112 protein-coding genes and 7 tRNA genes (2 of these 119 cut by a window edge) are annotated in these 115343 nt (G+C 30.0%); 57 read left to right on the top strand and 62 right to left on the bottom strand.

Features of this window, described 5'->3' with window-relative positions; genetic code table 11:
- On the bottom strand, window positions 1–531 hold the 5' end (the start) of the coding sequence (locus CRV03_RS08350; RefSeq protein WP_129084681.1) for a menaquinone biosynthesis decarboxylase. 1284 nt of this gene lie to the left of the window's left edge; the window shows 531 of its 1815 coding nt (coding positions 1–531); its start codon is at window positions 529–531; its stop codon lies off the left edge, out of view.
- Window positions 532–615: 84 nt separating this feature from the next.
- Between CRV03_RS08350 and CRV03_RS08345 the strand changes: the two genes are divergently transcribed.
- The 22 genes from CRV03_RS08345 (at window position 616) to CRV03_RS08240 (ending at window position 27845) form a co-directional block, all read left to right on the top strand.
- The gene (locus CRV03_RS08345; RefSeq protein WP_129084680.1) at window positions 616–1764 is read left to right on the top strand and encodes a MalY/PatB family protein; all 1149 of its coding nucleotides are present in this window, start codon (window positions 616–618) and stop codon (window positions 1762–1764) included.
- Window positions 1765–1894: 130 nt separating this feature from the next.
- Entirely contained in the window at window positions 1895–2257 is a 363-nt protein-coding gene (locus CRV03_RS08340) for an NADH-quinone oxidoreductase subunit A (protein ID WP_129084679.1), read from the top strand.
- Window positions 2248–2763 carry an NADH-quinone oxidoreductase subunit B gene (locus CRV03_RS08335; protein ID WP_129084678.1) on the top strand — a complete coding sequence of 172 codons (516 nt, stop codon included), beginning with the start codon at window positions 2248–2250 and terminating at the stop codon, window positions 2761–2763. Before CRV03_RS08340 ends, CRV03_RS08335 begins: the two co-directional genes overlap by 10 nt.
- On the top strand, window positions 2756–4390 hold the full coding sequence (locus tag CRV03_RS08330; RefSeq protein WP_129084677.1) for an NADH-quinone oxidoreductase subunit D: 1635 nt from the start codon (window positions 2756–2758) through the stop codon (window positions 4388–4390). The genes CRV03_RS08335 and CRV03_RS08330 overlap by 8 nt, the downstream gene beginning before the upstream one ends.
- A complete protein-coding gene (nuoE, locus tag CRV03_RS08325; RefSeq protein WP_129084676.1) occupies window positions 4390–4866 on the top strand; it encodes an NAD(P)H-dependent oxidoreductase subunit E in 477 nt (158 codons plus the stop codon). Before CRV03_RS08330 ends, nuoE begins: the two co-directional genes overlap by 1 nt.
- Window positions 4866–6125, top strand: a complete 1260-nt coding sequence (gene nuoF, locus CRV03_RS08320) for an NADH-quinone oxidoreductase subunit NuoF (RefSeq protein WP_129084675.1) — start codon at window positions 4866–4868, stop codon at window positions 6123–6125. Before nuoE ends, nuoF begins: the two co-directional genes overlap by 1 nt.
- Before the next feature lie 20 nt (window positions 6126–6145).
- Entirely contained in the window at window positions 6146–7432 is a 1287-nt protein-coding gene (locus CRV03_RS08315; RefSeq protein WP_129084674.1) for a citrate synthase, read from the top strand.
- Window positions 7433–7461: 29 nt separating this feature from the next.
- Window positions 7462–8898 (top strand): 2Fe-2S iron-sulfur cluster-binding protein, encoded by a 1437-nt coding sequence (locus tag CRV03_RS08310; protein ID WP_129084673.1) that lies wholly within the window; start codon window positions 7462–7464, stop codon window positions 8896–8898.
- A complete protein-coding gene (locus CRV03_RS08305) occupies window positions 8895–10178 on the top strand; it encodes a complex I subunit 1 family protein (RefSeq protein ID WP_129084672.1) in 1284 nt (427 codons plus the stop codon). The genes CRV03_RS08310 and CRV03_RS08305 overlap by 4 nt, the downstream gene beginning before the upstream one ends.
- 1 nt (window position 10179) lies before the next feature.
- On the top strand, window positions 10180–10686 hold the full coding sequence (locus CRV03_RS08300) for an NADH-quinone oxidoreductase subunit I (protein ID WP_129084671.1): 507 nt from the start codon (window positions 10180–10182) through the stop codon (window positions 10684–10686).
- Window positions 10679–11197, top strand: coding sequence for an NADH-quinone oxidoreductase subunit J (locus tag CRV03_RS08295; RefSeq protein WP_129084670.1), 519 nt, complete (start codon window positions 10679–10681; stop codon window positions 11195–11197). Before CRV03_RS08300 ends, CRV03_RS08295 begins: the two co-directional genes overlap by 8 nt.
- A complete protein-coding gene (gene nuoK, locus CRV03_RS08290) occupies window positions 11194–11508 on the top strand; it encodes an NADH-quinone oxidoreductase subunit NuoK (RefSeq protein WP_129008480.1) in 315 nt (104 codons plus the stop codon). The genes CRV03_RS08295 and nuoK overlap by 4 nt, the downstream gene beginning before the upstream one ends.
- Window positions 11508–13394, top strand: a complete 1887-nt coding sequence (gene nuoL / locus CRV03_RS08285; protein WP_129084669.1) for an NADH-quinone oxidoreductase subunit L — start codon at window positions 11508–11510, stop codon at window positions 13392–13394. The genes nuoK and nuoL overlap by 1 nt, the downstream gene beginning before the upstream one ends.
- A gap of 1 nt (window position 13395) precedes the next feature.
- Window positions 13396–14877 carry a NuoM family protein gene (locus tag CRV03_RS08280; RefSeq protein ID WP_129084668.1) on the top strand — a complete coding sequence of 494 codons (1482 nt, stop codon included), beginning with the start codon at window positions 13396–13398 and terminating at the stop codon, window positions 14875–14877.
- Window positions 14874–16382, top strand: a complete 1509-nt coding sequence (locus tag CRV03_RS08275) for an NADH-quinone oxidoreductase subunit N (protein WP_129084667.1) — start codon at window positions 14874–14876, stop codon at window positions 16380–16382. The genes CRV03_RS08280 and CRV03_RS08275 overlap by 4 nt, the downstream gene beginning before the upstream one ends.
- A 217-nt stretch (window positions 16383–16599) precedes the next feature.
- Window positions 16600–17388 carry a fumarate reductase cytochrome b subunit gene (locus CRV03_RS08270; RefSeq protein WP_129084666.1) on the top strand — a complete coding sequence of 263 codons (789 nt, stop codon included), beginning with the start codon at window positions 16600–16602 and terminating at the stop codon, window positions 17386–17388.
- Window position 17389: 1 nt separating this feature from the next.
- Window positions 17390–19375, top strand: coding sequence for a fumarate reductase flavoprotein subunit (locus CRV03_RS08265; protein WP_129084665.1), 1986 nt, complete (start codon window positions 17390–17392; stop codon window positions 19373–19375).
- The gene (locus CRV03_RS08260; RefSeq protein WP_129084664.1) at window positions 19375–20109 is read left to right on the top strand and encodes a fumarate reductase iron-sulfur subunit; all 735 of its coding nucleotides are present in this window, start codon (window positions 19375–19377) and stop codon (window positions 20107–20109) included. The genes CRV03_RS08265 and CRV03_RS08260 overlap by 1 nt, the downstream gene beginning before the upstream one ends.
- 90 nt (window positions 20110–20199) lie before the next feature.
- Window positions 20200–22533, top strand: a complete 2334-nt coding sequence (locus CRV03_RS08255) for a dynamin family protein (protein ID WP_129084663.1) — start codon at window positions 20200–20202, stop codon at window positions 22531–22533.
- Window positions 22533–24551, top strand: coding sequence for a dynamin family protein (locus CRV03_RS08250; protein WP_129084662.1), 2019 nt, complete (start codon window positions 22533–22535; stop codon window positions 24549–24551). The genes CRV03_RS08255 and CRV03_RS08250 overlap by 1 nt, the downstream gene beginning before the upstream one ends.
- Window positions 24552–24768: 217 nt before the next feature.
- Window positions 24769–26424 carry an acetolactate synthase large subunit gene (locus tag CRV03_RS08245; RefSeq protein ID WP_129084661.1) on the top strand — a complete coding sequence of 552 codons (1656 nt, stop codon included), beginning with the start codon at window positions 24769–24771 and terminating at the stop codon, window positions 26422–26424.
- Between the two features lie 29 nt (window positions 26425–26453).
- A complete protein-coding gene (locus tag CRV03_RS08240; protein WP_129084660.1) occupies window positions 26454–27845 on the top strand; it encodes an aldehyde dehydrogenase family protein in 1392 nt (463 codons plus the stop codon).
- 30 nt (window positions 27846–27875) lie between these two features.
- Here CRV03_RS08240 and CRV03_RS08235 read toward each other — a convergent pair whose 3' ends face one another.
- The gene (locus CRV03_RS08235; protein WP_129084659.1) at window positions 27876–29222 is read right to left on the bottom strand and encodes an MBL fold metallo-hydrolase RNA specificity domain-containing protein; all 1347 of its coding nucleotides are present in this window, start codon (window positions 29220–29222) and stop codon (window positions 27876–27878) included.
- A gap of 176 nt (window positions 29223–29398) precedes the next feature.
- Between CRV03_RS08235 and sucC the strand changes: the two genes are divergently transcribed.
- Window positions 29399–30568 (top strand): ADP-forming succinate--CoA ligase subunit beta, encoded by a 1170-nt coding sequence (sucC, locus tag CRV03_RS08230; protein ID WP_129084658.1) that lies wholly within the window; start codon window positions 29399–29401, stop codon window positions 30566–30568.
- The gene (gene sucD, locus CRV03_RS08225) at window positions 30568–31437 is read left to right on the top strand and encodes a succinate--CoA ligase subunit alpha (RefSeq protein ID WP_129084657.1); all 870 of its coding nucleotides are present in this window, start codon (window positions 30568–30570) and stop codon (window positions 31435–31437) included. The genes sucC and sucD overlap by 1 nt, the downstream gene beginning before the upstream one ends.
- A gap of 12 nt (window positions 31438–31449) precedes the next feature.
- Here the strand turns inward: sucD and CRV03_RS08220 are convergent, their stop codons facing one another.
- Complete coding sequence (locus tag CRV03_RS08220; protein ID WP_129084656.1) at window positions 31450–31875, bottom strand: hypothetical protein; 426 nt, start codon at window positions 31873–31875, stop codon at window positions 31450–31452.
- Between the two features lie 177 nt (window positions 31876–32052).
- Between CRV03_RS08220 and CRV03_RS08215 the strand changes: the two genes are divergently transcribed.
- From CRV03_RS08215 to CRV03_RS08205, 3 genes are read left to right on the top strand one after another with little or no spacing between them, the layout of a single operon-like run.
- Complete coding sequence (locus CRV03_RS08215) at window positions 32053–32787, top strand: phytanoyl-CoA dioxygenase family protein (RefSeq protein WP_129084655.1); 735 nt, start codon at window positions 32053–32055, stop codon at window positions 32785–32787.
- On the top strand, window positions 32780–34891 hold the full coding sequence (locus tag CRV03_RS08210) for a helix-hairpin-helix domain-containing protein (RefSeq protein ID WP_129084654.1): 2112 nt from the start codon (window positions 32780–32782) through the stop codon (window positions 34889–34891). The genes CRV03_RS08215 and CRV03_RS08210 overlap by 8 nt, the downstream gene beginning before the upstream one ends.
- The gene (locus CRV03_RS08205; protein WP_129084653.1) at window positions 34888–35295 is read left to right on the top strand and encodes a hypothetical protein; all 408 of its coding nucleotides are present in this window, start codon (window positions 34888–34890) and stop codon (window positions 35293–35295) included. Before CRV03_RS08210 ends, CRV03_RS08205 begins: the two co-directional genes overlap by 4 nt.
- Before the next feature lie 148 nt (window positions 35296–35443).
- Here CRV03_RS08205 and CRV03_RS08200 read toward each other — a convergent pair whose 3' ends face one another.
- From CRV03_RS08200 to CRV03_RS08160, 9 genes are all read right to left on the bottom strand, one after another.
- Complete coding sequence (locus CRV03_RS08200; RefSeq protein ID WP_129084652.1) at window positions 35444–35830, bottom strand: RidA family protein; 387 nt, start codon at window positions 35828–35830, stop codon at window positions 35444–35446.
- A gap of 22 nt (window positions 35831–35852) precedes the next feature.
- The gene (locus CRV03_RS08195; protein WP_258239047.1) at window positions 35853–36602 is read right to left on the bottom strand and encodes an NUDIX domain-containing protein; all 750 of its coding nucleotides are present in this window, start codon (window positions 36600–36602) and stop codon (window positions 35853–35855) included.
- 52 nt (window positions 36603–36654) lie between these two features.
- Complete coding sequence (locus tag CRV03_RS08190; protein ID WP_129084650.1) at window positions 36655–37833, bottom strand: sensor histidine kinase; 1179 nt, start codon at window positions 37831–37833, stop codon at window positions 36655–36657.
- Window positions 37824–38882, bottom strand: coding sequence for an FIST N-terminal domain-containing protein (locus CRV03_RS08185; RefSeq protein WP_129084649.1), 1059 nt, complete (start codon window positions 38880–38882; stop codon window positions 37824–37826). The genes CRV03_RS08190 and CRV03_RS08185 overlap by 10 nt, the downstream gene beginning before the upstream one ends.
- A 159-nt stretch (window positions 38883–39041) precedes the next feature.
- Window positions 39042–39656, bottom strand: a complete 615-nt coding sequence (locus tag CRV03_RS08180) for a LysE/ArgO family amino acid transporter (protein ID WP_129084648.1) — start codon at window positions 39654–39656, stop codon at window positions 39042–39044.
- A complete protein-coding gene (locus tag CRV03_RS08175) occupies window positions 39656–40276 on the bottom strand; it encodes a MarC family protein (protein WP_129084647.1) in 621 nt (206 codons plus the stop codon). Before CRV03_RS08175 ends, CRV03_RS08180 begins: the two co-directional genes overlap by 1 nt.
- Window position 40277: 1 nt before the next feature.
- A complete protein-coding gene (locus tag CRV03_RS08170) occupies window positions 40278–41246 on the bottom strand; it encodes an amino acid ABC transporter permease (RefSeq protein WP_129084646.1) in 969 nt (322 codons plus the stop codon).
- Between the two features lie 3 nt (window positions 41247–41249).
- Window positions 41250–42065: a transporter substrate-binding domain-containing protein gene (locus CRV03_RS08165; protein ID WP_129084645.1), complete on the bottom strand. Its 816-nt coding sequence runs from the start codon at window positions 42063–42065 to the stop codon at window positions 41250–41252.
- A 12-nt stretch (window positions 42066–42077) separates the two neighbouring features.
- A complete protein-coding gene (locus CRV03_RS08160; protein ID WP_129084694.1) occupies window positions 42078–42806 on the bottom strand; it encodes an amino acid ABC transporter ATP-binding protein in 729 nt (242 codons plus the stop codon).
- Between the two features lie 242 nt (window positions 42807–43048).
- On the opposite strand from CRV03_RS08160, the gene CRV03_RS08155 reads away from it, so the two are divergent.
- On the top strand, window positions 43049–44161 hold the full coding sequence (locus CRV03_RS08155) for a glycosyltransferase (RefSeq protein ID WP_129084644.1): 1113 nt from the start codon (window positions 43049–43051) through the stop codon (window positions 44159–44161).
- A gap of 3 nt (window positions 44162–44164) precedes the next feature.
- On the opposite strand, the gene CRV03_RS08150 is transcribed toward CRV03_RS08155, so the two are convergent.
- The 5 genes from CRV03_RS08150 to CRV03_RS08130 form a co-directional block, all read right to left on the bottom strand.
- Window positions 44165–45076 (bottom strand): bile acid:sodium symporter family protein, encoded by a 912-nt coding sequence (locus CRV03_RS08150; RefSeq protein WP_129084643.1) that lies wholly within the window; start codon window positions 45074–45076, stop codon window positions 44165–44167.
- Window positions 45077–45080: 4 nt separating this feature from the next.
- Window positions 45081–45584, bottom strand: a complete 504-nt coding sequence (locus CRV03_RS08145) for a dihydrofolate reductase (protein ID WP_129084642.1) — start codon at window positions 45582–45584, stop codon at window positions 45081–45083.
- 124 nt (window positions 45585–45708) lie between these two features.
- A complete protein-coding gene (locus tag CRV03_RS08140; RefSeq protein WP_129084641.1) occupies window positions 45709–46572 on the bottom strand; it encodes a thymidylate synthase in 864 nt (287 codons plus the stop codon).
- A gap of 60 nt (window positions 46573–46632) precedes the next feature.
- Window positions 46633–47286 carry a response regulator gene (locus tag CRV03_RS08135; RefSeq protein ID WP_129084640.1) on the bottom strand — a complete coding sequence of 218 codons (654 nt, stop codon included), beginning with the start codon at window positions 47284–47286 and terminating at the stop codon, window positions 46633–46635.
- Complete coding sequence (locus CRV03_RS08130) at window positions 47261–49108, bottom strand: 7TM diverse intracellular signaling domain-containing protein (protein ID WP_258239046.1); 1848 nt, start codon at window positions 49106–49108, stop codon at window positions 47261–47263. The genes CRV03_RS08135 and CRV03_RS08130 overlap by 26 nt, the downstream gene beginning before the upstream one ends.
- Window positions 49109–49259: 151 nt before the next feature.
- On the opposite strand from CRV03_RS08130, the gene CRV03_RS08125 reads away from it, so the two are divergent.
- Complete coding sequence (locus CRV03_RS08125; RefSeq protein WP_164968640.1) at window positions 49260–51386, top strand: autotransporter outer membrane beta-barrel domain-containing protein; 2127 nt, start codon at window positions 49260–49262, stop codon at window positions 51384–51386.
- 254 nt (window positions 51387–51640) lie between these two features.
- Here CRV03_RS08125 and CRV03_RS08120 read toward each other — a convergent pair whose 3' ends face one another.
- From CRV03_RS08120 to CRV03_RS08110, 3 genes are read right to left on the bottom strand one after another with little or no spacing between them, the layout of a single operon-like run.
- On the bottom strand, window positions 51641–52210 hold the full coding sequence (locus CRV03_RS08120) for a TetR/AcrR family transcriptional regulator (protein WP_129084637.1): 570 nt from the start codon (window positions 52208–52210) through the stop codon (window positions 51641–51643).
- 8 nt (window positions 52211–52218) lie between these two features.
- Window positions 52219–52851 (bottom strand): LysE family translocator, encoded by a 633-nt coding sequence (locus CRV03_RS08115; protein WP_258239045.1) that lies wholly within the window; start codon window positions 52849–52851, stop codon window positions 52219–52221.
- A 9-nt stretch (window positions 52852–52860) separates the two neighbouring features.
- Window positions 52861–53838 (bottom strand): hypothetical protein, encoded by a 978-nt coding sequence (locus CRV03_RS08110; RefSeq protein WP_129084636.1) that lies wholly within the window; start codon window positions 53836–53838, stop codon window positions 52861–52863.
- A 177-nt stretch (window positions 53839–54015) separates the two neighbouring features.
- Between CRV03_RS08110 and prpB the strand changes: the two genes are divergently transcribed.
- From prpB to CRV03_RS08085, 5 genes are all read left to right on the top strand, one after another.
- On the top strand, window positions 54016–54900 hold the full coding sequence (gene prpB, locus CRV03_RS08105) for a methylisocitrate lyase (protein ID WP_129084635.1): 885 nt from the start codon (window positions 54016–54018) through the stop codon (window positions 54898–54900).
- A gap of 65 nt (window positions 54901–54965) precedes the next feature.
- Entirely contained in the window at window positions 54966–56075 is a 1110-nt protein-coding gene (locus tag CRV03_RS08100) for a citrate/2-methylcitrate synthase (protein ID WP_129084634.1), read from the top strand.
- A gap of 169 nt (window positions 56076–56244) precedes the next feature.
- Window positions 56245–58842, top strand: a complete 2598-nt coding sequence (gene acnD, locus CRV03_RS08095; protein WP_129084633.1) for a Fe/S-dependent 2-methylisocitrate dehydratase AcnD — start codon at window positions 56245–56247, stop codon at window positions 58840–58842.
- Between the two features lie 108 nt (window positions 58843–58950).
- A complete protein-coding gene (gene prpF, locus CRV03_RS08090) occupies window positions 58951–60129 on the top strand; it encodes a 2-methylaconitate cis-trans isomerase PrpF (protein WP_129084632.1) in 1179 nt (392 codons plus the stop codon).
- Between the two features lie 122 nt (window positions 60130–60251).
- The gene (locus CRV03_RS08085) at window positions 60252–61412 is read left to right on the top strand and encodes an NnrS family protein (RefSeq protein WP_129084631.1); all 1161 of its coding nucleotides are present in this window, start codon (window positions 60252–60254) and stop codon (window positions 61410–61412) included.
- A gap of 3 nt (window positions 61413–61415) precedes the next feature.
- Here CRV03_RS08085 and CRV03_RS08080 read toward each other — a convergent pair whose 3' ends face one another.
- The 8 genes from CRV03_RS08080 to murI all read right to left on the bottom strand — a co-directional run bounded on the left by CRV03_RS08080 (window position 61416) and on the right by murI (window position 70265).
- On the bottom strand, window positions 61416–63548 hold the full coding sequence (locus tag CRV03_RS08080) for a PAS domain-containing protein (protein WP_129084630.1): 2133 nt from the start codon (window positions 63546–63548) through the stop codon (window positions 61416–61418).
- Window positions 63541–64632 carry a substrate-binding domain-containing protein gene (locus tag CRV03_RS08075; protein WP_129084629.1) on the bottom strand — a complete coding sequence of 364 codons (1092 nt, stop codon included), beginning with the start codon at window positions 64630–64632 and terminating at the stop codon, window positions 63541–63543. Before CRV03_RS08075 ends, CRV03_RS08080 begins: the two co-directional genes overlap by 8 nt.
- An 87-nt stretch (window positions 64633–64719) precedes the next feature.
- Window positions 64720–65262: a hydrolase gene (locus tag CRV03_RS08070; RefSeq protein WP_129084628.1), complete on the bottom strand. Its 543-nt coding sequence runs from the start codon at window positions 65260–65262 to the stop codon at window positions 64720–64722.
- 131 nt (window positions 65263–65393) lie between these two features.
- Window positions 65394–66332: a hydroxymethylbilane synthase gene (gene hemC, locus CRV03_RS08065; RefSeq protein ID WP_129084627.1), complete on the bottom strand. Its 939-nt coding sequence runs from the start codon at window positions 66330–66332 to the stop codon at window positions 65394–65396.
- The gene (locus CRV03_RS08060; protein WP_129084626.1) at window positions 66333–67163 is read right to left on the bottom strand and encodes a thioredoxin domain-containing protein; all 831 of its coding nucleotides are present in this window, start codon (window positions 67161–67163) and stop codon (window positions 66333–66335) included.
- Window positions 67164–67176: 13 nt separating this feature from the next.
- Entirely contained in the window at window positions 67177–67434 is a 258-nt protein-coding gene (locus tag CRV03_RS08055) for a hypothetical protein (RefSeq protein WP_129084625.1), read from the bottom strand.
- Window positions 67435–67486: 52 nt separating this feature from the next.
- Window positions 67487–69481, bottom strand: a complete 1995-nt coding sequence (locus CRV03_RS08050) for a DNA polymerase III subunit gamma/tau (protein WP_258239044.1) — start codon at window positions 69479–69481, stop codon at window positions 67487–67489.
- Window positions 69474–70265, bottom strand: a complete 792-nt coding sequence (gene murI / locus CRV03_RS08045; RefSeq protein ID WP_129084624.1) for a glutamate racemase — start codon at window positions 70263–70265, stop codon at window positions 69474–69476. Before murI ends, CRV03_RS08050 begins: the two co-directional genes overlap by 8 nt.
- Before the next feature lie 128 nt (window positions 70266–70393).
- On the opposite strand from murI, the gene CRV03_RS08040 reads away from it, so the two are divergent.
- Window positions 70394–71056, top strand: coding sequence for a uracil-DNA glycosylase family protein (locus CRV03_RS08040; RefSeq protein WP_129084623.1), 663 nt, complete (start codon window positions 70394–70396; stop codon window positions 71054–71056).
- A gap of 206 nt (window positions 71057–71262) precedes the next feature.
- Here the strand turns inward: CRV03_RS08040 and CRV03_RS08035 are convergent, their stop codons facing one another.
- The 5 genes from CRV03_RS08035 to CRV03_RS08015 all read right to left on the bottom strand — a co-directional run bounded on the left by CRV03_RS08035 (window position 71263) and on the right by CRV03_RS08015 (window position 75937).
- Entirely contained in the window at window positions 71263–72069 is an 807-nt protein-coding gene (locus CRV03_RS08035) for a MetQ/NlpA family ABC transporter substrate-binding protein (protein ID WP_129084622.1), read from the bottom strand.
- Between the two features lie 12 nt (window positions 72070–72081).
- The gene (locus tag CRV03_RS08030; protein WP_129084621.1) at window positions 72082–72720 is read right to left on the bottom strand and encodes a methionine ABC transporter permease; all 639 of its coding nucleotides are present in this window, start codon (window positions 72718–72720) and stop codon (window positions 72082–72084) included.
- Window positions 72720–73676, bottom strand: coding sequence for a methionine ABC transporter ATP-binding protein (locus CRV03_RS08025; protein WP_129084620.1), 957 nt, complete (start codon window positions 73674–73676; stop codon window positions 72720–72722). The genes CRV03_RS08030 and CRV03_RS08025 overlap by 1 nt, the downstream gene beginning before the upstream one ends.
- A 172-nt stretch (window positions 73677–73848) precedes the next feature.
- Entirely contained in the window at window positions 73849–75180 is a 1332-nt protein-coding gene (gene rho / locus CRV03_RS08020; protein ID WP_129084619.1) for a transcription termination factor Rho, read from the bottom strand.
- Between the two features lie 160 nt (window positions 75181–75340).
- Window positions 75341–75937 (bottom strand): peroxiredoxin, encoded by a 597-nt coding sequence (locus CRV03_RS08015; protein ID WP_129084618.1) that lies wholly within the window; start codon window positions 75935–75937, stop codon window positions 75341–75343.
- Window positions 75938–76220: 283 nt separating this feature from the next.
- Here CRV03_RS08015 and CRV03_RS08010 point away from each other — a divergent pair, with 283 nt between their 5' ends.
- The 7 genes from CRV03_RS08010 to CRV03_RS07980 all read left to right on the top strand — a co-directional run bounded on the left by CRV03_RS08010 (window position 76221) and on the right by CRV03_RS07980 (window position 80885).
- On the top strand, window positions 76221–76496 hold the full coding sequence (locus CRV03_RS08010) for a 4Fe-4S dicluster domain-containing protein (protein WP_129084617.1): 276 nt from the start codon (window positions 76221–76223) through the stop codon (window positions 76494–76496).
- A gap of 129 nt (window positions 76497–76625) precedes the next feature.
- A complete protein-coding gene (gene ndk / locus CRV03_RS08005; protein ID WP_129084616.1) occupies window positions 76626–77039 on the top strand; it encodes a nucleoside-diphosphate kinase in 414 nt (137 codons plus the stop codon).
- 18 nt (window positions 77040–77057) lie between these two features.
- The gene (locus tag CRV03_RS08000; RefSeq protein ID WP_129084615.1) at window positions 77058–77438 is read left to right on the top strand and encodes a YceD family protein; all 381 of its coding nucleotides are present in this window, start codon (window positions 77058–77060) and stop codon (window positions 77436–77438) included.
- 14 nt (window positions 77439–77452) lie between these two features.
- On the top strand, window positions 77453–77605 hold the full coding sequence (gene rpmF / locus CRV03_RS07995; protein WP_129006532.1) for a 50S ribosomal protein L32: 153 nt from the start codon (window positions 77453–77455) through the stop codon (window positions 77603–77605).
- Window positions 77605–78597 carry a phosphate acyltransferase PlsX gene (plsX, locus tag CRV03_RS07990; RefSeq protein WP_129084614.1) on the top strand — a complete coding sequence of 331 codons (993 nt, stop codon included), beginning with the start codon at window positions 77605–77607 and terminating at the stop codon, window positions 78595–78597. The genes rpmF and plsX overlap by 1 nt, the downstream gene beginning before the upstream one ends.
- Window positions 78598–78627: 30 nt before the next feature.
- Window positions 78628–79626, top strand: coding sequence for a beta-ketoacyl-ACP synthase III (locus CRV03_RS07985; RefSeq protein ID WP_129084613.1), 999 nt, complete (start codon window positions 78628–78630; stop codon window positions 79624–79626).
- A gap of 134 nt (window positions 79627–79760) precedes the next feature.
- On the top strand, window positions 79761–80885 hold the full coding sequence (locus CRV03_RS07980; protein ID WP_129084612.1) for a GGDEF domain-containing protein: 1125 nt from the start codon (window positions 79761–79763) through the stop codon (window positions 80883–80885).
- Between the two features lie 9 nt (window positions 80886–80894).
- Here CRV03_RS07980 and CRV03_RS07975 read toward each other — a convergent pair whose 3' ends face one another.
- Genes CRV03_RS07975 through CRV03_RS07965 form a run of 3 tightly spaced genes read right to left on the bottom strand, consistent with a single transcriptional unit; the run spans window position 80895 to window position 82334 of the window.
- Window positions 80895–81215, bottom strand: coding sequence for a branched-chain amino acid transporter permease (locus tag CRV03_RS07975; protein WP_129084611.1), 321 nt, complete (start codon window positions 81213–81215; stop codon window positions 80895–80897).
- Window positions 81208–81894 carry an AzlC family ABC transporter permease gene (locus tag CRV03_RS07970; protein WP_129084610.1) on the bottom strand — a complete coding sequence of 229 codons (687 nt, stop codon included), beginning with the start codon at window positions 81892–81894 and terminating at the stop codon, window positions 81208–81210. The genes CRV03_RS07975 and CRV03_RS07970 overlap by 8 nt, the downstream gene beginning before the upstream one ends.
- Window positions 81895–81896: 2 nt before the next feature.
- Window positions 81897–82334: a hypothetical protein gene (locus CRV03_RS07965; RefSeq protein ID WP_129084609.1), complete on the bottom strand. Its 438-nt coding sequence runs from the start codon at window positions 82332–82334 to the stop codon at window positions 81897–81899.
- Window positions 82335–82374: 40 nt separating this feature from the next.
- On the opposite strand from CRV03_RS07965, the gene CRV03_RS07960 reads away from it, so the two are divergent.
- Window positions 82375–83016 (top strand): transglutaminase-like cysteine peptidase, encoded by a 642-nt coding sequence (locus CRV03_RS07960; protein ID WP_129084608.1) that lies wholly within the window; start codon window positions 82375–82377, stop codon window positions 83014–83016.
- Here the strand turns inward: CRV03_RS07960 and CRV03_RS07955 are convergent.
- Window positions 82998–83561, bottom strand: coding sequence for an aminotransferase class IV family protein (locus CRV03_RS07955; protein WP_129084607.1), 564 nt, complete (start codon window positions 83559–83561; stop codon window positions 82998–83000). The two genes, CRV03_RS07960 and CRV03_RS07955, sit on opposite strands and share 19 nt — an antisense overlap.
- 67 nt (window positions 83562–83628) lie before the next feature.
- Between CRV03_RS07955 and CRV03_RS07950 the strand changes: the two genes are divergently transcribed.
- On the top strand, window positions 83629–84399 hold the full coding sequence (locus CRV03_RS07950; RefSeq protein WP_129084606.1) for a dienelactone hydrolase family protein: 771 nt from the start codon (window positions 83629–83631) through the stop codon (window positions 84397–84399).
- Here CRV03_RS07950 and CRV03_RS07945 read toward each other — a convergent pair.
- From CRV03_RS07945 to CRV03_RS07925, 5 genes are all read right to left on the bottom strand, one after another.
- On the bottom strand, window positions 84396–85073 hold the full coding sequence (locus tag CRV03_RS07945) for a response regulator transcription factor (RefSeq protein ID WP_129084605.1): 678 nt from the start codon (window positions 85071–85073) through the stop codon (window positions 84396–84398). The two genes, CRV03_RS07950 and CRV03_RS07945, sit on opposite strands and share 4 nt — an antisense overlap.
- Window positions 85067–85633, bottom strand: a complete 567-nt coding sequence (locus CRV03_RS07940; protein WP_129084604.1) for a cysteine hydrolase family protein — start codon at window positions 85631–85633, stop codon at window positions 85067–85069. Before CRV03_RS07940 ends, CRV03_RS07945 begins: the two co-directional genes overlap by 7 nt.
- A 66-nt stretch (window positions 85634–85699) precedes the next feature.
- A complete protein-coding gene (locus CRV03_RS07935; RefSeq protein WP_129084603.1) occupies window positions 85700–86740 on the bottom strand; it encodes a Cj0069 family protein in 1041 nt (346 codons plus the stop codon).
- 96 nt (window positions 86741–86836) lie between these two features.
- Entirely contained in the window at window positions 86837–87802 is a 966-nt protein-coding gene (locus CRV03_RS07930; RefSeq protein WP_129084602.1) for an aminodeoxychorismate synthase component I, read from the bottom strand.
- Between the two features lie 14 nt (window positions 87803–87816).
- Complete coding sequence (locus CRV03_RS07925; RefSeq protein ID WP_129084601.1) at window positions 87817–88692, bottom strand: aspartate carbamoyltransferase catalytic subunit; 876 nt, start codon at window positions 88690–88692, stop codon at window positions 87817–87819.
- Between the two features lie 96 nt (window positions 88693–88788).
- Here CRV03_RS07925 and CRV03_RS07920 point away from each other — a divergent pair, with 96 nt between their 5' ends.
- The 4 genes from CRV03_RS07920 to CRV03_RS07905 are packed head-to-tail and all read left to right on the top strand — an operon-like array spanning window position 88789 to window position 95521.
- Window positions 88789–91107: a fatty acid cis/trans isomerase gene (locus CRV03_RS07920; protein ID WP_129084600.1), complete on the top strand. Its 2319-nt coding sequence runs from the start codon at window positions 88789–88791 to the stop codon at window positions 91105–91107.
- Window positions 91108–91157: 50 nt separating this feature from the next.
- Window positions 91158–92342, top strand: coding sequence for an aspartate aminotransferase family protein (locus tag CRV03_RS07915; protein ID WP_129084599.1), 1185 nt, complete (start codon window positions 91158–91160; stop codon window positions 92340–92342).
- A complete protein-coding gene (locus CRV03_RS07910; RefSeq protein ID WP_258239043.1) occupies window positions 92320–93504 on the top strand; it encodes a TolC family protein in 1185 nt (394 codons plus the stop codon). The genes CRV03_RS07915 and CRV03_RS07910 overlap by 23 nt, the downstream gene beginning before the upstream one ends.
- 43 nt (window positions 93505–93547) lie before the next feature.
- Window positions 93548–95521 carry a cache domain-containing protein gene (locus CRV03_RS07905; RefSeq protein WP_129084597.1) on the top strand — a complete coding sequence of 658 codons (1974 nt, stop codon included), beginning with the start codon at window positions 93548–93550 and terminating at the stop codon, window positions 95519–95521.
- On the opposite strand, the gene pyk is transcribed toward CRV03_RS07905, so the two are convergent.
- Window positions 95522–96973 carry a pyruvate kinase gene (gene pyk / locus CRV03_RS07900; protein ID WP_129084596.1) on the bottom strand — a complete coding sequence of 484 codons (1452 nt, stop codon included), beginning with the start codon at window positions 96971–96973 and terminating at the stop codon, window positions 95522–95524.
- A 113-nt stretch (window positions 96974–97086) separates the two neighbouring features.
- Here pyk and CRV03_RS07895 point away from each other — a divergent pair, with 113 nt between their 5' ends.
- The 5 genes from CRV03_RS07895 to CRV03_RS07875 all read left to right on the top strand — a co-directional run bounded on the left by CRV03_RS07895 (window position 97087) and on the right by CRV03_RS07875 (window position 102244).
- Window positions 97087–98103 carry an SAM-dependent methyltransferase gene (locus CRV03_RS07895; protein WP_258239042.1) on the top strand — a complete coding sequence of 339 codons (1017 nt, stop codon included), beginning with the start codon at window positions 97087–97089 and terminating at the stop codon, window positions 98101–98103.
- Window positions 98104–98203: 100 nt separating this feature from the next.
- A complete protein-coding gene (locus tag CRV03_RS07890; RefSeq protein ID WP_129084595.1) occupies window positions 98204–100282 on the top strand; it encodes a methyl-accepting chemotaxis protein in 2079 nt (692 codons plus the stop codon).
- A 94-nt stretch (window positions 100283–100376) separates the two neighbouring features.
- Window positions 100377–100577, top strand: coding sequence for a sulfur carrier protein ThiS (gene thiS, locus CRV03_RS07885; protein ID WP_129006494.1), 201 nt, complete (start codon window positions 100377–100379; stop codon window positions 100575–100577).
- An 11-nt stretch (window positions 100578–100588) separates the two neighbouring features.
- On the top strand, window positions 100589–100924 hold the full coding sequence (locus CRV03_RS07880) for a YraN family protein (RefSeq protein ID WP_129084594.1): 336 nt from the start codon (window positions 100589–100591) through the stop codon (window positions 100922–100924).
- 42 nt (window positions 100925–100966) lie between these two features.
- Window positions 100967–102244 (top strand): DNA polymerase IV, encoded by a 1278-nt coding sequence (locus CRV03_RS07875; protein WP_129084593.1) that lies wholly within the window; start codon window positions 100967–100969, stop codon window positions 102242–102244.
- 20 nt (window positions 102245–102264) lie between these two features.
- Here CRV03_RS07875 and CRV03_RS07870 read toward each other — a convergent pair whose 3' ends face one another.
- The 3 genes from CRV03_RS07870 to CRV03_RS07860 form a co-directional block, all read right to left on the bottom strand.
- Window positions 102265–103008, bottom strand: coding sequence for an OmpA family protein (locus CRV03_RS07870; RefSeq protein ID WP_129084592.1), 744 nt, complete (start codon window positions 103006–103008; stop codon window positions 102265–102267).
- Between the two features lie 119 nt (window positions 103009–103127).
- Window positions 103128–103204: transfer RNA gene (locus tag CRV03_RS07865), tRNA-Met, on the bottom strand.
- 20 nt (window positions 103205–103224) lie between these two features.
- A tRNA-Gln gene (locus CRV03_RS07860) sits at window positions 103225–103299 on the bottom strand.
- A 171-nt stretch (window positions 103300–103470) separates the two neighbouring features.
- On the opposite strand from CRV03_RS07860, the gene CRV03_RS07855 reads away from it, so the two are divergent.
- The 4 genes from CRV03_RS07855 (at window position 103471) to CRV03_RS07840 (ending at window position 107580) form a co-directional block, all read left to right on the top strand.
- Window positions 103471–105315: a 7TM diverse intracellular signaling domain-containing protein gene (locus tag CRV03_RS07855; RefSeq protein ID WP_129084591.1), complete on the top strand. Its 1845-nt coding sequence runs from the start codon at window positions 103471–103473 to the stop codon at window positions 105313–105315.
- The gene (locus CRV03_RS07850; protein WP_129084691.1) at window positions 105305–105994 is read left to right on the top strand and encodes a response regulator; all 690 of its coding nucleotides are present in this window, start codon (window positions 105305–105307) and stop codon (window positions 105992–105994) included. The genes CRV03_RS07855 and CRV03_RS07850 overlap by 11 nt, the downstream gene beginning before the upstream one ends.
- Before the next feature lie 71 nt (window positions 105995–106065).
- On the top strand, window positions 106066–106827 hold the full coding sequence (locus tag CRV03_RS07845) for a hypothetical protein (RefSeq protein WP_129084590.1): 762 nt from the start codon (window positions 106066–106068) through the stop codon (window positions 106825–106827).
- Between the two features lie 66 nt (window positions 106828–106893).
- Window positions 106894–107580: a response regulator gene (locus tag CRV03_RS07840; RefSeq protein WP_258239041.1), complete on the top strand. Its 687-nt coding sequence runs from the start codon at window positions 106894–106896 to the stop codon at window positions 107578–107580.
- Between the two features lie 41 nt (window positions 107581–107621).
- Here the strand turns inward: CRV03_RS07840 and CRV03_RS14105 are convergent, their stop codons facing one another.
- From CRV03_RS14105 to CRV03_RS07765, 16 genes are all read right to left on the bottom strand, one after another.
- On the bottom strand, window positions 107622–107762 hold the full coding sequence (locus CRV03_RS14105; protein ID WP_164968638.1) for a hypothetical protein: 141 nt from the start codon (window positions 107760–107762) through the stop codon (window positions 107622–107624).
- 68 nt (window positions 107763–107830) lie between these two features.
- Window positions 107831–107907 (bottom strand) — tRNA-Met (locus tag CRV03_RS07835).
- 83 nt (window positions 107908–107990) lie between these two features.
- Window positions 107991–108075: transfer RNA gene (locus CRV03_RS07830), tRNA-Leu, on the bottom strand.
- Window positions 108076–108128: 53 nt separating this feature from the next.
- Window positions 108129–108205, bottom strand: a tRNA-Arg gene (locus CRV03_RS07825).
- Between the two features lie 43 nt (window positions 108206–108248).
- A tRNA-His gene (locus CRV03_RS07820) sits at window positions 108249–108325 on the bottom strand.
- A 10-nt stretch (window positions 108326–108335) separates the two neighbouring features.
- Window positions 108336–108413: transfer RNA gene (locus CRV03_RS07815), tRNA-Pro, on the bottom strand.
- Window positions 108414–108524: 111 nt separating this feature from the next.
- Window positions 108525–109307 carry a thiazole synthase gene (locus tag CRV03_RS07810; protein ID WP_129084690.1) on the bottom strand — a complete coding sequence of 261 codons (783 nt, stop codon included), beginning with the start codon at window positions 109305–109307 and terminating at the stop codon, window positions 108525–108527.
- Between the two features lie 23 nt (window positions 109308–109330).
- Entirely contained in the window at window positions 109331–109639 is a 309-nt protein-coding gene (cutA, locus tag CRV03_RS07805; protein ID WP_129084588.1) for a divalent-cation tolerance protein CutA, read from the bottom strand.
- Entirely contained in the window at window positions 109636–111021 is a 1386-nt protein-coding gene (locus tag CRV03_RS07800; RefSeq protein WP_129084587.1) for an NAD(P)H-hydrate dehydratase, read from the bottom strand. Before CRV03_RS07800 ends, cutA begins: the two co-directional genes overlap by 4 nt.
- 9 nt (window positions 111022–111030) lie before the next feature.
- Window positions 111031–111375 (bottom strand): translation initiation factor SUI1, encoded by a 345-nt coding sequence (locus CRV03_RS07795; protein WP_129084586.1) that lies wholly within the window; start codon window positions 111373–111375, stop codon window positions 111031–111033.
- A 1-nt stretch (window position 111376) separates the two neighbouring features.
- On the bottom strand, window positions 111377–112384 hold the full coding sequence (gene tsaD / locus CRV03_RS07790) for a tRNA (adenosine(37)-N6)-threonylcarbamoyltransferase complex transferase subunit TsaD (RefSeq protein ID WP_129084585.1): 1008 nt from the start codon (window positions 112382–112384) through the stop codon (window positions 111377–111379).
- Window positions 112385–112936: an alpha/beta hydrolase gene (locus CRV03_RS07785; RefSeq protein WP_129084584.1), complete on the bottom strand. Its 552-nt coding sequence runs from the start codon at window positions 112934–112936 to the stop codon at window positions 112385–112387.
- Window positions 112937–112956: 20 nt separating this feature from the next.
- Window positions 112957–113391 carry a DUF1566 domain-containing protein gene (locus CRV03_RS07780; protein ID WP_129084583.1) on the bottom strand — a complete coding sequence of 145 codons (435 nt, stop codon included), beginning with the start codon at window positions 113389–113391 and terminating at the stop codon, window positions 112957–112959.
- A complete protein-coding gene (locus CRV03_RS07775) occupies window positions 113391–113669 on the bottom strand; it encodes a hypothetical protein (protein WP_129084582.1) in 279 nt (92 codons plus the stop codon). Before CRV03_RS07775 ends, CRV03_RS07780 begins: the two co-directional genes overlap by 1 nt.
- The gene (dxr, locus tag CRV03_RS07770; protein ID WP_129084581.1) at window positions 113659–114726 is read right to left on the bottom strand and encodes a 1-deoxy-D-xylulose-5-phosphate reductoisomerase; all 1068 of its coding nucleotides are present in this window, start codon (window positions 114724–114726) and stop codon (window positions 113659–113661) included. Before dxr ends, CRV03_RS07775 begins: the two co-directional genes overlap by 11 nt.
- Window positions 114723–115343 carry the 3' portion of a phosphatidate cytidylyltransferase gene (locus CRV03_RS07765; RefSeq protein WP_129084580.1) on the bottom strand. Its footprint extends 144 nt past the window's final position, so the window shows 621 of its 765 coding nt (coding positions 145–765); the start codon falls outside the window, past its right edge; it ends in the stop codon at window positions 114723–114725. Before CRV03_RS07765 ends, dxr begins: the two co-directional genes overlap by 4 nt.

Genomic DNA, 115343 nt, shown 5'->3' with positions numbered 1-115343 from the left:
TTGAAGTCTATACATACCAACATTCTTCATTTCACCATCTAAAGATGTAGTATAAACTTGTCCCATTGTAATAAAAGGACCACCATCTTGTTCCCATGTAGTTAAGATAGGAAGGTCTGAAAGTTTTGCTTCACTTCCAAGTTTTATTACTTCTTGGCACTCACCTTTTCCCCTATTCTTTTTAGGAATTGTATTTTTAAGTGCAAATAGTTTTCCAAAAGTAGAAAGTTTTTCACTTAATGTTGTAGGTGGCTTCATTTTTAATAAAGATTCAATCTCTTTTCCAATCTTATCTCCATCTCCAATGAAAAGTTTTACCGCTTTTTCATTACAGAATACATTCATTAATACTGGAATATCAAATTTTTTATTGTTTTTTCTATCTACAACATTTGTAAATAATAATGCCTTAGAGTCTTCTTTTTTTACTTCAACATAAGCGATGTGTGGTATCTCTAAATATATATCCAACTCATCATCAATGATTCTTAAAAGATCATTCTTTTTTAAAATTTCAATAGCTTCTTTCATTTCTTCCTCATAGTAAACTAATTGTTAGTATAAGTTTTATATCATTTTATCATTAAAAAATAGTTTATAGTAGAGGTAATATATATGTTTGATGAGATAGTAAATAGAAAAGGAACATCTTGTGCTAAATATGATGCGCTAGAAACATACTTTGGATATTCTGATTTACAACCACTTTGGGTAGCTGATATGGATTTTAAAACTCCTGATGTAATAAATAATGCAATCATTAAAAGAGCAACTCATGGAGTATATGGATATGCAAAACCTACTACAAAAACTTATAACCTTGTAAAAGAGTGGATGAAAAAAAGACATGATTGGGAAATTGATACATCATGGATATCTTTTTGTAATGGAGTAGTCCCAGCATATAGTGCTGCTATTGAAGCCTTTAGTGAGGAAGGTGATGAGATTATTGTTCAAACACCTGTTTATTTTCCACTATTTAACTCAGTTAAACACAATAATAGAAAAGTAGTTAGAAATTCACTTAAAGAAGAAAACGGCTACTACACTATGGATTTAGAAGATTTAAAAAGTAAAATTACTTCTAAATCTAAAATCTTAGTTTTATGTTCACCCCACAATCCAGTGGGAAGAGTTTGGAGTAAAGAAGAGCTTGAAGAATTAGCTAAAATTTGTATAGAACATAATCTTCTAATAATAAGTGATGAAATCCATGCAGATTTAGTATTTAAAAAGTTCACACCTATGGCATCACTATCAAAGGAGATTTCAAATATCACTTTAACTTTAAACTCTGCAGGAAAAACATTTAATATTGCTGGATTAAATTGTTCATATTCAATTAGTGAAAATAAAGAAATCAAAGAAAAATTTGATAAAGAACTTGCAAAAAGAGAAATTGCTTCTGTAAATGTATTTGGATATACAGCATTAGAAGCTGCTTATGAATTTGGTGAAGAATGGCTAGAAGAGTTAAAAAAATATCTAAAAAAGAATATTGAATTTACTAAAGAATATTTAGCAAAAAGTAACTCAAAAGTACAATTCTTGGAACCAGAAGCAACATATTTGTTATGGCTAAACTTTAAAAATACAGAGCTAAAACATAAGGAAATAAAAAATATGTTATTCGAAAAATCGAAGGTAGCACTTAATGATGGGCGAAGCTTTGGAGTTGAAGGAGACTCGTATTTTAGGCTAAACTGTGCACTTCCAACATCACAGCTTGAAGAAGGACTGGGTAAAATAGTTACATATTTTTAGCCCTGTTTCCCCCTTAGTATTACAAATCTTCTCACTAAATTCTAAACTTCTAAGAATTTTTAACATATGACCAAATAGTAACTCAATTTATAGTACAATTTCTTAAACATTCTAATAAATGGGATAGATTATGTCGACACATTTAGTTCTTTCATCTGTGATTTTTGTCTCTATTGCTTTAATATTAGTAGGAGTTTTCTTACTAACAAAGTACTTAGGGCCAAACAATACACAAGATAAATTAAAAAACACAGTTTACGAGAGTGGTGTTTCCAACCCTGTTGGAACTACAAACATTAGGTTTTCTATTAAGTTTTACTTAGTAGCTATTGGATTCTTATTATTTGACGTAGAAATAATCTTTATGTTTCCATGGGCTGTTAACTTAGTTGACCTTGGCTATGCAGGTTTAGTAAAAATGTTTATTTTTATTGGACTACTTTTTGCTGGTCTTATTTATATGTATAAGAAAAAGGCGTTATCATGGGATTAGGAGCTGAAGCTAACTTAGGTGATTCTATAATCACTACAAAACTTGATGAAGCTGTTAACTGGGCTAGATCATATTCAATGTGGCCAATGGCGTTTGGTACTGCATGTTGTGGTATTGAATTCATGTCAGTTGCAGCAGCGAAATATGATATATCAAGATTCGGTGCAGAAGTTGTAAGATTCTCGCCAAGACAGGCAGACTTACTTATTGTTGCAGGAACTATTACTTATAAACAAGCTCCTGTATTAAAAAGAATTTGGGATCAAATGTGTGAACCTAAATGGGTTATCTCTATGGGAGCATGTGCATGTTCTGGTGGTTTTTATGATAACTATACAACATTACAAGGAATTGATGAAGTTATTCCTGTAGATGAATATATTTCAGGTTGTCCTCCAAGACCAGAAGCGGTTTTAGATGCAATTATGAATATTCAGAAAAAATCTTACAATGAATCTATTATCAAAGAAAGAGATAGAAACTTCAAAGGGATTTTAGATGCTTAAAACTGATATGCTTATTGATGCACAAGATATTAAATCAACAATTACTAGACTAAAAAATGAAGAAGATTTTACTCTTCTTTTAGATATTACTGCAGTTGACTACTTAGAGTATCCAGATGTTACTCCATCTAGATTTGCAGTTATTTATGTTTTAAGAACTAGTAACTTTAAAAAACAAATTTCTATTAAATCATATGTAGATGATAATACTTTAGAAGTTGATTCAATTACTGATTTATACTACGCAGCAGACTGGGGAGAAAGAGAAACTTTTGACCAATATGGTATTAGATTCAAAGGTCACCCAAATTTAAAAAGAGTTTTAAATCACCACCAATTTGTTGGACATCCTTTAAGAAAAGATTATGAAATCACTAAAGGTCAAATTTGTACTGAAACTGAAGACTTAATGGATGAAATGCTTCCTCTATTAAAAAGAAAAGGTTACAGTGAAGCTGATATGGAAGATCTAATGATGCTAAACGTTGGACCTTCTCACCCTGCTTCTCACGGTACAATTAGAAACTTCGTTGCAATGGAAGGTGAAACAATTGGAGCTTGTGTAACTGAAATTGGTTACTTACACAGAGGTTTTGAAAAATCTTGTGAAACTCACAACTACTCTCAAATCATTCCTTATACTGATAGACTTAACTACTGTTCAGCAATTTTAAATAACATTGGTTATTCAAAAGCTGTTGAAGATATGTTAGGAATTGATATTACTCCAAGAGCAAAGATGATTAGAGTTATCATTGGTGAGCTTTCAAGAATTACTGACCACATTGTTTGTAATGCTGCAAACATGGTTGACCTTGGTGGACTTACAAACTTCTGGTATATCTTCGCACCAAGAGATAAAGCTTATGATATTTTATCAAAACTTACTGGTGCAAGATTAACTAACTCTTATACTAGAATTGGTGGTTTAGAGTTTGATCTTTATGATGGATTTGCTGAAGATTTAGATGCAGTTATCAAAGATATTGAAAAAGCAATTGAAGACTCTTTATCTTTAATTGAACATAACAGAATTTTCCATGATAGAACACAAGATGTTGGTGTAATTGACCAAGAGTTTGCTATTAATGCTGGGATTACTGGTCCTAACTTAAGAGCTACTGGTGTTGCATTCGACTTAAGAAAAGATGCTCCTTATTATGGATATGAAAACTTTGACTTTGATGTTGTTGTAGGTTCTCATGGAGATGTTTATGACAGAATAATGGTTAAGTTTGAAGAGATGAGACAATCAATTAGAATCATTAAACAAGCAATGAAAGAGCTTCCAGATGGACCACTTAATGTTGACCATCAAGGAATTATTCTTCCAGATAAAAAAGATGTTTATGGAAATATTGAAGGTTTAATGAACCAATTTAAATTAACATTTGAAGGTATTAAAGTTCCTAAAGGTGAATACTACGGTTACACTGAAGGTGCAAATGGTGAATTAGGATTCTACATCGTAAGTGATGGTTCTGGTAATCCATACAAAGTTAAATGTAGACCACCTTGTTACTACTCTTTAGGTGCTTATGCAAGAATTGTAGAAGGTAATATGTTAGCTGATGCTGTTGTAACAATGGCTAGTATGAACTTTATTGCAGGGGAGTTTGATAGATAATGAGCAAATTTAAATATACAGAAGCAAACGAAAAAGAGTTTGCAAGAATTGCTAAAAAGTATCCAAAAATTGATGCAATGATGTTACCTGCTTTATGGCTTGTTCAAGAGCAAGAAGGTTGGGTAAGTCCTGATGCAATGATTTTTGTAGCAGATAAGTTAGGGAAAACTCCAATTGAAGTTTATGAGTTTGCAACATTCTATACAATGTTCAACTTAAAACCAATTGGTACATACCATATTGAGTTATGTAAAACTCTATCTTGTATGGTAATGGGTGCACCTGAACTTAAAAAGTTTGTAAAAGATACTTTAGGTATTGGTCCAGGTGAAACTAGTGAAGATGGTAAATTCCACTTCTCAGAAGTTGAATGTCAAGGAGCTTGTGGTGGTGCACCAATGATTGCATTAAATAATCAGTACCACGAACACATGTCTGTTGACAAACTTAAGAAGATTATTGAGGAGTGTAAGTAATGGCAGTTGAATTAGTAAAAATTGTTAGTAAAAACTTTGACATTCCAGATTCTCATAAACTTGAAGTAGCTTTAAAAAATGGAAGATACGAATCTATTGATAAAGCATTTTCTATGCAACCAGATGAGATTACAGAAGAAGTTTGTAAATCAGGGTTAAGAGGAAAAGGTGGTGGTGGTGCCGCTTGTGGTCCTAAATGGAAACTTATGCCACCTATTGATGAAAGACCAAGATACTTAATTGTTAATGGTGATGAGTCTGAACCTGGAACATTTAAAGATAGACAAATTTTCCAATATGACCCACATTTATTAATTGAGGGAATTATTTGTTCATCATACGCAATTGGTGCACATGATGCATATATTTATATCAGAGGTGAATATAAATGGTTCATCGATAGATTAAATGCAGCAATTGAAGAAGCATATGAAGCTGGAATCATTGGTGAAAAAGTAATGAACAAATACGATTATAGAATCGACATTACTGTTCACAGAGGTGGTGGAGCTTATATTTGTGGTGAAAAATCTGCTTTAATTGAATCAATTGAAGGTAAAAGAGGTCACCCAAGACTTAAACCACATGGTAAAGAGTGTGAATGGTTCTATGGAATGCCTGCAACAGTAAACAATGTTGAAACAATTTCATCTGTTCCAAATATTGTATTAAATGGTTATGAATCATATACAAAATGGGGAACAGAAAGAGCACCAGGAACAATGCTTTTTGCTATGAGTGGTCCTGTTAAAAACCCAGGAGTTTATGAACTTCAATATGGTGAAAAGATGATCGATGTAATTAATGACATCGGTGGTGGTATGCAAGATGGATTAAAATTAAAAGCTTTAATTCCAGGTGGTGCTTCATGTCCAATTTTAACTGCTGAAGAAGTAGAAAAAGCATATTTAGATTATGAATCTATGTGGGACATTGGTTCAACACTTGGTACTGGTGGAATGATGATTATTCCAGAAGGTACATCAATGGTTGAAGTTGCAAAAAACTTAATTGAGTTCTATCACCACGAGTCTTGTGGACAATGTACTCCTTGTAGAGAGGGAACTGGTTGGATTGATAAAACTATTAAGAAGATTTTAGAAGGTAATGGTACAGATGCAGATCTAGATACTATTATTGATGTTTGTGGAACAATGAATGGAAAAACTATTTGTGTATTTGCACCAGCAGTTAAAGATATTATCCAAAGCATTGTTGAAAAATATAGACACGAATTCGTTGAATACTTTAAAAGCTAAAATACAAGGAGATATGAAAGATGGCAAAGAATACTTTTACACTAACGGATAACAGAAATGGTAAATCTTATGAGTATGATGTTTTAAGTGGTACAAGAGGACCAGATGTATTAGATATTAGATCTTTTTATAAAGATTCTGGAATGTTCACTTATGACCCAGGATATACTTCAACTGCATCTTGTGAATCAAAAATCACATTCATTGATGGTGAAAACTCTGAGTTAAGATATAGAGGTTACCCTATTCAAGAACTTGCTGGTAAAAAATCTTACCTAGATGTTTGTCACCTTCTTATGATGGGAAGACTTCCAAATGAAGAAGAGTCAAAAGATTTTGATTTAGAAATCAGACATAGATCTTTCTTAAATGAAGGTATTATTAGATTATTTGATGCATTACCAGATGGAGCTCACCCAATGGCAACTATGGGTGCTGCAACTATGGCATTATCAGCATTCTATAAAGATCACTTACACTTAGAAGATGAAGAACAATTCAAAACTATGAGAAGAAGAATCCTAGCTAAAATGCCTACTATTGCAGCTATGGCTTATAGAAACTCAATTGGTACTCCACTAATTTATCCAGATGTAAATAAATACTTTACTGAAAACTTCTTATATATGTTAAGAGCTTATCCAGGTGGAAGTATGAAATACTTAGGTGATGGTAAAAATGATGAAATCAAGCAAGTTGAAGTAGATGCTTTAGATGCTATCTTAACTTTACATGCTGACCACGAACAAAATGCTTCAACTACAACAGTTAGAAACGTTGGTTCAACTGAAGCTCACCCTTATGTTGCAATCGCTTCTGGTATCTCTGCATTATGGGGTTCTGCTCACGGTGGAGCAAATGAAAAAGTTATGGATCAATTAAGATTAATTGGTGATGTTAAAAATGTACCAACTTATATTGCAAAAGCTAAAGATAGAAACGACCCATTCAGATTAATGGGATTCGGACATAGAGTTTATAAAAACAGAGACCCAAGAGCTGAAACATTAAAAGGTTTACAAGATCAATTAAGAGTAGAGTTAAACTTAGACTCTAAATTATTAGATGTAGCTGCAGCAGTTGAAGAAGCAGCATTAAATGATGATTACTTCAAAGATAGAGGATTATATCCAAACATTGACTTCTACTCAGGTGTTATTTTAACAGCACTTAAAATTCCTGTAGAGATGTTTACTCCTATTTTTGTTATCGGAAGAATTCCAGGATGGATTTCTCAATGGTCTGAATTAAAGCAAGATCCAACAGCTAAAATTGCTAGACCAAGACAGCTATATACAGGTAAGTAAGAAGTGTCTATAAAAGGAGATGACGCACTATGAGTGAATTAGTTAAATTTTCAGTAAATGGGGATGAGATTGAGGCAGAAAAAGGGAGTCTTTTAATAGACACTCTTTTAGACCGAGATATCCATATTCCTCATTTTTGTTACCATCAAGCCCTAGGTAAAGATGGTAACTGTAGAATGTGTATGGTAGAAATTGAAGGTCAAAAAAGACCTCAAATTGCGTGTGATACTCCAGTTAAAGAAGGTATGATTGTAAGAACAAAAGGTGAGAATATTGAAAAAGTAAGAAGAGATATTCTAGAGCTTGAACTTATCAATCACCCAATTGACTGCCCTACATGTGACCAAGCAGGTGAATGTAAACTGCAAGATTATTACATGGAATCTGGTTTCTATGAATCAAGAGTTAATGTAAATCAAAAAGTAACAGCAAGAAAAAGAGTAGATCTAGGCGCTAACGTAATGTTAGACCAAGAAAGATGTGTTCTTTGTACAAGATGTGTAAGATTCTGTTCAGAAATCACAGGTACAAATGAGCTTGGTGTTATTTCTAGAGCAGACCACTCTGTAATTGGTACATTCCCAGGAAAACCACTTAGCAATCCATATGCAATGAATGTTGTTGATATTTGTCCTGTTGGTGCACTTACATCTAAAGACTTTAGATTTAAACAAAGAGTTTGGTTTATGGAATCTTTTGATGCTATTTGTAATGGTTGTTCAATGGGTTGTAATATCCACGTTGACCATAGAAAAGAGAAATATAAAGATGACCAAATCTTTAGATTTAGACCAAGAGTAAATAGAGATGTAAACGGTTGGTTCATTTGTGATGAAGGTAGACTTTCATATAAAAATGAAGAAGAAAACAGATTTACTACTCCATTAGTTGACTCAACAGAAACAGAATTTAGTAATACAATTACTAAAGTATATAAAACTTTAACAGAGAAAAAAGATATTCTTTTTGTATTAGACCCATCACTTTCTTTAGAAGAGATGCAAAATACTATTAAGCTAGCTCAAGCTGTAAAAGGTGAAATTACTGGTTATTCACCACAGTATATTGATGAATCATTTGGTGATGATTACTTAAGAAAAAGTGATAGAAGTCCAAACAGAGCATCTTTTAAAGAATTAAATATTATTGAAACAGAAGAAGACTTCAAAAATAAAATTGCAAAAGCTAAAACAGTAATTGTATTAAATAACAATTACTTCGATCAAAACTTAGAGTTATTAGAAGGTAAAACTGTAATTAGTTGTTTCTCACACAACTGTTTAACAATTTCAAAATCTGAAGTTGCTATTCCTATTTCATCATTCTATGAAAAAAGTGGTACTTATATTAACTTTGAAGGTAAAAAACAAAAAGTTATTTCTAAACTTAAAAAAGATAACCCAATGGAATCAGTATCTTCAATTATTGAACATATTAAATCTATGGTTGAAAAAGGTAGCCTATGAGTACAGCTGCAATAGTAATTATTATAGTAAACATTCTTCTTGCTAAAATCCTTTCAGTTGGAACAACTCCAATTATGGTTTGGTGGGAAAGAAGAGTTGCTGGTTTTATTCAAGATAGAACAGGACCAAACAGATGTGATATTGGTGGAATTAGACTTGGTGGTCTAATTCAAGCAATCGCAGATATGCTAAAACTTGTATTTAAAGAGGATTTTACTCCTTCACATATTAAGGAAAAATTCCTTTATACAATTGCACCAGCTCTTGTATTTATCTGTTCATTTTTAACAATGGCAGTTATTCCTTTCGCTGATAACTTAGTTATTGATGGTGAAAGTTTTATGATGCAAGCTATTCCAACTCAACTTGGAATTATGTGGTTCTTAGCATTTGCTGGATTATCTGTATTTGGTATTATCTTAGGTGGATATTCTTCTCAAAATAAATATGGTTTATTAGGTGGTATTAGAGCTTCTGCACAAGTTATTTCTTATGAAGCAGCAATGGGATTATCTATTATTTCTGTTTTATTAACATATGGTTCTATTAACTTAAATGATATGGTACAAGCTCAAGGTGGAACAATCTTTGGTGTTATTCCAGCATGGGGTATCTTTATGCAACCACTTGCAGCTTTAATCTTTATTGTTACTGCATTTGCTGAAACAAATAGAACACCTTTTGATATCGCTGAAGGTGAGTCTGAGATTGTTGCTGGTTATCATACTGAGTATTCTGCTATGAGATTTGGTCTTTTCCAAGTTGGTGAATATGCTGCAATGTCTGCATCGTCTGCAATTATTGTAACTTTATTCCTAGGTGGGTATCACATTCCATGGATGGATACAGCAACTATTCAAAGTAACATCAACTATGTAATTTTAGCTATCGTTATTTTATTACCAATCAAAGCATACCTTTTTGCTAAATGGATGAACAAAAACTATGATTGGTTAGATGCTAATGACAAAAGACATAGAGAAAAGAATATTTTAATTAGAGGATTCTGGTTAATTGCAATTGTTATCTCTGCTGTTTTAATTATGTTCTTAGTTACAGGACTTGGTGAAAATGGTGTAAATATTGCAACTGCTGTTATCCAAATTGGTACATTTGTAGTTAAATTCTTACTTATGAACTTAGTATTCATCTGGATTAGATGGACTCTATTAAGATTTAGATATGACCAATTACAAATGTTAGGATGGAAAGTTCTTATTCCATTAGCGATATTAAATATTGTAATTACAGCAACATTTATTGTTGTGACAGGAAGTTAATATGGGAATTAAAATTGTAGAAAGACACGGAAAGTCTCTAAAAGATAGATTATATATCCCAGCTATTATGGGTGGTATGAAGACTACTTTTAGACACTTTAAAGAAAATTTGAGCGATGTTTCAAATCTTAAAACAATGCAGTACCCTGAAGTTCAACCTGATGATATCACTGATAGATACAGAGGAGTTCATAGGCTAACTAAATGGGCTGACGAAAGTGAAAAATGCGTTGCTTGTTATATGTGTGCTACTGCTTGTCCTGCTCAATGTATTTTTATTGATGCAGAAGAAAGATTTGACGGTGTTGCAGAAAAAAGACCAAAAGAGTTCAAAATTGACCTTCTTGAGTGTGTATACTGTGGATATTGTGTAGAAGCTTGTCCTTGTGATGCTATTAGAATGGATACTGGAATCTTTAGTTTTACAGGTGATAAAAGAGAAGATTTCGTTGTTGATAAAAACTACCTAATGAGCAATGAAAGATCAAAGGATTTTGATGATGAGTGATTTAATATTTGTAGCACTTAGTATTTTTGCTGTACTTGGTGCAGTAATGATGCTTTTTTTTAGAAAACCAATGTACTCAGCACTTGGACTATTAATTTCTATTTTAGCTGTAGCTGGTCTGTTTGCACTATTAAATGCAACATTCTTGTTTATGGTACAAATTATTGTTTATGCTGGTGCAATTATGACACTGATTCTATTCTTACTTATGTTTCTTAATATTAAAGATGAGCATCTTCCAAAAGAGCCTAAGAAGTATCTTTTAATAGGAATTGGTGCAGCAATAATGATTCCTTTTAATGTAGTTATTTTAAAAGCAGTATCAAAGCTTCCTGAAGCTGATATGAATATTGTTGCTGATAGTACTTTTGGTGATATTAAACCAATTGGACAACTTTTATATAATGATTGGATTTTAGCATTCGAATTGATTTCAATTCTTCTATTAGTTGCGCTTGTTGGTTCAATTGTTTTAGCAAAAAGAAAAAAATCGAATAAGGAGAATGCATGATTAGTTTAACATCTTATGCTTTTGTCTCTATGATTCTTTTTTCTATTGGTGTTATAGGTGTAATTGCTAGAAGAAATATCTTTGTTATTTATATGTCAATAGAACTTATGTTAAATGGAATTGCACTTTTCCTTATAACATTTGCAAGATATCATTTTAATATGGACCCACAAATTATTACAGTTATGGTTATCTCAATTGCAGCAGCAGAAGCAGCAATTTTCTTATCTGTAATCATTTTATTATTTAGAACTAAAAAGTCTCTAGATACTGATATCTTTACAACACTAACACAAGGAGAGAAGTCATGATGGATACTTCACTGTTAGTTTGGATTATTATTGCTCCATTAGTTGGTGCAATCTTAAATGGTGGATTATATTTTTACCATGTAAAAAGAAAGCCAGTATCTGAAACACTATTTTCAATTATTGGTACAGGTACTCCACTAATTGCATTTTTAATTACACTAAGTCTATTCTTAGATATGGTAGATGGTGGTGTAACATTTAAGCAAGAATTATTTACTTGGGTAAATATTGGTGATTTAAATATTACTATGGCATTCTTAGGTGACAACCTAGCTATCTTTATGTCAATGTTTGTAACTTTTGTTGGATGGTTAATTCACATTTATGCAATTGGTTATATGACAGGAGATAAAGGTTTTGGTAAATTCTTTGCTTATTTCAACCTTTTCTTGGCATCGATGTTAATCTTAGTACTTGCAGATAACCCAGTAATTCTTTTCATTGGATGGGAAGGTGTTGGAGTTTGTTCATACTTACTAATTGCATTCTACTATGGTGATAAAGAAAATGTTATTGCTGGTAATAAAGCATTTATTGCAAATAGAGTTGGTGACTTTGGATTCTTATTAGGTATCGTTACTTTATTCTTTGCACTTGGACAAGTAGATTTAAGCTTCTCTTCACTTGAAGCTAACATTGCAAATGCTTCACCTGAATTATTAGCATTATCTGGTTTCTTATTATTTGTTGGTGCTATGGGTAAATCAGCACAGGTTCCATTATATGTATGGCTTCCAGATGCGATGGCAGGACCAACACCAATTTCAGCACTTATTCACGCAGCTACAATGGTAACAGCTGGTGTATATATGGTTGCAAGATTCCACTTCTTATATGCAGGAGTTGAAGAGATTGGTATCTTTATTGCTTATATTGGTGCATTCTCTGCATTACTTGCAGCAGTTATTGCAACAAGACAACAGGATATTAAAAAGATTCTTGCATACTCAACTATGTCTCAATTAGGATATATGTTTATTGCAGTTGGTTTAGGTTTCTATAGTTCAGGACTATTCCATGTATTTACACACGCATTCTTTAAGGCTATGTTATTCATGGGTGCTGGTGGTATTATTATTGCCTTACACCACGAACAAAATATCTTTAAAATTGCACAACATAGAGCACAACTTCCGATTATTAAGTTTACATTCTTAATTGGTGTTATTGCTATTGCTGGTATCCCACCATTTTCAGGTTTCTTCTCTAAAGATGCAATTTTAGCTGCAGCTTTCCAAGAGGGTGAATACTTAATTTGGGGAATTGGAATGTTTACTGCATTCTTAACAGCATTCTATATGTTTAGACTTTACTTTGTTATATTTGTTGCACCAAATAAAGAAACAGTTCCTTATGTTTACACATCAAAAACAATTACTTTCCCTCTATTAGTTTTAGCAGTTGGAGCAGTATTTGCAGGGTTCTTAAACTTCCCAGCTATTTTTGGTGGTTCACATTTAGTTGATACTTGGTTAGCACAAACTAACTCTATAAAAATTCATATGTCTCATACAACTGAGTACATTTTAATGGCTGCATCTATTTTAGTAGCAGCGACAGGTATTTTTGTTGCATACAAAAAATACGCAAACTTTGATGTTTACAAACCAGAAGATGAAAAAGGTATTATTGCTAACAAATTCTATGTAGATGAATTCTATGACTTAGTATTTGTTCAATTCTCTAAAAAAATATCATCTTTCATTGATAAAATCTTAGATTCTAAAATCATTGATGGATTTATCATGTCAACTTGTGAACAATTTGTTCAGTTTGGTAAAAAAGTTGCAACTATTCAAAATGCTAATGTAAGATTTTATGCTGCGTTCATGCTTGTAGGTATGAGTGCTGTGTTTATCTATTTATATATTTCTTTAGGATTGTAATATGAGTGCAGATATTTTATCGTTTATTATATTTTTACCAGCAGTAGTAGCATTTGGTTTAATGATTACTACTAAGCATGTAGAAACAGTTAGAAACATTGCATTTTTAACAACAACAGTTATCTTAGCACTTGTATTAAAACTTTATATTGAGTTTGAACCAAGTGCAGGTATGCAGTTCGTTACAAATGTTCCATGGATTGCCTCTTATGGTATTAACTACTACATTGGTGTTGATGGTTTCTCTTTAACTATTTTAATGATGATTGCTATTTTAATTCCTACAGCATATCTTCTATTATGGGAAGGTAGAACTAAAGGTTACTGGATTAATATGCTATTAGTACAAGCAGGTGTTACTGGTTCACTATTAGCATTAGATGTAATTTTATTCTACTTCTTCTGGGAAGTTATGTTATTACCAGTATTCTTAATGATTGGTATTTATGGATTTGGAGATAAAGTATTCACAACAATTAAAGTAACAGTATATACTATGCTTGGTTCACTTTTAATGTTTGTTGCAATGCTTTACCTAGGAGTTACATATCATGCTGAATTTGGTTCTTGGTCATTTCAATATGATTCATTAACTCAAATTACATCATTATCATATAACGAAAAGATTTGGTTATTTTTAGCATTCCTTTCTGCGTTTGCTATTAAGATTCCAATTTTCCCATTACATACGTGGATTATGGAAACATATAAAAATGCTCCTACTGGTGCAGTATTCTTATTATCATCAATCATGGCAAAACTAGGTGTTTATGCAATCGTTAGATTCTTAATTCCTATTTTCCCAGAGATTTATGTTGAATTCTCATCATGGTTTGTATTTATTGGTTTATTTGGTCTTGTTTACTTTGGTGTTGCGGCACTAATGCAAGATGATATTAAAAGAATGTTCGCATACTCTTCTGCATCACACTTAAGTTTCATTGCAGCAGGTATCTTCTCATTAAATGCCTTTGGTATTAATGGTGCTTTATATTTAATCATTGCTCACGCAATTGCAACTGGTGCACTATTCTTACTTGTTGGTATTATCCATGATGAAACAGGATATAAAACAATTAAAGATTTAGGTGGTTTAGCAAAACAGTCTCCAATCTTTACAACTATCTTTGCAATTATGTTATTTGCAAACGTAGGACTTCCTGGAACAAATGGTTTCGTATCAGAGTTATTAATTATCTTTGGTATTTACGAATTTAACCATACACTAGGATATATTTCAGCTCTTACAGTTATTATTGGTGCTTCATATATGTTATGGATGTTCCAAAGAGCAATTTTACAAGATAGAGAAGGTGAAGCTCTTAAATTCAGAGATTTAAAAATCAAAGAGATTGTTGGTTTAGCTCCATGGGTTATTCTTGTATTCTTAATGGGTATTTACCCTGATATTTTCATTGATAAGTTTGAGCCAACTGTAACTCACTACTTAAATGACATTTTACATATTGGAGCAGCAAAATGAATGAATTAATACACATATTACCAGTTTCATTAATTTTACTATCAGCTGTTGGTGTAATGTTTATGAGTATGTACGAAGAAAAGTTTAATACGAAACAATACATCACTGTTTCGTCGGTTTTATTAATTATTGCATTAATTTTAAGCTTAATTCCATTAGGTGATTCATTTGCATTAAGACCGTACAATAATATTTTCAATGATGTTTTAATTTTTGACTCGTTCTCAAACTTCTTTAACATCTTACTTATTTTAGGTACATTATTAACACTATTAATTGGTGAAAACTATTTCAGATCAAAAGAGTATTTTAAAGGTGAGTTCTTCTCAATCCTTTTATTTGCTCTATTTGGTATGATGTTATTAGCAAATGCTAACGAACTTGTAACTGCATTTATCGCACTTGAAATTGCTTCATTTGCTGTATATGTTATGGTTGGTTATAACAGTGAAGATAGCAAAAGGGTTGAAGCAATTTTCAAATACTTAGTATTAGGTTCTTTCATTGGAGCATTCTACTTATTAGGTGTTGTTTTAGTTTATGGTGCAACTGCTACTACAAACTTAACAGAAATTGCAGCATATATTTCAGCTCACTCAAATGAAGATATGGCTTTATTATACATTGGTTTAACGCTAATTTTATTTACATTCCTATTTAAAATTGCAGCCTTCCCATTCCAATCTTGGGTACTAGATGTATATAGAGGTGCGCCAATGATTATTACTGCATATATGGCATCTACATTTAAAATTGCTATATTCTCTTTCTTCTTAAGAGCAGTATTACAAGATATCGCACCAATGATTGACTTCTGGGATTCAATCATGTATGTTATTATTATCTTTACACTTGTATTTGGTACATGGCTTGCAATTACACAAAATATTGTTAAAAGAATGCTTGCAGCATCTTCGATTGTACACACAGGTTATTTATTATTAGCATTTATTGCTCTTGGACAAAACATTCATGCAGCATATGCAACAGTATTCTATCTAATTGCTTACCTTTTATCTGCACTTGGGTCATTTGGTATCATCTCTCATATTATCTCTGAAACTAAAGTAAGAGTTACATACGATGATTTCAAAGGTTTAGCAAAAGAAAGACCATATTTAGCAGCAATGATGACTATCTTCTTATTCTCACTTGCTGGTATTCCTTCAACAATTGGTTTCATCGGTAAATTCTATGTATTTACAGAAGCTATTAATGCAGGATATATTTTATTAGCAGTACTTGCAATTGTTGCAACATTTATTTCAGTTTACTACTACTTTAAACTTATTGCAATGATGTACTTCTACCCTACTAAAGAAGAGTGTATGGACAATGACTTCAACGATAAAAGAGTATCTACTTATGCAATCGCATTCTTAGCTATTATTACTATTGTTGGTGGTATTGGTTCAGCAATTGTGTTCTTTATTCCAGCATTGAATATCGATACACTGATTGAAATGACGCAAATTGCGATTCAATCATTATTTATTAAATCATGATGTGTTAATAGGTAACATACTCGTATGATTTTTTAAAATTCTACTTCTTTCAACAAAAAAATGAAAAGCCCTAGAAATAGGGCTTTTTTATTTCTACCCCATATATTTTGCACAATAATTGTACATTCCAAACAACTACGCTGTAGCCCACTATAAGGACATTTTCGCTATTATAATGCTATTCATATAAAATCAAAATCACTAGAAAGGATGTCAAATGAGTGACCTAATAGAAGGTTATTTAGGGAAGACTGTAGAGAGAAAGAAAAGTAGAGTACCAGCAAAACTTGACTATGTTCAAAGTGCAACTGGACTTTTCCTTGGTCTTTTTATGTGGGGACATATGTTACTTGTGTCTTCTATTTTAATTAGTAAAGACTTTATGTACTCTGTAACTAAATTTTTAGAGGCTAGCTTCATAATTGAGGGAGGAAGCCCAATTTTAGTTTCAATTGCTGCATTTGTAATATTTGTAGTATTTATTACACACGCTGCTTTAGGTATGAGAAAGTTACCAGGTAACTTCAAACAATACCAAGTTATGAAAGCTCACGCTGATAACATGGGACATGAAGATACTAAGCTTTGGTTTATCCAAGCATTTACTGGTTTTGCAATGTTCTTCTTAGGTTCTGTACACTTATATATCATTATGACACACTCTGCAGAGATTGGTCCTTATGCATCTGCGGATAGAGTATGGTCAGAGTGGATGTGGCCATTATATATCTTACTATTATTAGCTGTTGAATTCCATGGAACAATTGGATTATATAGATTAGCTGTTAAATGGGGATGGTTCGATGGTGATGACCCAAGAGCAACTAGAAAAAAACTAAAAGCATGGAAAAAATCATTAACATGGTTCTTCTTAATTTTAGGATTTGCTACACTTGCAGCATACATGAAAATAGGTTATGAAAATGCACAAGCTGGAAAAGTTGGAGAAAGATATGTTCCAACTGCACAAGTTATGCAATTAGATAATACAGGGAGGCTAGCATAATATGAAAATTAATTACTGTGATTCATTAGTTATTGGTGGAGGATTAGCTGGACTTAGAGCTGCTGTTGCTGCACAAAAAAAGGGATTAAGTACTATCGTTTTATCATTAGTTCCTGTTAAAAGATCTCATAGTGCTGCTGCTCAAGGTGGTATGCAAGCTTCTTTAGGTAACTCAAAGATGTCTGATGGAGATAATGAAGATTTACACTTTGCAGATACTGTAAAAGGTTCTGACTGGGGATGTGATCAAACTGTTGCAAGAATGTTCGTACATACTGCACCAAAAGCAATTAGAGAATTAGCATCATGGGGTGTGCCTTGGACTAGAGTTAAAGCAGGTTCAAGAGAAGCTATTATTAATGCTAAGAAAACAACTATTACTGAAGAAGAAGAGAGACATGGATTAATCCACTCAAGAGACTTTGGTGGTACTAAGAAATGGAGAACATGTTATACAGCTGATGCAACAGGACATACAATGTTATTTGGTGTTGCAAATGAAGCTTTAAAACATGATGTTGACATTAGAGATAGAAAAGAAGCATTATCATTAATCCACGAAGATGGAAGATGTTATGGTGCTATCGTTAGAGATTTAATTACTGGTGAATTAGAAGCTTATGTTGCAAAGGGAACTTGTATTGCAACTGGTGGATATGGAAGAGTATTTAGACAAACAACAAATGCTGTAATTTGTGAAGGTACAGGTGCTGCTATTGCACTTGAAACTGGTATTGCAACACTTTCTAATATGGAAGCTGTACAATTCCACCCAACTCCAATTGTTCCATCTGGTATTTTATTAACAGAAGGATGTAGAGGTGACGGTGGTATCCTAAGAGATGTTGACGGTCACAGATTTATGCCTGATTATGAGCCAGAGAAAAAAGAGCTTGCATCAAGAGACGTTGTTTCTAGAAGAATGATTGAGCACATTAGAAATGGTAAAGGTGTACCTTCTCCATATGGTTATCACGTATGGTTAGATATTTCTATTCTTGGTAGAGAGCACATTGAAAAGAACTTAAGAGATGTACAAGAAATTTGTCAAATCTTTAATGGTATTGATCCAGCTGACGAAGGTAAAAAAGGTTGGGCTCCAGTACTTCCAATGCAACACTACTCAATGGGTGGAATTAGAACTAAACCAACTGGTGAGTCTACTAGATTATCTGGTTTATTTGCTTGTGGTGAAGCTTCTTGTTGGGATATGCATGGATTCAACAGACTTGGTGGAAACTCAGTATCTGAAACAGTTGTTGCTGGTATGATTATTGGTAACTACTTTGCTGATTACTGTTTAGCTAATGATGTTACAATCCCTACAGCTACAGTTCAAAAATTCTTAGATGCACAAGATGCATACTTAGATGAAATTTTAGCTTACTCTGGAAATGAAGACATCTTCAAAATTAAAAGAAGAATGCAAGAATTAATGGATGAGAAAGTTGGTATCTTTAGATCTGGTGAGCCTTTAGCAGAAGCTGTTGAAGAGTTAAAAGATTTATTAGTTAAAACTAAACAAATCACTGTTAAATCTAAAGAAAGAGCTGGTAACCCAGAACTTGAAGAAGCATATAGAGTTCCAAAAATGTTAAAAGTTGCATTATGTGTAGCTAAAGGTGCAAGAGATAGAACTGAGTCTAGAGGTGCACACTATAGAGAAGATTATCTAAAAAGAGATGATGCTAACTGGATGAACAGAACTTTATGTACTTGGCCAAATCCAAATGATATTGAGCCTACAATTGAGTATGCTGACTTAGATATTATGACAATGGAAATGCCTCCAGCATTTAGAGGTTATGGTGCTAAGGGTATGATTATTGAAAATGAACTTTCTGCAAAAAGACAAGATGAAGTTGACTCAGTAAGAGAAAAACTTGAAGCAGAAGGTAAAGATAGACATGAAATTCAAGACGCATTAATGCCATTTGAATTACCTATGAACTATAAAGAGAAAAACGAAAGATTAGGAGATAAATAATGAGCGTTGAAAAAGGTAGAGAAATAACTATATCAGTTCTTAAATTTAATCCAAGAAGTAAGGTTTCTAAACCTCACTTCGTAGATTATAAATTAGAAGAGACTCCAGGAATGACTCTTTTTATTGCTCTTACTAAAATTAGAGAAGAGTTAGACCCAGATTTATCTTTTGACTTCGTATGTAGAGCTGGTATTTGTGGTTCTTGTGGTATGGTAGTAAATGGTAAACCTGCACTTGCTTGTAGAACACTTACTGCTAACTACCCAAGTGGATCACTTAAATTAATGCCAATGCCAGCATTCGAACTTATCAAAGATTTATCAGTTAATACTGGTAAATGGATGGATGGTATGTCTAAGAGAGTTAAATCTTGGATTGTTGATAATGGTGAAGAGACTGATATTTCTAAAATGGAAGAAAGAATCGACCCAGATGTAGCAAATGAAACTTTTGAACTTGATAGATGTATTGAGTGTGGTATTTGTGTTGCATCTTGTGGTACTATGCTTATGAGACCAAACTTCGTTGGACCTGTTGGATTAAACAGAGTTGCTAGATTTGAAGTTGACCCTCATGATAAGAGAACTGCAGAAGATTTCTATGAACTAATTGGTGATGATGATGGTATCTTTGGTTGTATGTCATTAATGGCTTGTGAAGACCACTGTCCAAAACACTTACCACTACAAAATAAAATTGCTTACTTAAGAAGAAAACTAGTAGCACTAAGATAATAAAAAGAGGGTCTTCCCTCTTTTTGATCCCCATATAAAAAGTTAATTATTCGTTGGAGTAATTAACTTTTTATATTTTAGGAGATATGCATGGGATTAGCAAATGATTACTTCTTACTTTATCATGGGAAACATATAGAGCAAACAACTACTTTTGGAACCATTGATAACAAAAGCCAAGATGATTTTTTTGATATTACGGCTTTAGTACTTTGTGCTACTAGAAAAGATTATGAAAAATATATTTCACTAGATAGTTTTAATGAACTTGTTGCAAAAGTTACAAACAAAGAAGTTAAAACTTTAGATGACATCTACCAATTACAACACTGCTTACTTGATTCACTTAAAGTAGATACAAAAAATGTTCACCTAGAAAAACTACATAGAGCATTTGAATATTTAAAAGATGAAAATATTATTGAAAAATCTTCTTGTAAAATTTTAATTTCACTTTTTGACCCAGAAGAACTAACTGTTAATAAAGAGATTGATAATTTAGATGACTCTTCAGAAAAAGAAAAAATCCCATTTAAAGAAGCTAAATCTATTTTAGAAAATACAATTGGTGATTTAAAAAAGCTATTTAAAACTGATGACTTTATAAATGAGTTAAGTGGTACACAAGACTACTTAGGGAATCAAAAATTCTCTATAGGAATTACTGGTGTAATGAATGCTGGTAAATCTACAATGCTTAATGCTCTTATGGGACAAGAGATTCTTGGAAGTGCAGTTGTTCCTGAAACAGCAAACTTAACTATTGTAAAACATGGAAAACCAGAAGCAAATGTATTTTATTGGAATAAAAATGAGTGGGATAGAATTGAATCATCAGCTCAACAAATAGAATCAATTGCAGATTTTGTAAAAGAGACAAAGTCTATTTTCAAAGATGAGTTAGATAATTTAATCAAAGAAGAATCAGTAAGTGAAAAAGTTGATATTAATAATCTTGCAAAATTCACATCAGCAGAAGCTAGTGGTAAAAAATGTAATCTTGTAAAATATGTAGAGTTAAAATCAGACTTAGACTTTTTAAAAGAAGGTATTGAAATTGTTGATACTCCAGGATTAGATGACCCAGTTATTCAAAGGGAAGAGATTACAAAAGAGTATTTATCTCAATGTGACTTAATGCTTCACCTTATGAACGTATCTCAAAGTGCTACTTTAAAAGATGTTGAGTTTATTATTGATGCACTACTTTACCAAAATGTTACAAAACTATTAGTTGTAATAACAAGAGCTGATACAGTTTCTAAAGAACAACTTGAAGAAGTTATTAACTACACAAAAACTTCTATTGAGAATCAACTAAGAGCTCAAAATAAAGATAGTAAGCTAGACTATATTTTAAATAGTATTAAATTTATTCCTATCTCAGGGAAAATGGCTCTACTTCATAGAACAGGAAGAGCACAAGAAGCAATAGATGCTGGTTATAATATTGAAGATACTGGTATTTTAGAGATTGAAAATTATCTGCATGAAACACTATTTGGAACTGGTTCAAATAAATCAGAACTTATTATAAAAAGTGCTAAATCACAAGTTCAAAAAACAATAGAAAAAGAGATTAAATCTTTTAATTATGAACTAGTATTACTTTCAAAATCAAAAGAAGAACTTGAAGCTGACCTAGAAGAGTTTAATCAGAAAAAAGACACAAATAAAAGAATATTTACAAGTTTAAAAGAGGATATATCTTTATATAAAAATGATGCAAAATCATATTTAGAAACTTTAGAAACTTTTTTAAATACTGAACTAATAGAGCTTCAAAATGTAATTAGACAAAGAGTCTACAATGATGTTAAATACTCTTTTGAAAAGACTAAAAAAAGACCTCCAAGTTCAAGGGTGAAAACAATAGTTGAAACTGCAATTAAAGATGGGATTATTGATATTATCAGAGATTATAGATATAAATTTATCAAAAAATCTCAAAGTATTGGTGAAGTTTGTGAGCAAAAATATCAAGACTTAGGTTTTGTAATTGGTCACAAAAATGATAACTTTGATGCAAGAGGCTTTTTCCAAGATGACTTTAAAGCTGGTTTTTTAACTTCTTCAAATGAAGTTTTAGTTTCAAAAATCACAAATGAAGTTTCAAAAAGTAAAGCAAATAAATTAAATGACTTAAACAGTAGTATTGAATCATTTATAAAAGAAGAGTTTTCTTCAATTGAAACAAATATTCTTCATAAAGCAAAAGATGTATCTCAAACACTAATTGAGAACTTCTTTGCACAAATTGAAGAACCTCTAAAAGTATTTGAACACAAATTAAAAAAAGATGAAAAATCACTTCAAGATAGAATTGCTAACTTTGAAGAGAATGAAGCTAATAAAGATGAATTAACAATTGAAATTCACAAGAAAATCAAAAAGCTAGATGCTATAAACAAAGGACTTAAATAATGAGTATATTAAGTAGTTTTGTAAAAGAGTTCAATGATACATATAATAAATCAGTTGAGATTGAATATGAAGAAGGTCTAGTTGGTGATATAAAAAAAGTTAAAGATAGACTTTTAGATGAAAAGTTTCACCCGTCTATTCAATTAAAAAGTATTTTAGATAAGCAAATTAGAAGATCAAGATATCCAATGGAAGTTGCTATTACTGGACAATTCTCTTCTGGTAAATCAACATTTTTAAATGCCCTACTTTCAAGAAATATTTTACCTACAGGTATCACTCCTGTTACTTCTAAAGTAAACTTTATTAATTATGGTGATGAGTATAAATTAAAAATCACTTACTACTCAGGAGCTCATGAATATGCTCCTATTGAGTCAATTGCAGACTTTACAGACCAAAGACAACATGAAATGGCAGATATCAAATATCTAACTCTTTATGCTCCAATGGATATCTTAAAAGACATCTCTTTTGTTGATACTCCAGGTCTAAACTCTCAATCTCAAAGTGATACAGATACCACAAGAAGAGTATTAAGAGATGTTGGTGGAATTATTTGGCTTACACTTATTGATAATGCAGGGAAAATGTCTGAAGCAGAAGTACTTGAAGAGTATATGGAGCACTTTAAAAATAAATCTCTTTGTGTACTTAATCAAAAAGATAAATTTAGCCAAGAGCAAATTGAAACTACGACAAACTATATTAAAGATAAATTCTCTAAATACTTTGCACAAGTTACTCCAATCTCAGCTAAAATGGCACTTGAATCAAGAGCTGCACACAAAGATATTTTAGTAGAAACACAACAAGAAAAGCTAATAGAAAACTTCAAAAAAGACTTAAAAGAGAGCCGAATTCAAACTCTAAAAAGCTTTGAAGAAGAGTTTAACAAATACCAAGAAGCTATTGATAAAATCAATGCTGTTGATAATACAGATAATACAAAACTACTTGAAGAATCAAATATTCAAGAGGTTCTTGATTTTATTGAAAATACTATTAGACCCCAAGCAGCTGAAGCTAAAGAGTATGCTATTAAAAAAGATTTAAAAGGTATCTGCGATATTTTAGTAAAAGAGTATGAGACTATTATTGGTGTTTATGACTCTTTATGTGAGATTTTAAAAGAAGCAGAAACTGATATTCTTGATGCCTTTGAAAACATTCATAAAACTTATTCAAAAGAGTTATTTACAATCTACAACTCACTTGAATCAATTATGGAAAAAATGGCCCATGAAACATTTAAAAATATCAAAAAACAAAAAGCATATAGATATGAAGAAAAAGGTGGTTTTTTAAATAAAGACTCCTTTGAAAAAATTGAGTATGAAACATATTGGATTGATAGTGATAATGTTTATAAAAACCTTTTCTATGATGACCAAACAATTGATAAAATGTTTAAAAGAGCAATCAAACAGTTAAAAGAAGTTGAGTTAGCAAGTGATGAAGCATTTAGAAATGTTTATAGAGAGATTAAACAAAGAATTCATAGATGGCAAGAACCATATGAACTTATAAAAAAGCATAGAGAGATTGCTTCAGACTCAGAGTTTTCAACAACTAGACACTTTGCAGCTAAAGTTTATGAAAATGTATTAAGGTCTTTCCACCGTGCAATTTTAGAAAATATTTCAGCTTTAAGAAAAAAATTCGCATACTTTAATGGAGCTTTATCTTACTCATATATTCAAACTACACAAGCTACAATTGCACACTTTGAACAGCAAATTGCAGAATCAGTTGCTTTATATGAAAAAGAACCTGCAAGATTTAATGTATATCATCCAAGGGAAGATGAAATTCTTACAAAACTAAAAGCAAATTTTGGATTTGAAAAAATTGAAGATTTCTTAACTTCAAAAAGAAACTATCTTTATAAAATCATCCAATATTCAAAAAATCAATATTTAGAAATCAATGAAGATAGAATTGAGTTCGTAAGCTCTAAAAAAGCCAATTACTTAAACAAGATAGAAGACCTTAAAAGCATTAAAGGTGAGATTTAATATCTCATCTTTTTAGGCTTTTTCCTCCAAAGAATTATAATACTACTCTAATCTCTTTCTTTAAACTTATTATAATAATACAGAAACGATTGTGTCGAATATTCGCACTTATAAAAAAAAATGTGAAACTTAAGAAATAATCATAATGATTAACAACTGTTTAAATCAAAATGTGGGAAACTTTCATAAATATTTAATTAAAAAAATTGGAGATAAGATGAACGCATCAGATTTATTTATTAAGGCGTTAGAAAATGAAGGTGTTGAGTACATATTTGGTATTCCTGGAGAAGAGAATCTAGACTTACTAGAAGCACTAAGAAAATCAGACAAAATCAAATTAATCTTAACTAGACACGAGCAAGGTGCAGGTTTCATGGCTGCTACTTATGGTAGATTAACTGGAAAAGTTGGTGTATGTGTATCAACTTTAGGGCCTGGTGCTACTAACTTCGCTACTGCTGCTGCATATGCACAATTAGGTGCTATGCCAATGCTTATGATTACTGGTCAAAAACCAATTAAAAAATCTAAGCAAGGTAGATTCCAAATTATTGATATCGTTAGAATGATGAGACCAATGACAAAATATGCTAAGCAAATTGTTAATGGTAACAATGTTCCTTCAGTTGTAAGAGAAGCATTTAAAATTGCAACTACTGAAAGACCAGGTGCAGTTCACATTGAGTTCCCTGAAGATATTTCTGCTGAAGAAGATATTGATGATAACATCTATCCAGTTCAAGAGTTCCAATACCCAACTGCTCATAAAAAAGCTATTGCTGACGCAGTTAAAATGATTGAAAAAGCAAAAAGACCATTATTATGTATTGGTAATGCTGCAAATAGAGATGAAATTTCTACTGCATTAACTGAATTCGTTAATGAAACTGGAATTCCTTTCTTCTCTACTCAAATGGGTAAAGGTGTTGTTGATGAAAACCACAAATTATGTTTATCAACTGCTGCATTATCTAAAGATGACTTTATTCACTGTGCAATTGAAAGAGCTGACTTAATTATCAATGTTGGTCATGATGTAATTGAAAAGCCACCATTCTTTATGGAAAATGAAGAAGGAGCTACTAAAGTATTACACGTAAACTTCTTCCCATCAGAAGTAGATGATACTTATTTCCCACAATTAGATGTTGTTGGTGATATCTCATCAAGTATAGAAAAAATCACAAATGCTATTTCTAAACAAGAGCACTGGGACTTTGATTACTATGTAAGATTAGCAGATGAAATCAGAAATAGACTTTCTAAATACTTTGGTGATACAAGATTCCCAATCTTACCACAAAGAGCAGTTAGAACTATTAGACAAACTTTAACAAGTGATGATGATATCGTAACACTTGACAATGGTGTTTATAAAATCTGGTTTGCAAGAAACTATAGATGTGCTAAGCCTAACACTCTATTATTAGATAATGCTCTTGCTACTATGGGTGCTGGACTTCCTTCTGGTATGGCAGCTAAAATGGTAAATCCTGATTCTAAAGTTGTTGCAGTTTGTGGTGATGGTGGATTCATGATGAATGACCAAGAGATGGAAACAGCTGTAAGACTTGGACTTGATTTAACTGTAATTATTCTAAATGACAACGCATATGGAATGATTAAATGGAAACAAACAGGTATGGGATTCGATACTTTCGGACTTGATTTAGGTAACCCTGATTTTGTTAAATTTGCAGAATCATTTGGTGCTAAAGGTTATAGACCAGAATCTTGTGAAGAGTTTGAAGAAACATTAGAAAAATGTGTAAACTCTAAAGGTGTACACTTAATCGACTTAGCAGTTGATTATTCATTAAATCATTCAATTTTAAATGACTTATTAGCAAATAAAACTTGTATGGTATAATACAAACAAAACCAAAGTAAAGGATATAAATGAGTACAATTGAAGTAACATCACCATTTGACGGAAAAGTAGTTGGAACTGTACCTTTTACAAGTGTAGAAGGTGTAGAAAAAGCAATCGACGTTGCATATGATAAATTTTTAGACGTTGATAACTGGCTTCCAAAGTATAAGAGAATTGAAATCTTAGAAAACCTAATGGAAATCATGTCTTCACAAGTAGAAGAATTAACTATTCTTTGTGCTTCTGAAGGTGGAAAACCATACATGGACTCTAAAGTTGAGATTCAAAGAGCTATCAATGGTGTAAAAATTGCAATTGAGCAACTTGCAGTTCAAGAAGGTCAAGAAATTGCTATGGGTCACACTGCATCAAGTGCAAACAGAATGGCTTATACAATGAAAGAACCTATTGGTGTAGTTGCTGCAATTTCAGCATTCAACCACCCATTTAACTTAGCAGTTCACCAAGTAATTCCAGCACTAGCTGTTGGATGCCCTGTAATTATCAGACCTGCAACTCAAACTCCAATGTCAGCAGTTAGATTAGTAGAATTACTAAAAGAAGCTGGTCTTCCTGATGGTTGGGCACAAGCTGTAGTTTGTGATAGACAAGGAGGAGAATTATTAGTTACTTCTCCTAAAACTGCATTCTTTACATTTATTGGTTCAGGACCTGTTGGTTGGTACTTAAACTCTAAGTCAAGCCCAGGAACTAGAGCTGCATTAGAGCATGGTGGAGTTGCACCAGTTATCGTTGAGCCAGATGCAGATATCGATGCTATGATTCCAGACTTAGGAAAAGGTGGTTTCTACCACGCTGGTCAAGTTTGTGTATCAGTACAAAGAGTTTATGTACATGAATCAATTGTTGATGAAGTAGCTTCAAAATTAACTGACTATGCTTCTAAATTAGTTGTAGGTGATCAATTAGACCCTAAAACTGAAGTTGGTCCACTTATTAATAACAACGAAGTAAATAGAGTTGAAGAGTGGGTTAATGAAGCAGTAGAAAAAGGTGGAAAAATTTTAACTGGTGGTAAAAGAATCTCTGATTCTTGTTATGAGCCAACAGTAATTTTAAACCCTGCTGATGATGCTTTAGTATCTACTAAAGAAGTATTTGGACCAGTAGTAATTGTTTACTCTTACTCAAATATTGATGAAGCAATTGCAAGAGCAAACTCTCTTGATGTTTCATTCCAAGCAGCAGTATTTACTAAAAATATTGATACAGCTTTAAAAGCAGTTAAAAGATTAAATGGTACTACTGTAATGGTAAATGACCACACTGCATTTAGAGTTGACTGGATGCCATTTGGTGGTGCAAAAACTTCAGGACTTGGATTAGGTGGAATTCCTGATTCTATGAATGAAATGCAAAACCAAAAAATGATGGTTATTAAATCACCAGTATTATAATCATTAGTATTTAAAAGAGGAAATCCTCTTTTAAATATAAATTCTCTCTTTCTTTTTTACAATATGCACTTTACTTTCTAATTCATCATTTATTTTTTCTTTGAATATTTTCAGTTTTTGTTCATCACCATGAATTAAATAAATACAATAAATATCTTCTAAATTTTTTACAAAATTAATTAAATCACTTTGGTCTGCATGAGCAGAAAAGCCATTTATAATCTCAATATCTGCTTTTACATCAATATAAGAGTCATCTATTTTAATAGTTTTATTGTACATTGTAGATATTTTATTTCCTAAAGTTCCAGGAACTTGAAAGCCTACAAAGATTACTTTATTTAATGGATTTTGCAAATATCTTACTAAATGATATTTTATTCTTCCACCTTCACACATCCCAGAACCTGCAATTATTATCTTAGGAGCTGCAACTTCATTTATAGCAATTGATTCTTCTTTTAATGAAGTAGTAATTAACTCTTTAAAATTAAATGGGTCTTGACCAGCTTCGAAGACTGCTTTTATTTCATCATTCATTAAGTGTGGAAACTTCTTAAATACCTTAGTAACATTTATTGCAAGTGGAGCATCTAAGTAAACAGGAATATTTGATAATAATCCCTCTTCACTCATCTGCTTTAATAAGTACAATATCTCTTGAGTTCTTTCTAAAGCAAAAGAAGGAAGAAGTACAACCCCACCTTTTTTTATAGTATTTAAAATATTCTCTTTAAAACTATTTATTGAGATAGTTAAATCCTCATGAAGTCTATCCCCATAAGTTGATTCTAAAAATATATAATTACCTTTTTCCCAAGCTTGTAAAGGTGAAGTTATTATTCTTGAATGTTGTCCTAAATCCCCGGAGAAAATAGCACTCTTATCCATACCATCTTCTTTATACTCAATTTTTAAACTAGCTGAACCTAAGATATGCCCTGCATTTTTAAAAGAGATTTTTATATCATCAGTTAAATTCATGCTCTCACCATACTCTAAAAAAGTTCCAAAAAATTTTAAAGTTGGTTCTACGTCATTTTCATTATAAATTGGATTTTTACTCTCTTGAATAATTCCAGCTGCATTTGCTAGCATCAATTTTGCTATTTCATAAGTTGCTTTTGTAGAAATGATTTTTTTACTAAAACCTTCTTTTACAAGTAATGGCAACCTTCCTATATGATCTAAATGTGCATGGGTAACAATTACATAATCTATTTCACTAGGGTCAAAAGGAAACTCTTCTATATTTAACTCTTCATCTCTACCTTGAAAAAGTCCACAATCAACCAAAATCTTTAAATATCCTATTTCAAGAAGATGACAAGAACCTGTTACTCCTTGAGCTGCACCAAATGATGAATAATAAGCCATAAAAATCCTTTATATTTATAAATATGATACTATCAATTGCATTGATTTTTGGTTAGATATTATTGAGCTTAAGCACTATTACAACATAGTTTTGATATAAGTTTTTATTTTAAAACATTTTATAAGATTAAATAATAGGTTCCTAATAAAAGTGGAACCACTTTAAAAGGAACTTTATGAATCTTCATGAATATCAAGCAAAAAACCTTTACAGAAAATATGATATTCCAACTACAAAAGGGAAACTACTTACTCACCCTTCACAATTAGATGATATTTTAAGAACTATTGGTGAAGACAGATGGGTAATTAAAGCCCAAGTTCACGCAGGTGGAAGAGGAAAAGCTGGCGGAGTTGTTGTTGCTGAATCAAAAACAGAAGCAAATGACGAAGTTAGAAGATTACTTGGAAGTAGATTAGTAACTCACCAAACAACAAAAGAGGGGCAAGCAGTAAACTCTATTTTTATTGAAGAGCCTTGTGAGGTTGTAGATGAAATATATCTAGCTTTTGCAGTTGATAGAACTACTCAAAGAATTATGATTATCACTTCAAGTGAAGGTGGTATGGAAATCGAAGAAGTAGCAGAAAAATCACCTGAAAAAATTTTAAGAAATCCTATTAACCCAGTTGTAGGAATTATGCCTGCTCAGTGTAGACAAATTTGTGATGACTTAAAACTTGATAGAACTCTTTCTGCACAAATGATTGATTTAATGCAAAAAATGTATAAAATGTTTATTGAAAATGACTTATCACTTGTAGAAGTAAATCCTTTAGTTGTTACAAAACAAGGTTACTTAGTATGTCTTGATGGAAAGATTCAAGTAGATAACTCAGCTCTTTACAGACAGCCTAAAATGAATGAGATTAGAGATGAATCTCAAGAAGACGCTAGAGAATTAAAAGCAGAAAAACTAGACCTTAACTATGTAAGCTTAGATGGAAACATTGGTTGTATGGTAAATGGTGCAGGTCTTGCAATGGCTACTATGGATTTAATTAAAACTCACGGTGGAGATCCTGCAAACTTCTTAGATGTAGGTGGAAGTGTAAATGAAGGTAGAGTTATTGAAGCCTTTGAAATTATTCTTTCAGATGAAAAAGTAGATGGTATTTTAGTAAATATCTTTGGTGGTATTGTAAGATGTGACATCATAGCTTCAGGTATTATAGCAGCTGCTCAAAAAATGGAAATAACAGTACCTATTGTAGTAAGACTTGAAGGAACTAATGCTAAAGAGGGATTAGAACTAATCAAAAACTCTGACATTGAAATTTATGAAGAAGCGGACTTAGATAAAGCTGCACAAAAAATTATTGAACTAGCACAAGGGGCGAACTAATGGCAATTTTAATTGATAAAAATACAAAAGTATTAGTTCAAGGTCTAACAGGTGCACAAGCAAGTTTCCATACAGGACGTGCAATTGCATATGGAACAACAGTAGTTAGTGGTGTAGTTCCAGGTAAAAGAGGACAAACTCACTTAGACTTACCAATTTATAACACAGTAGAGTGTGCTAAAAGATTAACAGGAGCAAATGCTTCTATTATCTATGTTCCAGCTCCATTTTGTAAAGATGCGATTATTGAAGCAAGTGAAAATGGTATTGAAACAATTGTTTGTATCACAGAAGGTATTCCAACAATTGATATGCTTGATGTAAAAGCAGCAGTTGATTTAAATGGTTCAACTCTTATTGGTCCAAACTGCCCAGGAATTATCACTCCAGGTCAATGTAAAATGGGAATTATGCCAGAATCAATTCATAAGCCAGGAAGTGTTGGAATTGTATCTAGGTCTGGTACTTTAACATATGAAGCAGTTAATCAATCTACAAATGCAGGATTTGGTCAAAGTACTTGTGTAGGTATTGGTGGAGATCCTGTTCCAGGAAGTGACTTTATTGATATCTTACAAAGATTTGAAAATGACCCAGAGACTAAAGCAATTGTAATGATTGGTGAAATTGGTGGAGCTAAAGAAGAAGCTGCTGCTGAGTTTATCAAATCAAATATTACAAAACCTGTTGTTTCTTATATCGCAGGAGTTACCGCTCCAAAGGGTAAAAGAATGGGACACGCAGGAGCAATTATTGATGGAAGTAAAGGAACAGCAGATGAGAAATATGCAGCTTTAGAAAGAGCTGGCGTTACTACTGTTAGAACTATTACTTCTATAGGTGAAGCCCTAAAGGCTGTTCACCCATAAAATATTTAAGTCTTAGTAACTTAATGTTGTAAAATCATCATTTAAAAGTTGTGCTGCAACTTTTGGTGGTTTTGCAACAGTGATTCCTTTTATTAATACAGATTCATCTTTCCCTGCATTTGGTAAATATAAAGGACAAACTTCTACTTTCGCACCTTTTTTCATGATAGCTTTCATCATCATTTTTGGACTTTTATTCATAGGCTTTAAAATTTCACTTTTCATACCCTTAACAGCTAAATCCCCTGCACTTGAACAAAGAGTCATATTTACTTCTTTTCCTTGCTTTAAAGTCATCATAGATAAAGCCATTGCCATTTGTTGAGTTTGTGCATCTGAAGCAGTTAAAACAACATTTAATCCTTTTTTATCACTTGCAAAAGAGTTTGTTACAAGTAATGATAAACAAATACCTACTAATAAAACTAGTTTTTTCATCATTTCTCCTAAATAATTTTTCTCTAAATCTAGAGAAGCTAAGTATAAAACTTAATGGCTTAATAGATAATAAAAAATTATAATATTAATATAAGATTTTATTATAGTAAATATTTAGATAATAAAATAGAAATCGATTTTGATGTATAATACGAAAAATTTATAAGAAAGCTATCAATGGAATTATCAAAAGAACAATTAGAGCAATTTAATCGTGACGGATTTTTAATAATAAAAAATTTTGCTGACAATGAATTATGCGATAAAATTTTAGAAAAAGCAAAAGAACATCTTACAAAAAAACAAGCTCCAATAGAAACAGAACAAGAGTATATGAGCCTTGATGAAGATAAAATCACAGTTAGAAGATTAAGACAAGTATATGATAGAGAAGAAGTATTTCAAGAGTGGATGACAAATAAAGAGATAAGACCAATTTTAAAACAAGTTTTAAATGATACTCCTGTTTTAACTTTAGCTCACCACAACTCAATCATGACTAAACTTCCCCATGAAAGTACAAGAACTTACTGGCACCAAGATAGAAGATATTGGCATTTTGAAAATGATGATTTAGTATCAGTTTGGTTAAGTTTAGGAGATGAGTTTTTAGAAAATGGTCTTTTAGAATTTATTCCTGGAACACATAAAATCAAATTTGATAAATCTTCTTTTGATGAAGTAGATAATTTTATTGATGAAAATGAAGAAAACCAAAAAATCATAGAAAAAAGAACTCACCAAAACTTATCAAAAGGTGATATTGTTTTATTTCACTGTAAAACACTACACCATGCAAGTAAAAATGTAACTGATAGTGCAAAAATATCTTTTGTATATACTGTACGAGCACAAAACAATAAACCACTTGAAAATACAAGAAGTGACTACAAGGAAATAGTTCTTGACTAACGATTTATTAAACTTACTAGAAGAGAAAACACAACTTCCATCTAAAGTTATAGAAAATATTATCAATCTTTTAAATGAAGGTTGTACTATTCCTTTTATTGCAAGGTATAGAAAAGATTTAACAAACAATGCAAGTGATGAGGCACTAAGAGCTTTTGAAGAAGTTTATTCTTACTCTCAAAAACTACTCTCACGTAAAGAAGAGATAATCTCTATTTTAAAAGAGAAGAACTTTTTAAATGACAAAGTCTTATCACAGTTAAGTGAAGCAACAACTTTACAAGCAGTAGAAGATATTTATACACCTTTTAAAGATAAAAAATCTTCAAGAACAAGTAAGGCTATAGAGAATGGCTTAGAGCCTTTTGCAAATATTATTCAAAGTCTAAAATACACTAAAGAAGAAGTTTCACAAAAAGCAAAACAGTTTTTAAATAAAGAAGTTACATCTTGTGAAGATGCTATAACTGGTGCAAAAGATATTATAGCTCAAAGATATGCCGATGATTTTAAATCAAAAGAGATAATAAGAAAGCTAATCTCAAACTGGGGAAATATAGAGATAAAAGAAGGTAAAGAGTTTCAAAAAGATGGTCTTTATTCAAGCTTTATTGAAAAAGAAGAAAAAATAAAATACATCAAATCTCACAGAACTTTAGCAATATTAAGAGCTGTAAATGAAAAACAACTAGCTATAAAAGTAAATATTGATGAAAAACATATTTTAGAGAACATAAAAAAATATAAAATCCCTTCTTGGGCAAACACTTCAAAAGAGATAGTATTTGATGCCTATAAAGATGGACTAAAAAGACTTTTACTTCCTAGTTTAAAAAGAGAAGCTCTTACAACTTTAAAAGAAAAAGCAAGTAGCGAAGCTATTGAGCTTTTTGGTAAAAACTTAAAAGAGTTACTTCAAACAGCTCCATTAGTAAATCAAGTTATTTTAGGAGTTGACCCTGGATATAAAACTGGTTGTAAATTAGCTGTTATAGATGAAGATGGTTTATATCTTGATTCTACTGTGATTTATCCTACAAAACCAAAAGAGGACTTTGCAAACTCTTCTAAAGTAGTTTGCTCTTTAATTGAAAAATATAATATCACAGCAATAGCTATTGGAAATGGAACTGCTTCAAGGGAAACTGCTGATTTTATAGCAACTTTAATCAAAGAGAAAAATCTTGATATAAACTATGCAATTGTTAGTGAGATAGGTGCAAGTGTTTATTCTGCTTCTAAAATTGCACAAAAAGAGTACCCTAATCTTGATGTAACTATTAGAGGTGCTATTTCTATTGCAGCAAGACTTCGTGACCCAATGGCAGCTTTAGTAAAAATAGACCCTAAATCACTTGGTATTGGTCAATATCAACATGATGTAAATCAAAAAGAGTTAGCTCTAAAATTAGAAAATACAACAATTGACTTAGTAAATAAAGTAGGTGTTGATTTAAACTCAGCTTCATATAAACTACTATCTTTTGTTTCTGGTATTACTGAAAAACTAGCACAAAATATTGTAGAACATAGAGAAAAGATTGGAAAGTTTACTTCAAAAGAAGAGCTTCTAAAAGTAAAAGGTATTGGAGCAAAAGCTTATGAACAAGCAGTTGGTTTCTTAAGAATAAAAGATGGTAAATCTATTTTAAATAATACTGCTATTCATCCAGAAGATTATGAAGTAACAAAAAACTTGCAAAAAAACTATAAAATAGAAGATATCAAAGATTCACAAATACAAACTATAGCAAATGAACTTGGCTCTTCTTTACTAAAACTAAAAGATATAATTGAAGAACTTAAAAAACCTGGTTTTGATATCAGAGAAAACTTCAATCAAGTAAAATTTGCCCAAGATGTAGCTTCAATAGAGGATTTAAAAGAAGGGTTTGTTTTATCTGGAATAGTTAGAAATATAACTGACTTTGGAGCCTTCGTTGATGTAGGATTAAAAAATGACGCCCTACTTCATATCTCACAAATATCAAATAAAAGAATCTCTCATCCAAGTGAGGTTTTAAGTATCAATCAGAATTTAGAAAAAGTAAAAGTTCTAAGCGTTGATTTAGAGAAACAAAGAGTGAGTTTGAGTTTAAAATGAAAATAATTGAAGAATTTAATAAAACTATATATCATAAAATTGAAAAGTCATTGATTAAAAATGATATAAAAGACATTTTAAATAAAGATGGAAGAAAAAATAATTCTCCTGCTGGATGCAAAAATAAACCTACTATTTATATTTTATATTCAAAAAAAGACGAAGTTTTATATATAGGAGAATCTGGCAAAAGTCTTAAAACTAGATGTTCAGGTGATGGAAGTGGCTCTCATAATAAAAAAGATTGGTGGGAAGAAGTTGAATATGTTAAATACTTAATTAATAATGAGTTTTGTAAAGATGAAAAAGTACGAAAGTTTTTAGAACAATCTTTATCAATAACTTTAAAACCCAAATACTATGGAAGAAGTAAGCATTTAAAAAATAACGTAAAGAAAAATTGAAAAATATGTTAAGAAATTAAAACTGTTTGAAGCTTTAGCTGAGTTTTTTAATTTTAATATTTTGAGATTTTTAGCGTAATTTTTTATCCCTGCTTACGCTTTTCTTTTGACTACTTTTCTTTAGTAAAAAGAAAAGTAGTACAAAGTTCTAGTTTTTATGAGCTATTACATCTACCTCAACTAATACGTTTTTTGGTAAAGTTCTAACTGCAACTGTAGCTCTTGCAGGAGCTGTTTCAGCTTTGAAATATTGTGCATAGATTTCATTGAAAGCTACAAAGTTATCCATATCAGATAAATAACAAGTTGTTTTAAGTACATTATCAAAAGATGAGTTTGCTTCTTCTAATACTGCTTTTAAGTTTTCCATTACTTGTTTTGTTTGAGCTTGTACATCATCTCCTCCAACTAGTTCCATAGTTTGTGGGTCTAATGGAATTTGTCCAGATAAGAATACTAAATCACCAAAAGATGTTCCTTGGTTATATGGTCCAATTGCTGAAGGTGCATTTGGTGTTGAGATAATTTCTTTCATTTTTAATTTCCTTTATTATAATTTATTTTTTTTGGATTATACTCTGTTTTCCTAAAGGAAAGAATAATTCCATTTCTTTTTTTATATGACTAAGAGGTTCATTATCTATTTTAAAACCTTTAGTACTTAATGCAGCATTTACTATAGCTTTTGAGTAAGTTAATACATTCTCATCATTTAGATACTCATTTACATCTACCCATTTAGCATCTATTACCTCATCTGTATCAAATATATTTATCTCATGGGTAAGAGGTTTTGCTAAACACAGTACATAAAGATTTGATTTATGAAATTGGTGAGGATAGAAGTGCCCTAAAGACACAACTGACTCAAACTCTACTCTTACCCCTGTTTCTTCATAAACTTCCCTTGCAAGTGCATTAGAAATCATCTCTGCATTATCTACATGTCCACCTGGAAGTTTATATCCAACAGTTGATATTTTCTCTTTTATTACAAGTATTTCATTGTTTTCATTTATTACAACTGCTCCCACACCTAAAGTATGATTTGCAGGTGTTGGAATTATTGCATTCTCTTTTAGTCTTTTTACTACTAATACATAATCTTCATCACAAGAGTGAAAGAAAAAACCTCTTTGCGTAGCAAGAGGAATAAACTGCGAATCTTTTATATCTATATACATCCAAATAAGATTTCTTCTTGATTTAACTTCATCTATTAGCAAATCAAGATTTAATTCAAACTCTTCTTTAGTATCAGGAAGGTTTTCTTTATTGATAGTTATTCCATTGTATGAGTCTAAGATGGCATTAAAATAGCCAATTGTCTCTACAGAATTTTGTAAGATAGGATTACCTTTATATAATATAATTTACATTTAGTGGTAACTCTATATAAAATTTCGCTCCAAATTCAGTGTTTTTTACATACAGTTTACCATCTAATTTATTTACGATTATACCATATGCAGAGTAAAGACCAATCCCTGTTCCTCTGGCTTGATGTTTTGTAGTAAAGTATGGATTAAAGATTTTATCTTTTATCTTTTCATTTACTCCACCTGCATTATCTTCTATAGTTATCTTAATAGTATAGTCTGTTTTTCGTAAACTATACTTTATCCACTTGTATTCTAAATCATCTTTTTCTACCAAGGCTTCTTTTGCATTGTTAAAGATAGTAATCAGAACCTGTAATAAATCCCCTAATACAAGTTTAAAATGTAGTTTCTCTTCTTCTACAAACTCTTCAATGATATTTATACTTTCTAAACTAAAAGATGACCTTAACATCTCAGTTGCCATTTTTAGTCTATCTTGTACAATTATCTCTTTTTCTTTATTACTATCTTTTATATAGTCTCTAAACTCATCTATTGTTCCAGACAGATAACTTGAGTTTTCTAAAATACTTTTTGTGTACTCTTTAAAATCTTCATCAGTAAGTATATCTAGCTCTTTTTTGATTTGCATTCCACTTGTTGCAGTTGAGATGATATTTAATGGTTGTCTCCATTGATGAGCTATATTTCCTATTAGTTCACCCATTTGTGACATTTTTAGTTGTTCAAATAGTTGTCTCTCTTTTTCTAGGTTCTCTTTTGTAGCTTCTTCTATTTGCTCTTTTAAATTTTCAACATTTAAACATGAGTCAATATTTATCTCTATTTTGTTTTTTAGACTCTCTAAAATAGAAGTAATAAAATCAAAATCATTCTCACAAGAATAAAGAAAAATCAAACAGCCTTTTTTTACCTTATATGCTAATAGTTTTATATTCTCATCCACTTCTTCTAAAATAAGAGTCTCATCTTCTAGTCTTTTTTTAATACTTTCTATATTAAAAAGATTTTTCTTTCCTAATGAGGCAACCTCTTCACATAAGTCTAAACTTCTATTTACAAAAAAAGAACCACTTATCGCACCTGTTTCTTTAATAAAAGTTCTTAAGAACTCTTCCATCATCTCTTCTAGATTTAAACTATTTCCTATAGAGTTTACACACTTATAAGATACAGACAATTTTGTTAATGACATATTCCACCTATTACACAACTTTTATTTAGTAAGTCAATATATTTTTCACCAGAGTTTGCTACTTCACCTATGCTAATCACACCAAAGACACTTTTGATTGACTCACACTTGTTTAGCTCTCTTAATTGCTTAGAGTAGCTATTTACTGTTAGATACTCCAGTCTTGATACACACTCAAATATCATTAAGTGTTTAGCACCTTTTTGTAGTACTTGATTTCTTGTACTTGCTGTTGACTCTAAAAGATCACTCTCTTTTGCTTTTAAGATATTGATTACACTATTGTTTTCAATATCCCCTGCTAGATGTAAAAAATCTTTTTGAAAAGAGATTGGGTCTCTTAAGATATATTTCTCATCATTTTTTACTATTCCAAGAGGATAATCTTTCATTAAACTATAAAAATCTTTTAATTCAACTTTTTTACCAAGGTCTTTTTCTATTGCAACTTTATACAATTCAAAAGCACTTTTATAATCTAACTCTTTAAGAAGTTTTCCTTTAGATGATGTAACAACAAAAGGTCCATCTAAAACTTGCCATCCTCCACTTACACCTATATCTATAATATTATCAATCATCACTATAATAGAAGAGTTTGAGTAAAAGCCATTATTATTAAAAAGATGTTTTTTATTCTCTTCAAATGTTCCAGCTCCACCACCAATAATAGTAGAGTTGATATTTGTATGTTCATACATATTTTCTAAGAAAGCTGTATTATAATCTGATAGCCCATCAATAATCGTAATCAAAGTATTATAATTACTTAATGTTGAATTATCAAACTCATGGGTATTCATATCTTCTATAAACTCAATATGAACATTGTTTTTTAAAATACAAATCAAATAACCATCTTCAAATATTTTATTTTTAAATATTAGTTTAGGAAAGATTGCACCATAATACTCTATATTTAAACTATTGAGTTTTTCTAAATCAAGTTTACTATTTTGAGTACATAAAATTAAGTATTTATTTTTATTTGAAAAGTTGAAGTTTTCTAACTGTTTAGATGTTTCTAAAAAGGCAACTGTTACATTCATAGTTAAGACCCACTTTTTAAATAATTTTTAGAGAACCTTTCAAAAACAATTACTTAGGGAGTATTTTTATCAGGTGACTTAAATTATAATTTCTTATATTAAGTTTTATTATTTAAAATAATTTTAGTTGATGGCTTTAATCTAAACTTAAAATATATTTTATTTAATTATATCTATCAGTGAATAAGCGATAAATAGCATAAATAGACCAATAGAAATATCTAATATTTTCCATGTAATTGGCTTTTTAAATAATGGAATTAAAAATCTTGCACCAAAACCTAAAGTAGAAAACCAAAAAGATGAAGCTAATAAAGAACCTAATAGAAAATATAGTTTTAGATTGTCTTCAATATTTGCTCCAATTCCACCTATTAATAAAATAGTATCAAGATAAGTATGTGGATTTAAATATGTAAAAACAAATAATAAAGTTAATACTTGTTTTAAAGGATTTGTTTTTACTTCATCATCAATTTTTAAACTCTCATTTTTAAGTGCGGACTTAAAAGATAAAAAAGAGTAATAACATAAAAATATGATTCCAAAAATTGCAATAGAGTTTATAAGGATTTGATTATCTTTTATAAAAAAGCCTAAACCTAATACCCCTGATGAAATAAGTAAAATATCTGAAAGAATACAAAATAGTACAGCTTTTCCAACGTGCTGTTTTAAAAGCCCAAGTTTTAAAATATATGCATTTTGAGCTCCTATTGCAACAATCAAAGATATTGTTACAATAAAACCTTTTAAGAAGACATCTAAAAACATTATAAATAGAGTTTAGTTAGGCTAACAATTCCTGAGATTATAAATTGTACAGCAATAGCTCCAACAATCAATCCCATAAGTTTAGTAACTACATTTTGTCCTGTAGCACCAAAGAATTTTCTAATATAAATTGAGTTTTTTAATATCAGATAAAATAAAAATGCATTTATACAAAATGCAAGAGTAATAGATACTAAATCAACAAATGTTTCAGCATCATGTTTAAAAATAATAATAGTAGTAAATAGTCCAGCCCCAAAAGCTATAGGAATACCTATTGGAATAACAGAAAGTTCTTCGTCACTTTTGTCATCATCTTTTTTACCCTCTTTTGCACTACCATTTACCATTGAAATTGCCATCATAAGTAGAATAATTCCACCCATAACTTTAAGTGAATTTTCACCAATACCAAAAATCTTTAAGATAGCATCACCTGTAATTAAAACTACAAAAAATGCGATAATAATAGTAAATGTAGATTTTCTAGCAATTGTAGATATTTGTGTTTTTGTAATATTTGGGCTCAATAAAGATAGTGCTAATGCACTAATCCCTATTGGGTCCATAATAGCAAAGATAGTAATAGTTTGTTGGATAAAATTAGATAATATTTCCAAGTTAACTCATTCCGCCTTTTAAAGCCATTTTTTTCTCTAATCTATGTCCAATGAAACTTAACAAAGAAGTAATACTTAGATAAACTAAAGCAACCACAATCCAAGTCTCAAAGGGAGAGAAAGTATTTGCAACAATCTCTTTACCTACTTTAGTTAAATCTGTAATTGCAATTACAGAAACTAAAGATGAATCTTTAACTAAAGCAATCATTTCACCAACTAATGTTGGTAAAGCTCTTTTAAATGCTTGAGGTAAAATAATATATCTCATAGCCTGAGTTTTAGAAATACCTAATGAACTAGCAGCTTCAAGTTGCCCTTTATCAATAGATTGAATAGCACCTCTTAAAACCTCTGCCATATAAGCACCAAAGAAAATCCCAAGGGCTAATACACCAGCAATAAATCTATCAAGCTCAAAAATATTTGCAACTATAAAATAGAATAAGAAGATTTGCACAAGTAAAGGTGTTCCCCTAACTAGTGTAATATAAACCGTCGCAATATCTTTTAAGAACTGATAAGTAGATAGTTTCATAAGTGCAACTATAATACCTATTATAAAAGTAAGAATTGCAGCAAAGAATGATATCTTAAGTGTTACCCAAAGTCCTTGTAATACAGGACCAATTTTAGTTTCACTTTTTGATGCAACAATATCAAACTGATATACATATTCTCCTACTTTATACTCTAATAAAAAACTACTATCTAAATTTTCTAACTGAACTGTATCAGTTCCTTCAATAAAATAGTTTTCATCTTTTAATACTAGTTTTCCATCTATAGGAGCTTCAATATTTACACTTTGCTCATAAACAAAGTATTTAGGGATAGAGTTCCATTTCCAAACATAGTTCATGTTTGCTGCTGCTAGATAAAAGAAATATCCAACTGCTAGATAAAAAGCTAGAGCAATTAAATGCCCTAGATTCTTATTTTGTGCCCAAGATTGATGTTTTTTACTCATATATTATTGAACTCTTTTTAACCAATCTGTATCTTGTAACCATTTCTTATTTAATTTTCCATGGAAATCAACAAGTTTGTCTTCTTTTGCTTGTCTTAAGAAGTTGTTTAACCAGTTAAGGAAATCAGGGTCACCTTTTCTAATAGCCCACCCTAATGGCTCATAAGTTAATGGAGTATCTAAGTGTACTAATTTACCTTTACCTTTATCAGACATAAATAGAATATTATATGGTTGGTCATAGATAAATGCATCTGCTTTTCCATTTAATACTTCTGCTGCTGCATCTGCTTCTGTTTCAAAAGTAACTACTTTTGCATTTTTGAAGAATTTCTTTGCAACAATTTCACCAGTTACACCAAGTTTAGTAACTATTGTATAACCTTTTTTGTCTAATTGTGTAGCGTCAGTAATTTTACCTTGTAATTTTTTGTCAATTAAAACAGTTTGTCCAATTACAACATATGGGTCAGCAAAGTTAATTTTTAAGTTTCTTTGTTGAGTAATAGTCATTGCAGACATGATAATATCACATTTACCTGTTAAAAGTGATGCAATAATTCCATCCCATGCAGTTGATACAGGTACAAATTTTACACCCATTTCTTTTGCCATTTTTTTACCAAAATCGATATCATAACCAATGATTCTACCTCTTTTGTCTTTCATTTCAAAAGGCATATATCCTGGGTCTAAACAAGCTCTTAATTCCCCTCTTTTAACAATCTCATTTAACGTAGACTTCTTCCAAAGATTAATGTCATCTGCAAGTAAGTTCATAGTTGCAAATACCATTAAAGCTAATACTAATTTCTTCACTCTCTCTCCTTATTAATGTGTTAATATCTCTTTTAAGAATTTCTTTGCTCTATCACTTTTTGGATGTGCAAAAAACTCTTCTGGAGTATTCTCTTCAACGATAACTCCGTGGTCCATAAATACAATTCTATCCCCTACTTCTTTTGCAAAACCCATCTCATGAGTAACACAAACTAAAGTAAAGTTCTCTTTTGCTAAATCTTTCATAACTGCAAGTACATCACCAATTGTTTCTGGGTCAAGAGCTGATGTAGGCTCATCAAAAAGTATAACTTTTGGTTTCATTGCTAAACTTCTTGCTATGGCAACTCTTTGTTTTTGTCCACCACTTAAATCAGCAGGATATGAGTTAGCTTTATCTTTTAGTTTTACTTTATCAAGTAGTTCTAAAGCAATCTTTTTTGCTTCATCTTTATTTACATTTTTAACTAAAGATGGAGCTAGTGTAATATTTTCTAAAATAGTTAAATGAGGAAATAGATTAAAGTGCTGAAAAACCATTCCAACTTCACCTCTAATCTCTTGTAGGTTCTTTTTACTTTTATGAATGTCGATATCATCAACTATGATTTCACCTTCATCGATGTCTTCTAGTCCATTGATACATCTAATTAGTGTTGATTTACCAGAACCTGATGGTCCACAAACAACAACAATTTCACCCTTCTTTACATAAAAATTAATATTTTTTAAAACATGAAAGTCGTCATAAAATTTATTAATTTTATTCATATTAATAATGTTACTACTATTACCCATTATCTCTCTTTTTTTAGATTCAAGCTATTATATTATAATAATACCAATTAAATAAAAATTAATGTATAATTTTAGTACAATTAACTGTTTTACATTAGAAAAACAAATACTTAAAATTTAAATTAAACTCCCATTAAACTAGTTATTTAAAAAAATAATATTAGTGCTTCTTTAATGCTACTTGTTTATGATAGAATGTTACAATTTTCTAGCAAGGAGTAGTTATGAATAGGCTTCTTTATATTACAGACCAAGATGAGTACACTGACCACAGTTTTATTGGCCCTTTGTTTGAAAAACATTTAAATAATTATATCCATACTGATATAGTTTACTTCAGTGAATTTAAAACTGAACTAGAAAAAAAAGATGATAGACGTTTTGTTTTACCCAAACAAGAAGAGACAAAAATCTTAAATTTGTTTGAAAATGCAGGTATTAGTCCAAGTGAATATGACTATATTATAGTTAGAAATAATGCTGATATTTTAAAAGCAGTTTTACAACAAAGTAAAACCTACAACTATAAAGTTGGATATAGACTCTCATTTCCAAAAGATGTTGAGAAAATGGAAGTTGATAAAGCAAACAATAAATCTAGCTTTTTAAAATATCTAAATACTACCATTAACAGTTTTTCTGAAACAAAATATATAAATCAATGTGATATATTCTTGCCTTCTTCTGATTTGATGAAAGAAGAATATTATGAAGCAGTAAAAGTAAAGACTTTTATCTGTCCTCCTTGTTTAGACCCAGATGAACTAAAAGAGAACAAACAACATCAATCAAATGAAAAAAGATTTTTCTACGCAGGAACAATCGACAAACTAAGGGATTTTGAAACAGTTATAAATGCCTTTGATAGTGTAAAAAGTTCTTCATGGAAACTAACAATCTCAACAAAAAACCCTGAAAATGCAAAAGCTATAATAAGCTCTTTTCCTACTTTGGAAAACAAAATAAATATTGTAAATGCTAAAACAAAAGAAGAGTTATTAAAATATATCTCAGAAGCAGATGTTGGAATTTGTGTTTTACCTGATATTCCACTATTTAGTACTTCTACACCTATTAAAATTATGGATTATTATTCAACAGCAATTCCATGTCTTATGACAAATAATGCAAACAACTATACTCTGTTTACAGATGATTATGATGCTTGGTTCTGTAAATTTGATAAATACTCTATAAAAACTAGACTTGAAGAGATAATTGATTTATCAAAAGAAGAGGTTGAAAATGTTGGTAAAAAAGGTCAAACTAGACTTTTAGAGATAAGAAACTATAAAAAAGTTGCGAGTAAATTAGCTGAAACACTAGAGCTTTTATAAGCTTTAGTGTTCATCTTCTTTTGACCAATATCCAGCGATAATCGAACCAGAAATATTATGCCAAATACTAAAGATAGCTCCTGGTAAAGCACTTAAAGCAGTAAAATACTTCATTGATAAGACTACTGCTAAACCTGAGTTTTGCATACCAACTTCAATAGCTACTGTTTTACACTCTTTTTTGCTGTAGCCAAAAAGTTTAGAAATATAATATCCTGATAAAAGTCCAGAGAAGTTATGAAGCATGATTGCAAGCATTAAAGGTAATGCAATAGTTGCTATTTTACTTTGGTTAAGTCCTATTATAATTCCAATTATAAATACAATAGAAACTATAGAGAAAAATGCAAATAAATCATGTCTCTTTTCTATATATTTATGGAAGAAGTGATTTAAAATAATCCCAACCACAACTGGGACAAATACGATTTTTAAAATACTCAATAACATACTAAAAGCAGGAACAGGAACTGTTTGTCCCACATAAAGTAGCGTTAAATATGGTGTAATAAGTATAGATAAAAGTGTTGAAACAATAGTCATAGTAATAGATAAAGCAACATCAGCTTTCGCTAAATATGCAATTACATTTGAAGCAGTTCCACCTGAAACAGCACCAACTAAAACCATACCAACAAGTAATTCATCTGAAAGGTTAAAAAGTTTTGAGATAACAAAAGCAGCAAGGGGCATAATCAAAAACTGTAAAGCAACAGTTAAAGCTATGATTTTAGGTTTTTTCAAAACCCTTTTAAAATCATCTACTTTTAAAGTAATTCCCATGCAAAACATTATCAAGATAAGTAAAGGGATAATCCAAGATTTAAAATCAACTACTATACTAGGTTGTAAATAGGCAATTATTGAAAAAACAATTGCCCAAATAGGGAAAAGAGCGGTTATTTTTTTAAGCATTTACTTAATCTTTTTTAACCCAAACTTTAAATTTCCAAGCTGGTGATTTAACTTTATCACCCTCTTTTATCTCTTCATACTCTTTTTGTTCTACTAAATCCCAAGAAGAGAAATCAATCTCTTTTAGAAAAGCGTCAGCTTCACCATCAAAATCAACTTCACTTAAATACATTTTATCAACATAGTCAAACATAGTTTCATAGATATTTGCTCCGCCAATTACAAATAGTTCTTCTTCACCATTTGCCCTTGCAAAATCTAAAGCTTTTTGTATCTGGTTAAAAGTATAAACACCCTCTTGTTCAAACTCACCTCTACTTAATACAAGTGAAGTTCTATTTGGAAGGGGCTTTCCAATTGATTCAAAAGTTTTTCTTCCCATTAGAATATGGTGACCTGAAGTTATGGCTTTGAAGTTTTTAAAATCTTCACTTATATGCCATAACATTTGATTGTTTAAACCTATTTCCCAGTTTTTTCCATAGGCTACTATCATTGAAATTTTCATTATTATTCCTTTGAATTGGTTCCCAATTAAAAGGGAACCTTTTATATTCTCTATCTACTTTTTCTCATAGGAAATAAATTCCTATTAAAAGTAGCAAAATTCTAAAGAAGTCAACGAGTTGGCTTTATACAGCCATTTGTGCTTTAATTGGTTCATCACATACATAATCAACTAATTCAAAATCTTCCATTTTAAAATCATTTATATCTTTAATATCAGAATTGATTTTCATAGTTGGTTTTTTATGTGGAGTACGACTAAGTTGTAAATTAACTTGTTCCATATGATTTGAATAGATATGTGCATCACCAAAAGTATGAACAAAATCCCCTACTTCTAAATCACAAACTTGTGCAATCATCATTGTAAGTAGTGCATAAGAAGCAATATTAAAAGGTACTCCTAAAAACACATCTGCACTTCTTTGATATAACTGACAAGATAGTTTTCCCTCTGCTACATAAAACTGGAAAAAAGTATGACAAGGAGGTAATGCCATGTTTTCTATCTCTGCTACATTCCAAGCATTTAAAATAATTCTTCTACTATCTGGATTGTTTTTAATTTGATTAATAACAGTTGCTAACTGGTCATGTGGTTTTCCATCAGCTCCTATCCAAGACCTCCATTGGCTCCCATATACAGGACCAAGCTCTTTTATAGTATCTGTATTTGTATATCCTAAATCTTTTCCTTGAGCATCTGCGTTTGCAGTCCAAACTGTTTTTTTACCAATTAAGTTTGAAGCTTTATCACCATAATGAATCTCTGCAAGCCTTCTTTCATCTGTACTTCCTTCTATAAACCAAAGAAGCTCAGAAATAATAGCTTTTAAGTGAGTCTTTTTTGTAGTTACAAGGGGAAAACCTTCATTTAAATCAAATCTCATTTGATAACCAAAAACAGAAGTAGTTCCCGTACCTGTTCTATCTTCTTTTTTAATACCATTATCTAAAATATGTTGTAGTAAATCTAAGTATTGTTTCAATGATATTCCTTATTAATTTTTAGTTTAGTATTTTAGCAGATTCATACTTTTTTCTTCTTTTTAGCAATGAAGAATATAACCTCCATATTTTATTGCTTCAAATTTCAAATCAGGAAGTTTTGCTTTAAGTCTAAAAAACAGTTGTCTTCTGGTTGTATCACTTACATCATTTGACCAAATTATTTCATCAATTATGGAATGAGGAACTAAAAGATTTTTTGAATTATATAAAAGAAGAAAAAGCTGTTGTTCCTTTGGACTAAAAATCACTACTCTTTTTTTAAAATATAAGACATGATGTCTTCTATCAAAATAGTAATCATCATTTATAATCTCTTTTGAATTGATATTTTTTATTTTATGAGTGAGAAGTTTTATATTTGCAAGAAGTTCTTCTTCTTTTACAGGTTTAATTATATAGCCAGAATAATCAACACTTGAAGCATCTAAAAGTGTTTTTTCATCAGAATAAGATGTTAAAAATATAACTTGTGATTTATGTAAGCGTTGCAAATAAGAAGAAGCCTCTATTCCATTAGCTTCACCTTTTATTTTAATATCCGAGATTACAATATCTATTTTAGTTTTTTGTGCAACTAATACTGCCTCTTTCATACTATTTGCTTTATAAAGACTATGACTATCTAAACTTTCTAAGCTAGTTTCTATATCCATTGCAATAATTGCATCATCTTCTAGAATCAAGATATTCATTGTTTATTCCTTTATCATCTATTCTAAAAATTATTGTATATTCAAACCCATCATCACTTTTTAAACTATATACACCATTTAATTGTGAAATAAGGGCTTTAATAATTTTACTTCCTAGATTTTCTTTGCTATTTTCACTAAGACCTCTTCCATTATCTTTGACTATTAAAGTGTACTGCTTATCTATAGCCTGTAGAGAAATCTCAATTTTAGGACTATCAATCCCTTTAAATGCATGTTTACAAGAGTTGCTAAATAGTTCATTTACTATTAAACCTAAATGAGTTGCTCCTTCAATTGGAAACTTTGCACTAACAATATCAATCTTTAAATCAATATTTAAATCATTAAAAATCAGTTTATTATAATCAAGCAATTTTTTTAAATACCTATCTATATCAACACTATTAAACTCTTGTGTATCAATTAATAGCTCATGCAAAGTTGATATCGCATTTACTCTTCTTCTACTTTCATCTAAAAGTACTTTTACTTCTTCTTTATTGCAGTGTTTACTTTGTAATGATAAAAAGCTCAAGATAACTTGAAGATTGTTTTTTACTCTATGGGATAATTCTTTTAGTAAAAAACTATTCAGACCCACTTCATATTCTAAGTTTTTGTTTTTCTCAATTAGGTCTTTATTTTTTTCTTCAATGATTTTTTCAAGGTTTTTATTGATTTGTGCAAGTTTTACTCTACTCTTTTCTAGTGCTAGTTGTTTTTTTCTATAACTACTTGCTAATGCCATAGAAAAAAGTGTGATATCTAGAAAGCTTCCTATCTCAGGAGTATACTGTGTAAATAGATTCATCTCTAAAACTTCTATATACATAAGAACAGATAAGGATATACCAATTATAAAAAAACTCCACCCAAACAATATATAATATGCTTCTTTATTCTTTATAACAAATGCATGATAAAAAGCTGTTATAAACATCAAAATAAGTGAAAGAAAATTCATAAGAACAAGAAAAATAAATGAGTCTTTATATGACAAAATAAAATGAAGTATCACAAAAAACACACCAAGATAAATAGCAAACATCAAAGCCTTATCCAGCTTTGGTGTTCTATTCTTTGTGTCTAAATACTCCTTACAAAAAATCAAGCCAAATATCATAAACATATAAAAAAACTCTCGTCCTGTTAGCTGATTAAGCTCAGGATAATCAGACCAAATATATGCAAAGCCCATACCTGTACGAAAAAGCATAGATAAAAATACTGAACCTGTAAATAGAACATAGATTAAAAATACTCGCTCTTTACTAAATAGATAGAAAATAAAATTATAAAAGATCAAAAGAAACATTCCAGAAAAATAGACAGCTAAAAATACAGTACTATCTAAAACATTTTTTTGAAACGCTTTCTCTTCCCATAGTTTTGTATGCACAGTCATTTTCACAAAAGAAGATACTTTTAGATATAAAATAGTTTTTTCCTCTTCTAGGTTTAAAGGAATAGCAATCTTTGGATACTGATAGGACATATGTGAAAAAGGTAAAAAGGAGCTATACTTATGTATAAATTTTCCGTCTTCATCAAAAACTTCTATATCACCTCTATAAAAATTCTGCATCTCTAAAACATACTCTTTTGTAAAAGTACTTTTTTTATCTATTTCTACTTTTATCCAAATTGTTGCATCTGTAAACTCAAAAGAGGAGTTTTTATTTGTCAATATTTTATATTCACTATTTTGTTTTTTTATTATTTCATTTATTGTTAGCTGATTGTTTTCATCACTAAGATAGTACTTACTCATAGTAAGAGAAGCAAAAGAATAGATAGAAAAAAATAAAAATAAAATCACATATCTCAAAATAAACCTTTCACTTTTTATTATATAGCACAATCGTTATATTTTGCGTTATATCTATTTTTTTTCAAAATTTTTTTCATTATAACGCAAGACGTAACGAGGGTATTTTATAATGGAAGTATATAAAAAAAAGGAAAGAAAAATGTTAGGAAAAAAAATAAAATTATCCCTTATAAGTGCAAGTATGCTTTGTTCTACTTTATATAGTGCTGATTTGATTATCAATGGTACAGTAACTACTGATCAGATTTTTGATGGTTCACAAGAAAGTGCAGAGATTACAGCAAATGGTCATATAAAACGTGATGTTTCGTCCGATACTGCAGGTATCTATTCTTTAGATAGTACATCAAGAAATTTTCTTGATAGTCCATATACACTAATAAATAGAGGGCATATTGATATAATTTCTAATACGGGCATGGCAGCTGGAATTAGTATAATTGACAATAGCTCAACAATTTCTAACTATGGAGAGATTGATGCTATTGGAATGAATGAAGGATATGGTATTCTTAGTACTTTCAATACTCTATCCTCTACAATAAATAACTTTGGTTCAATAAAGGTAAATACTTCTATAATAGGAGATTCTTATGGTATTTATAGTTATGAAAACTATGGAAATATAAATAATATTGGAACTATTATAGCTCAAAAAGATAATCTAAGAGATGACAATGCCTACTCTATTTATATAGCAAATAACCATCCTGGAAACATAAACAACACAGGAACATTAGATGGAAATATTTTTGCAAATGCTCAACTTCTTACAAACAGTGGTAACATAATCCTTCCATACAATGCAAATGGTGCAAATCCTGCTTATATAACAAATTTTATAAATAAATCAAATGGAGTTTTAGAAGTCTCTTTACAAGCAGGTACTGCTGGGGTTATGGGGCACTCTGAACTTAAAACAAAAACTGCAACTTTTGAAGATGGTTCAAGCATAAAAGTAAATGTCCAAGGACTAAGTTCTGATATAGAACTTCTTGTAGGAAACACTATGTCAAATGTGGTTTCATCTTCTACTTCTTTGGACATACAAGGAACTTTAAATATCACAGACAACTCTGCACTTTTAGATTTTGAGTATGTTGCTGATGCTGATTCTATTGATCTAAATATTATTGAAGGCTATACTATTAGTAATGCAGTTAATTCTTTAAATCCTAATAGTAATCCCAATCTAACCTCTATAGCCTCTTTACTTGACAATCTTAATGGAAATATCTCTTCTATGAATGATCTATTTAGTGCCTTAAATGCTTTACCTACAGACAGTGCAGTTGCTGATGCTATTGAATCTTTACTTCCTCAGATTGGAACTTCTTCTTTTTTAGTTGGTTCATCTGTTAATTCTAACATTCAAGCACTTATCTCTCAAAGGCAAGGAAACTCTTCTGGATTAAACTCTGGGGATATGATTTTAGAAAAAAACAAACGATTATGGCTTAAACCTTTTGCTTCTTCATCTAAGCAAGACAACAAAGATGGAATCTCTGGTTTTGATGTGGATTCTTATGGTATTGGTATAGGAAGTGACATTGAGTACAAAGAGAATCACAATTTTGGCTTAGGTCTATTTTATACTAATTCAGATGTAGATGTTAATGGTCTTTCTCAATCTTCAGATTTAGATATCTATACTTTATTAGCTTATGGTTCAAATCCTTTTTTAAATGATTATACTTTATTTTATCAAGGAAGTTACTCTTTACAAAGAACAGATTCAAATAGAAAGATATTTACAGGAGAAAATATAGATGCTTCATATACATCTAAATTAGCTTCACTATATTTAAAGCTTGACAGAAGTTTTTCTTTAAATAATACTTGGAGTTTAAAACCAAATGTTTCTTTACTATATAGACATTTCTCTTCTCCTTCATACAAAGAATCAGGTTCAACTAGTGCTAATCTTAAAATGGAAGAGTTCTCTTCTACTGATTTAATTCCATCAATAGGTTTAGACTCTACATATACTATTGATGATAGTTCTTATTTCTCTATTGGAACATCTCTAGGGTATAACTTACATGATAATGACAACTCTATCTCTGCTTCTTTTGTAAATGCTCCTAATGCTGGTTCTTTTACTTCTAAAGGGATTGATAATGGAAGATTCAATTATGATATCTCTTTATCTTATCAAAAAGAGTATTCTGATTCTAAAAGTTTTGATGTAACTTTATCTCACAATGGTGTTGGCTCATCTTTTTCTAACAATGCTGTTCATGCTAATTTTATTTTTGAGTTTTAAATTCTAATAAAAAGAACTTTCGTTCTTTTTATTAGGCTAATGCTTTTAAGCAAATTATCATACTACTAAACTGTAGTTTGGATAAAGAGTAGATTGAAGTTCCATAATAATTTATGAGAACTAAATCGGGGGAAGGGTTGACCAGATAGTCAAGTCATGGACACAAAAAAAAGGGACATGACTACTTAGTCAAAAAAATTATACCAAAGTTTGACTATATAGTCAAGAGTTTTTATCACTTAATCTAATGAAAATTACTTTTTTCTAATTGACTCAAAAAAAAGCTTCAATTGTTTCATACAAGTTTCAAAATGCATTCCATCTTGAGACTTCTTTGCAGTTGACAAAGCACCTTCAATAGTCGCAACTACAAACACTGCTAGACCTTTGATATCTTCATATTCTATTTCATTGTTAGCTTTTGCTTTTAGAAATACTTTTTCTAAAATTCCTTCAAAGTGAGTATATACTTTCTCTAAAGCCACCTTGAAATCTTTGTCTTGATGAGAAAGTTCTTGAACTAAAGTATTTAATCTACATCCAAAAGTAAAGTTAAATGACTCTTTATTGTTTAAAACTTCAAACATTGCATCAATATAGTTACCTTCTGTATCTAAAATCGCACCATACTTTTTATCTATATATTCAAAAATATGAGCATCAATAACAGCTAACATTAACTCTTTTTTAGATTTAAAAAAATGATACATACTACCTTTGTTCATTTTTGCTTTTTTAAGGATTTTATCAACTGATGTCGCATAGTATCCATTTTCATAAATCTCATCAAAAGTTACTTTTAATAATCTGTCTTTACTACTCATACTTTTCCTTATTTACTTAATGCTATTTTTATTCCTAGTGATATTAAAACAGCACCAACTGCTCTATCGAACCAAGCTCCAAATTTATTAAAAAATCTTCTTACACTATCTTTAGTTAAAAACAATGAAGTTATTACAAAATATAGTGTTGCTAGTAATACACAAAATAGTCCATAAATAGCTTGAACAAAAAGTGGAGTATCAATACTTATCACAACTGTAAACATTGATAGAAAAAATAGTGTTGCCTTTGGATTTAATGCATTACATAAAAATCCTACCATAAAAGATTTAAAATCACTTATGTTTTTATCATCTATTGTGTTATTATTATCAATTTTGAAACCTTTTGACCTCAAACTTGATATTCCAAGGTAGATTAAATATGCTGCACCTAGATATTTAATAATATTAAAAAGAATAATTGACTTTGAAATAATAAGCCCAATTCCTAATATACAATATATTATATGAATAGAACTTCCAAGACCTATTCCAATACTTGTGAAAATAGAAGCTCTTCTTCCATAAGTAATACTTTGTTTAAACACCATTGCAAAATCTGGACCCGGAGCTAATAATGCAATAAGCAAAGCGGTCATTAAAATCATAAACTCATTTATATATAATGTAAAATCCATAATGTACCTTTAGTTTCTTTTTTGTCCAGGTTTTGGTTTGCTTACTTGTTTTTGTAAATCTATACTAAGGTTATTATAGAAAAGCTCTCCATAATCTGTTGTTCTATTGATTGTTTCATAAGCTTGTAAAATACTATTGTTATATCTTACTGCATCTTTTAAAATATTGATAATATTAATTGACTCTAAAAAGTTTACATGAGATGGCGCTTCAACAGGAGAAGAATAGTATTTGTGCATTCTTTCCACTAAGTTTTTATTTCTAATTTCTATAAATACTGACTCAATAGGTGATTTAAAGAAAAGAATCTTTTGCTTGACATTTATAGAGATATATGTTGTTTCCATTCCATAGATTTTTCTTGAAAATGAATCAAACAAGAAAAGCTTTTTATTATAGTTATTGTTAAATAGTTCATATATAAGTTCTAAAATTTTGATTTTTTCTTCTTTTGTATAAAAGTTACCAAAGTTAGCAAAACAGAAAGATAATACTGATTTAATAGAGTACCACTCTGTAGTATCATAATCATATCTAAGCATTTGTTCTATTCTTGCTTGTTTTAACTCTTCTATTTCTGTTGAAGTTTTTGTTCTATATACTTTCTTTACTGCTGTATCTCTATACATAGGTCCAGGGAATTGTGCTTGAATTACAAATCTTCTATTTTTTTCAATATCCATTATGTATTTTAATCTTCCATAATAGTCTTCATCTATAATTCTTACTTCTTTTTGGGGAATCTGAGTAATTGACTTAACAAACTCATCACCTGTACATCCCTCTTCCCAAATAAAATCTGGATATCTAAATATTGTACATATTTTTTGTTTTACATCTTCATTTGGCTCTATATCAGAAATATTATCAATCCAAGAAGTAACTGTTCTTCTATCTTTTTGAATCAATGAAGCAAATTTAGATATACTTAGATTAGACCTTTTAAAAATTTCTATAAACTTCTCAATGCCGTTTTTATACATCATTCTCAAACCTTAAACTTATATTTAAGCATTATTGTACCAAAACAATACATAAGAACAAATATTGTACATATTTAAATTTTCATAAAAAAAATTGCCGTTTCCAAAACAAAAAATATACATTACCTAAATATAAATCTCATGTATAATGAAAGTCAATTAATTTTATGAAGGATTAACATGAGCGCAGGAAAAAAATTTAGAGAGGCTTTAAAAGAAGAAAGTCCTTTACAAATTGTAGGAACAATTAATGCTTACCAAGCATTACAAGCTACAAAAGTTGGACACAAAGCTATCTACCTTTCTGGTGGTGGTATTGCAAACGCTTCTTACGGATTACCTGATTTAGGTATGACTATGATTGAGGATGTATGTATTGATATTAGAAGAATTACTTCTATTTGTGATACTCCAGTAATCGTAGATGCTGATACAGGTTGGGGACATGCATTTAATGTTGCAAGAACTGTTAAAGAATTCATTAGATCTGGTGCAGCTGGTATGCATATCGAAGATCAAGTTGCAGCTAAAAGATGTGGTCACAGACCAAACAAAGAGTTAGTTACAACTGAAGAAATGTGTGACAGAATTAGAGCAGCAGTAGATGCTAAAATGCAATTAGACCCAGAGTTCTATATTATTGCTAGAACTGATGCACACCAATCAGAAGGTCAAGATGCAGCAGTTGCTAGAGCAAAAGCTTACGTTGAAGCTGGTGCAGATGCTATTTTTGCTGAAGCAATTCATACTTTAAAAGAGTATAAAGAGTTCTGCGATCAAATTGATGTTCCAGTATTAGCAAACATTACTGAATTTGGTGCAACTCCAATGTTCACAACTGAAGAATTAGCTTCTGTTGGAATTGATATGGTACTTTACCCATTATCAGCATTTAGAGCAATGAACAAAGCTGCATTAAATGTATACCAAGAATTAAAAGACAAAGGTACTCAAGAAGGTGTTCTTGATACTATGCAAACAAGAATGGAACTATACGATATGTTAGGTTACCATGAGTATGAAAAGAAAATGGATGAATTATTTGCTAAGGGAAAAGCAAAATAATTTATACATAAATTATAATTTAAATTAAAAAAATCTAGGGAAAAGATAAATATAAGGAGAATATAATGAGTGGATTAGCAGGTGTTACAGCAGGTCAATCAGCAATTTGTACGTGTGGATTAGGAAATGGTCTTAACTATAGAGGTTATGATATTGCAGATTTAGCTTTAAAAGCTGACTTCGAAGAAGTTGCATTTTTACTATTAAATGGTGAATTACCAAATAAACAAGAACTTAAAATGTTCAGAAGAAAAATTATTGCAGGTAGACAATTACCAGCTTCTGTAAAAGAAGTATTAAAAGCAATTCCAGCTTCTTCTCACCCAATGGATGTTATGAAGACTGCTACTTCAGCTTTAGGTTGTATTGAGCCAGAAGCAGAAGATTTCTCTGACCAAATGGATAAAATTACAAGATTATTAGGAGCATTTCCTTCATTCTTAGTTTACTGGCATCACTGGCACGTAAATGGTAAAGAGATTGAATTAGCTTCTGATGAAGATACAATTGCAGGATATATTGTAGAAAGATTAAAAGAAGTTAAACCATTAGACGTAGAAGTTAAAGCTATGAACGCTATGTTAACTTTATATGCAGAGCACGAATTCAATGCATCAACTTTTGCAAACAGAATTACAGCATCAACTTTATCAGACATCTACTCTTGTATGACTACTGGTATTGGTACATTAAAAGGTCACTTACACGGTGGAGCAAATGAAGTTGCAATTAAATTTGTACTTGGATTTGACAATGTTGAGCACGCGTTAACTTCAGTTGATGAATTATTCGCTAAAAAAGAAAAAATCATGGGATTCGGTCACAGAGTATATAGAGAAGTTGACCCAAGATCTCCTATCGGATTCGAATTAGCAAAAGAATTAAAAGAGTTAGAAACTTCTGACCCTAAATTATTTGATATTGCTAAAGCAGTTAGAGATAAAGTTAAAGCTGAAAAAGGTTTACCAGATAATATCGACTTCTTCGGTGGATTAATTTATCACTATATGGAAATCGAAAGATTATATTATACTCCATTATTCATTATGTCAAGAGCTGCTGGATGGGCTGCTCACGCATTTGAACAAAGAGCAAACAACAGAATTATCAGACCAAGTTCAGAGTATACTGGACCTGAGCCAAGAGATTTCGTTGCTTTAGAAGATAGAGCATAATAAACTACTCTTCCCTTACGGGAAACAAATTTGACTAAAACTATTTTAAGTAAGCTTTCAAAGCTTACTTAAAACAAAGTGCCACACTTCAGTGGATAAATTCATATAAAATTTAGCACTGATGGCAAAATATTGGGAAAACCTAAACTTTAATAAACAGGTATATAAAATGACAAACGAAAAATATCTTAAAGACCTTGATGGTGTAGATGGTGTTAAGTATTATGATGTAAAATCAGCAGTAGAAGATATTACTCCTGGTTCATTTGAAAAACTAAACTATACTTCAAGAGTATTAGCAGAAAACTTAATTAGAAAATGTCCAAGTGAAGACTTAAAAGATTCACTAGTTCAATTAATTGAAAAAAGAACAGACAAGGATTTCCCTTGGTATCCATCAAGAGTAATCTGTCACGATATCTTAGGACTTACAGCATTTGTTGACTTAGCAGGACTAAGAGAAGCAGTTGCTAGTAAAGGTGGAAACCCTGATAAGGTTAACCCAGTTGTTCCAACACAATTAATCGTTGACCACTCATTAGCAGTAGAGTGTGGTGGATTTGATCCAGATGCATTCCAAAAAAATAGAGATATCGAAGACAGAAGAAATGCAGATAGATTCCACTTTATTAACTGGACTAAAGAAGCATTTAACAATGTAGATGTTATTCCTCCAGGTAATGGTATTATGCACCAAATCAACCTTGAAAAAATGTCTCCAGTTGTACACTTAAATGATGGTGTTGCAAGTCCAGATACATTAGTTGGTACTGACTCACATACTCCACACGTAGATGCACTTGGTGTAATCGCTGTTGGTGTTGGTGGATTAGAAGCTGAAAACGTAATGTTAGGTAACCCTTCATATATGAGAGTTCCTGAAATCATTGGTGTTGAAATTACTGGTGAAAGAGCACCTGGAATTACTGCAACGGATATTGCACTTTCAATGACTTCATTCTTAAGAGAAAATAATGTTATCTCTGCATATTTAGAGTTCTTTGGATCTGGTATTAAATACCTTAACTTAGGTGATAGAGCTACTATTGCAAATATGACTCCTGAATATGGAGCATCTGCTGGTATGTTCGCTATTGATGAGCAAACTATTTCTTACTTAAAAGTAACAGGTAGAGAGCAAAAACAATGTGAATTAGTTGAAGCTTACGCTAAAGCAAATGGTTTATGGGCAGATCAATTTGACAATGCTACATATGCTAGAACTATTCAATTTGACTTATCTAAAGTAACTAGATCTTTAGCAGGTCCTTCTAAACCTCATAAATTAGTTCCAACTTCTACTTTAAAAGATGAAGGTATTGTAAAAGAGTGGACTCAAGAAGGTGATTTAATTCCAGATGGTGGTATTTTAATTGCTGCTATTACTTCTTGTACAAATACTTCAAACCCAAGAAACGTTATTGCTGCTGGTTTACTAGCTAAGAAAGCAAACGAACATGGATTACAAAGAAAGCCATGGGTTAAGTCTTCATTAGCACCAGGTTCAAAAGTTATTGAAGTATATTTAAAAGAAGCTGGATTACTACCTGAAATGGAAAAATTAGGATTCGGTGTTGTTGGTTTTGCATGTACTACTTGTAATGGTATGTCTGGTGCATTAGATGAAAAAATCCAACAAGAAGTAATTGATAGAGATATCTATTCAACTGCTGTACTTTCTGGAAACAGAAACTTTGATGGAAGAATTCACCCATACGTAAAAGAAGCATTCTTAGCATCTCCTGCACTTGTTATTGCATATGCATTAGCTGGTACTGTTAGATTTGATATTGAAAATGACTCTTTAGGAAAAGATGCAAATGGAAACGACATCAAGTTAGCTGATTTATGGCCATCTGATGAAGAGATTGATGCAGTTGAAAAAGAGTTTGTTAGACCTGAAATGTATAACAACATTTATGACCCAATGTTTAATAGAGATGGAATTACTGCTGTTAAAGCTGAGCCATTCTATAAGTGGAATCCAAACTCAACTTATATTCAAAAACCACCATATTGGGAAGATGAATATATGCAAATGCCTGCACTTAAAGGTTTAAGACCATTAGGTGTATTCCCAGATAATATCACAACTGACCACTTATCGCCATCAAATGCTATTTTACCAGATTCAGCTTCTGGTGAATATTGTATTTCAAAAGGTCTTCCAATTCCTGACCTTAACTCTTATGCTACGCATAGAGGTGACCACAATACTGCTTCTAGAGCAACATTAGCAAATCCAAAACTATTTAATGAAATGGTTAAAGATGAAAATGGAAATGTTAAGCAAGGTTCATTAACTAAGATTATGCCAGAAGGTACTGAGTCAAGAATGTGGGAAGCTATTGAAGAGTATAACAATAGAAAACAACCACTTATTATCATTGCTGGTACTAACTATGGTCAAGGTTCATCAAGAGACTGGGCAGCTAAAGGTGTAAGACTTGCTGGTGTTGAAGTTCTTATTGCTGAGTCAATTGAGAGAATTCACAGAACTAACTTAGTTGGAATGGGTGTATTACCATTACAATTTAAAGAAGGTGATACAAGATTTACTTACAATATTGATGGTTCTGAAACTTTTGATATTGAAGGTGAAATCACTCCAAGATGTGACTTAACTGTTGTTATGACAAGAGCAAATGGTGAAGTTGTTAAATTCCCTGTATTATGTAGATTAGATACTTCTGCTGAAGTTGAAGTTTACAAAAATGGTGGTATTTTACAAAAATTCGCTAAAGATGTTGTTGCTGAAACTAAGTAAGACTAACATCTAAATTTAAAAAAGAGGTTCTCCTCTTTTTTAGATATTTATAGAAGAATTAATATAGATTTTTCTATAAATATTTAAAATTAAAAAGGGAAAATTATTATGAGTTATCAACCACAATTTAAAGTAAAAGCAACATATATGAGAGGTGGTACTTCAAAGGGTACTTTCTTTAATATTGCAGACCTTCCAAAAGAAGCACAAGAAGATGGAAGAAAAAGAGATAAATTACTTCAAAGAATTGTAGGTTCTCCTGACATTTATAAAAAGCAAATGGACGGTATGGGTGGAGCTTCTTCATCTACTTCTAAAGCTATTTTAGTTGGTAAATCTGATGTTCCAAATCATGATGTAGATTACTACTTCTGCCAAGTTGCAATTGATAAAGACTTTGTAGATATGAGTGGAAACTGTGGAAACTTATCATCTGCTGTTGGTCCTTTTGCTATTCATGAAGGATTAGTTGATAATGTACCTGAAAATGGTGTTTGTTGTGTAAGAATTTGGCAAGCAAATATCAAAAAAACTATTCTATGTTATGTAACAATGGAAAATGGAATGGTTAAAGAGATGGGAGATTATGAGATTGATGGTGTTGCTTTCCCTGCTGAAGAAATCAAATTAGAGTTTGTTGAGCCAGTTGACCCATCTGAAGAACTGTTCCCTACTGGAAATTTAGTAGATGATTTAGAAGTTGAAGGTGTTGGTACATTTAAGGCAACTATGATTACTGCTGGTATTCCAACTGTATTTGTAAATGCTGATGAAATTGGATACAAAGGAACTGAACTTCAAGGTGATATTAACTCTGATACTGAAGCTTTAGAGAGATTTGAAAAAATCAGAATTGCGGGTGCTCTTAAAATGGGTGTTATGCAAAGTGCCGAGGATGCCTTAACTCAACAACACACACCAAAAATTGCATTTGTATCTGGCGCACAAGACTTTATAACTTCTTCTGGTAAAGAAGTAAAAGCAGATGAAATGGATTTACATGTAAGAGCTTTATCTATGCAACAACTACACCATGCGATGATGGGAACTGCTTCAGTTGCTATTGGTGTTGCTGCTTGTATTCCAGGGACATTAGTTAACCTTGCTGCTGGTGGAGGAGAGAAAGATACAGTTACTTTCGGTCATCCATCAGGGGCAATCAAGGTTGGAGCATCTTTATCACAGAAAGATGGAAAATATATTGTAGAAAAAGCTAGTATGAGTAGAAGTGCAAGAATCATCATGGATGGTAATGTTCACGTACCTGCTGGCACTATGGACGTTTAATTAGACAATATAGCCAAGCTGAAAAGGTCTGAACTTTATGTTCAGGCCTTTTTTTATTGATTAAAATCAATAAACTAACCTCTCTTTTATGTAATACTTCCTAAAATTTATTAGGATATGTTATGCAATTTTCAACTTCTCCCAAACAACAAGTTATAGAACAAACATGGAAAGAAAAATTTTGTTCACAAGCTCACCAAATGTTTTTTGTAAGTGCAATCTTTTTCTCTATCTTTATAATGATAATGACCCTATTTTCTTTGATGGGTAAAACATCTTTAGAGTTTTCTACTATTCATGGTTTTGGACTAAACTATGCAGTATTTACAAATGCTTTCTTAGGGTTTTTAATTACAGTTATTCCAAAATATAATGCAGCCCCTGCAATTAAAGAAAGCCTATATGTAAAGCCATGGATTATTATGCAAGGTGGTATTTTCATAGGCTTATTAATAAATTCATTAGTTGGAAAACTAATTGTTGCATTAGTGATGTTTTATTTTGCAAAGATTTTTTACTCAACTATAAAAGAAGGAAAAGCCTTTATCAAAGAGGATAGTATTTACTTAAACTCTATTTTTATTATAGGTGCTGTTCTTCTTACTATTGAAGCTTTATTTAGTCTAAATTTATCTTATTTAATCTTCTTTGCTTATTTAATAAATATGGTGTATTTTGTAGCTTTAAGAATGATTCCAGGGTTTTATTTTACCTATACAAAAATCAATCCATGGCAAAAACCTAAGTTTATTAAACCTTTATCTTTTGTACTTATCACAATTGTTGCTATTGCTTTACAGTTTGACTTAAAGTCTCTTATTATTGCTAGTTCATTTTTATCATTTTTATTTTTTACATATGTATTTATTAAACTTAATATGTTTAAAAAGACAAGTGCCATTTTACAGATTTTAGTACTAGGTTTTGCATGGTTTCCATTAGGTTTTGCAGGAATATTTATAGAATCACTAGTAGAAGGTTCTATTTTAAAATTAGGACTTCATATTTTTGCCCTTGGGTTTGTGACAACTTTATTAATTGGGTTTGGAAGTAGAGTTAGCTTAGGTCATGCAATTCCTGCTCAACCTATTGTTGCAGATGAACTTACTAAATGGCTTTTTGTATTAACACAAGTTTTAGTTATAGCAAGAGTTGCTGCTTCTATTTTAGTATTAGATAACTCAACTATGTTTATGAATATCTTACACTTAAGTGCAACTATTTGGATACTTTTATTTTTTGTTTGGACTTTAAAATATGGGAAATATCTACTTAGAATTTAATACCTATTGATTTACATTAATAGGTATTACTATTGTAAACTCTTCACCTTTGTATTTTCCTTTTTCATACTCATATACAATTGTTTCATTATAAATTTGCCCATTAAAATGCTTTTTTATAATCTCAGAAGACATATAAAGACCTAAACCAGTTCCTTGGGATTTATGTTTTGTAGTAAAATACGGTTCATAAATCTTCTCTTTAATTTTCTCTTTAATTCCACCTGCATTATCAGATACTTTAATAATAACCTTATCATCTTCGATATAATTTTTCATAAAGATATACTTTTTATTTTCTGGTTTTAAATTAGCTTGAATAGCATCTTTTGCATTGTTAATAAGATTAATAACTACTTGCATTAGTTCAAACTTATAACCTTTTATATTAACTGGTGTTAAATCAGTATGTAGATATATTCCATGTGACTTATATGAAGTTTCAAAGATTTCGATATTCTCTTTTATAATATCTTCTAAGTTAAATGTTTCAAGCTCTTTATTTGGGTTAAAGAAGTTTCTAAACTTATCAATAATTGTAGATAGATATTGAACTGTATCAACTATTTTTTCTAAATCTCTTACAGTCTCTTCTTTTTTATCTATCTTAAGCTCTATTTGCATAATTTGACTTGAAGAGATAGTACTAATTACATTTAAAGGCTGTCTCCATTGGTGGGCAATATTACCAATCATTTCACCCATAGAGGCTAATTTACTTTGTTGGTAAATCATTTGTTCTTTTTTCTTATTATCTTTTTGTAGTCTAATAATTTCATCAACATCCGTATGAAAACCTGTCATTCTTATTGGTTTTCCTTCTATATCAAAAAATACTTTTCCTCTAATTCTTAGCCATCTATAAGAACCATCTTTACATCTAAACCTATAATGGTCTTGATAAAAGCTTGTTTCTCCCCTTAGATGTTTAGCTAGTTTTTTTAAAGTATTTTTATAATCAGCAGGATGAACACTCTTTTTCCAAAAGTTTTTAATATCATCTACCTCATCTAAAGAGTTATAACCTAACATCTCTAAATATCTTCTAGAGTAGTATGCACTATCATTTACTAAATCTAAGTCCCAAAGCCCATCTTGAACTCCCTCAATAGCTCTTGCATATTGCTCTTTTAAATCTCTTAATTCATCAATAATATCTTTTAGATTCACGGCAAAGTTATCAAACTCTAAAATATTGCTCTGTTCATAAATCACTAGTTTATTGTCTTTTGATTCTTTTGCAAAGTTTAGAAGTTTTGAGAAGGGTTCTATAAAATATCTATTTGTGAAGATATATAAAATTGTAAAAGAGACTACAACAAAAAGAAGTAATAATATACCAGCTTTCATAAAATCATTTTTCAATAATGAAATTGAAGAGTTATTGATAATATATATTACATTTATAAAGTCATTATTGCTAATGTCAACTCTTTCATTGAAATATATCTTGTCATTGTTCTTTATAATCTCTTTGTTTTTTAAACTCTCTATATTTGTTAATTCATTTTTTGCAGTTGTTGCTACTAAATAATCATCATGGTAAACAAACACATCTACTAAAGAGGCATTTTCTTTGATATTAGAAACTATAGAGAAGTTGTCATTTATGATTTTCCCCGCATAAAGTTTTGCATTTACTCTTCCTGTTTCTTGATTAATAATCTTTTTAGAACTAAGAAGAATTAAAAACTTCTCTCCTTTGTTTTCTATGATTAAAAAGATATTTCCTTCTTTTACTCTTTTTTTACTTATTTGTTTAATTATATAATCTGTATCAAATAAAGAGTTACTAAAATCAATAATCTCTTTATCCTTTTCTAAATAGAGTAAATCTACTTGATCAGTAGATATTGAATCACTTATTAATCTCTCTATAGAGTTTTCACTTTCATCTACTTTTGAAAGAATCTTACTTATTTTAAAAGTAATCTCATCAAGACTTTTTTTCTCATTTGATACTATTATTTTTGTTAGATTTTTTGTTTGATTAAAGTACTGTTTTAAATTGTGATTTAGTACTTTTTCTGTAGAAAAGTATGCCCAAATAGAAATACCAAAAGATACAACTATTAAAAATATTATAATAGATAAACTATTTATTAAGGTAAGGGAAAATTTCTTTTTCTTAATCATCTTTTGTATACCTAAAAGCTATATTTCTTAAATTCTCCAACTCAGTTTTATCTATGTTTTTATCTACTAGAGCAAACTCTCCTGAGTAAATAGTTGGAACCTTATATGATTGATTAGAGATATCAAACTTAATTGCTTCTGCCATTGCTACACCATTATCATCATTCATTCTCATAACAGTTATATCAAGCTCACCTTTTTCGATAGCTTCTAACTCTTTAAAGCCTCCACCCCAGCCATTTACTTTTATTTTACCTAATAAATTTTTCTCTTTTAATGCTTCTATTGCTCCCATTGCAATATCAGTTGTACAAGCATAGATAAACTTTATATTACTATCTCTATTAAGTAAATCGAGTGTTGCATTTTTTGCTTTCTCTTTATTTACATCAGTATAGTATTCATGTATTACTTTCAATTCAGAGTTTTTCCTAATATAGTCTACGAATTTATTTCCCCTCATAAAACTAACATACCCTTTTGAACCATATAAAACAGCATAATTTCCTTTTCCATTTGTCTGTTTTATATAATAGTCTGCTAAAAGTTTACTTCCCTTATAATGGTCAAAACCAACATAAATAAAAGGTTGTCTCTCTCCCCATGCTTTTATAGGAGTTGTTATATTCTGTAAAATAAGTTTTGTTTTTCTTTTGCTAATAATTCTTTCTATAAACTTTTTATGTTTATTAGCATCAAGGGTAAAAATAAGATAGTCAGGATTTAGTTTTAATGCTTTCATTAAGTGTTTTGATTGCTCTTTAATTTCAATTGCAGGTTTTGAAAAGAACTCAATTAGTTCATAATCTATATTTAACTCTTTTAATCTTTTCTCAAAAGAGATTTTACTTTTTCTCCAATAATCAGAAATCTGATTTGCAGGATACACAAGTACAACTTTTATTTTTTTATTCTTTTTTTCTAAAGCCTGTGCATTCTCTTTTACAGTTCTTTTAAACTCATTGTATTTGTATTCTTGTTTATTTTTTTCTAGATATTCTTTAACTTGATAATACTCACTATTAGTTGCATTTAAAGCAGTAAGCATAAATAAAAGTAATAAAATTTTTGGAAGATATTTCATATTTTGCCTTTAATAAAAAATATTATAACAAAATTGTAAAATTTAGTAAATAAATGGTTTGTAAGTTCTTAAGTAAAGTAGCCTAGGCTACTTTACAAGTTTTGATATTTCTTTAAATACAGGGTGTTTAGCGTTTACTGTTAGCTCAAATAATAGTGATTCATAAGTAGTTGGAATAGCACCTGCTTGAACAAGTCTAGTTATTGCCATCTCTTTATCTTTCTCTTTTCTTGAGTTAACACAATCAGTTACTAATACAACTTTAAAGCCCTCTTCTAATAAATCAATTGCCGTTTGTAAAACACAAACATGAGTTTCAATACCTGCTAAAATAACAGTATCTCTACCACTTGCTTTAATTGCATTTAATCCATCTTCATTTCCACAACAAGAGAATGTTGTTTTTTCAAAGTGAGGATAATCTTTTGTTAGTTCTTGAATACTAGGAATTGTTTCACCAATACCTTTTTTATATTGTTCATTTACAATAACAGGAACTTCATGCAATTTTAATCCTTTGATTAAAATCTGTAAGTTCTTTTCTAACTCTTCATTATTTGAAATATGTGGGAATAGTTTTTCTTGGATATCTACTTGTACAAAGATTGAATTTTCTGGTTTTATTCTCATATTATCTCCTTAATTTAATAATTAATAATACAAAAATATATAGGGAAAATCTAGTAAATTTACTATTTTACTTGGGATTTTTTTAATTTGAGAAGTAACTAAGCATAAAGGGCAAAAAGCCCTTAAAAATGCTATGCAAATGCTACTTTTTCTGCTCGCGCTAGTAACTCTTTTGCACCTTGGTCAATAAAAGTTTGAGCTAAAGTTTTACCAATTGTTTTATATTCATTAATATCTGCAACAATATCTTCTTGAATATATTCACTTCCATCTGGCATACCAACAATTGCTCTAACATCAACAGAGTTTTCATCAATAATAGTTGCTTTAATTCCAATAGGAACTTGACAACCACCTTCTAATGTTCTAACAAAATCTCTTTCAATTGTAGATTCAATTTCTGCGTTTTTATCATGTAATACAGATAATAACTCAACTAACTCTGGATTATCTAAAGTTTCAATTCCTAAAGTTGCTTGTCCCATTGATGGAATCATATCTTCTGTTGAAATAGGATTAAAGTGTTTAACTTCATCTTCAATTTTAAGTTTTTGAACACCTGTTGCAGCTAAAATAATAGCATCATACTCACCAGCTTTTAGTTTTCCTATTCTAGTATTAATATTTCCTCTTAAGTCTTTTAAAACAATATCAGGTCTTAATAGTTTAATTTCAAGTCTTCTTCTTAAACTTGTAGTTCCTACAACTGCATTTTCAGGTAGTTCTTGAATACTTGCATACTTTTCACTTAAAAGTGCATCTCTTGGGTCAAACCTTTTAGAAAGTGCAGCTAATACAAAACCATCTTCAAACTCAACTGGAACATCTTTTAAAGAGTGAACAGCAATATCAGCTTCTTTATTTAAAAGTGCTATCTCTAACTCTTTTGTAAATAAACCTTTACCACCAATTTTTGCTAAAGGAACATCTAAAATCTTATCTGCTTTTGTAGAAAATGATTTTAACTCAACTTCTAAGTCTGGATAGTGCTCATTTAATTGTGCTTTGATATATTCACTTTGCCATAATGCTAAATTACTACTTCTTGTTGCTATTACTATTTTCTTCATTTATTTTCCTAACTCTTCATATTTTAATTTAGATTTATCTTGTTCACCATTAATAAAAACAGTTGGTGTACCTTGAACTAAAACATTTTCACCCATAGATACATCTTCAAAGATTTCTTCATTTATTTTTTTGCTGTTTATATCTTCTTTTGTATATGATGTTTTAAACACTTTATTAAATACATCAATTACAATAGTTTCATCTTTTACTTTTGATGAAAACTTTTCATCCCAAAATACTGAATATACTTTTTGCTCAATATCTTTTATTCCATCATGCTTTGCTTTAGCCATTAGTTTTACTAAAGGAGCTGCTGCTGGATGAATAGCTAAAAGAGGAAAATGATAATAGTATAATGCTATTTTATCTTCATATTTTTTAACATGCTTAATTACATCTGGCACATAATCCATACAAAAAGGACATAAAGGGTCAGAGAAGACTACAATCTTATCTTTTGCATTATGATTTCCTGCAATTAATCTTTTCTTATCATAATATTTCTCAGTTAATTTAGGAGTCATTACATCTTTTAGTGATTTTCCTGTTTTTAAGTCAAATAACTCAGATGAGATAACTTCTCCATTTGAAAATACTATATCTTTAGCATTTACTTTATTTCCAGCCATTGTTGCTTTAATATCAACAATAAAACCGTACCAACCCTTTTGAGCTAACTCTTTTTTCATAAAAATTGATAAATCATCAACCTCTACTCTAGGGTTTTGAGAAAATCTTTTCTTTTCAAACTCTAATATTTGGTCTTCAATTTTATCAGCACTTAAATAAGTTGCCAATAAAAATATTGGAAGCAGTAGTTTTAAAATCATATATTTCCTTTCATTAATTTCTAGTTTTTACAGTTATCTTTTTAACATGTAATAACTCTTTTGCTCTATCAAGCATTGGAGAATTTAATATCTCATTTAATTCTAACTCTCTTTGAGAAGGAGCTGGGTTTGCTGTTTTTTGCATATCAGCAACACAACCAGAACCTACCTCAACATCTTCAATCATAGAGCCACTATCAGATGAGTTATTTTGTTCTTCATTTTTAGATTCGTACCATTTTTTAGCTTCATCCAAAGAAATATCATTCACCTGAGCAATTCTTCTTATTTCATTCTCAATATTTTCTTCTTGTGGCTTTTTTTTAGGCTCCTCTTGTGGAGGGGTCTTCCTTTATAAATTCAATCTCTGTATTTTCACCGAAAATATCATAAATGAATATTTTGATTACACCATAATGTTTAAGTAAGAATTTTCTATCTTCCCCTTGTGCATAAGAGCTTATTTGAAGTTTATTATCTTCAAATGATTTATAGATAAAATTATGCTCAAAAAGTTCTCCTAATTGAACATCTCTTTCATAAACTTTATTGATAAGTTTTTCATACACATCTTTGTTTGGGTCATAGGCTTCAACAACAGGTTCTTCTTGGGCTATTTGTACAGGTTCAAGAGGCTGTTCTACTTGTACATTTTCAGTTTGTACTTCACTTTGGTTTACTGACTCTTGAGCTTGAACAGGTTCAGAGGTAGCTTCAAAAGGTGTACTATTTTCAAATGGACTAGAAGAAGGCTCTTCTTGTACAACTGGTGTTTCAACTTGTGTAGTCTCAGACACAGTTGAAGTTTCAGAAGAAATCACCTCTTCTTTTGTTTGTTCAGTACTTGGTTCATCAAATGGTGTTGCAAACTCATCAAAAGGAGTAGCAAAACTATCTTCTTGCACCTCTGGTTCTTTTTCTAAAGTAGTTTGAGCTACTGGTTCTTGAATTTGAGTTGATTCTTGTACTGGTTCTTCTTTTACTTGAACTACTTCTTGTGTAGGTTCTTGTTCAAAAGGAACTGCTTCTTGAACAGCTGCTTTCTCTACAGTTTCTATAGGTTTTACAGTCTCAATTGCATCAATACTATCTAAAGAGATATCATTTTGTGCATTTGCAGTACGTTGGTTTTGATGATATTGTTCATTTAACTGTACTGGCTTATCATCATAGGCATGATTAATATCATTGTTTGCATGCTCTACAACTTTTTGAACTGATATCGCCTCTTTCATCATAGGCTTAACTTCTACTTCTTCAACTTGATTGATAATATCATCAATAGTTTTTAGGTTTGTTGCTTCAATCATTTTTAGAAGACTTAAAATAAGAACAAAAGATCCATCTGAATTTAAAGCTAGTAAATGTTTTGCGTCACTTAATATTCTAAAGAATCTATCAAAAAGAAGTAAATCAAATTTTGCATCTTTATCAAGCATCTTCTGTCTAAGATAAATTGTCATCTCATCACAAACTTGAGAAACCTCATAATTCTCAAGCTCTTTAACTAAGTCTCTTACATCACCTTTTTTTAATATTACATCAAAAATCTTATCCATAAGTTCTGGTTCAATAAGACCTAACATATCAACTACAGCTGCTACTGTTATTTTTCCCTTTGAGAAAATAATAGCTTGGTCAAGTAAAGTTAGAGTATCCCTTAAACTTCCTTGTCCACTTCTTGAAATAATATCAATTGCAGCAGTTTCAAACTCAATATTCTCTTCATTTAAAATATGTGATAAGTGATGAAGTACATCAGTATTTGCAATTTTATTAAATCTAAAGTGTTGAGTACGGCTTAAAATAGTTGCTGGAAGTTTTAGTGGGTCAGTAGTTGCAAGAATAAACTTTACAAAACCAGGAGGTTCTTCAAGTGTTTTAAGTAAGGCATTAAATGCTTGTGTAGTAAGCATATGAACCTCATCGATAATAAACACTTTAAATCTAGCACTGCTTGGTTTGTATTTTGTGTGCTCAATTAAATCTTTAATATCATCAATACCTCTATTTGAAGCAGCATCCATCTCTATAACATCTAGGTGTCTATTTGCATTTGCACTTTGACAGTTTTCACATACTTCACATGGCTTTGATGTAGGTCCATTTGAGCAAAGAAGCGCTTTTGCCATAATTCTTGCAGTTGAAGTTTTACCACTTCCTCTTAATCCACTAAAAAGGTAAGCATGAGATAATCTGTTTGAGTCTAATGCCAATGAAAGAGTTTGTGAAATTGTTGTTTGCCCAACTAAATCTTCAAATCTTTTTGGTCTATATTTTAATGCTAAAACTTTTTTTTCAATTTCATTATTACTCATGTACTTCCCTTACCATTATTTTTCCACCATCTTCCCAATTTTCTAAAATCATATTAATCATATCTTTTTTTATTTCACCTGTGTAGAAAACTTTTATTCTTGTTTCTTTATTTTTTATATTATTAGAAGTCAAACTCTCTAATCTTCTTGCAATAGCAGAACCTGTCTCAATTAATTTTATATTTGCTCCCATAATCTCTTTTATTAAATCACTAACTAAAGGATAATGAGTACAACCTAAAACTATAGTATCTACACTTTTTTCTTTCATAGGTTCTAACCAAGTAGTTAACATCTTATGTGTATCTACATGGGAAACTTTTCCGTTTTCTATTTGTTCAACTAAACCTTTACAAGCTTGGTCATAAACCATAACTTCATGCTCTAAAGATAAATCCTTTAAAAGCTTTTGATACTTTTCACCACTTAAAGTAGCAGGTGTTGCTAGAACTCCTATACTTTTAGATTCAGTTGTTTGCATTGCTGGTTTTACACCAGGTTCTGTTCCTATTACAATTAAATTAGGAAACTCTTCTCTTAAATTTATAATTGCTGCTGATGTTGCTGTGTTACACGCTACAATTAAAGCATCTATTTTATGTGTTTTTATTAAATAATTTGTAATATCTAAACTATGCTTTAAAATTTGTTCTTTTGTTTTTTCTCCATAAGGGGCAAACAATGTATCTGCAATATAAAAAACCTCAATACCCTTTAAAGAGTTTGCGATTGCTTGAACTACTGTTAAGCCTCCAAGACCTGAATCAAACACACCAACTTTCAAACAAAACCTTTATAAAATAAGAAAGATTATATCTAAAAACTTATAACTAATTAGTTAAATAATAAATATTTAAAGCCTTAATATTTTAAGCTTTAAAAGTTAAAATTTGAAAAAAAGAAAGGCATAACTTGTTTCATCACTTTCATCCTTATAAACCCTACTTAAATAAAGATACAAAAAAGATTATTGTAGGTACTTTGCCACCTCCAAGATTTTGTAAAAAAGAGTTTAAAAAAGAGGATGTAAACTTTTGTTATGGTTCAAAAGATAACCTTTTATGGCAGACCTTAGATAAGATTTATTCATTAAACTTACTCTTTGATAATAGCCAAGAAGCAGTTATTCAAAGAAAAGAGTTTTTAGATAAAAATCAAATTGGTATTTGTGATATTGTAGATTCATGCAAAAGAGAGAAAGTAGATGCAAGTGATTTAGGTATGAGTGAGATTGTTTTAAGAGATATGCTTAACTATTTAGTTGAATACAAAACTATAGATACTCTTATTTTTACAGGAGGAAACTCAAAAAATGGTCCAGAATATTTTTTAAGACAGATACTTAAAAAACAAAATATAAAATTTGAACTTGTTTGCTCAAATATTCCAAAACAACATAAATTTATCTTTGATAATAGAGAAATAAAAACTATTTCTCTTACTTCTCCATCAAATGCAGCTAATAGATATATTGGTTCAAACAGACTCTACAAAGAAAGAAAACTACAAAATCCAGACTATACTACTTTTGATTTTAGATTAGAACAATATGAAAAGGTTTTCAAAACTACTTAAGAGTTATATAAAGCTATTTTCTTTATACTTCTTACTTTATGAATGAGTGTTCATTTATTATAAGATATGCAAAGGAATTGTCATGTTTATCAGTGAAATTTTAATGTTTGTGATTTTAAGTTTAGTAGCATTTACAGCAGTTACATATGTAATAAATATGTTTGTAAAGGAAGATTAAAAAGAAGGAAAAACTCCTTCTTTTTATATTAGAAAGCTTCTACAATAGAACCTTTATATTTAGTAGCAATAAACTCTTTAACCTCTTTTGACGTTAATACTTCATCTAATGCTTTGATATAATCTTTGTTTTCATTACCTTCTCTTACAACTAAAATATTAGCATATGGAGAATCTTTTGACTCAATTACTAGTGCATCTTTAGTAGGATTTAAATCAGCAGCTAAAGCATAGTTTGTATTAATAATTGCAGCATCTACTTCATCAAGAACTCTTGGTAATTGAGGAGCATCTAATTCTTTGATTTTTAAGTTTTTTGGGTTTTCAATAATATCAATTGCAGTTTTGAACTGAACATCTTTGAATTTTAATAAACCCTCTTTAACTAATACATCTAAAGCTCTACTTCCATTTGTTGGGTCGTTTGGTACTGCAATAGTTGCACCATCAGCTAACTCATCAAGTGACTTGATTTTATTAGAGTACAATCCCATTGGCTCTAAGTGAACATTTACAGTTTTAACTAATTTAGTATTTTTTGATTTATTAAACTCAACTAAATATGGAGTGTGCTGGAAGAAGTTTGCATCTAATTGCCCTTCATCAACTGCAATATTTGGAGTAACATAATCAGTAAACTCAACGATTTCTAACTCATAACCTTTAGCTTTTAAAAGTGGTTTAACAACTTCTAAAATCTCTGAGTGAGGAACTGGAGTAGCTCCAACTTTGATAACTTTTTTTGCTTCTTCTTTTGGTTCTTCAGAACCTGTACAAGCAACAAACCCAAGTGCTACTGCACCAAGTAATGCTAATTTTAAAATATTTTTTAACATCTAAATCCTTTCTTATTTTTTAGTTATTTTATAAATATAATCACCAGTACTTTGTACTAATTGAACTAAGGCAATTAATATAACTACTGTATATAACATTGTGTCTGTTTGGAATCTGTAGTAACCATATTTAATAGCTACATCTCCTAAACCTCCACCACCAACAGCTCCTGCCATAGCAGAAAAACCAATAACTGTAATTAGTGTTAAAGTAATAGCTGAAACTATACTAGGTAATGCTTCTACAAGCATCACTTTAAAGATAATTTGCCAATCACTTGCACCAAATGATTTTGCAGCTTCAATAACACCTTTATCTACTTCTTTAAATGCACTCTCAATAAGTCTAGCTATAAAAGGAGCTGCCCCAATTGTAAGTGGAATAATAGCTGCTGTTGTACCAATACTTTTTCCTATTAAAAACTTTGTAAGAGGAAATAAAACAATCATTAAGATAATAAATGGAAAAGATCTTAATGTATTAATCACAACATCTAATATTGTATATAGTTTTAAGTTCTCTCTTAATCCACCTTTTGAAGTAAGAATTAGAACAATTGCTAAAAGAAACCCAATTACTACTGCAAAAAATGTAGAAACAAAAGACATATATACAGTTTCACCAAGTGCTGGTAATAAAATATCAACCATTATAACACCTCCCATACAATGTCATGCTCTTTAATATAATCAATCACTTTTTGCTGATTTACTTCTTCAATATTTATAACCATATTTCCTACAATATGAGTATTTATCTCTTCTAATTTTCCCCATACAATATTAAAGTCCATATCTAACTCTCTTGCCATCTTTGTAATAAAAGATTGGTAAGCATTATCCTTTGGAAAATATAGTTTAATATTTACACCCTGAGCAGGAACTACTTCACTCTCACCTAAGAAGTGTTTCATCTTTTCATCTGGTTTTAAAAATAGTTCTTCCGTATCATCAAAACCAATAATATTTCCATGCTCTAAAAGTAATGCTTTTTGAGCTATTTGTTTTACAACTTCCATTTCATGAGTAACAATTACAATAGTAATATTAAGCTTCTCATTAATCTCTTTTAAAAGATTTAAAATAGAAGTAGTTGTATTTGGGTCAAGGGCAGATGTTGCTTCATCTGATAATAAAACTTCTGGGTCTAAAGTCAATGCTCTAGCAATAGCAACACGCTGTTTTTGTCCACCACTTAATTGACTAGGATATGAGTTTAGTTTGTTTTCTAAACCAACAAGAGCTAATAAATCATTTACTTTTTTATCAATTTCAGCCTTGCTATATCCCCAAAGTTGCATTGGAAGTGCAACATTTTCATATACAGTTTTTCTTTGAATTAATGAAAAATGTTGAAAAATCATTCCAATATTTTTTCTAAACTCTCTTAAACTGTTTTTATCAAGTGTTTTAATCTCTTTATCATTTACTCTTAATGAACCATCACTATAATCTTCAAGTCCATTTATACATCTTAAAAGTGTAGATTTTCCTGCACCACTGTGGCCAACAATAGCAAAAATTTCACCCTCTTTAATGTCAATTGATATATCATTTAAAACTTTAGTACTACCATAAAATTTATTCAGATTTTTAATAGTTATCATAATAAGTCCTTATTTGTGGCCGAATATTATACAAAAAAGCATAAAACAAGTATTAAAGAGGTAACTTATTTGTAATTTTGATTTTACTTTAAGAATACCAAGTATTTTAATCTTGATTATTATACTTAAGATTATAGACAAAAAAAAGTAGCCCCTCTTGGGACTACAATTTTTACTCGTTCATTCCTGCGAAAAACTCTTCATTGTTTTTAGTTTTTTGCATTTTTGAATATAAGAATTTAAGTGCTTCTACTTCATCCATAGAACCAATTGCATTTCTTAAAATCCAAGTTTTTTGTAAAATCTCAGGAGTAAGAAGTAGCTCTTCTTTTCTAGTTCCAGATTTAATAATATCAAGAGCTGGGTAAACTCTTCTATTTGCCGCATTTCTAGATAATACAACTTCTGAGTTACCAGTACCTTTGAACTCTTCAAAAATAACTTCATCCATTTTTGAACCAGTTTCAATAAGAGCAGTTGAAATAATAGTTAAAGAACCACCTTCTTCAATATTTCTAGCTGCACCAAAGAATCTTTTTGGCTTGTGAAGTGCATTTGCATCAACCCCACCAGAAAGTACTTTTCCTGAACTTGGAGTAACAGTATTATATGCTCTTGCTAATCTTGTAATAGAATCAAGTAAGATTACAACATCTTTTTTCATCTCTACAAGTCTTTTTGCTTTTTCAATTACAATCTCTGCAACTCTAACATGATTATGTGCTGGTAAATCGAAAGTAGAAGAATAAACTTCACCTTTAACAGACCTTTGCATATCAGTCACCTCTTCTGGTCTTTCATCAATTAAAAGAACCATTAAGTGAGTATCAGGGTGATTTCTTGTAATACCATGAGCCAACTCTTTTAGTAACTCAGTTTTACCAGTTTTTGGAGGTGCAACGATTAGTCCCCTTTGACCTTTACCCATTGGAGCAAATAAGTCTAACATTCTTCCTGTCATTCTTGTTTGGTCATATTCAAATTTAAATCTTTCAGTTGAATATAAAGGAGTTAAATTGTCAAATAGAGGTCTGTTTTTTGATTCGTTGATTGGTAGGTAGTTAATTGCTTCAATTTTTAATAAAGCATTATATTTTTCACTATCTTTGTTTGGTGGTCTAACTTGTCCAGTTACAATGTCACCTGTTCTTAATGCAAACTTTCTAATTTGTGTTGCTGAAACATATGAATCATTTGATGTATCTGAAAAGTTTCCATCCATAGCTCTTAAGAAACCAAAACCACCATCTTTAATTTCAAGGATTCCTGTAAACAGAATAAAACCACCTTGATCGATTTGTGATTTTAAAATGTTAAACATTAAGTCTTGTCTTTTAAGTTCTTGTGGGTTTTCTACTTCTAAGTCTTTTGCTATTTTAAGAAGGTCTTCAAGGGGAAGTTCTCTTAGTTGTTCAATTTTAAAGCCCTCTACGGGTACGTGAGTTCTTGTTTTCCTACCATTATTGGTAGATTTTTGTTTAGATTGAGTTTTTGACTCTTCCATAAGTATATTTTGCCTTTTATAGAATTACATAAAGTAATGTAAGTTTTGTAGTGTTATTAAGAATTTTATAGTGTTATTTTAGTGTTTATTTAAAAAAATGTCAAGAAATTAATTGCTAGAAAGTGCAAAGATGCCCAAGAGAGGCATCTTTACTTAAATATTATAAGTCACCTTCGTGCTTAGCAAGATACTCAGCAACACCATCTTTGTCTGCTTTCATACCTTCATCACCTTTTGACCAACCTGCAGGACAAACTTCACCGTGCTCATTAGTAAATAACATAGTATCTACCATTCTGATCATCTCGTCAATGTTTCTACCTAATGGTAAGTCGTTAATTACAGCGTGTCTAACAGTTCCATCTTTGTCAATTAAGAAAGATCCTCTTAATGCTACAGACTCTCCGAATAATACATCGTAATCTTTAGAGATTTGTTTGCTTAAGTCAGCAACTAATGGATACTTAATTCTTCCGATTCCACCATTTTCAACTGGAGTTTCTCTCCAAGCGAAGTGAGAGAATTGTGAGTCAACAGAAACACCAATTACATTGATACCTCTTGAAGTAAACTCTTCAATTCTTTTAGAGAATGCGATAATTTCTGAAGGACAAACGAATGTAAAATCTAATGGATAGAAAAATAATACCGCACCTTTCTCACCAATGTTATCATATAGGTTAAAATCTTCAACAATTTGACCATCAGCAAGTACTGCTGTAGCTGTGAAATCTGGAGCTTTTTTTGTAACTAACATGTAATTTCCTTTTATTAAAATTAATTTGTGATGAAATTATAGTACAAACTAATTAAAACTAATAATAAGTGAATAGATAAAGTTTAAAATTTAAGACAAATTTTATTTTAGGAAAATTTTTATCCAAATAGAAGAAATAATAGTTTTCTTTTCTTTTACTATTTGATAGTTGTTATTATTTTCATTAAACTACCATTCTGTGGGTTTTATAATAATATAAAGACTTAAAGATAAATTTATTATTACTGTGCTAAAGTTTCTAAAATTTAACAAGGAGTTATAAATGGCAGTTAAAATTACAGATATTTGTATTAATTGCGATGCATGTTTAGATGAATGTCCAACTGAATCAATTGTTGATAATGATGAAAACCCAACAGGTGAGGATATCTATTTTGTAAATGCTGATACATGTACTGAGTGTATCGGTGACAACGATGAACCTGCATGTGCAGAAGCATGTCCTACTGAAGGATGTATCGTATGGGATGCAAGAGAAGGTGCAGCACACCCAGTTAGAGATGGTATGACTGAGGGTGAACCTTGCGTTGAAGATTAATAACTAATTTTTAACATTAATTATATACAATTTTATTATGTCAAAGGTAAGTAGTATTTTTTACTACTTGCCTTTTTTTTATTTTTTAGGTATAATCCGCGACTTAAAAAATTAAAGAGGAAAATACCTATGGAACAAACGTTATCAATCATTAAACCTGATGCAGTAGCTAAAAACGTTGTTGGAAAAATCTTAGATAGATTTGAATCAAACGGATTAAGAATTGCTGCAACTAAAAAAGTACAGTTATCTAAAGCAGATGCTGAAGCATTTTATGCAGTTCACGCTGAAAGACCTTTCTTTGGTGAATTAGTTGAATTCATGATTTCTGGACCAGTTGTTGTTACTGTTTTAGAAGGTGAAGATGCAATGGCTAAAAACAGAGATTTAATGGGTGCTACTAACCCTAAAGAAGCTGCAGCTGGTACAATCAGAGCAGATTTCGCTGAATCAATTGATGCAAATGCAGTACACGGTTCAGATTCTTTAGAAAATGCAGCTATCGAAATTAAATTTTTCTTCTCTGACAGAGAAATTTGCTAAGAATAGTTCATATTTTAAATGAAAATAGAATTTAGAAAAGTACCACAAAGCCCTAAAAACTTTAGTGCAGAGTTCAATTCAGTTAAAATTGAAGGTACTTTTTGTAAAATATCGCCATCATTAGTCAAAATCGACAGCACTTTAAATGGTAAAACTACAGTTCAATGTGCAAGATGTGGTGAAGACGATACTGTTACTTTAGAGGAAGAGTTTAATTTCTTGATAAGTGATGGTATTTTCAAGAATGAATCCTCTGAGTCAGAAGACTTAGTAATAGAAATAGATGATCATATGATAGACTTCAATGCTATTATTGAAAGTGAAATATCATCTATATACAGTGACTATCATATCTGTAATAACTGTACAGATTGTGAATTAGTCGATAAAGAATATTAAATAAGGAGAATAATATGGCAGTACCTAAGAGAAGAGTATCTCATACTAGAGCAGCTAAGAGAAGAACTCACTATAAAATTACTTTAAAAAGACCGGTAAAAGATAGTGACGGAACTTGGAAGATGCCTCACACGGTAAACCCAAATACTGGTGAATACAAAAACTAATGCTTAAAATTGCTATTGATGCTATGGGAGGGGATTTCGGTCCCGAACCCATAATAGACGGTTTAATTGCCGCTCTAAGACTAAATAATAACTTTACTGCTATTGCAGTAGGTGATAAAACTCAACTTGAAAACTTAATCCCTTCACACTTAAAAAACAGAGTAGAAATTGTACATACAGAAGATGTAATCAGTATGACTGATTCTGCAACAGACGCATTAAAAAGAAAAGATTCAACTATTTACAAAGCAATTGATTTAGTTAAGTCTGGAGAAGCAGATGCAGTTGTTTCAGCAGGTCACTCAGGTGCATCAATGTCTTTAGCAACACTTAGAATCGGAAGAATTAAAGGTGTTTCTAGACCAGCAATTGCAACACTTATGCCAACAAGTGAAAACCAAAATACATTAGTATTAGACGTTGGAGCAAATGTTGATTGTGATTCAAAAAACCTATTTGAATTTGCAGTTATGGGTCAAGTATATGCAAGAGATGTTTTACAAATTGATGAACCACTAGTTGGATTATTAAGCAATGGTGAAGAAGAAAGCAAAGGTAATGAAGTTACTAAGGAAGCCTTTAAACTAATTTCTAAAATTCCTAACTTTGCAGGAAATGTAGAAGGTAGTGATATTTTTAAAGGTTCAGTTGATGTTGTTGTTTGTGATGGATTTATTGGTAATATTTTACTTAAGACTGCTGAAGGTGTAGCAGATACTATAGGTCAAATTATCAAGAAAAACCTTAAACGATCACTTATCTCAATTGCTGGTGCAGTATTAATGAGAAAAGTATTTAAAAACTTAAAAGTTAGAGTAGATTATGCTGAATATGGTGGTGCTCCACTATTAGGTGTAAAAGCTCCAGTTATCATTGCACATGGGAAATCAAATCCTAAAGCTATTCAAAATGCTATTTTTCAAGCTATCAATAGTGCAAGTTCTAACTTAAACAACGATATTGAAGAGAGATTAAAGCAATATAGCTCTTAATCCCCTCTTTTTTATTTAAGGAAAATTTTTATGACGTATGCAGCGTTTAGATCAATTGGAGCTTATATACCTCCAAAGATTATGACTAATTTTGATTTTGAAAAAATCATTGACACTACAGATGAATGGATTACTAAAAGAACAGGAATCAAAGAAAGAAGAATCTCAGAAGAGAATGAAGCTTCATCTGATTTAGGTGCAAGAGCAGCGCAAGTTGCTATTGACAGAGCAAATATTGCAAAAGAAGATATAGATTTAGTTATCTGTGCAACAGTAACTCCTGATTATCTTTGTATGCCATCTACTGCTTGTTTAATTGCATCAAAACTTGATTTACCTCCAGTTCAAGCATTTGACGTAAGTGCCGCATGTACAGGTTTTGTTTATGCAGTATCTATGGCAAAAGCATTCATTGAGTCAGGAATGAAAAAAAATGTACTAATTATTGGTGCAGAAAAATATACTTCAATTTTAGATTATACAGATAGAACAACATGCTTTATCTTCGGAGATGGTGCTGGAGCAGCTATTATTTCTGCAACAGACAAAAAAGAAGAAGCTATAATTGATGTAAACTGCTCAAGTGATGGAAATTATGATGATTTAATTAAAACTGCTGGTGGTGGAAGTAAACATCCTTGTAGCCAAGAGGTTTTAGATAATAAAATGGCTTGTATTAGAATGAAAGGAAATGAGACTTTCAAACTTGCTGTTAAAACTTTAACTTCTGATGTACAAGATATGATGGAAAAACATAATATCACTAATAAAGATATTACTCACTTTATCCCTCATCAAGCAAACTATAGAATTATCTCAGCAGTAGGTAAAGCTTTAGGATTAAATGATGAGCAAACAGTTGTAACTGTTGACAAATATGGAAATACTTCAGCCGCATCAATTCCAATGGCTATGAACTATGCTTATGAGCAAGGTAAAATCAAAAAAGGTGATATGCTTTTATTTGATGCTTTTGGAGCTGGACTTACATGGGGATCTGCTTTATTCCCATTTGCACCAAAACAATAAACTACTAGATGAGCTTTTTGCTCATCTTAAAACCTACATAATATTTACATTTATTTACTCTATAAAGAATACTTTTCAGTCACATTTGTTACAATAATAAAAAAGTTTATTACATACAATTTAGGGACTAGGACTTGACGAAAAAAATCACAGAAAACTTTGAGATTTTCCCTTGGAATGAAAATCTTGAAATAGGTATTGAAGAAATAGATGAACAGCATAAGACTATTATAGAGCTTCTAAATAAGCTTGCTAATAGTTTAACACAAGATGAAGCTATTGAAGTAGAAGAGACTTTCAATGAGTTAGCAAAATATGCAGATTTTCATTTTAAAAGTGAAGAGAAAGTTTGGCAAAAGCATATCAAAGACGAAGAACTTCTTAAACAACATAATCATAGTCATGAATCTTTTCTACCAAAAGTATTAGAGTTAAAAGAGAAAAATAAAGATAAAAACTATAATGAAGCTATTGAAGAGATTCTTTTATTTTTAATTAGATGGTTAGCCTTTCATATAGTAGATGAAGACAAAAGGTTTGCATTAGTTATTAAAGCTTTAGAAGATGGTAAAAGTATGCAAGAAGCTGTTTTTGAAACTGAAAGTATGATGAGTGGTTCAATGAAAAGTCTTATTGAAACTATTCTTTCTATGTATGATAAATTATCAATTAAAACAATTAATCTTATTAGAGAAAGAAAAGCTAGACTTAAAGCAGAAAAAGAGCTTAGAAAAATCAATAAAAAACTTGAAGAACTTTCAATAACAGACCAACTTACAAAAATATATAATAGAAGATATTTTGATGAACAGTTTGAAAAAGAGCTTGAAGAAAAGAAAGATACAAATACACTTATTTCTGTAATGATATTTGATATAGATTACTTTAAAAAGCTAAATGACACTTATGGACATGCAAAGGGTGATGAAGCTTTAATCAAAGTTTCTAAGGCATTAAAACAGTTATGTAAAGACAATAATATCTCTGTTTATAGAGTGGGTGGAGAAGAGTTTACTATTTTATTCACAAATAAAAATGAAGAAGAGATATTAACTATTTTAGATAAATTAGAAGAGTCAATTGCTAAACTTGAAATTAAAAATGAAGGCAGTACAGTAAGTGACTATGTAACTATCTCAGGAGGTTTAGTAAGTTTAATTCCTACGGAAGAGTCAACTATTGATTCAATAATGAGACTTGCTGATGAAAGACTTTATGAGGCAAAAAAAACAGGTAGAAATAAAATCATCTATAGTTAAGCTTTAGTGCTAAAAATATTGCACTAAAGCCATATAAAAGATAGTTCCTAAAAAAATAGAAACCAAATAGTTTTTTAGAGTCAAATGTAAAAGGGCTGTAAAAACTATTCCCCCTACTTCTTTTATTCCATGTGGATATAAAGAGAAATCAACATCTTTCAAAGTATAAAAAACCAAAATTGTCATAATAGTTGCTGGGAAAAACTTCTCAATAAACTCCATTGACTTTGGTAAGTCTTTCTTTGCAAAAAAAACAAAGGGAAATACTCTTGTCAAAAAGTTTACTACAGCCATAATTGCTATTGCAATATAAAGTTCCATACTACTCATTACTTAGCCTTTGTCTAAAAAAGAACAGTAATACTAAAGCAAGAGAAATAGTTACAATAAGCATCTTATCTGAAGGAACTAGTATCAAAGCAACAACTGAAGCAATAGAGCCAATTAAAAATGGTATTGAGTTTTTTAAGTTCTTATATTGTTCTATACAAAGAACAACAAAAAGAGCTGTTAATGAAAACTCTAGACCTGCTGTATTAAACTCAATATTTGAGCCAACGATTGCTCCTAAAGTTGCACCTGTGAACCAATAAGCTTGATTGAAAGCTGTCAAAAAGAAATAGTACCACTTCTTTTTTAGTTGCTCATCATCTTTTATTGTTGTTAATAAAGCATATGTTTCATCTGTCAAACCAAATATCAAATAAGGTTTTAACTTTCCTGTTTTTTTAAATCTCTTTAATAAAGATAAGCCATAAAAGGATTGTCTTAAGTTTACAAACCAAGAAGCAATTGCTATATCTACAAAACCTGCTTTTGCATTAAAAAAGTTTATTGCAACAAATTGTAAAGCCCCTGCATAAATGAAAAGTGACATAAGAGGTGCTAAATACCAAGGATAATCAAAAGATACTAACAGTAATCCAAAGGCAAAACCTAAAACAGAGTATCCCATCATAACAGGGATAGAGATTTTAAATGCAGTCTTTATTTCTCGTTCTAAACTCAAAATTACTTAAATCTTTTGTTATTTGGATTGTTTTTAAAAATATTCATTGATTTTTCTTTAATCACATTTTCATTGTATTTATCTATTGTAGCAACTGAATTTACAAATAAAATAGACTCATCAACAACTATTTGGAAAACTGCGTGAAATGGTATTTTAACTGTTGAACCAAAGTTTTCACTTCCAAAGCCTGCTTCAAAACTTATAAAATCTTCTTCTATTTTGATAGTACTATAAGTATAATTTTTTAATATAAATAGGGAAAACTTTGCAAGTTGTTCCTTTGTTGCAACAGGTAATTCAGGGTTGAAATCAACGGCATCAATATTTGCAGTTATAGCAAACTCTTGACCTTTGTTTACTAAATAAATCATTGTATCTTTTACTTGTTCACTAACTAATTCTTTGTATTCTACATCTTCTAATATATTGTTAATCATTTTTAATCCTGCATTTTAAATTAGTTTGTTATTATAACTTATGAAACGCATAATTCTACTTATTTTAATTTCTACATTATTTTTACAAGCAAAAAGTATAACTTTAAATGACAAAGACAAAGAAGAGCTTAAAAATAATCCAAATAAAAAAGCCGTTTATTTACGACTTTTAAAATATTTAGAATTAAAAACTAAAATAAAAGACTTCTCACTAGAAAAAAAACTAAACTATGTAAATAGTTTTTATAATAAGATTTTACCTGTAAATGATTCTACAAAATATAGTTCAGATGATTATTGGGCTACTCCAAAAGAGTTTATTATAGAAGGTAAAGGAGATTGTGAAGATTATGCAATTGCAAAATATTTTACCCTAAAAGAAGTTGGAATTCCTAAAGAGAAACTTTTTTTAGCTGTTGTAAAAGTAAAAGGTGCAACAAACTATCACATGGTATTAACTTACTTAGAAAACAAAAACTCTATGCCTTTGATTCTAGACAATCTAAGTTTTAGAGTTCTTCCTTTTATCAAAAGAACAGATTTAACTCCAAAGTTTATTTTTAATGAAAAAGAAGCCTTTATCTTAAAAAATAAAAAGATTCACAAAAAAGCAAAAATAGACTGGGGAAAAGAAGATAAATGGAAGAATCTTCTAAACCGAATTTATAAAGAAAATGAATAATCCTCAATTACATCAAAATCAATCATTGCATTCATAAGAGCTAATTTTTTACTTTGCTTTAGCATTTCTAAATCAATATCCTTTTCCACTAAAGAGCCCTCTTTTAAAAGCCTAGCTCTTATAGTTCCTTCTAAAAGTGGTTTTTTAGGAGTCAACCAAGTAGTTCCATCATAAATAGCAATATTTGCAATTGAAGTATCAGTTACTAAACCATTTTTTATGATAATAATTTCATCACAAGAGCCTCTTTTCTCATACAAGCTATCAATACTACTTCTATCTAAATATTTTTTTGAATACTCTATTTTCTCATCTTCTATAATTTTAAAACTATTTATTTCTCTTTTTTTATAAGGGAAAAACTCTACACTTAAAATTGAGTTCTCATCATAAATAACTTTACACCTTAAAAGTTCATTTGATGGAGCATAAAGATACTCTTGAAGACTTAAATTCAAAGCCACAGCTTTTGCAACTCTTTTTTCATGGTATTCTAAATTAAAAACCTCATAATCTTCACATCTAATTGTCTCAAAATAGTTCATAAATATTGTCTCTTTATTGTTTATATTTTTGGTTATAATATCCAAAAAAATTTTAGGAACTACTAGTTTGATTGAAATTAAAAAGACAATAAAAAAATATGAAAACTTCTATGACACATTTAAATATGCTTATGTTGGTTTACCAAAAGGTTTTATGGGAATAAAAAAACCTTATTTTGGACAACTATATAAATTCAAAAAAGAGTTTAAAAACTATAATGAGTATAAAGAAAAATTTCCTCTTGTTTTATTTATACATGGTTCAAAGGGTTTAAATAAAGGAACTATTTATAGAAAATGGATTGTAGAACAAGGCTTTATTTTTATCTCTCCAAACTCACTAAAAATCAAAAATAGACCTACATATTCAACCCCTGACAAACTAAGTTCCTATGAAAAAGTTCATAAACTAAGACAAGCAGAAATTGTCTATAATCTAAAAAATATTTTAGAGTTTAACTTTGTAGATAAAAACAATATGTTTCTAATGGGCAATTCTGAAGGTGGCTTAGCAGCAGCATTTTATAAAGGAAATGAATTTAAAGGAAGAATAGTTACAGCTTATTCTTGTGAAAATAGTTACTACTCAAAAGATTTTAAAATTGGAGCAAAAAAGAAAGACCCATTTTTAAATATCATTGGAACCCATGATGAATTTTTTAGTGAAAAATCAGAACCTAATAAAGACCATGAAGTTCAAGGTCATTGTACTAAAGCACTAAAAAAATATAAAAATGCAAAGGTAGTAATCTTAGCTCAAACAAAACATGATATAACAGAGAATATCTATGTTAAAGATGACATAACAAACTTTTTGAGATTATGGAGTAAGGCTTAGTTTTCTATATTTAACTTATAGCCTATGCCTGAATAGTTTTGTAAAATTGTTTTATAAGTCTTTTTTCTAAAGTCTCGAATCAAAGACTTTAAAGCAGCAGTTGTGCACTCATTGTCCCAAATATGGTATTCTAACTCTTCATAAGTAATAACTCTATTTGGGTTTTGGATAAAAAGATTTACTAAGATAGATTCTTTTTTATTCAAAATAAAAACCTTCCCATCTTTTGTAATGCTTTGAGTTTGAAAATTAAATAAAATGCCATTTCCTAGATTTACATTACTATATATTCTACTTTCTATAACTTCAAGACATTTTTCAAGACCTTCTAAAAACTTATCTTGGCAAAAAGGTTTTAAAATATACTTTGTAATATATAGCTCCATTAACTCATAAAGATAAGCATTTGTTTTATTAGCACTTAAAACTATAACTGCAGTTTTAATATCACTTTGCCTAACTTCTTGAAGAAACTTCACCATTGTATTATCGCAAAAAGAGTCATCTACAACAATAATACATGGTGAATATTTTTTATAAGAACTCTTTGCTTGTTTTAAACTATTTGCAGTGAAAACCTTTTTTAAATTTTTCTGCAAAAGTGGCAAAACCTCATTTTTAGAAGAGTGTTTATCGTAAATATATAAAACAAGTAAGTTATTTAATTTTAACAATCAAAGCCTTTTAAAAAATCATTTGTACTCTCTACTTTTGCATAAGCAAACTCAAAAGCTGCCATAAAACTATTTTGTACATCTTTAGAAGATACAATTTTTCCATTAAACTCTAAATTTTTTGTTGCACAAGCATCATTTATAACAGTGCAATTATATCCAAAATCTTTTGCAGCTCTAAGTGTTGCATCTACACACATATGAGTCATAGCTCCTACAATTATAAGAGAGTCTATTTCCTTTTCTTCCAAAACTTCTTTTAGTTGTGTTTTTAAAAATGAATTTGGAAAATTTTTACTTATTACAGTTTCTTCTTCTAAAGGTTTGACGCTATTGTGTATTTGTGCTCCCTTTGAACCTATTTCAAAGAAAGGTGCATTTTCATTTGGATTTTCATGTTTTATATGTATTATGTTTAAGGCTTTTTTCCTAAACTCCTCTAAAAGTATTGAAGCATTTCTTGAAGCTTTTTCTGAGTCTGCTAAAGGGTATTTTGCCCCTTCAAAACTTGAGAAATAGTCATTTTGTAAGTCTATTAGTAGTAGTGCTGTATTTTTCATTTATATCCTTTTATTTTTTAATTAAAAAATTATAAAAAGATATAGAAGCAAAAAAGTAGGATAAACCTACTTTTTCTTCTTTTTCTTTGAAGTTTCAAAAACCTTTGCAACTTCTTTTGCATATTGAAGTTCTGTTGTGATTCCTACGCAAGAGCAGTTGATTTCAGATAAAACATAGATATCATTTCCATCTTTATCATAATCCATAATATAATCCATAGTCCAAAGAAGTGGATAGTTTTGACCTTTTAAGAATGGTTTTAAATCCTTTAAACCTTTTGTTGTAAGTTTAACTACATCTTTCCATTTTGGCTCATCTGGTGATTCATATTTGTATTGAGCCCCAGAGAATAAAGTTGCAGAGAATTCACCCTCTTGAGGTTTTTTATGTACTACTGAAATAGGTTTATCATTTACAAGTAAAACTCTTACTTCACCTTCTGCTATTCTTTCTAAATATCTACACCCTACAAAACCATTTTTACCTTTGAAGTATGCAGCATATTCTGATTCTTCTTCAAATCTTGATTCAAACTTTTCTAAAAACTCATTGATGTTGTCATAGTAAAATTTCTCATTGTTTACAGCCTCAACAGAGAAAATTGAACCATCATCTTTTTTAGATACTAAATATACGCCCTCACCTGTAGAACCGTAGTTTGTTTTTAAAACTCTAATTCCATATTTATCTAAATCAGCAGGGAATTTTCTTGCAAAATCAGTGAATGTATTGTAAAAGTAAGTATCTTCATCACCAAGTCTAGTTCCCTTTAATTTTGCTAGAATATCTTTAAAATCAAGATTAATCATAACATCTGGGTGAGTATGAACTTCAACTCCTGCATTTCCTAATGCCTTTAAAAATTGAAAATATTCATCTACTTCTTTTAAGTTACCTGGGTTAATTCTACTTATAACTGAAACTGCTTTTTCTTTTAAATACTCAAGTAGTTCATACTTTCTATTTGGTCTATAAAAAACTATCTCAGTTTTATAATCACCAACTTCCTCAATTGCATCTAAAATTGGTTTAGTATCAGGTCTAAAACCGTCAAAGCCTTTGTCACTTCCTTTTGCATATTCTATTACAAAAATAGTGTTCTTCATATCTTCTCCTAAAAAAAATTTCAAGGATTTTAATACAAGAAATAAACTTTTTGGTTACAAGTTTAAAAAATAAGTTTTTATGTAATCTTTTTGTAATTAAAAGGGTAAGTAGATTTTATCAATAAGCTCTTTGTATTCATCTTCAACATTTGAATCACAGGTAATTCCTCCACCACTTTTATAGTAAAGGTTTCCTTTTTCATCTTTTTCAATAAATCTTATCATAACGCAAGAGTTTAAAGATTTTCCATCATATACTCCAAAAACACCTGTGTAGTAATCTCTATCATAAGATTCATTCTCTTTTAGTATTTCAACAGTTTTTTTCTTTGGCGTTCCTGTTATAGAACCTGCTGGTAAAATTGAAGTTAAAATATCACCTATTTTACTATGCCAATCTTCATCAAGTTGCCCAGTTATTTTAGAACTAACTTGTAAAAGTTTTTTATCACCTGCATTTATTTTATCAATATACCTAAACTTGTCTACTTTTATTTTGTTTGCCACAATTCCTAAATCATTTCTAAGTAAATCAACAACCATAGTATGTTCTGCCATCTCTTTTATATTTCCTAAGATTTTAGCACTTGCATTTTCTACTTTACTATCAATTGTTCCTTTCATAGGATATGTTGCTATTTTGTTCTTTTTGATTTCTATAAATTTTTCAGGGGAAAAACAAACAAACTCATCAAAAAACTTTAACTTATATTTTGCATTTGCTTTTTCATAGATTTCATCTAATGAAAATTTTGTTTCTATTTTTGTTTTTGCTGTTAAGTTTAGAATATAAGAGTTTCCATTTTTTATATGTTCTTGTAAAATATCAAAACTCTTTTTATACTCGTTAAAAGATAGTGGATACTTTTTCAACTCTTCTTTTTCTAAGGTTTTAGTTGAAAGTTTTGAAGATACTTTTTCATTTATCTCATATTTTACTTCATTAGGAAGTTCACTTAAAGGTTTTACATAAGATTTTGATAAATCATAAGAGATAAGAAAAAAAAATGGCTCCTTTAAAGAGCCATATTTATTTAGTAGGTTTTGTAAGTCTTTGTTCAATTTATTTAGCTAGTTTACTTTATAAGTTTCTTTAAAATTGCCATTCTTACAGCAACGCCATTTCTTACTTGCTCTAAGATTTTGTTTCTAGGGTCAACTAACATTTCATCAGAAATATCAATATTTCTATTTACTGGTCCTGGGTGAAGTAATAAAATATCTCTATCTCCAAAAGTATCTTTTGTAATACAATAGTTTTTTGCATAGTCAGTTAATGATGTAAAATATACTTCGTCATGTCTTTCAAGTTGAGTTCTTAAACTCATAACAACATCAACCTCATCAATGATTTCATCTAAAGTATCATATTGTTTAAACTCACTATCTTCATATTTAAAGCAATCAGGAGCAACAAAACAAACGTCCATTCCAAATCTTGAAAGAAGTCTTCTATTAGAACCTGCAACTCTTGAACTTTTTACATCTCCAATAATTGCGATTTTCTTTCCTTCTACTTCTCCATTAAAGTGCTCATAAATAGTAAAGAAATCTAATAATGCTTGAGTAGGATGTGCATGTTTTCCATCACCCGCATTAATAATAGGACAATCAACATGGTCAACTAAAGTTCCTGGTAAACCACATTCACTATGTCTAATAGTAATAGCATCTGGCTGCATTGCATTAATATTTGCAATAGTATCAAAGATAGTTTCACCTTTACTTCTTGAGCTTCTTCCTACATCTAAAGAAATTACCTGAGCTCCAAGCCTTTTAGCTGCCATTTCAAAAGCACTTCTAGTTCTTGTAGAATCTTCAAAAAATAGATTTACTACAATTTTTCCCTTTAGAACTTCATTACTTTGCATATCTAGAAACATTCTAGCATCATCAAAAACTTCTAAAATTTCTTCTTTTGTAAAATCTGCTGTACGGATTAGGTGCTGCATTTATTCCCTTTAATTTTAATTTTGATTTTATCAAAAACAGCTTTAAAATTTTTATTTAAGTATAATGTTTTCACTCAAAATTTTAGGATTTTTATAATGAAGTTACACCTCATCTTTTTTTTAGCTTTGCTTGCCCTATTTCCAAATACTATATTTGCAAAAGAACAATTATCATTCACAAAAGATATCAAACCTATTTTAGACAACAGATGCGTTACTTGCCACTCATGTTATAACTCACCTTGTCAATTAAAGCTTTCATCGTTTGAAGGACTTACTAGAGGAGCTTCAAAAGAGGATATTTATGCAAATAGATTAACTGCCGTTGAACCTTCAAGACTTTTTGTAGATGCTAAAACAGAGGAGCAATGGAGAGAAAAAGATTTCTTCTCCGTTACTAATCATTTTAAAGATTCTGAAAAATCAAATGAATCCATTATGCTAAGACTGCTAGAAGAGAAACAAAAGAACCCTTTAAATAAAGGTGACTACTCTCCTGAAACAGATGAAGTAGCCTGTGTAAAAAATCAAAAAGAGCTAGATGATTATTTAAAAGAAAATCCTCACAAAGCTATGCCTTATGGTTTTCCTGCATTAAATAAAAAAGAGCATAAACTTCTAAGTTCATGGTTAGAATCAAACTCTTTTGTAGATGATAAAAAAAATATAATATCTAAACTTGAAAAAGAGCAAATTCAAAAGTATGAAGAGTTTTTTAATAATGAAAAAATGAAATATCAAGTTACTGCTAGATATATCTATGAGCACTTATTTTTAGCACACCTTAGTTTTGACAATAGTAGTAAAAACTTTTTTCAACTAGTAAGGTCAAGAACTAAAACAGGTGAGATTGATATTATTCCTACAAGGTTTCCATATAGTAAAATAGAAGAGAAGTTTTATTATAGAATTAAACCTATTACCTCAACTATTGTTCATAAAACACATATGGTTTATACATTAGATGATAAAAGATTAAAAACCTACAAAGAGCTATTTATAAATAGTGCTTGGCTAGAAAAACCACATATGCCTGCTTTTGATACTAAAGTTTCTGCAAATGCACTTAAAACTTTTAAACAAATTCCTGCAAAAAGTAGGTATAAATTCTTACTTGATAATATTCACTACTTTATAATGACATATATTAGAGGTCCTGTTTGTAAAGGTCAAATTGCATTAAATGTAATCAACGACCACTTCTGGGTAATGTTTATTGACCCTGAAGCAGATGTTTCTGTGAAAGATAAAAACTATTTAGATGAAAACCTAAAGAACCTTTCTATTCCAAATAAGTATGGAGCAACTCCTGACTTATTAGAAACCTTTACTATTATAAAAAACTATCAACAAGCAAAAATATATTTTGAAAATAGAAATAAGATTTATAGTAAATATTATCCCCAAGGTCTTGGCTTAAAAGAGCTTTGGAAAGGCAATGAGTATAGTGATAATAAAAATGATTCAATACTAACTATTTATAGACATTTTGATTCTGCTTCAGTTCATAAAGGAGCTCTAGGAGATATTCCTAAAACTATGTGGGTTATAGACTTTCCTTTAATTGAAAGACTTTATTATTCACTTGTTGCTGGTTTTGATGTTTTTGGAAGTACTTCTCACCAGTTTTTAGTTAGAAAACATATGGATAGACTTAGAATAGAAGGAGAAACAAACTTTTTAGAGTTTTTACCAAAGGATTCAAGAAAAGAGTACTTCAACTCTTGGTATAAAGGTTGGTTAGCAAAAAGATTATCACTTTATGTTCCTTCAAATAGTGAGCCAAATATAAATTACCAAACAAATGATTATAAAGAAGAGTTTACAGATAAACTATTCTCATATTTAGATATAAAAAAAGATCCAATTAACTTTATAGATAAAGAGTATATTCCAGTGAAGATTTTAAAAGAGTATGAAAATAAAAAACAAATAGAACAAACTTTTAAGACATTAACTCTTCCAAATAACTCTAAGTTTATTCAATACCACACTGATGATAAAACCAACTTAGCCTATATAAGAATAGAGCTTGAAAATGGTGAAAACCTAATTTATACTATGGTTATAAATAGATGGCATGATAATGTTGCACTTATGTTCGATGAGGACTCAAGGTTAAATCCTAAAAAAGATAGAATCAATTTTATTGAAGGTTTTATTGGTTCTTATCCAAATATCTTTGTAAAAGTAAAACAAAAAGATTTAAATGAATTTTTCCACTTAATCTATGATTATCAAGGAACAAATAAGCAAAAAGAGTTAATATTAAAATATATTGTAAATAGAGCTAATCCTAATTTTTGGGATGAATATGATTGGTTTACAAATGAATTTAAAAAGCAAGATGAATTACAATTTGGGCTTTTTGACTTAAATCGATACTACCAAAAAGCTATTGATAACTTTCGTTAATATTAATTAGATATAATCTTTTTTATATATTATAATTTTTAGGGAAAAAAATGTTAGAAACACTAGATAAACAGTTTGTACTTCAAACATATGCAAGAAATTATGTAAACTTTAAAAAAGGTATTAACGCAACACTTTTTGATGAAACAGATAAAGACTATATTGATTTTACTTCTGGAATTGGAGTTGTTTCAGTTGGTCATGGAAATAAAGAAGTTGCTGATGAGATTTGTAAACAAGCTAATAATATTATTCATATTTCAAATCTTTATGCAATTGAACCACAAGCAAAACTTGCTGAAAAGATTGCAAAACTTTCAGAGATGGATGTGGCTACATTCTTTGCAAACTCAGGGGCAGAAGCAAATGAAGGTGCTATTAAACTAGCTAGAAAATATGGTGAAACTAAGTTTGATAAAAAAAGATATAAAGTAATCACGTTAGAACATTCATTCCATGGAAGAACAATAACAACAGTTAAAGCAACGGGTCAAGCTTCTATGCACTCACCAAACTTCGCACCGTATCCAGATGGTTTCAAATATGATGCAAGAATTGATGATATTTATAACTCAATTGATGATGAAACTGTTGCAGTTATGATTGAGTTAGTTCAAGGTGAAGGTGGAGTTCAACCCTTTGATAAAAAAGATATCCAAGAACTTGCAAAGTTTTTAAAAGAGCAAGGTATTTTACTTATTATTGATGAAGTTCAATCAGGAGTATATAGAACAGGTGAATTCTTAGCTTCAAACCTATATGAAATTGAGCCTGATATTATTACTTTAGCAAAAGGTCTTGGTGGTGGAGTTCCTATTGGAGCAGTGGTAACTAAACATAAAGATTTATTTACATACGGTGACCATGGTTCTACTTTTGGAGGGAACTACTTAAGTACAGCTGCTGCAGGAAAAGTTGTTGATATTTTAGATGAGTATAAAAATGCAGGAACATTAGATGAGATTATTATCTACTTTGATAATAAAATAAATGAACTTGTAGAAAAACATGCTAGCTTATTACAAGAAAAAGTTGGTGTTGGATTAATGAAAGGTATTAGAATAAAAGATGCAGACTCTCTTGCAGCTATTATAAAAAATGCCTTTGAAGAAGGTGTTTTAGTTTTAAGAGCTGGAAAAAATACTTTAAGACTTTTACCTCCATTAACAATATCTAAAAAAGAGATTGATGAAGGATTTAAAAGGTTAGATGATGCAATTTCAAAAGTTAGCTAGTCTATTTTTTGTTTCAACTATTTTTCTATCTAGTTCTTTTGCCCAAGAAATAGATGAGAAAATTCTTTCGCAAGACAGATTAGATATTATTGATTTTTCTAAAAAGCAAAATGAAGAAAATAGCTCAAAGTTAAGAAAAGACTGGATTAACCCAGTTACTTTGAGTTATAAAAAAGATTATACTGAGACTTACGATACAGCAAGAAGTATGATATCTATAAATCAACCAATTTTCAAAAGTGGTGGTATCTATAGTGCAATAAAATATGCAAATGTAAACTTCAAATATAATGACTTGGATATTGAAACTCAAAGAAAAGAGTTAATAAAACAAGTAACTACTTTACTTTTTAATCTTCATATTATAGATTTAAATATCAAGAAAAATGAGTTTTTATTAAAAAATGCAAACATAGATATTCAAAGAAAAAAAGAGCAAGTGTTCAATGGCTTTTTAGATACTTCTTATTTAGACAATGCCATTTTAGATGCAAACAGTGTTAAAAATACCCTTGCAGATTTATACTTTCAAAAAAAAGAGTTAGAAAACAACTTTAATAATCTTGCAAGTAAAGAGTATAAAAAGTTTGAGTTACCAAAGTTAACTCTTACAGATAAAGAAAACTTTTTAGAAAATTCTTTAGAGTTAGCAAAAGCAAGAGTTGATGTAAAACAAAAAGATTATTTAGCATCAATGTCTATGTCTCAATACTTACCTACTTTTAGTGTAAGCATGGATTATAGCCATTACCATGATACAGATGGAAACACTAGTATTCAAGATGAAACAACAACTAACTATGGAGTTTCTGTTTCAATGCCACTTGATGTAAGAGCATTAAATGATGTAGAAGCACAAAGAATCGAATATCTAAAATCAAAATTAAATCTAAATAATATAATTTTAGAAGAACAAAATTTCTATAAAACAAAGCTTTCTAAAATAGATATGATTGAAAGAAAAAAAGAGATAGCAAAAGAGGATTATAAACTTTATGACTCTTTATTAAAAATTATTGTTGAAGAAAAAAATGCTCAACTAAAAACGCAAAGTGATGTTGATACTTTAGCAAACTCTCAAAAAATCAAATCACTAGAAGTACAAATTCTAGAGCTACAAAAACAAATTGAACTTTTAGAAATATATTCTAAAATTATTTAATAAAACCCTTAATTATTATAGCTTTATGCTATAATAATTTATCATGAGTAAATTAACCGATGAAATAAAAATCATAAAATGGATTGTTCTTCTTCCAATTATTGGAGTTATACTTACATCCTTTATTCTTACAAATATTTTTGTCTCTTCTAGATATGAAGCTCATAATAATGAAATTGATAAACTAAAACAGACTCATACCCTAGAGCTAAAAAACTCTATAAAAGAAAAAATAGATAATCTAACTCTTCTTTTAAATGAAAACTATGAAAATGAAATACAAAGATCTAAACACTCTATAAAAGATATTGTAAACCTTGGATACCAACACTTAAGTCTTATGTATAAGAACCACTCCCATCTTCCAAAAGAAGAGTTATTCTCTTTCTTAGATGAAAGAATGGGAAAATTAAGATTTTTTGACAATAAAGATGGTTACTTTTTTATTTATGATAGAAAAAGTGCAAAAGTCATTTCAAATGCAGGAACACCTTCTCACGTAGGAAACTCAATTAAAAATGTAAAAGATACAAATGGATTAAACTTTTATGAAAGCTTTGAAAATGTATTTAAAAACAATAAAAAAGAAGGCTTTATATCTTGGCACTGGACTCGTCCAAACTCAAAAACTATAGAAAAAAAGATTGGCTTTCTAAAACTATTTGAGCCTTTAGATATCGTTATTGGTAGTGCTTTATATACAGAAGATATCAAGAAAAATATTTCTAAAAACTCAATAGCTTTTTTAAGTAAACTAAAATACCCAGATGACTCATATATTTTTATTATGGATTCAAAGGGAACTTCAATTCTTCATAAAAATAAAGAAATCATAGGTGTACCTCTTAGTAAATTAGATGAAAAAATACAAAAAAATGTATCTTCAATAGTTAATAAAGCAATAAAAAACAAAACCTCATTTATAGAATATCAACAATCAGAAAAACTTTTTAAAGGTCACGTACCCTCTAAAAAGATTTCTTATGTTAAACATGTACCTATTTTAGATTGGGTAATAGGAACTGGGCTTTATAATGATAATTTAAATAAAGAGATAAAAAGAAAACAAGAATTACTAGATAAAAACTTACAAGATGATATTTCCACTATAGTTTTAGCTTCACTACTAGTTACTATATTAATTATTGCAATTATACTTATACTATCAAGAAGATTAAAAAATATTTTCCAATACTATTCAAAAAGCCTAGAAGATAGCAATAATAAACTTCATAAACTAAATGAAGAGTTAGAGCAAAAAGTAAAACAACAAGTAAATACCCTTAGACAAAAAGACTCTTTGTTAAATCAACAATCAAAACTTGCTGCAATGGGGGAAATGCTTGGAAATATCGCTCACCAATGGAGACAACCTTTATCTGCTATTAGTACTTTAGCTAGTGGAATTAGAGTGAAAAAAGAAGTAGGTGAAATAAGCAATGAGGATTTAGACAAAGATTTACAAGCAATTGTAACTAGCACAAAACTATTATCAAATACTATTGATGACTTTAGAAACTATTACTCAAAAGATAAACATATCAAAGAGTTTAAAATTGAAGATACTTTAAATAATGTTTTAAGTCTTATCTCTGCAAATCTAGACAATAAAGAGATTGAACTAATTTTTAGTATTGATGATGTTTCCATAAATAGTTATGAAAATGAGTTAATTCAAGTTTTATTAAATATTTTAAACAATGCCAAAGATGCTCTACTTGAAAGAGAGACTCCTAGATATATTTTTATAACAATTAAAAAACAAAAAGAGAATCTATTAATAGAAATCTATGATAATGCAGGTGGAATAAAAAAAGATATTATTTCTAGGGTTTTTGAACCATACTTTACAACAAAGTTTAAATCGCAAGGAACAGGTATAGGTTTATATATGACTAAAAATATAATTGATTCAAATCTAAAAGGTAAAATTGAAGTAGAGAATAAGAGTTTTACTTATGATAATCAAAAGTTCAAAGGAGCTTTATTTAGAATAAAGCTTCCTTTTAAACTATAACTATTTTTTCTTCATTGCTGGAAGGTTTAAATAGTAATCCATCTCAGATGGAGTTAATATCTTAATAGTATTTGTACTTCCTGGAATACCTACTGGATATCCAATTGTAGCAATATAGATTCCCTCTTTATCTAATAATCCTTTAGCTTCAAGCTTTTTAAGCATAATATGAATCATCTTAGATGCTTGTGCAGCTTTGATTTTAGCAATTGGGAAAACTCCCCAGTTTGCACATAAAGGATTTAATACTCTTCTTTTATGTGAGAAGATATAAATCGGTGTTTTAGGTCTATATCTAGATATTTTCATTGCAGACTTACCTGAACTTGTAAGAGCAATAATACCTTTAGCATTTAAATCATCTGCTAACTTTGTAGCTGTGGCTTGAATAACATCAAACTCATCATGGTATGCTAACTTTTCATGCTTATCAAAAGGATAAATCTCTTCAGTTTTTTTGATAATATTAGCCATTGTTTCAACAGTGTTAATTGGATCAACTCCAACAGCACTCTCTTCACTTAACATAACAACATCAGTTCCATCTAAAACAGCATTTGCAACGTCTGAGATTTCAGCTCTTGTTGCTCTTTCATTTTCTGTCATTGATAAAAGCATTTGTGTTGCAGTAATAACTGGCATACAAGCTTCATTTGCTTTTTTGATAAGTCTTTTTTGAATAGTTGGTACTTCATAATATGGTACTTCAATTCCAAGGTCACCCCTTGCAACCATTAAACCATCACTTGCTTCAATAATTTCATCGATATTCTCAACAGCATCAAACTTCTCAATTTTTGCAATAAGTTTACCCTTATAGCTACCTAGAAGTTCTCTTGCATGTTCCATATCTCTTTTATTTTGAACAAAAGAGATAGCAAAGTAATCAACTTTATTTTCAACACCCCAAGCAATATCTTTTTTATCTTTTTCAGTAATAACATCAATATCAATTACAGTATTTGGAAAGTTAATTCCTTTTTTAGAAGCTAATACTCCATGGTTTTCAACAACTGCTTTAATCTCTTCACCTGTTTGAGTAACTTTTGCTCTAATAGTTCCATCATATAAATAGATATACTCATCTACTTTTACTTTATCAAGTAGTTCTGGATAGTTGATTGATACTATATATTTTTTATCAGCTTGTTTTTCTCCAACTATTTCATTTCTAACAAAAGTAATTTCATCACCTTTTAATAGTTCAAAAGGCTCTTTAACATCACCAATTCTCACTTTAGGACCAGAAATATCTTGTAATACTGCAATTGTAGTATTAAGATTATTCATAGCAGTTCTAATATTATTTAATGTATTTAAATGATACTCATGATCACCATGTGAAAAATTAAGCCTGAACATATTTGCCCCAGCTTTAATTAGCCCCTCAATCATCTCAACACTGTTACTTGCAGGTCCTAGTGTTGCTAAAATCTTCGTTCTTTTTTCCATTGGGCTACTCCTTATTTTGAAATAATTTATAATAGGTATTATATCTAAATTCATTTACAATGCAGTTACACCTTGTATAGGAAGTATCAAACTTTTTTAGCTAAACTTCAAAAATGAATTCAAATAAAAAAACTTTCAAACAATATATGCATGAATGGCTTTATTCAAATGATGGATATTACAGTACTTATAAAGAGATTGGAAAAGAAGGAGACTTCTATACTTCAGTATCTACTTCAAGTTTTTTTGGTGGAGCTATTGCTAAAAAAATCATAGATGAAATTCAAAATGGCAACTTAAAAGAAAATACTACAATTTTAGAAATTGGAGCACATCATGGTTACCTTTTAGCTGATATTATTCAATTTATTTATACTTTAAAACCAGAACTTCTAAAGAGTCTTAATTTTGCTATTGTTGAAAGATTTGAACATTTACAAAAGTTTCAAAAAGAATACATGAAAGAATCATTTGGAAATGAGATTAATCTTATTCACTACAATGATATTAATGAAGTAAAACTTAACTCTGCTTTTATTTTAGCAAATGAAGTATTTGATGCCTTTGCTTGTGAATTAATTTTAGAAAAAGAAAATATCCTATACCAAGCATTTCTTGAAGATGAAAAAATAGTTTTTGAAAAATGTGAGGATAAAAAACTTTTAGAACACTGTAAAAAATACTCTCTAACTAAAGGTGAAGTTTGCTTAGATTATGAAGAGTTTATAAAAACAATTGATTCAAATATAAAAAACTTTCACTTTCTAACTTTTGATTATGGAGATAGATTTTATAGAAATGATTTTTCTACAAGAGTTTATAAAAACCACGAAGTATTACCAATTTTTGATAAAAAAATAAATCTACAAACTTCTTATAAAACAAGTGATATTACCTATGATGTATGTTTTAATTATTTAATTGATATATTTGAGGAAAATAATATCACCAATATTAAATTTGATACACAAATGAATTCTCTTATTAACTTTGGAGTAATAGAACTGCTTGAAATACTAAAAGCTCATACAAGTGAGTCTGTCTACTTAAAAGAGCTTCAAAAAGTCAAACTTCTTATTGAGCCTACTGGAATGGGAGATAGGTTTAAAACTCTTTATGTAAAAAAGTAACAACTATTATAAATAATATTTTTGTAACTTTGAAAAATATTCTTTATACCTTAGTTTAAGTACAATATCATAGTTATACTATGTTAAGAAGGAATAGAGAATGAAGAGTCTATCAATAAAAGCCAAGCTATTAGCAATCGTAATTAGTTCTATTGTTATAGTTTCTATGATTATTTTAGTTCAATCAAATATTGCACTATACAATACTTCTGGAGATGTTACTGACAAATTTGAAAAAGATGCATATCATTCAAAAGAAGCTGAACTAAAAAGTTATGTTGAGATAGCTATTAAAACTGTAGAAGCTTTTTATAAAAGAGCACAAAATGACCCTGAAAATACAGAAAGCTATAAAAAAGCTGCCTTAGATGCTATTGAAAGTATTAGATATGGTAAAGATGGTTACTACTGGATTAATGATTCACATCCAAATATGGTAATGCATGCTATTAAACCAGCTCTAAATGGAAAAGACTTATCAAAAGTAAAAGACCCAAATGGAGTATATCTATTTGTTGAGATGGCAAAAATCACTCAAGGAAATCCAAAAGGTGGTCTTGTAGAGTATGTTTGGCCAAAACCTGGTTTTGAAAAACCACAACCAAAGTTCTCTTATGTAATGAAGTTTGAACCATGGGATTGGGTTATTGGAACTGGTGCATATGTAGATAATATTAGTACTTCAATTAATAAAATGAAAAATGCCACAGAAGAAGAGATTTTTAGTACTATGATTACTAATATTGTAATTATCTTTATAATTATGATTATCTTAGCCTTTATTATGCTTTTAATTGCAAAGAAAAGTATTTTCGACCCACTTGAAAACTTCCAAAACGGTCTATTAAACTTCTTTAAATACCTAAATAAAGAGCAATCAAATGTTGATATGCTTGATGATAGTAGTAAAGATGAAATTGGTACTATGTCTAAAGAAGTAAATCAAAATATTCAAAAAACTCAATCTTTAATTGAGCAAGATGCTGCTTTAATTGAAGATGTAAAAAGAGTAGTTGAAGAAGTAAAAGCTGGTCATCTTGATAAAAAGATTAGTAAAACAACTCAAAATGAAGCACTTAAAGAGTTACAAATTATCTTTAATGAAATGCTAGAAATTATGGAAAGTAATGTTCACAATGATATCAATGAAGTTAACAAAGTATTAAGTAGCTTCAAAAACAGAGACTTTAGAACAAATATCCAAAATCCTAAAGGTGAAGTTGCAAAAACACTTAATGAATTATCAGAGATAATCAATAAAATGTTACTTGATAACTTAACAAATGGCTCTACTATGAATGAAAATGCAGAGATGCTACGTTCTAATGTTGAGAAATTAAGTGTAAGTTCAAATCAACAAGCTGCTTCATTAGAAGAGACTGCTGCTGCTTTAGAAGAGATTACTGGAACTATTACAAATACTTCTGGAAATATTGCTCAAATGGCAACTTATACTCAAGAATTAACAGGTTCTGTTAAAACAGGTCAAAACCTTGCTAGTGAAACAACTTCATCTATGGAAGAGATTAATGAACAAACAGAGCTTATTGCAGATGCAATTACAGTAATTGACCAAATTGCCTTCCAAACAAATATTCTATCTCTTAATGCAGCCGTTGAAGCAGCTACTGCTGGTGAAGCAGGAAAAGGTTTTGCAGTTGTTGCAGCAGAAGTTAGAAACTTAGCTTCGAGGTCAGCTGAAGCAGCAAAAGAGATTAAAACTATTGTTGAAAATGCTACAGAAAAAGCAAATAATGGTAAAGCTATTTCTCAAAAAATGATTGAAGGTTATGATGGAATTTATGCAAAAGTTCAAGAAACAGAAAGCCTAATCAATGACATTACAACTGCTTCTAAAGAACAAACAACTGGTATTGCACAGATTAATGATGCAGTTGCACAACTAGATAAAGCAACTCAAGAAAATGCTAACGTAGCTAATAATACAAGTGATATTGCAAACCAAACATCACAAATGGCAATGAACATTGTTAATGAAGCAAATAAGTCTGAGTTTTTAAATAAAACAAGCGTTAAAACAACAAGTCATTCTCATACTACAGAAGTAAACTACTCAACACAAAAAGTAGCACCTAAAAAAGTAGAGAAGAAAGAGCCTGTACAAACTAGAGTTATTCAAGCAGAAAAAAGTAATGATGACGAATGGGAAACTTTCTAAGTTTTCATTCCCATCTTAAAATAAAAAGTTTCTTTTATATTTGATAAGTATAAAAGAAACTTGTGTTAAAATCACTAAAAACAAAGGAATCTAAATGGAGCTTATTGTTAATGGAGAAAATAAAAACTTCCCAGATAACTCTACATTACAAGCAATTATTGATGAATTAAGAATTGAAGAAAAAGTAATGGCAGCTGCTGTAAATATGGAAATTGTAAAAAAAGATGAATGGAATTCTTATACTGTAAAAGAGAATGACAAACTTGAACTTTTACAGTTTGTTGGTGGCGGTTGATTTAAAAAATCATGTCTACAAAAGAGAAAGGCCAAGCAGCCGAACAAAAAGCATGTGACTATTTAAAATCCTATGGCTTTGAGATAGTTGAACAAAACTTTTATGCTAAAAAGCTTGGTGAGATAGATATCATTTCAAAGAAAAATGATACCTATCACTTTGTAGAAGTAAAATCCTCTGTTGATTATGAATCTGCTATAAATAATATAACTCCTTCCAAAATATCCAAATTAAAAAGAAGTATTGATTACTATTTACAAACAAAAAAACTTGATGTAGCTTATTGCATTGATGTAATAATTATTGTTGATGAAGATATTGATTTAATCTCAAATATTACTATATGAAATTTTATTGCAAATTGAAATATTATTTGCTATAATAGTTTTATGTTTTTACACCTAGACCTAGACTGCTTTTTTGTATCCGCCCATAGAACTGTTGATAAAACCTTAGAAAACATTCCTGCTGCTGTAGGAGGAAGAAGTAATCTTAATATTTTCTCAAGTCAAAAAGAACTAAGAAAAGTCAGTGAAAATGGAGGAGCTTTTGTTAGTACTATTCTTACAAATGAAGGTGAGAAAAGTTTTAAAGAGTATTTTGTAGATGAAAATGGAAGAATAAGAGGAATTGTAACTACTGCTTCATATGAGGCAAGAGCCTTTGGAGTGAAAACTGCAATGAGTGTAAATGAAGCTCTAAAACTTTGTCCAAATCTAAAAATGATTCCCCCAAACTATCCTTTATATCACGACTTATCAAAAAAATTATGTGAGCTTTTAAAAAAAGAAATTCCCTTAGTTGAGCAGTTTTCTATTGATGAATTCTTTGGAGATTTAAGTGGTTATATAAAAGATGAAGATGTAGAAGAGTTTGCCTTTAAATTAAAACAAAAGATAAAAAAAGAACTTGACTTACCAATATCAATTGGGATTGCACCTTCTAAATACCTTTCAAAACTAATTACTGAACATGCTAAACCAAATGGAATTAAATTTGTTAGAAAAGAGCATATAAGAAACTTCACAAAAGATATTCCAATAGAAGAGTTTCCAGGTATTGGCAAAAAATACCAAGAAAGACTAAAAGGTTATGGAATAAAAACCCTAGGAGATATAGAGGGTAAAAAAGACCTGTTTTACTCATGGAAGAAACCAGGAATTGAGCTATATAATAGAGTTTGTGGAATTGAAGATAATAAATTAAATCTTCAAAGAGATAAAAAATCTATAGGAATAGGAAGAAGTTTTGATCCTATTTATGATAGGGAAGAGTTAATTAGAAGAGTAATTATACTTAGTAGATATTTATCTTTTATCGTTAAAAAAGCAGATAAAAACCCACTATCTTATGCTTTACAAATAAGATATGAATCAAAAATAAAATCAAAAAACTTTGTAAATGTAAATAGAATCTTTAACGAAGAAAGTTTCAAGGCAAGAATAAAAGAGCTATTTTTAGAAATTGATAATCACCCTTCCCACGGAATTGTTCAATTAAATATAACAGTATATAACTTTTCAAAACCAAATGAATATACTTATAATATCTTTGAATATGAGAATGATTTAAAAAAGAAAAAACTAGGAAATGAAATACAAGCTTTGAGGGAAAAATATGGTGTTGATATTATCAAAACTGCTTCAGAGATAAAAAAAGAGAAATAAGAGGCTTTATAACCTCTTATTTAATAACTACTACATCCATCAATTATCGATTCTTGACTTGGATATAAATACACTTCAACTCTTCTATTTAGAGACATATTAGCATCACTATTATTTGGAACTAAAGGTTTATTAAAAGAACAACCCCTTGAAAATATCTTATTAGAAATACCTGTATTAAGTAAAGTATTACCTACATTTGATGCTCTTTGTTCTGATAGTTTTTGATTAAACTCATAAGTACCTCTACTGTCAGTAAAACCTAAAACTTGAACTACAGTATTTGGATAGTTTCTTAAAACCTTGCTAATTTTACCAATTTTTAAAGCAGCCGATTGAGTAGGAACAGAAGAGTTAGTTTTAAAAACCATCTCATCCCTTAGCATGATTTTTACATACCTTTGAGTATTTGAAACAATTAAATCATTATCTGGGTTTACAACTGCATTAGGATTATTATTTACATCAGTATCAAGCTCTTGGGCAATATCTTTTGCTTGTTGCTCCATACTATAGCCAATTCCACCACCAACAGCTGCACCAATAGCACCACCAATTACTGCACGTTTTGCTTTATTGTCACCTTTAGTACTAGCACCAACAACTGCACCAAGTAAACCTCCAATTAAGGCACCGGTTTGTGTTTTAGATAAGCCAGTATTATTATCAGGTGTTTGCTGATTACTATTTTGTAAAGCACAACCAGTGAATAAAAAGGCACATAAAGACAAGCTTGCTAACTTTTTTGAGATAAGACTTTTCATAATAAACCCTTTTTGTAAAGATATATTATTATACTACTTATATAAATAATTGTGCTTTTAAAATTTAAATTAGTTGAATTGTAATATTTTTAAACAAGAAAAATAATAGAAGTTAAGATTGGTTGCGGAAGCTGGATTTGAACCAACGACCTTCGGGTTATGAGCCCGACGAGCTACCGGACTGCTCTATTCCGCGGCTAACCAATATTGAAAAAGTGGCTGGGGTAGCAGGATTCGAACCTACGAATGCTGGTACCAAAAACCAGTGCCTTACCGCTTGGCGATACCCCAAATTAAAAGTTCAAAATAACTTTTAGGATTGAAATTCTAACAAAAAAACCTTAAATTAATATAATATAACTAGCTATGTTTCTCTTTTTCTAAATAATAACAAAAAAGACATATTTTATATGTAAATAATTTATCTTGTGTATAATTTAGCAATTACAATTAGGACTTTTTATGCTCAATAAAATTATTATTTCTATCTTTTTATTATTTACTACTCTTTATGCCAAACCTGTTTTAGTTTATGAAGATATAAAAGAGCTAGATATATTAAAATATTCAGATATTCACATAGACTATACAAAAGAACTAAGCATACATGATATAAAAGAAAATGATGATTTATTTCAAAAAAATAGTGAAAGTAGACTCTCTTATGGTTATGCACCTAACTTTAATATTTGGATACGATTTAAACTAAAAAACACTACAAATAAAGAGATTAAAAGAGTTTTAGAGTATGACAATGCTTTGACTAGTCATATTACATTTTATGATTTAGATAGTAATATTAAGGCCTTAAAAGGCTTATATTTTAGACAAAATGACATAAAGACAGTTAACTCAGCTTTTCCAATATTAATTAAACCAAATAGTGAAAAAACTATTTATATAAAAGCAAGTTCAGATATTACAACTATGATTATAAAACTCAAACTTTGGGAAAACTTTACTTTCTTTGAAAAAGAGTTAAAACATCAAATGATATTAGCCCTATTCTTTGGTGCAATGTTTATTTTGGGAATTTATAATCTATTTATCTTCTTTTTTACAAAGGATATAAGTTACTTATATTATGTAGTCTATATTATTGGGATTATAGTTCATCACCTTTTATATGTTGGTTTTGCAACAATATATATGCTTCCTGATGGCTGGATAGAAGAAATATTAAAGTATGCACCAGTAATTGTTGCTATTCCTATTGTTGCCCTTGCTTTATTTACAAAAGAGTTTTTAAATACAAAGCAGTATCCTAAAAACAATGCTTTTTTAAACTTCTATTTAATCCTAATTCCTATTTCTATTGTTTTCTTCTTATTAACAGATGATTATGATAAACATAGAAATACACTTACAATGCTTTTATTAATTTATCTAATGGGATTAACTCTATATGCAACAATAAAAAGAAATAAACAAGCCTACTTTATACTTTTTGGATGGTTTGTATTTTTAATATCTGGACTTACAATGTTCCTATCAAGTGCAGGAATATTTAACGTATATGATTACTTTCCTTATATTGTAGAAGCTTCTTTTGTATCTGAAGCAACTATTTTTTCGATTGCCCTTGCAAATAGAATAACAAGTCTACAAAAAGACAAAGATGAAGCAAATAAAAGATTGATTGTTCATCAACAAAATGAGACTGAAAGATTAAGTAAAGAAGTATCATTAAGAACAAAAGACTTAAAAGATACACTTATTGAAAAAGAGCTTTTATTAAAAGAACTAAATCATAGAGTAAAAAACAATATGCAAACTATTGTATCTCTAATAAGACTTCAAGCAGATGAAATACACAATGAAAAACTACAAGATATCTTAGTTACTATTCAAAATAGAATTAATGCAATGAGTCATCTTCATGAGTTACTTTATAAACAAGATAATATTTCCCATGTAAATACTTATGAATATTTTGAAGCTCTTATTGAAGAGGTTGTTGATAGTTATCATAAAGATGTTGATATTGATTTAGATGTAAGAGCAAATATAAAAATGGAACAAGCTGTTTATTGTGGACTTATTTTAAATGAACTTCTTACAAACTCATTTAAATATGCTTTCCCAGATTTTATTGGAACAATTGAAATAAAACTTTTTAAACAGCACAATGAAATCACTTTCCTTGTAAAAGATAATGGAATTGGATTTAAAGAGAATAAACAAACTGATTCTCTAGGCTTAACCCTTGTAGATACACTTGCAAGAAATCAGCTTAAAGGTGAGATAGAGATTAAATCAACGAAAGGAGTAGAGACAAAAATTATCTGGCAAGATGATGACAAATGAAAAGTTTCTAATTGTAGAAGATGAGGCAATTGTTGCTTTAGATATAAAAAAAAGTCTTGAAAACCTAGGTTATTATGTTGTAGCTTGTGCAACAAACTATGATGAAGCACTAAAATTTGTAAAAGAGAAAGACCCTTCCATAATTTTGATGGATATAAACCTAAAAAATAGTAAAAGTGGAATAGATGCTGCCATAGATATTCAAAAAATCAAGAACATCCCTATTGTTTATATAACTGCTTACTCCGATGAAGAAACAATAAAAAAAGCAGTAAAAACAAACCCAATTGCATATTTGCTAAAACCTTTTAAAAGAGAAGAGTTAAAAACTACAATCTATTTAGCATTACACAAAATAAATAGCTCTTATGAACTATTTAAAAATAAAGACTTTATTCATCTAGGACTAAACTATTATTATAACATTAAAGATGAAACACTATTCTATGAGAATCTTAGAATAAAACTAAGTATAAAAGAAAGAGCTCTTTTAAGTATTTTAGTAGAAGCTAAAGGAAGTATTGTTTCATTTAATAGTTTAGAATATTTACTGTGGCCTGATTATCCCGTTTCAAAAGGAGCATTAAGAACATTAATTTATAGGCTTAGAACTAAGCTTGAATATAAACTTATAGAAACAATCCCCTCACTTGGATGCAAAATCACCACTCTTACTTAATAATTCTTACAATCCTGTGACATAAACTGTGACAGGGCTTATGTAAAGTTTGTCTAAAAAAGGACAAACACATGAGTCACTTAAACAAAAATATATCTATTAACTTTCTACAAGAGTTTGTAACTCACAATATTAACAGCCAACTAGACTACTTACCTGAAAAGTTCAATGAAGAACAAAGGTATGCCCTTGAAGTATTTAAAAAAAGAGTTTTCCTAGAAGAGACTATAGAAGAAACAATTAGTTTTAATAGAAGTCTAAATTGGGATAATAAATATTCAAATACAAACTTAGCCATTAGTGCGGAAGAGCTTATTGAAGTTTTTAAATTAAGGAGTAGTGTTTACCATGAAATATCATATCAAAAGGAGTGCCCTGATGAAATTGATGGATTAAATTTTGATACTTTTGATAAGAATTCAGCGGTGATTTATTGTAAAAATAATAATGAAATATCTGGAACTATTAGACTTATATTTGATTCAAAAAAAGGTTTACCCTCTGAAGAAAAATGCTCTTTTACTAAACAAAGAGAAGAGTTTAATCTAATAGGTGAGATTTCAAGAAACATTGTTAAAACTCGGAATAAAGGTCTTAATCAAGAGTTTAAATATCTAATGTGCGGTATTTACAATATCTTTATGAATAATAACATTGACCTAGCACTTTCAGGAATAAGAGCAGACCACCTGAAACTATTTGAAAAGCTTGGTGGAGTAAAAGTAGAAAAAGAGTTAGATGCTTATGGAAATGTTGATATACCTTTTTTAATAATTTCTTATAATCCTAGTTTAGCATCAAGATTTTTTAAAAAAGTCTTCTTAAAACAGTAAGTGTGACAAAGGTGTGACGAAAAAATGATATACTTCTGTATAAAAAAATAATTTTTAGAAAATGAGATGATGAATAAAGTATTAATAGTAGAAGATGAAACGATTGTTGCACTTGAAATCAAAAAAGTTCTAGAAAAGCTTGATTTTATAGTGACAGATATGGCAACAGGATATGATAGTGCACTTGAGAGTGTAAAAAGAACTAAACCAGATATTATTTTGATGGATATTGATTTAAGAGATGATAAAGATGGTATTGATGTAGCTATACAGATACAAAAGAACAACAATATTCCAATTATCTATACAACTGCATATTCTGATGAAAAAACATTAAATAGAGCAATAGAAACAAATCCCGTAACTTACTTAATAAAACCCTTTAAAAGAGAAGAGTTAAAATCAAATATTCTTTTAGGTATCTATAAAAGTAAAAATGAAGTTGTTCCCACAATTGATAAGAGTCTTATGAGACTTGGATTTGATTACTATTTTGATAAAGTAAATGATAAGTTATACTATAAAGATATGTTTATTAAACTTGGTCTAAAAGAGAGACAACTACTTAGAATACTAATTAGAGCAAATGGTGCTATTGTTACCTTTGAAGATTTAGAGTATAAGATTTGGCATAACCATACTATCTCAAATAGTACATTAAGAACTCTTATTTATAGACTTAGATCGAAACTCCATTATGATTTGATTGAAACTATTTCAAATGTAGGGTGTAGAGTAACTATTAACGAATAAATATAAAAAGAGTTTTTCTCTTTTTATATCTTCTTCCTTCACTATTTTACAAATAAAGTAAGTAGTCTATTAGGAATTACGATTCCTGATTTACTAAGTGCATCTAAAATATTCTCATTTTTTTGAACTAATCTAAAAAATACTTCTATTTTCTTAATTAAATTTATTTCTGTTATTGACATTTTATTGTTCCTTTCATCTAAAAAAACAATTTACTGTGTGGATTAAAACTCTTTTGATAGTAATAATTTGGTTGCGGAAGCTGGATTTGAACCAACGACCTTCGGGTTATGAGCCCGACGAGCTACCGGACTGCTCTATTCCGCGGCAATTTAACATAATGTTAATAGTAAAGAAAAATAAAATAAGTAGATTTAGAACTTAAAGTTATTGATTTCATTTTAGTAAGGTGGTGCGGATGAGAGGACTCGAACCTCCACACCGTGAGGCACCAGATCCTAAGTCTGGCGTGTCTACCAATTTCACCACATCCGCATATAGACAAAAAAAAAGATCAAGTTGCAAACAACTTTAATCTTATTTAAAAGTGGTACGCCTGACACGATTCGAACGTGTGACCGATGCCTTAGAAGGGCATTGCTCTATCCAGCTGAGCTACAGACGCATCAAAAAAATTATATAAAAATCATCCTGAAAGAATGATAAAATGGGGTAAGTAATGGGATTCGAACCCACGACCCTCTGAACCACAACCAGATGCTCTAACCAACTGAGCTATACCTACCACTCATAAATGGTCGGGGCGAGAGGATTCGAACCTCCGGCCCCCTGGTCCCAAACCAGGTGCGCTAACCAGACTGCGCTACGCCCCGAATAAACACTTATTCTTTCAAAAAGTGGACGGAATTATAATATATTTTTTTTAGTTTGTCAAGAGTATTTTGAAGAAATTTCAAAAAATTTCAAAATTTCTTCAAAAACGACTAAAATTGAATTAATCCATCCACTGGTGAAGAAGCCGTTGCGTAAGGTTTTTTAGGGATTCTTCCTGCTTTATATGACATTCTTCCTGCAATTGTTGCATATTTAAATGCTTCTGCCATTTTCATTGGATCTTGTGCTTGAGCAATTGCTGTATTAGCTAAAATACCATCTGCACCTAATTCCATTGCATATGAAGCATCACTTGCACAACCTAATCCTGCATCAACTAAAACAGGAACTTTAACTGCATCTCTAATAAATGCAATATTATATGGGTTTTGAATTCCAAGACCAGAACCAATTGGAGCTGCTAGTGGCATAATTGCATCTGCACCTGCATTTTCTAATCTTTTTGCAACAATTGGATCATCACTTGTATATGCCATAACTGTGAAACCATCTTTTTTAAGAACCTCACAAGCTTTGATTGTATCAATTACATCTGGGTATAAAGTTTTTTGTGCATCACCAATAACTTCTAACTTAATAATATCAATACCTGTTGCTTCTCTCATAAGTCTAAAAGTAGTAATTGCTTCTTCAGCTGTAAAACAACCAGCAGAATTAGGAAGAAGCTTTACATTTGTATCTTTAAAATAGTCTAATAAATTCTCTTCATTTGGGTTTGTAATATTTACTCTTCTAATAGCAACAGTAATAAGTTCACTTCCACTTGCTAACGTTGCATCTTTAGTTGTTTGAAAATCTTTATATTTTCCAGAACCAACAATTAATCTACTATTAAATTCATAATCACCAATTTTTAAAATCTGGTCATTCATTTCTGTTTTTTCCTCCATAAGTTTTAACAATTTTTTTCTATAAACTTTTTATATTCTTTACTTACGTCACTAATATCTAAGCCTATAATTTCGGGCACATCATAGCTATGTAATTCTTTAATTTTGCTTTTGATTTTTTTGAAGTTTTCTTTTTTAGTTTTGATACTTAATAGTATCTCTTCGTCATCACAAAACTCATTTTTCCACATATAATAAGATTCTATTTTACTCATTTGAATACAAGCTGCTAGCTTTTTTTCTATAAGAACTTTTGCTATTTTTTTAGCTTCATCCTTTGATGCACAAGTAGTTTGTACTAACAATAATTTCATAATTTTTTTACCTCTTCTACTAAATCTGCTGGAATAAGTGAGTAGTTATTCTTTTTATAGTTCTGTGCAGCTAATGCATGGGCTAAACTTGCAGTTATACTTGCATCTAATGAATCATAGCCTTGAGCTAATAAAGAAGCTATAAGACCACTTAAAACATCTCCACTACCACCTTTACTAAGTACGGCACTTCCAAAACTATTTATATAGATATTTTTATCTTTTCCTATAAGAGTATTTGCACCTTTTAAAAGAAGTGTTACATTAGGATATTTAGTGCAGAACTTAGTTACATACTCAAATCTATTTTTTTGTAACTCATCTACTTTTATATGAGCTATCTTACACAAGTTTAATAAAGCACAAAACTCTTTTGGGTGAGGAGTTAATACAACATCTTTTTGAAGTTTGTCTAAAATAATCTCTTCATAGAATAAATCAGCATCTATTATTGTAGGAATATCCTTTGCTAATATTTTCTCAACCTCATTAATCTCATATTTTCCTAGCCCCATTCCAATAGCTATTGCAGTACAATTATCACTTATAAAATGAGTATGCATAATATGATAAGGTAAATCTATATCTTCATGACTTACTACACTTACAAGCCCTGCTCCAAAACCAAAAGCAGCTTTTGCAGCAATTACGCCTGCTCCCATTTTACAACCAGCAATTACATTTAAGTGTCCATATGAACCTTTGTGGGCGTTCTTTTTATTTCTAAAAGGAAGCTTCATATCTTCTTTATCTAAAAGATAGATATTTGTATCTTCTTCATAAATATCTCTTTGAACACCAAGGTTGGCTACTTTAATTTTACCAACATAGTCTTTTGCTTCATCACTAAAAAGAGCTACTTTTAAAGCACCCATTGTAATAGTAGTATCAGCATAAAAAGCCTCTTGATTTATTTGCCCTTTTGTATTTATACCACTAGGAATATCACAGCTAAGTTTGTAGGCATCTTGTTTATTTAAAGAGTTAATGATAGATAAAGAAGTCTCATCTAAGTCTTTATTTAGTCCACTTCCAAATAAGCAGTCAACAATAATATCACTTTCTACTATTGTATCTATAAAAGGCACAGCTAAAAGTTTTGCTCTTTTTTCTTGAAGTTTTGCCATAGAAGATTTTGCACCAAAAGGCAGGTAAAGTTTTATGTCATATTTTTTATGAAGCAGTCTTGCAAGAGCTATTCCATCTGCTCCATTGTTTCCAGGTCCACAGACAATCAAAACAGAAGCTTTTTCTTCAAACTTATTTTCAATAAAATTAGCCATTGAAGAAGCTGCATGCTCCATCAAAATATCTTCTGTTAAAGCAAAATTTTCATAACACTTTTTATCTAAGGAACCTACTTCATAATATATATTCTGCATAATATACCTTTACTTTTTAAACTTCCAACCCTCTTTTTCTAAAGTTAGTTTTACCTTCTGCTTTACATCGCCTTGTAGCTCTATCCACTCTTCTTTTATACTTCCACCACAAGCAAGCTTTTTCTTTAGAAGTTTTAAAACCTCTTTTTTATCTTTTTCTTCAAGGTAAAATCTTCCAACTAACGTTACTGGTTTACCCCTTCTTTTTTCAAAAGTGAAAACTAATTGGTGTTGATTTTTAGGAATTATTTCAGAATGTTTAGACTTTTTCTTTTTGTCATCTTTTTTTGTATCAAATTCATTGCCTTCTAGACTTGAGCCCATATTTTGAGCTAATAAATCAGCTAATCCCATATTAAAACTCCTTTAGTCTAGTTTTTACATCAATATCTTCTATCGTTGTAAACTCTTTATTTTTGTATTGTTCTACTGCTACTCTTCCAATCATGGCTGCATTATCAGAACAGTATTTTAATTCACTAAGATAAAGATTAACTCTATTTGCTTTACATAAATCTTCAATTGCCGTTCTAAGTCTAATATTTGCACTTGCTCCACCTACTATTGCAAAGTTTTTAGGCAACTTTTGTTTAAATAGTTTTTTAACCTTTTGCATAATATGAGCTACTGCTGTTTTTTCAAAAGAAGCACATACATCACAAACATCTTCTTCACAAAGACCTTCTTCTTCTAGTTTTTCAAGTCTTAATCTTACTGCATTTTTTAGACCTGAATATGAGAATTCTATATTTGGACTTTGTCTTAAAGGAATAGGAAAGTCAAATCTTTCATCATCTCCTTTAAGTGCTTTTTCTTGAACAATAGGACCACCTGGATAACCTAAGTTCATCATCTTTGCAACTTTATCAAAGCTTTCTCCAAAACTATCATCAAGTGTACTTGCTATTAATTTCATATCATTTAAAGAGTTAGCTTCTATAAGTTGAGTATGCCCACCAGAAACTAATAAAATAGTCATAGGAAGAACTTCTTCTTTTTCTATAAATAGTGAATAGATATGACCTTTTAGATGGTTTACAGCTATTAGAGGAAGTTTTAAACTTACACTTAAAGCCTTTGCCATAGTTACACCTTCCATAAGTGTAACCGAAAGCCCAGGAGCATTTGTAACAGCTATTGCTTTTAGCTTTGGAAAGTACTCTTTACACTCTTCAAGAATTTTTGGAAGAGCCTCCACATGAAGTCTCGCAGCTAGTTCAGGTACTACTCCACCATAAACAGAGTGTTGTAGTTCTTGTGATATCTTTTTATGATAAACTAATTTTTTTGTTTCAATATCTGTTATTGCAATGGAACTATCATCACATGATGACTCAATTGAAAGTATTAATGAATCAGACATTTAAGCATTTTCCTCACACTCTTCTTCTCTATTTAACCAATCAAGAGCACAATCAAGTTTTCCATATCCAGAATCAGCATTAATATGTCCTGCTTCTTCTAAAAGTTTCATTCCAACATTAAGTTTACTTTGTAGTCTAATTGCTTCTTCTACATTCATATATGGATCATTTGTTGAAGCTGCAATAATTACTTCCTCAGATTTTAAATCACTTGGAACTGGATAAGGGAAAAATGTCTTTGCTTCTTCTAACTCTTTATTTCTTACAGGTGCTACTAACATTAACTTCTTTAGATTTATATCTAATTCTTCACATAAATGAAACCAAAGAATATTTGCTAAAGAGTGACAAACCACAATAGTAGGTTTAAAATGTTCAATTTCTGCTTTTACATAAGCTTTCCACTCTTCAAGGTCTGGATTATTTCTATTTGGTAAAGCAGGAAATGATACAGGTGTATTTTGCTCTATTAAATCTCTTGTTAAATGTGCTTGCCAATGGGGAAAATCACTTCCACCTAATCCATGTAAAACTAAAACTCTTTTTTCCATTTTTTCTTTTTTACCTTTCTTTATATGCTTCTTACGCATCTTACATATTTCTTTTTATGTCTACTATCAAAATAAGGGGTTCCACTGATAAAGTACATATAATCAGCATAAAACCACAGTGTTCTCCAGTGAGCTTTACTTGCCCAAAAACCATCTGCAATTCTATATCTAAAACTTTTGTGTATATTTGTTTTTTCGTTTCTTTTATCTACTATTAATTTTAATTCTTCAATATCAGGAAGTCGCCAGTTAGAGTATCCACCATAAGATAAGTTCTCACAATACTCTTCACCCTCTTCATGGGTAAACTTTAATTTTAAAACACTAGAATTATCAACCCACATTAACTTGTTTGTATTATCTACAACAACTTTTAATGAGCTATTTCTTTTTAAATCACTTGCAAGTGCAAATGAAAAAGAGAAAATTAACATTAGGAAGAATAAGGCTTTCATTACTTATCCTTTATTTTATATTTTCCTTGTTGTAAGTTTCTTCTTACACTTTCATCCATAAGTTCTACTGTTATATTATACTCTTCTTTATAAATAATTCCAACTAGCTCTTTACAAACCTTTTTATTCTCTTCATTTGAACCTGAGTTTTCTTTCCACTGTTCAAACTTTTCTTCATACATATTTACAATATTTTTTTCAAACTTACTTCGTGTATAAATTAGATAAACTACTAATATTAATAGTATCCCAAAAGGAATAAGTAAATCAAGAGTCATAGTAAGACCTAACTTCTTTATCTATTTCAAAAATATCATCAATAGAGTTTGCTTTTACACTTGAAAATCTTTCTAATGCATCTAAACTCATTTTTGATACATCTAAAAATCCAATTTCAGAATTTAAAAACTTTGATACAGCTACTTCATTTGCAGCATTTAAAACAACACCTAAATCTAAGTTTTCTAAAATAGTGTCTTTAACTTCCCAGATTGGATATCTTTGTTTATCAATCTGCCTAAACTCTAAACTTCCTACTTTAAGTAAATCAACTGGTTCTAAAACTTGCTCATCACATTTTCCTAAAATTGCATAAGCAATAGGAAGTTGCATAGAAGCATTTGCTATATGTGCAGTTGAACTTCCATCTTCAAAATTAACTAAACCATGAATTAAAGATTTTGTTTCAATAATAGCATCTAATCTTCTAGTATCAAATAACCATGCTGCTTCCATAAGCTCAAACATTTTATTTGTCATTGTTGCTGAATCTATTGTGATTTTATTTCCCATTGACCAATTTGGATGATTTAAAGCTTCTTTAATAGAAACATCTTTTAGCTTTTCTAGTGGATAATCCCTAAAAGAACCACCACTTGCTGTAATAGTCATAGAAGAGATTTTTTTATCTTGAAGTAAATACCAAAGTGCAAAATGCTCTGAATCTATAGGACTTAACTTTGTTTGGTCAATAAACTTCCCTGCAACAACTAAAGACTCTTTGTTTGCAAGAGCTATTTTCTTTTTACACTCAATTGCTTTTAGTGTTGGTCTTAAACCTAGAAAACCTACAAGTGCATTTACAACTGTTTTAGCCTCTGATTCTTCAATTGCTCTTAAAATTGCATCTTCACCAAAACTAACATTTTTATGATTTACTTTATGAAGGTCATCTTTTCTTGCTATTACAACTTTTTTGGGCTTAAACTCTTCTACTTGTTTATTTAGTAGCTCAATATTAGTTCCAGCAACTAAAACCTCAACATTTAACTTGAATTTTCTAGCTATATTTAGAGTATTTACCCCTATAGAGCCTGTAGAACCAAGGACTATCACATTACTGCTCTTAGAATCATTAACATAAGAACTCCACCAAAAAGGTATCCATCAGTTCTATCTAGAATTCCTCCATGTCCTGGTAAAATATCTCCACTATCTTTGATGCCAGAAAGTCTTTTTAAATATGATTCAAAAAGGTCTCCAAATACTGAAGAAATTGCTACTGCAACTGAAATAACAATTGCCCCTAAAGTTGAGATATTGTCAAGAGAGAAGATAAGACCAAAGATAGTTGCAACCACAACTCCACCAATCACACCTTCAATTGTTTTGTTAGGACTTGTTTCACAAAACTTTGTTTTTCCCATACTTCTACCAACAAAATATGCTCCAATATCAGCACCTGCTACAATTACAAGTAACCATAATAAAGACATAACACCATACTCACTATAAAGTGCTAGTAAAAACAGAAATGAAGCTGTTGGATAAAGTAGTGGTAAGAAAAGTTTTCTATCAATCTCTTTTTTATATGCGATTAAAGAAGCATAAACTATTGCTAATAAAAATACTAAGTCTTCTGGGTAAGGATAGAAGTAAGCTAAAAACCAGATACTTCCTGTATAAAAGTATATAGAGTCACTTTGCATCTTATACATTTTCATAGATTCATT

The sequence above is a fragment of the Arcobacter sp. F155 genome (genome assembly GCF_004116455.1).
GTDB lineage: Bacteria > Campylobacterota > Campylobacteria > Campylobacterales > Arcobacteraceae > Halarcobacter.
Note: the sequence above shows the minus strand (reverse complement) of the source record. Positions and strands in the feature narration are given on the sequence as shown.

Coding starts and splice junctions, on each gene's coding strand:
- CRV03_RS07925 (WP_129084601.1), bottom strand. CDS start 88,692: ATGCAGCACCTAATCCGTACAGCAGATTTTACAAAAGAAGAAATTTTA.
- CRV03_RS08035 (WP_129084622.1), bottom strand. CDS start 72,069: ATGTTAAAAAATATTTTAAAATTAGCATTACTTGGTGCAGTAGCACTT.
- CRV03_RS07880 (WP_129084594.1), top strand. CDS start 100,589: ATGTCTACAAAAGAGAAAGGCCAAGCAGCCGAACAAAAAGCATGTGAC.
- CRV03_RS07875 (WP_129084593.1), top strand. CDS start 100,967: ATGTTTTTACACCTAGACCTAGACTGCTTTTTTGTATCCGCCCATAGA.
- CRV03_RS08085 (WP_129084631.1), top strand. CDS start 60,252: ATGCAATTTTCAACTTCTCCCAAACAACAAGTTATAGAACAAACATGG.
- CRV03_RS07960 (WP_129084608.1), top strand. CDS start 82,375: ATGAAACGCATAATTCTACTTATTTTAATTTCTACATTATTTTTACAA.
- CRV03_RS07775 (WP_129084582.1), bottom strand. CDS start 113,669: ATGACTCTTGATTTACTTATTCCTTTTGGGATACTATTAATATTAGTA.
- CRV03_RS08220 (WP_129084656.1), bottom strand. CDS start 31,875: ATGAAAAAACTAGTTTTATTAGTAGGTATTTGTTTATCATTACTTGTA.
- CRV03_RS07985 (WP_129084613.1), top strand. CDS start 78,628: ATGACGTATGCAGCGTTTAGATCAATTGGAGCTTATATACCTCCAAAG.
- CRV03_RS08215 (WP_129084655.1), top strand. CDS start 32,053: ATGGAATTATCAAAAGAACAATTAGAGCAATTTAATCGTGACGGATTT.
- CRV03_RS08075 (WP_129084629.1), bottom strand. CDS start 64,632: ATGAAATATCTTCCAAAAATTTTATTACTTTTATTTATGCTTACTGCT.
- tsaD (WP_129084585.1), bottom strand. CDS start 112,384: ATGTCTGATTCATTAATACTTTCAATTGAGTCATCATGTGATGATAGT.
- CRV03_RS07890 (WP_129084595.1), top strand. CDS start 98,204: ATGAAGAGTCTATCAATAAAAGCCAAGCTATTAGCAATCGTAATTAGT.
- CRV03_RS08115 (WP_258239045.1), bottom strand. CDS start 52,851: ATGGATTTTACATTATATATAAATGAGTTTATGATTTTAATGACCGCT.
- CRV03_RS07855 (WP_129084591.1), top strand. CDS start 103,471: ATGCTCAATAAAATTATTATTTCTATCTTTTTATTATTTACTACTCTT.
- CRV03_RS08265 (WP_129084665.1), top strand. CDS start 17,390: ATGAAAATTAATTACTGTGATTCATTAGTTATTGGTGGAGGATTAGCT.
- CRV03_RS07905 (WP_129084597.1), top strand. CDS start 93,548: ATGAGTAAATTAACCGATGAAATAAAAATCATAAAATGGATTGTTCTT.
- pyk (WP_129084596.1), bottom strand. CDS start 96,973: ATGGAAAAAAGAACGAAGATTTTAGCAACACTAGGACCTGCAAGTAAC.
- CRV03_RS07800 (WP_129084587.1), bottom strand. CDS start 111,021: ATGCAGAATATATATTATGAAGTAGGTTCCTTAGATAAAAAGTGTTAT.
- cutA (WP_129084588.1), bottom strand. CDS start 109,639: ATGAAATTATTGTTAGTACAAACTACTTGTGCATCAAAGGATGAAGCT.
- CRV03_RS08000 (WP_129084615.1), top strand. CDS start 77,058: ATGAAAATAGAATTTAGAAAAGTACCACAAAGCCCTAAAAACTTTAGT.
- CRV03_RS07955 (WP_129084607.1), bottom strand. CDS start 83,561: ATGAACTATTTTGAGACAATTAGATGTGAAGATTATGAGGTTTTTAAT.
- CRV03_RS08120 (WP_129084637.1), bottom strand. CDS start 52,210: ATGAGTAGTAAAGACAGATTATTAAAAGTAACTTTTGATGAGATTTAT.
- CRV03_RS08340 (WP_129084679.1), top strand. CDS start 1,895: ATGTCGACACATTTAGTTCTTTCATCTGTGATTTTTGTCTCTATTGCT.
- CRV03_RS07935 (WP_129084603.1), bottom strand. CDS start 86,740: ATGAAGAACACTATTTTTGTAATAGAATATGCAAAAGGAAGTGACAAA.
- CRV03_RS07785 (WP_129084584.1), bottom strand. CDS start 112,936: ATGGAAAAAAGAGTTTTAGTTTTACATGGATTAGGTGGAAGTGATTTT.
- CRV03_RS08030 (WP_129084621.1), bottom strand. CDS start 72,720: ATGGTTGATATTTTATTACCAGCACTTGGTGAAACTGTATATATGTCT.
- CRV03_RS07975 (WP_129084611.1), bottom strand. CDS start 81,215: ATGAGTAGTATGGAACTTTATATTGCAATAGCAATTATGGCTGTAGTA.
- acnD (WP_129084633.1), top strand. CDS start 56,245: ATGACAAACGAAAAATATCTTAAAGACCTTGATGGTGTAGATGGTGTT.
- nuoE (WP_129084676.1), top strand. CDS start 4,390: ATGAGCAAATTTAAATATACAGAAGCAAACGAAAAAGAGTTTGCAAGA.
- CRV03_RS07840 (WP_258239041.1), top strand. CDS start 106,894: ATGATGAATAAAGTATTAATAGTAGAAGATGAAACGATTGTTGCACTT.
- ndk (WP_129084616.1), top strand. CDS start 76,626: ATGGAACAAACGTTATCAATCATTAAACCTGATGCAGTAGCTAAAAAC.
- CRV03_RS08135 (WP_129084640.1), bottom strand. CDS start 47,286: ATGAATATCTTGATTCTAGAAGATGATGCAATTATTGCAATGGATATA.
- CRV03_RS07845 (WP_129084590.1), top strand. CDS start 106,066: ATGAGTCACTTAAACAAAAATATATCTATTAACTTTCTACAAGAGTTT.
- CRV03_RS08010 (WP_129084617.1), top strand. CDS start 76,221: ATGGCAGTTAAAATTACAGATATTTGTATTAATTGCGATGCATGTTTA.
- CRV03_RS07910 (WP_258239043.1), top strand. CDS start 92,320: ATGCAATTTCAAAAGTTAGCTAGTCTATTTTTTGTTTCAACTATTTTT.
- CRV03_RS08015 (WP_129084618.1), bottom strand. CDS start 75,937: ATGTTAGTTACAAAAAAAGCTCCAGATTTCACAGCTACAGCAGTACTT.
- CRV03_RS08025 (WP_129084620.1), bottom strand. CDS start 73,676: ATGATAACTATTAAAAATCTGAATAAATTTTATGGTAGTACTAAAGTT.
- CRV03_RS08255 (WP_129084663.1), top strand. CDS start 20,200: ATGGGATTAGCAAATGATTACTTCTTACTTTATCATGGGAAACATATA.
- CRV03_RS08110 (WP_129084636.1), bottom strand. CDS start 53,838: ATGATGTATAAAAACGGCATTGAGAAGTTTATAGAAATTTTTAAAAGG.
- plsX (WP_129084614.1), top strand. CDS start 77,605: ATGCTTAAAATTGCTATTGATGCTATGGGAGGGGATTTCGGTCCCGAA.
- CRV03_RS08190 (WP_129084650.1), bottom strand. CDS start 37,833: ATGTCATTAACAAAATTGTCTGTATCTTATAAGTGTGTAAACTCTATA.
- CRV03_RS08170 (WP_129084646.1), bottom strand. CDS start 41,246: ATGAGTAAAAAACATCAATCTTGGGCACAAAATAAGAATCTAGGGCAT.
- CRV03_RS07965 (WP_129084609.1), bottom strand. CDS start 82,334: ATGATTAACAATATATTAGAAGATGTAGAATACAAAGAATTAGTTAGT.
- CRV03_RS08335 (WP_129084678.1), top strand. CDS start 2,248: ATGGGATTAGGAGCTGAAGCTAACTTAGGTGATTCTATAATCACTACA.
- CRV03_RS08270 (WP_129084666.1), top strand. CDS start 16,600: ATGAGTGACCTAATAGAAGGTTATTTAGGGAAGACTGTAGAGAGAAAG.
- CRV03_RS08315 (WP_129084674.1), top strand. CDS start 6,146: ATGGCAAAGAATACTTTTACACTAACGGATAACAGAAATGGTAAATCT.
- sucD (WP_129084657.1), top strand. CDS start 30,568: ATGGCAATTTTAATTGATAAAAATACAAAAGTATTAGTTCAAGGTCTA.
- CRV03_RS08305 (WP_129084672.1), top strand. CDS start 8,895: ATGAGTACAGCTGCAATAGTAATTATTATAGTAAACATTCTTCTTGCT.
- CRV03_RS08125 (WP_164968640.1), top strand. CDS start 49,260: ATGTTAGGAAAAAAAATAAAATTATCCCTTATAAGTGCAAGTATGCTT.
- nuoK (WP_129008480.1), top strand. CDS start 11,194: ATGATTAGTTTAACATCTTATGCTTTTGTCTCTATGATTCTTTTTTCT.
- CRV03_RS08185 (WP_129084649.1), bottom strand. CDS start 38,882: ATGAATGTAACAGTTGCCTTTTTAGAAACATCTAAACAGTTAGAAAAC.
- CRV03_RS08150 (WP_129084643.1), bottom strand. CDS start 45,076: ATGCTTAAAAAAATAACCGCTCTTTTCCCTATTTGGGCAATTGTTTTT.
- hemC (WP_129084627.1), bottom strand. CDS start 66,332: ATGAAGAAAATAGTAATAGCAACAAGAAGTAGTAATTTAGCATTATGG.
- prpB (WP_129084635.1), top strand. CDS start 54,016: ATGAGCGCAGGAAAAAAATTTAGAGAGGCTTTAAAAGAAGAAAGTCCT.
- CRV03_RS08310 (WP_129084673.1), top strand. CDS start 7,462: ATGAGTGAATTAGTTAAATTTTCAGTAAATGGGGATGAGATTGAGGCA.
- CRV03_RS07940 (WP_129084604.1), bottom strand. CDS start 85,633: ATGAAAAATACAGCACTACTACTAATAGACTTACAAAATGACTATTTC.
- CRV03_RS08275 (WP_129084667.1), top strand. CDS start 14,874: ATGAATGAATTAATACACATATTACCAGTTTCATTAATTTTACTATCA.
- nuoL (WP_129084669.1), top strand. CDS start 11,508: ATGGATACTTCACTGTTAGTTTGGATTATTATTGCTCCATTAGTTGGT.
- CRV03_RS08240 (WP_129084660.1), top strand. CDS start 26,454: ATGAGTACAATTGAAGTAACATCACCATTTGACGGAAAAGTAGTTGGA.
- rpmF (WP_129006532.1), top strand. CDS start 77,453: ATGGCAGTACCTAAGAGAAGAGTATCTCATACTAGAGCAGCTAAGAGA.
- CRV03_RS08300 (WP_129084671.1), top strand. CDS start 10,180: ATGGGAATTAAAATTGTAGAAAGACACGGAAAGTCTCTAAAAGATAGA.
- CRV03_RS08205 (WP_129084653.1), top strand. CDS start 34,888: ATGAAAATAATTGAAGAATTTAATAAAACTATATATCATAAAATTGAA.
- CRV03_RS08250 (WP_129084662.1), top strand. CDS start 22,533: ATGAGTATATTAAGTAGTTTTGTAAAAGAGTTCAATGATACATATAAT.
- nuoF (WP_129084675.1), top strand. CDS start 4,866: ATGGCAGTTGAATTAGTAAAAATTGTTAGTAAAAACTTTGACATTCCA.
- CRV03_RS08235 (WP_129084659.1), bottom strand. CDS start 29,222: ATGGCTTATTATTCATCATTTGGTGCAGCTCAAGGAGTAACAGGTTCT.
- CRV03_RS08050 (WP_258239044.1), bottom strand. CDS start 69,481: ATGAGTAATAATGAAATTGAAAAAAAAGTTTTAGCATTAAAATATAGA.
- CRV03_RS07780 (WP_129084583.1), bottom strand. CDS start 113,391: ATGAAAGCCTTATTCTTCCTAATGTTAATTTTCTCTTTTTCATTTGCA.
- rho (WP_129084619.1), bottom strand. CDS start 75,180: ATGGAAGAGTCAAAAACTCAATCTAAACAAAAATCTACCAATAATGGT.
- CRV03_RS08280 (WP_129084668.1), top strand. CDS start 13,396: ATGAGTGCAGATATTTTATCGTTTATTATATTTTTACCAGCAGTAGTA.
- sucC (WP_129084658.1), top strand. CDS start 29,399: ATGAATCTTCATGAATATCAAGCAAAAAACCTTTACAGAAAATATGAT.
- CRV03_RS08245 (WP_129084661.1), top strand. CDS start 24,769: ATGAACGCATCAGATTTATTTATTAAGGCGTTAGAAAATGAAGGTGTT.
- CRV03_RS08345 (WP_129084680.1), top strand. CDS start 616: ATGTTTGATGAGATAGTAAATAGAAAAGGAACATCTTGTGCTAAATAT.
- CRV03_RS08080 (WP_129084630.1), bottom strand. CDS start 63,548: ATGATTAAGAAAAAGAAATTTTCCCTTACCTTAATAAATAGTTTATCT.
- CRV03_RS07795 (WP_129084586.1), bottom strand. CDS start 111,375: ATGGGATTAGCTGATTTATTAGCTCAAAATATGGGCTCAAGTCTAGAA.
- thiS (WP_129006494.1), top strand. CDS start 100,377: ATGGAGCTTATTGTTAATGGAGAAAATAAAAACTTCCCAGATAACTCT.
- CRV03_RS08260 (WP_129084664.1), top strand. CDS start 19,375: ATGAGCGTTGAAAAAGGTAGAGAAATAACTATATCAGTTCTTAAATTT.
- CRV03_RS08060 (WP_129084626.1), bottom strand. CDS start 67,163: ATGATTTTAAAACTACTGCTTCCAATATTTTTATTGGCAACTTATTTA.
- CRV03_RS08200 (WP_129084652.1), bottom strand. CDS start 35,830: ATGAAAGAAATTATCTCAACACCAAATGCACCTTCAGCAATTGGACCA.
- CRV03_RS08180 (WP_129084648.1), bottom strand. CDS start 39,656: ATGTTTTTAGATGTCTTCTTAAAAGGTTTTATTGTAACAATATCTTTG.
- CRV03_RS07810 (WP_129084690.1), bottom strand. CDS start 109,307: ATGAATGACCAGATTTTAAAAATTGGTGATTATGAATTTAATAGTAGA.
- CRV03_RS07870 (WP_129084592.1), bottom strand. CDS start 103,008: ATGAAAAGTCTTATCTCAAAAAAGTTAGCAAGCTTGTCTTTATGTGCC.
- CRV03_RS08145 (WP_129084642.1), bottom strand. CDS start 45,584: ATGAAAATTTCAATGATAGTAGCCTATGGAAAAAACTGGGAAATAGGT.
- CRV03_RS08295 (WP_129084670.1), top strand. CDS start 10,679: ATGAGTGATTTAATATTTGTAGCACTTAGTATTTTTGCTGTACTTGGT.
- CRV03_RS08100 (WP_129084634.1), top strand. CDS start 54,966: ATGAGTGGATTAGCAGGTGTTACAGCAGGTCAATCAGCAATTTGTACG.
- prpF (WP_129084632.1), top strand. CDS start 58,951: ATGAGTTATCAACCACAATTTAAAGTAAAAGCAACATATATGAGAGGT.
- CRV03_RS08070 (WP_129084628.1), bottom strand. CDS start 65,262: ATGAGAATAAAACCAGAAAATTCAATCTTTGTACAAGTAGATATCCAA.
- CRV03_RS07850 (WP_129084691.1), top strand. CDS start 105,305: ATGACAAATGAAAAGTTTCTAATTGTAGAAGATGAGGCAATTGTTGCT.
- CRV03_RS07915 (WP_129084599.1), top strand. CDS start 91,158: ATGTTAGAAACACTAGATAAACAGTTTGTACTTCAAACATATGCAAGA.
- CRV03_RS08155 (WP_129084644.1), top strand. CDS start 43,049: ATGAATAGGCTTCTTTATATTACAGACCAAGATGAGTACACTGACCAC.
- CRV03_RS14105 (WP_164968638.1), bottom strand. CDS start 107,762: ATGTCAATAACAGAAATAAATTTAATTAAGAAAATAGAAGTATTTTTT.
- CRV03_RS07920 (WP_129084600.1), top strand. CDS start 88,789: ATGAAGTTACACCTCATCTTTTTTTTAGCTTTGCTTGCCCTATTTCCA.
- CRV03_RS08330 (WP_129084677.1), top strand. CDS start 2,756: ATGCTTAAAACTGATATGCTTATTGATGCACAAGATATTAAATCAACA.
- CRV03_RS07895 (WP_258239042.1), top strand. CDS start 97,087: ATGAATTCAAATAAAAAAACTTTCAAACAATATATGCATGAATGGCTT.